General features: G+C 65.7%; 108 protein-coding genes, 2 tRNA genes and 1 riboswitch (2 of these 111 only partly in view). Of the genes, 66 read left to right on the forward strand and 44 right to left on the reverse strand.

Annotated features, from left to right (window positions below):
* A protein-coding gene (locus M2337_RS04985) for a helix-turn-helix domain-containing protein (RefSeq protein WP_264571916.1) crosses the window boundary here: on the forward strand, window positions 1-275 show its 3' portion. Its footprint begins 286 nt before the window's first position; 275 of the gene's 561 nt are visible here — the last part of the coding sequence; its start codon lies beyond the left edge, outside the window; the stop codon is at window positions 273-275.
* 91 nt (window positions 276-366) lie between these two features.
* On the opposite strand, the gene M2337_RS04990 is transcribed toward M2337_RS04985, so the two are convergent.
* The gene (locus M2337_RS04990; protein WP_264571917.1) at window positions 367-1,041 is read right to left on the reverse strand and encodes a tyrosine-type recombinase/integrase; all 675 of its coding nucleotides are present in this window, start codon (window positions 1,039-1,041) and stop codon (window positions 367-369) included.
* A 316-nt stretch (window positions 1,042-1,357) separates the two neighbouring features.
* On the reverse strand, window positions 1,358-1,996 hold the full coding sequence (locus M2337_RS04995) for an ankyrin repeat domain-containing protein (RefSeq protein ID WP_264588588.1): 639 nt from the start codon (window positions 1,994-1,996) through the stop codon (window positions 1,358-1,360).
* A 60-nt stretch (window positions 1,997-2,056) separates the two neighbouring features.
* Here M2337_RS04995 and M2337_RS05000 point away from each other — a divergent pair, with 60 nt between their 5' ends.
* Genes M2337_RS05000 through M2337_RS05010 form a run of 3 tightly spaced genes read left to right on the forward strand, consistent with a single transcriptional unit; the run spans window position 2,057 to window position 3,835 of the window.
* Window positions 2,057-2,719, forward strand: a complete 663-nt coding sequence (locus M2337_RS05000; RefSeq protein ID WP_264571919.1) for an SCO family protein — start codon at window positions 2,057-2,059, stop codon at window positions 2,717-2,719.
* Complete coding sequence (locus tag M2337_RS05005; RefSeq protein WP_264571920.1) at window positions 2,716-3,141, forward strand: YcgN family cysteine cluster protein; 426 nt, start codon at window positions 2,716-2,718, stop codon at window positions 3,139-3,141. The genes M2337_RS05000 and M2337_RS05005 overlap by 4 nt, the downstream gene beginning before the upstream one ends.
* Window positions 3,122-3,835, forward strand: coding sequence for a M48 family metallopeptidase (locus M2337_RS05010; RefSeq protein WP_264571921.1), 714 nt, complete (start codon window positions 3,122-3,124; stop codon window positions 3,833-3,835). The genes M2337_RS05005 and M2337_RS05010 overlap by 20 nt, the downstream gene beginning before the upstream one ends.
* A gap of 80 nt (window positions 3,836-3,915) precedes the next feature.
* Here the strand turns inward: M2337_RS05010 and M2337_RS05015 are convergent, their stop codons facing one another.
* Both M2337_RS05015 and pdeM read right to left on the reverse strand, forming a co-directional pair.
* Window positions 3,916-6,792 carry a TonB-dependent receptor gene (locus M2337_RS05015; RefSeq protein ID WP_264571922.1) on the reverse strand — a complete coding sequence of 959 codons (2,877 nt, stop codon included), beginning with the start codon at window positions 6,790-6,792 and terminating at the stop codon, window positions 3,916-3,918.
* 138 nt (window positions 6,793-6,930) lie between these two features.
* Window positions 6,931-7,656, reverse strand: coding sequence for a ligase-associated DNA damage response endonuclease PdeM (gene pdeM, locus M2337_RS05020; protein ID WP_413715149.1), 726 nt, complete (start codon window positions 7,654-7,656; stop codon window positions 6,931-6,933).
* Between the two features lie 118 nt (window positions 7,657-7,774).
* Here pdeM and M2337_RS05025 point away from each other — a divergent pair, with 118 nt between their 5' ends.
* Complete coding sequence (locus M2337_RS05025; RefSeq protein ID WP_264571923.1) at window positions 7,775-8,623, forward strand: rhodanese-related sulfurtransferase; 849 nt, start codon at window positions 7,775-7,777, stop codon at window positions 8,621-8,623.
* On the opposite strand, the gene M2337_RS05030 is transcribed toward M2337_RS05025, so the two are convergent.
* The 6 genes from M2337_RS05030 to M2337_RS05055 form a co-directional block, all read right to left on the reverse strand.
* Window positions 8,579-9,637 (reverse strand): retroviral-like aspartic protease family protein, encoded by a 1,059-nt coding sequence (locus tag M2337_RS05030; RefSeq protein WP_264571924.1) that lies wholly within the window; start codon window positions 9,635-9,637, stop codon window positions 8,579-8,581. The genes M2337_RS05025 and M2337_RS05030 overlap by 45 nt on opposite strands.
* Before the next feature lie 78 nt (window positions 9,638-9,715).
* A complete protein-coding gene (locus M2337_RS05035; protein ID WP_264571925.1) occupies window positions 9,716-12,139 on the reverse strand; it encodes a ligase-associated DNA damage response DEXH box helicase in 2,424 nt (807 codons plus the stop codon).
* A gap of 49 nt (window positions 12,140-12,188) precedes the next feature.
* The gene (locus M2337_RS05040; RefSeq protein ID WP_264571926.1) at window positions 12,189-12,392 is read right to left on the reverse strand and encodes a hypothetical protein; all 204 of its coding nucleotides are present in this window, start codon (window positions 12,390-12,392) and stop codon (window positions 12,189-12,191) included.
* 278 nt (window positions 12,393-12,670) lie between these two features.
* Entirely contained in the window at window positions 12,671-14,053 is a 1,383-nt protein-coding gene (gene pgmG, locus M2337_RS05045; RefSeq protein ID WP_264571927.1) for a phosphoglucomutase/phosphomannomutase PgmG, read from the reverse strand.
* A gap of 42 nt (window positions 14,054-14,095) precedes the next feature.
* Window positions 14,096-14,524, reverse strand: coding sequence for a molecular chaperone DnaJ (locus M2337_RS05050; protein ID WP_264571928.1), 429 nt, complete (start codon window positions 14,522-14,524; stop codon window positions 14,096-14,098).
* Window positions 14,525-14,527: 3 nt separating this feature from the next.
* Window positions 14,528-15,328: a division plane positioning ATPase MipZ gene (locus M2337_RS05055; RefSeq protein ID WP_181558565.1), complete on the reverse strand. Its 801-nt coding sequence runs from the start codon at window positions 15,326-15,328 to the stop codon at window positions 14,528-14,530.
* A 110-nt stretch (window positions 15,329-15,438) separates the two neighbouring features.
* Between M2337_RS05055 and panC the strand changes: the two genes are divergently transcribed.
* Together panC and M2337_RS05065 are read left to right on the forward strand one after the other, a co-directional pair.
* Window positions 15,439-16,281 carry a pantoate--beta-alanine ligase gene (gene panC / locus M2337_RS05060; RefSeq protein WP_264571929.1) on the forward strand — a complete coding sequence of 281 codons (843 nt, stop codon included), beginning with the start codon at window positions 15,439-15,441 and terminating at the stop codon, window positions 16,279-16,281.
* Window positions 16,282-16,392: 111 nt separating this feature from the next.
* The gene (locus M2337_RS05065; RefSeq protein WP_264571930.1) at window positions 16,393-16,689 is read left to right on the forward strand and encodes a hypothetical protein; all 297 of its coding nucleotides are present in this window, start codon (window positions 16,393-16,395) and stop codon (window positions 16,687-16,689) included.
* A gap of 6 nt (window positions 16,690-16,695) precedes the next feature.
* Here M2337_RS05065 and M2337_RS05070 read toward each other — a convergent pair whose 3' ends face one another.
* From M2337_RS05070 to M2337_RS05085, 4 genes are all read right to left on the reverse strand, one after another.
* Entirely contained in the window at window positions 16,696-17,841 is a 1,146-nt protein-coding gene (locus tag M2337_RS05070; protein ID WP_264571931.1) for a GNAT family N-acetyltransferase, read from the reverse strand.
* Window positions 17,842-17,997: 156 nt separating this feature from the next.
* Entirely contained in the window at window positions 17,998-18,465 is a 468-nt protein-coding gene (locus tag M2337_RS05075; protein WP_264571932.1) for a RidA family protein, read from the reverse strand.
* A 42-nt stretch (window positions 18,466-18,507) separates the two neighbouring features.
* On the reverse strand, window positions 18,508-19,146 hold the full coding sequence (locus tag M2337_RS05080) for an HAD family hydrolase (protein WP_264571933.1): 639 nt from the start codon (window positions 19,144-19,146) through the stop codon (window positions 18,508-18,510).
* On the reverse strand, window positions 19,143-19,412 hold the full coding sequence (locus M2337_RS05085) for a DUF3572 domain-containing protein (RefSeq protein ID WP_264571934.1): 270 nt from the start codon (window positions 19,410-19,412) through the stop codon (window positions 19,143-19,145). Before M2337_RS05085 ends, M2337_RS05080 begins: the two co-directional genes overlap by 4 nt.
* 83 nt (window positions 19,413-19,495) lie before the next feature.
* On the opposite strand from M2337_RS05085, the gene M2337_RS05090 reads away from it, so the two are divergent.
* Window positions 19,496-19,879 (forward strand): response regulator, encoded by a 384-nt coding sequence (locus tag M2337_RS05090; RefSeq protein ID WP_181558572.1) that lies wholly within the window; start codon window positions 19,496-19,498, stop codon window positions 19,877-19,879.
* A 125-nt stretch (window positions 19,880-20,004) separates the two neighbouring features.
* On the opposite strand, the gene rpmG is transcribed toward M2337_RS05090, so the two are convergent.
* Window positions 20,005-20,172 (reverse strand): 50S ribosomal protein L33, encoded by a 168-nt coding sequence (rpmG, locus tag M2337_RS05095; RefSeq protein ID WP_181558573.1) that lies wholly within the window; start codon window positions 20,170-20,172, stop codon window positions 20,005-20,007.
* A 278-nt stretch (window positions 20,173-20,450) separates the two neighbouring features.
* Between rpmG and M2337_RS05100 the strand changes: the two genes are divergently transcribed.
* On the forward strand, window positions 20,451-20,768 hold the full coding sequence (locus tag M2337_RS05100) for a hypothetical protein (protein ID WP_264571935.1): 318 nt from the start codon (window positions 20,451-20,453) through the stop codon (window positions 20,766-20,768).
* A 162-nt stretch (window positions 20,769-20,930) separates the two neighbouring features.
* A complete protein-coding gene (locus M2337_RS05105; RefSeq protein WP_264571936.1) occupies window positions 20,931-21,422 on the forward strand; it encodes a Dps family protein in 492 nt (163 codons plus the stop codon).
* 104 nt (window positions 21,423-21,526) lie between these two features.
* Here M2337_RS05105 and M2337_RS17265 read toward each other — a convergent pair whose 3' ends face one another.
* A complete protein-coding gene (locus tag M2337_RS17265) occupies window positions 21,527-22,327 on the reverse strand; it encodes a cold-shock protein (protein WP_319799458.1) in 801 nt (266 codons plus the stop codon).
* Between the two features lie 268 nt (window positions 22,328-22,595).
* Between M2337_RS17265 and M2337_RS05120 the strand changes: the two genes are divergently transcribed.
* The 5 genes from M2337_RS05120 (at window position 22,596) to rpoN (ending at window position 26,931) form a co-directional block, all read left to right on the forward strand.
* Window positions 22,596-23,213 (forward strand): ribonuclease D, encoded by a 618-nt coding sequence (locus M2337_RS05120; RefSeq protein ID WP_181558577.1) that lies wholly within the window; start codon window positions 22,596-22,598, stop codon window positions 23,211-23,213.
* Entirely contained in the window at window positions 23,206-23,895 is a 690-nt protein-coding gene (gene lptC / locus M2337_RS05125) for an LPS export ABC transporter periplasmic protein LptC (RefSeq protein WP_181558578.1), read from the forward strand. The genes M2337_RS05120 and lptC overlap by 8 nt, the downstream gene beginning before the upstream one ends.
* 11 nt (window positions 23,896-23,906) lie before the next feature.
* Window positions 23,907-24,449, forward strand: coding sequence for an LptA/OstA family protein (locus tag M2337_RS05130; protein WP_264571937.1), 543 nt, complete (start codon window positions 23,907-23,909; stop codon window positions 24,447-24,449).
* Window positions 24,450-24,622: 173 nt separating this feature from the next.
* Window positions 24,623-25,390, forward strand: a complete 768-nt coding sequence (gene lptB / locus M2337_RS05135) for an LPS export ABC transporter ATP-binding protein (protein ID WP_264572359.1) — start codon at window positions 24,623-24,625, stop codon at window positions 25,388-25,390.
* Window positions 25,391-25,431: 41 nt separating this feature from the next.
* A complete protein-coding gene (gene rpoN / locus M2337_RS05140; RefSeq protein WP_264571938.1) occupies window positions 25,432-26,931 on the forward strand; it encodes an RNA polymerase factor sigma-54 in 1,500 nt (499 codons plus the stop codon).
* Between the two features lie 9 nt (window positions 26,932-26,940).
* Here rpoN and M2337_RS05145 read toward each other — a convergent pair whose 3' ends face one another.
* Window positions 26,941-27,126 (reverse strand): DUF1328 domain-containing protein, encoded by a 186-nt coding sequence (locus M2337_RS05145; protein ID WP_264571939.1) that lies wholly within the window; start codon window positions 27,124-27,126, stop codon window positions 26,941-26,943.
* 225 nt (window positions 27,127-27,351) lie between these two features.
* On the opposite strand from M2337_RS05145, the gene M2337_RS05150 reads away from it, so the two are divergent.
* From M2337_RS05150 to M2337_RS05165, 4 genes are all read left to right on the forward strand, one after another.
* Window positions 27,352-27,442, forward strand: a tRNA-Ser gene (locus M2337_RS05150).
* Window positions 27,443-27,517: 75 nt separating this feature from the next.
* Window positions 27,518-27,955, forward strand: coding sequence for an Arm DNA-binding domain-containing protein (locus M2337_RS17295; RefSeq protein WP_413716244.1), 438 nt, complete (start codon window positions 27,518-27,520; stop codon window positions 27,953-27,955).
* A 125-nt stretch (window positions 27,956-28,080) separates the two neighbouring features.
* On the forward strand, window positions 28,081-28,500 hold the full coding sequence (locus tag M2337_RS05160; RefSeq protein ID WP_264571941.1) for a hypothetical protein: 420 nt from the start codon (window positions 28,081-28,083) through the stop codon (window positions 28,498-28,500).
* Between the two features lie 371 nt (window positions 28,501-28,871).
* Window positions 28,872-29,033: a hypothetical protein gene (locus tag M2337_RS05165; protein WP_264571942.1), complete on the forward strand. Its 162-nt coding sequence runs from the start codon at window positions 28,872-28,874 to the stop codon at window positions 29,031-29,033.
* A gap of 256 nt (window positions 29,034-29,289) precedes the next feature.
* Here the strand turns inward: M2337_RS05165 and M2337_RS05170 are convergent.
* Together M2337_RS05170 and M2337_RS05175 are read right to left on the reverse strand one after the other, a co-directional pair.
* Window positions 29,290-29,376, reverse strand: a tRNA-Leu gene (locus M2337_RS05170).
* A 154-nt stretch (window positions 29,377-29,530) separates the two neighbouring features.
* The gene (locus M2337_RS05175) at window positions 29,531-31,285 is read right to left on the reverse strand and encodes a PAS domain-containing protein (protein WP_264571943.1); all 1,755 of its coding nucleotides are present in this window, start codon (window positions 31,283-31,285) and stop codon (window positions 29,531-29,533) included.
* A 213-nt stretch (window positions 31,286-31,498) separates the two neighbouring features.
* Between M2337_RS05175 and M2337_RS05180 the strand changes: the two genes are divergently transcribed.
* The gene (locus M2337_RS05180; protein ID WP_181558618.1) at window positions 31,499-33,064 is read left to right on the forward strand and encodes a carbon-nitrogen hydrolase family protein; all 1,566 of its coding nucleotides are present in this window, start codon (window positions 31,499-31,501) and stop codon (window positions 33,062-33,064) included.
* Between the two features lie 26 nt (window positions 33,065-33,090).
* On the opposite strand, the gene M2337_RS05185 is transcribed toward M2337_RS05180, so the two are convergent.
* The 5 genes from M2337_RS05185 to M2337_RS05205 all read right to left on the reverse strand — a co-directional run bounded on the left by M2337_RS05185 (window position 33,091) and on the right by M2337_RS05205 (window position 38,660).
* Window positions 33,091-34,692, reverse strand: coding sequence for a GMC family oxidoreductase (locus tag M2337_RS05185; RefSeq protein ID WP_264571944.1), 1,602 nt, complete (start codon window positions 34,690-34,692; stop codon window positions 33,091-33,093).
* Window positions 34,693-34,720: 28 nt separating this feature from the next.
* Window positions 34,721-35,233: a nuclear transport factor 2 family protein gene (locus tag M2337_RS05190; RefSeq protein ID WP_181558620.1), complete on the reverse strand. Its 513-nt coding sequence runs from the start codon at window positions 35,231-35,233 to the stop codon at window positions 34,721-34,723.
* Window positions 35,234-35,236: 3 nt separating this feature from the next.
* Window positions 35,237-35,707, reverse strand: coding sequence for a DUF3237 family protein (locus tag M2337_RS05195; protein ID WP_264571945.1), 471 nt, complete (start codon window positions 35,705-35,707; stop codon window positions 35,237-35,239).
* 113 nt (window positions 35,708-35,820) lie between these two features.
* Window positions 35,821-37,425 (reverse strand): ShlB/FhaC/HecB family hemolysin secretion/activation protein, encoded by a 1,605-nt coding sequence (locus M2337_RS05200; RefSeq protein WP_264571946.1) that lies wholly within the window; start codon window positions 37,423-37,425, stop codon window positions 35,821-35,823.
* 110 nt (window positions 37,426-37,535) lie between these two features.
* Window positions 37,536-38,660 (reverse strand): hypothetical protein, encoded by a 1,125-nt coding sequence (locus M2337_RS05205; RefSeq protein WP_264571947.1) that lies wholly within the window; start codon window positions 38,658-38,660, stop codon window positions 37,536-37,538.
* A 202-nt stretch (window positions 38,661-38,862) separates the two neighbouring features.
* Window positions 38,863-38,940: riboswitch (cyclic di-GMP riboswitch) on the reverse strand.
* Window positions 38,941-39,111: 171 nt separating this feature from the next.
* Between M2337_RS05205 and M2337_RS05210 the strand changes: the two genes are divergently transcribed.
* The 6 genes from M2337_RS05210 to M2337_RS05235 all read left to right on the forward strand — a co-directional run bounded on the left by M2337_RS05210 (window position 39,112) and on the right by M2337_RS05235 (window position 47,783).
* On the forward strand, window positions 39,112-39,714 hold the full coding sequence (locus tag M2337_RS05210; protein ID WP_264571948.1) for a TetR/AcrR family transcriptional regulator: 603 nt from the start codon (window positions 39,112-39,114) through the stop codon (window positions 39,712-39,714).
* Between the two features lie 325 nt (window positions 39,715-40,039).
* Window positions 40,040-40,444: a hypothetical protein gene (locus M2337_RS05215; protein ID WP_181558624.1), complete on the forward strand. Its 405-nt coding sequence runs from the start codon at window positions 40,040-40,042 to the stop codon at window positions 40,442-40,444.
* Entirely contained in the window at window positions 40,441-41,700 is a 1,260-nt protein-coding gene (locus tag M2337_RS05220) for an efflux RND transporter periplasmic adaptor subunit (protein ID WP_413716063.1), read from the forward strand. The genes M2337_RS05215 and M2337_RS05220 overlap by 4 nt, the downstream gene beginning before the upstream one ends.
* 126 nt (window positions 41,701-41,826) lie before the next feature.
* Window positions 41,827-45,003, forward strand: a complete 3,177-nt coding sequence (locus M2337_RS05225; protein WP_264571949.1) for an efflux RND transporter permease subunit — start codon at window positions 41,827-41,829, stop codon at window positions 45,001-45,003.
* 17 nt (window positions 45,004-45,020) lie between these two features.
* Window positions 45,021-46,427, forward strand: a complete 1,407-nt coding sequence (locus tag M2337_RS05230) for an efflux transporter outer membrane subunit (protein ID WP_264571950.1) — start codon at window positions 45,021-45,023, stop codon at window positions 46,425-46,427.
* A gap of 117 nt (window positions 46,428-46,544) precedes the next feature.
* The gene (locus tag M2337_RS05235) at window positions 46,545-47,783 is read left to right on the forward strand and encodes a GGDEF domain-containing protein (protein WP_264571951.1); all 1,239 of its coding nucleotides are present in this window, start codon (window positions 46,545-46,547) and stop codon (window positions 47,781-47,783) included.
* Between the two features lie 58 nt (window positions 47,784-47,841).
* Here the strand turns inward: M2337_RS05235 and M2337_RS05240 are convergent, their stop codons facing one another.
* Window positions 47,842-50,004 carry a TonB-dependent receptor gene (locus M2337_RS05240; protein ID WP_264571952.1) on the reverse strand — a complete coding sequence of 721 codons (2,163 nt, stop codon included), beginning with the start codon at window positions 50,002-50,004 and terminating at the stop codon, window positions 47,842-47,844.
* 503 nt (window positions 50,005-50,507) lie between these two features.
* Here M2337_RS05240 and M2337_RS05245 point away from each other — a divergent pair.
* On the forward strand, window positions 50,508-52,280 hold the full coding sequence (locus M2337_RS05245) for a tannase/feruloyl esterase family alpha/beta hydrolase (RefSeq protein WP_264571953.1): 1,773 nt from the start codon (window positions 50,508-50,510) through the stop codon (window positions 52,278-52,280).
* A 561-nt stretch (window positions 52,281-52,841) separates the two neighbouring features.
* Window positions 52,842-53,222, forward strand: a complete 381-nt coding sequence (locus M2337_RS05250) for a hypothetical protein (protein ID WP_264571954.1) — start codon at window positions 52,842-52,844, stop codon at window positions 53,220-53,222.
* A 126-nt stretch (window positions 53,223-53,348) separates the two neighbouring features.
* Here M2337_RS05250 and M2337_RS05255 read toward each other — a convergent pair whose 3' ends face one another.
* From M2337_RS05255 to M2337_RS05270, 4 genes are all read right to left on the reverse strand, one after another.
* Window positions 53,349-53,819, reverse strand: coding sequence for a DUF4126 domain-containing protein (locus M2337_RS05255; RefSeq protein ID WP_264571955.1), 471 nt, complete (start codon window positions 53,817-53,819; stop codon window positions 53,349-53,351).
* A 107-nt stretch (window positions 53,820-53,926) separates the two neighbouring features.
* On the reverse strand, window positions 53,927-54,745 hold the full coding sequence (locus M2337_RS05260) for a hypothetical protein (RefSeq protein ID WP_264571956.1): 819 nt from the start codon (window positions 54,743-54,745) through the stop codon (window positions 53,927-53,929).
* Window positions 54,745-57,360, reverse strand: a complete 2,616-nt coding sequence (locus tag M2337_RS05265; protein ID WP_264571957.1) for a TonB-dependent receptor — start codon at window positions 57,358-57,360, stop codon at window positions 54,745-54,747. Before M2337_RS05265 ends, M2337_RS05260 begins: the two co-directional genes overlap by 1 nt.
* 200 nt (window positions 57,361-57,560) lie before the next feature.
* Window positions 57,561-58,295 carry a BPL-N domain-containing protein gene (locus M2337_RS05270; protein WP_264571958.1) on the reverse strand — a complete coding sequence of 245 codons (735 nt, stop codon included), beginning with the start codon at window positions 58,293-58,295 and terminating at the stop codon, window positions 57,561-57,563.
* A gap of 414 nt (window positions 58,296-58,709) precedes the next feature.
* Between M2337_RS05270 and thrS the strand changes: the two genes are divergently transcribed.
* From thrS to M2337_RS05320, 10 genes are all read left to right on the forward strand, one after another.
* On the forward strand, window positions 58,710-60,710 hold the full coding sequence (gene thrS, locus M2337_RS05275; protein ID WP_264571959.1) for a threonine--tRNA ligase: 2,001 nt from the start codon (window positions 58,710-58,712) through the stop codon (window positions 60,708-60,710).
* A 46-nt stretch (window positions 60,711-60,756) separates the two neighbouring features.
* A complete protein-coding gene (locus M2337_RS05280) occupies window positions 60,757-61,200 on the forward strand; it encodes an acetyltransferase (protein ID WP_264571960.1) in 444 nt (147 codons plus the stop codon).
* A gap of 224 nt (window positions 61,201-61,424) precedes the next feature.
* The gene (gene infC, locus M2337_RS05285; RefSeq protein ID WP_181558636.1) at window positions 61,425-61,961 is read left to right on the forward strand and encodes a translation initiation factor IF-3; all 537 of its coding nucleotides are present in this window, start codon (window positions 61,425-61,427) and stop codon (window positions 61,959-61,961) included.
* A 124-nt stretch (window positions 61,962-62,085) separates the two neighbouring features.
* Window positions 62,086-63,561: a cysteine--tRNA ligase gene (gene cysS, locus M2337_RS05290; protein ID WP_264571961.1), complete on the forward strand. Its 1,476-nt coding sequence runs from the start codon at window positions 62,086-62,088 to the stop codon at window positions 63,559-63,561.
* Complete coding sequence (locus tag M2337_RS05295; RefSeq protein ID WP_264571962.1) at window positions 63,551-64,516, forward strand: D-2-hydroxyacid dehydrogenase; 966 nt, start codon at window positions 63,551-63,553, stop codon at window positions 64,514-64,516. The genes cysS and M2337_RS05295 overlap by 11 nt, the downstream gene beginning before the upstream one ends.
* Before the next feature lie 9 nt (window positions 64,517-64,525).
* Window positions 64,526-65,164, forward strand: coding sequence for a YoaK family protein (locus M2337_RS05300; RefSeq protein WP_264571963.1), 639 nt, complete (start codon window positions 64,526-64,528; stop codon window positions 65,162-65,164).
* Window positions 65,165-65,274: 110 nt separating this feature from the next.
* Window positions 65,275-66,648, forward strand: a complete 1,374-nt coding sequence (locus M2337_RS05305) for a class II 3-deoxy-7-phosphoheptulonate synthase (protein WP_181558640.1) — start codon at window positions 65,275-65,277, stop codon at window positions 66,646-66,648.
* A 120-nt stretch (window positions 66,649-66,768) separates the two neighbouring features.
* On the forward strand, window positions 66,769-67,203 hold the full coding sequence (locus M2337_RS05310; protein ID WP_181558641.1) for an RrF2 family transcriptional regulator: 435 nt from the start codon (window positions 66,769-66,771) through the stop codon (window positions 67,201-67,203).
* Between the two features lie 32 nt (window positions 67,204-67,235).
* A complete protein-coding gene (locus M2337_RS05315) occupies window positions 67,236-67,586 on the forward strand; it encodes an arsenate reductase (protein ID WP_264571964.1) in 351 nt (116 codons plus the stop codon).
* An 80-nt stretch (window positions 67,587-67,666) separates the two neighbouring features.
* Window positions 67,667-67,855, forward strand: coding sequence for a YMGG-like glycine zipper-containing protein (locus tag M2337_RS05320; RefSeq protein WP_181558643.1), 189 nt, complete (start codon window positions 67,667-67,669; stop codon window positions 67,853-67,855).
* A gap of 18 nt (window positions 67,856-67,873) precedes the next feature.
* Here M2337_RS05320 and M2337_RS05325 read toward each other — a convergent pair whose 3' ends face one another.
* Window positions 67,874-68,671, reverse strand: coding sequence for an inositol monophosphatase family protein (locus tag M2337_RS05325; protein WP_264571965.1), 798 nt, complete (start codon window positions 68,669-68,671; stop codon window positions 67,874-67,876).
* Between the two features lie 114 nt (window positions 68,672-68,785).
* Here M2337_RS05325 and M2337_RS05330 point away from each other — a divergent pair, with 114 nt between their 5' ends.
* The 4 genes from M2337_RS05330 (at window position 68,786) to M2337_RS05345 (ending at window position 72,230) form a co-directional block, all read left to right on the forward strand.
* Window positions 68,786-69,046 carry a hypothetical protein gene (locus tag M2337_RS05330; RefSeq protein ID WP_181558645.1) on the forward strand — a complete coding sequence of 87 codons (261 nt, stop codon included), beginning with the start codon at window positions 68,786-68,788 and terminating at the stop codon, window positions 69,044-69,046.
* Between the two features lie 42 nt (window positions 69,047-69,088).
* Window positions 69,089-69,898 carry a bifunctional DNA-formamidopyrimidine glycosylase/DNA-(apurinic or apyrimidinic site) lyase gene (gene mutM / locus M2337_RS05335; RefSeq protein ID WP_264571966.1) on the forward strand — a complete coding sequence of 270 codons (810 nt, stop codon included), beginning with the start codon at window positions 69,089-69,091 and terminating at the stop codon, window positions 69,896-69,898.
* 8 nt (window positions 69,899-69,906) lie between these two features.
* Window positions 69,907-70,527, forward strand: a complete 621-nt coding sequence (locus M2337_RS05340) for a Pr6Pr family membrane protein (RefSeq protein ID WP_264571967.1) — start codon at window positions 69,907-69,909, stop codon at window positions 70,525-70,527.
* Window positions 70,528-70,724: 197 nt separating this feature from the next.
* Entirely contained in the window at window positions 70,725-72,230 is a 1,506-nt protein-coding gene (locus tag M2337_RS05345) for a PAS domain-containing protein (RefSeq protein ID WP_264571968.1), read from the forward strand.
* An 8-nt stretch (window positions 72,231-72,238) separates the two neighbouring features.
* Here the strand turns inward: M2337_RS05345 and M2337_RS05350 are convergent, their stop codons facing one another.
* A complete protein-coding gene (locus M2337_RS05350) occupies window positions 72,239-74,029 on the reverse strand; it encodes an aminopeptidase P family protein (RefSeq protein WP_264571969.1) in 1,791 nt (596 codons plus the stop codon).
* A 168-nt stretch (window positions 74,030-74,197) separates the two neighbouring features.
* On the opposite strand from M2337_RS05350, the gene M2337_RS05355 reads away from it, so the two are divergent.
* From M2337_RS05355 to M2337_RS05370, 4 genes are all read left to right on the forward strand, one after another.
* Entirely contained in the window at window positions 74,198-74,644 is a 447-nt protein-coding gene (locus M2337_RS05355; protein ID WP_181558649.1) for a PAS domain-containing protein, read from the forward strand.
* 91 nt (window positions 74,645-74,735) lie between these two features.
* Window positions 74,736-76,508 (forward strand): SLC13 family permease, encoded by a 1,773-nt coding sequence (locus tag M2337_RS05360; protein ID WP_264571970.1) that lies wholly within the window; start codon window positions 74,736-74,738, stop codon window positions 76,506-76,508.
* 40 nt (window positions 76,509-76,548) lie between these two features.
* Window positions 76,549-78,660 (forward strand): S9 family peptidase, encoded by a 2,112-nt coding sequence (locus M2337_RS05365; protein ID WP_264571971.1) that lies wholly within the window; start codon window positions 76,549-76,551, stop codon window positions 78,658-78,660.
* Complete coding sequence (locus tag M2337_RS05370) at window positions 78,653-79,048, forward strand: acyl-CoA thioesterase (protein WP_264571972.1); 396 nt, start codon at window positions 78,653-78,655, stop codon at window positions 79,046-79,048. Before M2337_RS05365 ends, M2337_RS05370 begins: the two co-directional genes overlap by 8 nt.
* Before the next feature lie 15 nt (window positions 79,049-79,063).
* Here M2337_RS05370 and M2337_RS05375 read toward each other — a convergent pair whose 3' ends face one another.
* Genes M2337_RS05375 through hemC form a run of 3 tightly spaced genes read right to left on the reverse strand, consistent with a single transcriptional unit; the run spans window position 79,064 to window position 81,632 of the window.
* Window positions 79,064-79,996 carry a hypothetical protein gene (locus M2337_RS05375; protein ID WP_264571973.1) on the reverse strand — a complete coding sequence of 311 codons (933 nt, stop codon included), beginning with the start codon at window positions 79,994-79,996 and terminating at the stop codon, window positions 79,064-79,066.
* A 17-nt stretch (window positions 79,997-80,013) separates the two neighbouring features.
* Window positions 80,014-80,697, reverse strand: coding sequence for a uroporphyrinogen-III synthase (locus M2337_RS05380; RefSeq protein ID WP_264571974.1), 684 nt, complete (start codon window positions 80,695-80,697; stop codon window positions 80,014-80,016).
* Window positions 80,694-81,632, reverse strand: a complete 939-nt coding sequence (hemC, locus tag M2337_RS05385) for a hydroxymethylbilane synthase (protein ID WP_264572360.1) — start codon at window positions 81,630-81,632, stop codon at window positions 80,694-80,696. The genes M2337_RS05380 and hemC overlap by 4 nt, the downstream gene beginning before the upstream one ends.
* 52 nt (window positions 81,633-81,684) lie before the next feature.
* Here hemC and tsaD point away from each other — a divergent pair, with 52 nt between their 5' ends.
* The 3 genes from tsaD (at window position 81,685) to M2337_RS05400 (ending at window position 85,317) form a co-directional block, all read left to right on the forward strand.
* Window positions 81,685-82,722, forward strand: coding sequence for a tRNA (adenosine(37)-N6)-threonylcarbamoyltransferase complex transferase subunit TsaD (gene tsaD / locus M2337_RS05390; protein WP_264571975.1), 1,038 nt, complete (start codon window positions 81,685-81,687; stop codon window positions 82,720-82,722).
* Window positions 82,719-83,705, forward strand: coding sequence for an NAD(P)H-dependent glycerol-3-phosphate dehydrogenase (locus M2337_RS05395; protein WP_264571976.1), 987 nt, complete (start codon window positions 82,719-82,721; stop codon window positions 83,703-83,705). Before tsaD ends, M2337_RS05395 begins: the two co-directional genes overlap by 4 nt.
* Window positions 83,706-83,790: 85 nt before the next feature.
* Window positions 83,791-85,317 carry a lipopolysaccharide biosynthesis protein gene (locus M2337_RS05400; protein ID WP_264571977.1) on the forward strand — a complete coding sequence of 509 codons (1,527 nt, stop codon included), beginning with the start codon at window positions 83,791-83,793 and terminating at the stop codon, window positions 85,315-85,317.
* A 67-nt stretch (window positions 85,318-85,384) separates the two neighbouring features.
* On the opposite strand, the gene M2337_RS05405 is transcribed toward M2337_RS05400, so the two are convergent.
* The 4 genes from M2337_RS05405 to secB all read right to left on the reverse strand — a co-directional run bounded on the left by M2337_RS05405 (window position 85,385) and on the right by secB (window position 89,493).
* Window positions 85,385-86,029, reverse strand: coding sequence for a DUF4136 domain-containing protein (locus tag M2337_RS05405; protein ID WP_181558658.1), 645 nt, complete (start codon window positions 86,027-86,029; stop codon window positions 85,385-85,387).
* Window positions 86,030-86,168: 139 nt separating this feature from the next.
* Window positions 86,169-87,173: a tryptophan--tRNA ligase gene (trpS, locus tag M2337_RS05410; protein ID WP_264571978.1), complete on the reverse strand. Its 1,005-nt coding sequence runs from the start codon at window positions 87,171-87,173 to the stop codon at window positions 86,169-86,171.
* A gap of 88 nt (window positions 87,174-87,261) precedes the next feature.
* Window positions 87,262-88,842: a murein biosynthesis integral membrane protein MurJ gene (gene murJ, locus M2337_RS05415; protein ID WP_264571979.1), complete on the reverse strand. Its 1,581-nt coding sequence runs from the start codon at window positions 88,840-88,842 to the stop codon at window positions 87,262-87,264.
* Between the two features lie 159 nt (window positions 88,843-89,001).
* Entirely contained in the window at window positions 89,002-89,493 is a 492-nt protein-coding gene (secB, locus tag M2337_RS05420; protein ID WP_181558661.1) for a protein-export chaperone SecB, read from the reverse strand.
* Between the two features lie 355 nt (window positions 89,494-89,848).
* Here secB and M2337_RS05425 point away from each other — a divergent pair, with 355 nt between their 5' ends.
* The 4 genes from M2337_RS05425 (at window position 89,849) to M2337_RS05440 (ending at window position 93,208) form a co-directional block, all read left to right on the forward strand.
* Entirely contained in the window at window positions 89,849-90,499 is a 651-nt protein-coding gene (locus tag M2337_RS05425; RefSeq protein WP_264571980.1) for a Tim44/TimA family putative adaptor protein, read from the forward strand.
* A gap of 99 nt (window positions 90,500-90,598) precedes the next feature.
* Window positions 90,599-91,798 carry a murein transglycosylase A gene (locus M2337_RS05430; RefSeq protein ID WP_264572361.1) on the forward strand — a complete coding sequence of 400 codons (1,200 nt, stop codon included), beginning with the start codon at window positions 90,599-90,601 and terminating at the stop codon, window positions 91,796-91,798.
* 2 nt (window positions 91,799-91,800) lie between these two features.
* On the forward strand, window positions 91,801-92,364 hold the full coding sequence (locus M2337_RS05435; protein ID WP_264571981.1) for a Smr/MutS family protein: 564 nt from the start codon (window positions 91,801-91,803) through the stop codon (window positions 92,362-92,364).
* A gap of 205 nt (window positions 92,365-92,569) precedes the next feature.
* Window positions 92,570-93,208: a PEPxxWA-CTERM sorting domain-containing protein gene (locus M2337_RS05440; protein WP_264571982.1), complete on the forward strand. Its 639-nt coding sequence runs from the start codon at window positions 92,570-92,572 to the stop codon at window positions 93,206-93,208.
* Window positions 93,209-93,341: 133 nt separating this feature from the next.
* Here the strand turns inward: M2337_RS05440 and dapE are convergent, their stop codons facing one another.
* Window positions 93,342-94,496: a succinyl-diaminopimelate desuccinylase gene (gene dapE / locus M2337_RS05445; protein WP_264571983.1), complete on the reverse strand. Its 1,155-nt coding sequence runs from the start codon at window positions 94,494-94,496 to the stop codon at window positions 93,342-93,344.
* A gap of 119 nt (window positions 94,497-94,615) precedes the next feature.
* On the opposite strand from dapE, the gene M2337_RS05450 reads away from it, so the two are divergent.
* Window positions 94,616-95,080, forward strand: coding sequence for a cupin domain-containing protein (locus tag M2337_RS05450; RefSeq protein ID WP_264571984.1), 465 nt, complete (start codon window positions 94,616-94,618; stop codon window positions 95,078-95,080).
* 188 nt (window positions 95,081-95,268) lie between these two features.
* Here the strand turns inward: M2337_RS05450 and M2337_RS05455 are convergent, their stop codons facing one another.
* Both M2337_RS05455 and M2337_RS05460 read right to left on the reverse strand, forming a co-directional pair.
* Complete coding sequence (locus M2337_RS05455) at window positions 95,269-95,937, reverse strand: glutathione S-transferase family protein (RefSeq protein ID WP_264571985.1); 669 nt, start codon at window positions 95,935-95,937, stop codon at window positions 95,269-95,271.
* 22 nt (window positions 95,938-95,959) lie between these two features.
* Entirely contained in the window at window positions 95,960-97,192 is a 1,233-nt protein-coding gene (locus M2337_RS05460; RefSeq protein WP_181558667.1) for a NupC/NupG family nucleoside CNT transporter, read from the reverse strand.
* A gap of 182 nt (window positions 97,193-97,374) precedes the next feature.
* Here M2337_RS05460 and M2337_RS05465 point away from each other — a divergent pair, with 182 nt between their 5' ends.
* The 7 genes from M2337_RS05465 (at window position 97,375) to M2337_RS05495 (ending at window position 102,081) form a co-directional block, all read left to right on the forward strand.
* Window positions 97,375-98,058: a queuosine precursor transporter gene (locus M2337_RS05465; RefSeq protein WP_264571986.1), complete on the forward strand. Its 684-nt coding sequence runs from the start codon at window positions 97,375-97,377 to the stop codon at window positions 98,056-98,058.
* Window positions 98,059-98,207: 149 nt separating this feature from the next.
* Window positions 98,208-99,122, forward strand: coding sequence for an acetylglutamate kinase (argB, locus tag M2337_RS05470; RefSeq protein WP_181558669.1), 915 nt, complete (start codon window positions 98,208-98,210; stop codon window positions 99,120-99,122).
* Window positions 99,123-99,230: 108 nt separating this feature from the next.
* A complete protein-coding gene (locus tag M2337_RS05475) occupies window positions 99,231-99,524 on the forward strand; it encodes a YggT family protein (RefSeq protein WP_181558670.1) in 294 nt (97 codons plus the stop codon).
* A gap of 13 nt (window positions 99,525-99,537) precedes the next feature.
* Window positions 99,538-99,861 (forward strand): DUF167 domain-containing protein, encoded by a 324-nt coding sequence (locus M2337_RS05480; RefSeq protein WP_264571987.1) that lies wholly within the window; start codon window positions 99,538-99,540, stop codon window positions 99,859-99,861.
* A complete protein-coding gene (gene folD / locus M2337_RS05485) occupies window positions 99,858-100,754 on the forward strand; it encodes a bifunctional methylenetetrahydrofolate dehydrogenase/methenyltetrahydrofolate cyclohydrolase FolD (RefSeq protein ID WP_181558672.1) in 897 nt (298 codons plus the stop codon). Before M2337_RS05480 ends, folD begins: the two co-directional genes overlap by 4 nt.
* Window positions 100,751-101,464 (forward strand): hypothetical protein, encoded by a 714-nt coding sequence (locus tag M2337_RS05490; RefSeq protein WP_264571988.1) that lies wholly within the window; start codon window positions 100,751-100,753, stop codon window positions 101,462-101,464. Before folD ends, M2337_RS05490 begins: the two co-directional genes overlap by 4 nt.
* The gene (locus M2337_RS05495) at window positions 101,461-102,081 is read left to right on the forward strand and encodes a MarC family protein (protein ID WP_181558674.1); all 621 of its coding nucleotides are present in this window, start codon (window positions 101,461-101,463) and stop codon (window positions 102,079-102,081) included. The genes M2337_RS05490 and M2337_RS05495 overlap by 4 nt, the downstream gene beginning before the upstream one ends.
* A gap of 54 nt (window positions 102,082-102,135) precedes the next feature.
* Here the strand turns inward: M2337_RS05495 and M2337_RS05500 are convergent, their stop codons facing one another.
* Entirely contained in the window at window positions 102,136-102,810 is a 675-nt protein-coding gene (locus M2337_RS05500; protein WP_264571989.1) for an OmpA family protein, read from the reverse strand.
* Between the two features lie 188 nt (window positions 102,811-102,998).
* On the opposite strand from M2337_RS05500, the gene M2337_RS05505 reads away from it, so the two are divergent.
* Window positions 102,999-104,294 carry a hemolysin family protein gene (locus M2337_RS05505; RefSeq protein WP_264571990.1) on the forward strand — a complete coding sequence of 432 codons (1,296 nt, stop codon included), beginning with the start codon at window positions 102,999-103,001 and terminating at the stop codon, window positions 104,292-104,294.
* 23 nt (window positions 104,295-104,317) lie between these two features.
* On the opposite strand, the gene M2337_RS05510 is transcribed toward M2337_RS05505, so the two are convergent.
* Complete coding sequence (locus M2337_RS05510; RefSeq protein WP_264571991.1) at window positions 104,318-104,935, reverse strand: glutathione S-transferase family protein; 618 nt, start codon at window positions 104,933-104,935, stop codon at window positions 104,318-104,320.
* A gap of 89 nt (window positions 104,936-105,024) precedes the next feature.
* Here M2337_RS05510 and M2337_RS05515 point away from each other — a divergent pair, with 89 nt between their 5' ends.
* Entirely contained in the window at window positions 105,025-105,561 is a 537-nt protein-coding gene (locus M2337_RS05515; RefSeq protein WP_264571992.1) for a TetR/AcrR family transcriptional regulator, read from the forward strand.
* 10 nt (window positions 105,562-105,571) lie between these two features.
* Here the strand turns inward: M2337_RS05515 and purD are convergent, their stop codons facing one another.
* A complete protein-coding gene (gene purD, locus M2337_RS05520) occupies window positions 105,572-106,855 on the reverse strand; it encodes a phosphoribosylamine--glycine ligase (RefSeq protein ID WP_264571993.1) in 1,284 nt (427 codons plus the stop codon).
* On the opposite strand from purD, the gene xseA reads away from it, so the two are divergent.
* The 3 genes from xseA to M2337_RS05535 form a co-directional block, all read left to right on the forward strand.
* Complete coding sequence (gene xseA / locus M2337_RS05525; protein WP_264571994.1) at window positions 106,854-108,368, forward strand: exodeoxyribonuclease VII large subunit; 1,515 nt, start codon at window positions 106,854-106,856, stop codon at window positions 108,366-108,368. The genes purD and xseA overlap by 2 nt on opposite strands.
* 45 nt (window positions 108,369-108,413) lie before the next feature.
* Window positions 108,414-109,325 carry a M23 family metallopeptidase gene (locus M2337_RS05530; protein WP_264571995.1) on the forward strand — a complete coding sequence of 304 codons (912 nt, stop codon included), beginning with the start codon at window positions 108,414-108,416 and terminating at the stop codon, window positions 109,323-109,325.
* A gap of 533 nt (window positions 109,326-109,858) precedes the next feature.
* A protein-coding gene (locus M2337_RS05535; protein ID WP_264571996.1) for a TonB-dependent receptor plug domain-containing protein crosses the window boundary here: on the forward strand, window positions 109,859-112,107 show its 5' portion. It continues 730 nt past the right edge of the window; the window shows 2,249 of its 2,979 coding nt (coding positions 1-2,249); its start codon is at window positions 109,859-109,861; its stop codon lies beyond the right edge, outside the window.

A 112,107-nucleotide genomic window follows, 5' to 3' on the forward strand; every position in this document is an offset into this window, starting at 1 on the left:
CCGTGCGCCTGCTCATGTGGCTGATGGCTAATCCGGATGTGTTCCACGCGCCGCACGAACTGCGGGCGAGCCTGGGATTTGCGGAAAGCTCGATCAAGGTGTTCGTGTCCGAGCTGCGCAAGGCGTTTCGCAACAAGAATATGCCGGACCCGATCGTCTCCTTCTATCGGCGCGGCTATTGCGTTCCGGCCGATTGCGCGGCGCTGATCAAGGACGTCATCTCCCGCCTCGCGCTTGAGGAGACGAGCCTGGGACGGATCAAGAGTCCGTCCTGAGGGAGATGCATCGCGCGGAAGGTGCATGACGGGGTGGTTGCCGCACCACCCCAACCCCTCCTCTGACGAGGAGGGGCTAAGATTGTGGTGTTCAGAAGAAATAATGCTCGGATGCCGCCGGGCTGGCATTGCGCCGGGCTGCTGCCGCTCCGGCATTGCGGTGGTTGGCGGATGGGACGCGGCGCTGCGCGAGGTCGCCGGCGCGGATGCGACTCCAGATTCGCTCGACGATCTCGCGCTCCTCGGGACCGACCGCTACCGCATAGATGCTCGTGGTTTCGATATTGGCGTGGCCGAGCCATGACTGCACGAGATTAAGCGGCGCGCCCGCCCCGAGCGCGGCGACGGCAAAGCCATGTCGCAGGCCGCGCGGGCAGGCTTGCGGGCCTTTGATATGCGTCCGGTCCATATGCTCGTGGACGTGGCGCCAGGCGGTGGTGCGGGACCAGCGCCAGAGGGGGGCGGCGCGATCATTGCCGGCAATATCGGTAAGCAGGCGCACCAGCCCCGACGAGATCGGCACGCGGCGGAAAATGCCTCTCTTCCGCTTCTTGAGGCTTTCGAAGATGACGACACAGGCAGCGGGGTCGATCCGCCCTAGGGTCAGGCAGAGCGCCTCCGAAATGCGGCACCCGGTTTCGGCGAGCAAGCGGCAGAAGGCATGGACGGAAGGCGGGGCAGTCTTTGCACTATCGAGGAAGCAGCTCATTTCGGATCGGTTCAAATATTTTCGGCAGCCATATTCGTCGAATACAGACCAGTTCATCGATTTCGTCCCCCGTTGATGATCATTCTAATCTGGAACAGTTCCGTCATGATTTGGAGCGTGACGGATGCTGCTCAAATTATCGTTTCATTAACCATCAAGTAACAAATCTGGACTTGGGCGGAAGTTTCCGCCGATCCGAAATGGATGCAATAGCACTTGATCTGCAGACGGGATGCGCGCGGCCGCGTCGCGCGGCCAAAGCCGTGCGGTGAAGCATCCAATATGGCGTAATATCCCAATGGCCTGTCGATCCGGTCCCGCTTGCAATGCGGGCCGGGCCAGGCAGCTTGTCCTGTGAGCGTCAGGCGGTGGCCTAGAGGCGCGGACCTTGCACGGCGCCGCTGACCTTGGGCTTTTCCGCGCTGTTGAGCAGATCGATCAGGCCGCTCATTGGCGCGCCGGCCTTTGCGTAATCGAGCGCCGACATGCCGGCGAGTCGGTCGCGGCGCAGCGGGTCGGCACCGTTGGTGACGAGCAGCCGCACCATCTCCATGTCGCGCATCTGCACCGCGCGGATCAGCGGGGTTTCGCCGCTGCTGTTGGTCTGGTTGGGATCGGCCTTGTGGGCGAGCAGCAGCTGTGCGCCTTCCACGAAGCGGCGTTCCACGGCGAGCATCAGGGGCGTGCGGCCGTTATTGTCGGTCAGGTCTGCGCGCGCGCCCTTGGAGAGCAGATAATTGGTCATCATCACGCTGCGCTGGCCGACCACGATCAGCAATGCGGTCTCGCCGCTGGTGCGATCCTTGGTGTTGATCGGAGTGACGCCGGGGGTTTCGAGCACTTCGGCAATCTTGGCGGTATCGCCTTTGCGCACCGCCTCGAGGAAGCGGTAGCTGTCGGAGAATTGCGCCATGGCGGGCTGTGCCGTCACCGCGCCGATCAGCGGCGCCAGCGCGAGCGCCAGTGGGCTGCCCATGCGGACCAACATTCCCCTGCGCCGATCGATCTTCACCCTGTACCCCCTTCGCCTTGCGTTCGTCTCAAGCAGTTGCCTTGGCTCCAATAGCAGGGCATGGCTGGCCCTGTCATGAATAAAGCCTGCAAAAAAATCCTCTCGCTTTCCATCGGCTTGGCGCTGGCCGCCTGCCAGGGCCAGAGCGGCGGCAACCAGGCCGGCGGCAGTGAGTCGCTTCCTGCCGAGGGCAATCTCGTCGGCGCCAGGATCGGCGGCGATTTCACGCTGACCGACCAGAATGGCAAGAGCGTGCGCTGGGCGGATTTCCAGGGCAAGTACCGCCTCGTCTATTTCGGCTACACCTTCTGCCCGGATGTGTGCCCGCTGGACCTCAACCGGATCATGCTCGGCTACCGGATGCTGGAGAAGGACCATCCCGAGGTTGCGGCCAAGATCCAGCCGATCTTCATCACCGTCGATCCCGAGCGTGACACCGTCGATGTGGTGAAAGGCTATGTCGCGCATTTCCATCCCCGGCTCATCGGCCTCACGGGCACGCCCGAGCAGATCGAGAAGGTGAAGACGGACTTCGTGGTGGTCGCCAGCAAGGAGGGCGATCAGGCCGCCAAGCAGGATTATCTCGTCAACCACACCCGCACGCCCTTCCTGTTCGGGCCGGATGGCAAGCCCATCGCGCTTGTGCCGGTCGAGGAACTGGCTTCCGCGGATGAGACGGTGGCCAAGGGCGTGCACGATTTCCTCGTCCACTATGTCCGATGAGCTTCTGGGAGCAGCCTCTCGAAACGCTTGACCGCGCGCAGTGGGAGGCGCTGTGCGATGGCTGCGGCAAATGCTGCCTGCACAAGGTGGAGGATGCCGACACCGGGCGAATCTACCCGACCAATGTCGCCTGCCGACTGCTGGATCGGGATACCGCCCAGTGTAGCAATTACCGCCAGCGCCGCGCGTTTGTGCCTGATTGCCTGCGGCTGAGCCGGGCCAATCTGCAGGAGATCGAATGGCTCCCGCAGACCTGCGCCTATCGCCTGCGTGCCCATGACGAGCCCTTGCCGGACTGGCATTATCTGATCTGCGGGGATCGCGAGGCGGTGCATCGTGCCGGCCAGAGCATTCGCGGCTGGACGATCTCCGAGACGATCGCGGGCGATCTGGAAAATCACATTGTCGACCGCGCGCTCTGAGCACAGGCTCACGCTGGCGGACGGGGCGGCGCTGTCCGTCGTCGTGATGCGCCATGGGCGGGCGCGGCGGATGAAGCTGCGGTTCGATGAGCTGGGTGACCGTGCCCTGCTGACCATTCCCCCGCGTGCCTCGCTGCCGCGCGCCTTGGACTGGGTCCGGGCGCAAGGAGAGTGGATTGAGGGGCAGCGGGGCCGCAATGGCGGGCTTGTCACGCTGGCCGATGGCGCGCTCGTGCCCTTTGAAGGCAGGCCGCTGCGCATCGTTGCGACCGGCGCGCGTACCCGGCAGGTGCGGGCAGAGCAAGGCGAGCTACTGGTGGGCGGACCGGTCGATCTGGCGGGTGCACGGGCGCTGCGCTGGCTCAAAACGCAGGCGCGCACGGCACTGACGACCGAAACGCAGGCCCTCGCGACCCGGCACGCCCTGCCGCTGCGTCAGGTGGCGATCGGCGATCCCCGCGCGCGCTGGGGCAGTTGCTCGGTGGATGGCAACATCCGCTACAGTTGGCGGCTGATTCTGGCGCCCCCGCATGTGCGGCTGGCCACCGTGGCGCACGAGGTCGCGCATCTCGAGCATATGCACCACGGCCCGGAATTCCATGCGCTGGTGCGCGCGATTTCGCCGGTCTGTCCGGATGCGGCCCGCGCCTGGCTGCGCGCTGAAGGGCGTAGCCTGCATCGCTATACCGCCTGAGCGACCGCGTTCTCGATCTGTGAAAAACGTCGAAGGGCGCGGCTCGCACCGCGCCCTTCCGTCGTCCTGGCTATGCCCGCTCAGAAGCGGCTGCGCACCGTGATGCCATAAGTGCGCGGCTCGGCGAGATAGGCCGAGAAGAGCTGGTTCGACATGGCGCCGAACCGACCCAGTTGCGCGCGCGACTGGTGATTGGGGCTGGAGCTTTGCAGCGGGCTGTTGAAGGCGACCTGGCTATAGTCGCTGTCGAACAGGTTCTGCGCCCACAGCTCGATGGCCCAGGCCTGCCCCGGGCCGCGCAGGCCGATGCGGGCATTGGTGACGATGTAGCCGTCCTGCGCCTTTTCCGGATAGAGGTCCGAGCCGGTGTTATAGTCGCCGGTGATCCGGTTATCGACATAGACGAGGCCGCTGAAGCCGCCGCCCAGCTCCGGTGTCCAGGCAATGCTGCTGGTCGCCACCCAGCGCGGCGCGTTGCTGTTATCCTGCCCTTCGAGCAGGAACAGCGCGGGGTCGAGCGGCACCGAGCCATCCGCATTGCCGACGAGTTGGTCGGCGAACTTGGCGCGGGTATAGGTTACCCCCGCCGTGGCGCGCAGCGAGCGGACCGGTTGGACATAGGCCTCGATCTCGACGCCCTGGCTGATGAGGCCGGGCTTGGTCTCGGCGCAGGTGCCGTTCGCGGCCTTGGCGCCATCGCAGCCATTGATATTCTGGACGACGAAGCTGGTGCCGTTGAACGTGTTGAGCTGGAAGTTGCTGAACGCCTGCCGGAAGGCGGCGAGGTTGAAGCCCCATTCGCGGCGCGCATATTTGAGGCCGATCTCGTAAGCGTCGACCGTCTCTGCGCCGAAGGCGAGGCTCGCCGCATCGGCATTGCTGCGCGGCGAGAAGTAGGTGATCGGCGCGATGCCGGTGCCGACCCCGGTATTGCCCAACTCGAACCGGTCCAGATTGTAACCGCCAGCCTTATAGCCGCGCGAATAGCCGCCATAGACCATCAGGCCGCCGCCGACCTTGTAGGACAGGACAGCCGTGCCGGAGAATTTGCCCTCGGTCTGCCGGTCCTGCAGGTCGAGCGCGTTGAGGCCGGTGCTGGCATTGCCCAGGCAGCCGAGCGTGAGGATGCCGCCCGCCAGTTGCGCGGCCGAGCCGAGCGCCGGATTGGTCGCGATGCCTGGCAGGGCGGAGGCCTGCAAGGCGGCACAGGTCGCATTGTTATTGTTGAGATCGCCCGAGAAGCGCTTGGTCTCGCGCGTGTAGCGCACGCCCAGGGTCAGATCGAGCGCATCGGTGAGGTGGATGATGTTGTGGGTGAACAGCGCCCAGTTCTCGCTGCGCTGATAATAGCGGCTGTCGGTATCGCCGGCACCGTTGGGGATGGTCGCCAGCGCGGTAAGGCCGGTGCCGAGGCCGCCCGAAATCGCGCCCGCCTGCGCTGTCGCGGTCGCATTGGCCACCGTCGGCGAGGCGCCCTGGCTGATCGCCCGGGCGTAGATGGAGGCATAGAGGCCAGCATTCAGACTGGCTTGCGTTGCGCTGATCAGGTTGCCCACGTCCGGCGTGAGCGCGTTGCCGTCGATCGGCGCGGCGCACAGGCTGAGCTGGGCGGGTGAGAGATTGCTGGCGGCGCCGGTGCCGGCCATCAGGCGGCAGGCTGCGAAGCGGCCATAATCAGCACCGAAGCGGATGTTGTCGCGCAGTGTCAGCTTCTCATTGGCGTAATAGCCGCCCACCAGCCAGTCGAGCATGCCGCCCAGCGCCGAACCCTGCAGGCGCAATTCCTGCGTGAAGGTGCGGAACTGGCGGAAGGTGCCGGGGTCGCGATAGAGCAGGTCGGCGGTCGAATAATCATAATCGCCGTAATCCGACGACTTGTAGTCGCGATAGGCGGTGATGCTGGTCAGCTTGGCATTGCCGAAATCATAATTGATCTCGCCCGAGAGGCCCCAATCCTCCAGCTTGCTTACATAGTCCCGGCCCGGCGTGATGCTGATGTTCCGCTGATAGGGGTCCTGGGCATAGGGCGTGGGGCCATTGGGAAAGCGCGTGCCGAGCGCGCTCAGGATCGTGACGATGCGGTTTGTGGCGTTCTGCGTGTAATTGGTGGGCGAGCTGCCCACTTCCTCGCCGGTATCGATATAGACAGCGCCGCAGCAGCTTTCGTCGCGGTTGGTGTAGTCGCCGATCAGCCGGACGGAGAGCGCATCCGAGGGCTCGAAGAGCAGCTGCCCGCGCAGGAAGTAGCGGTTGCGGTCATTGGTATCGCCGATCTTGGCGCCCGAGGCGTCCACGATGTTCAGGAACCCGTCGCGCCGCGAATAGACGCCGTCGATGCTGGCGGCGATGGTCTCACTGAGCGGGCCGGTGATCCGCCCGGCGAGCCGCCAAGCTTCATAATTGCCGAAGCTGGCTTCCGCGCTGCCGCCCCACTGGAATTCCGGCGCCTTGCTGACAATGTTGAGCAGACCGGCCGAGGCATTGCGCCCGAACAGCGTGCCTTGCGGGCCGCGCAGCACTTCCACCCGCTCGATCTCGCCGAGATCGGTCAAGCCCGCGCCCGTGCGGGAGCGATACACGCCGTCGATGAACACCGCGACGGAGCTTTCCAGACCCGGATTGTCGCCCACCGTGCCGACACCACGGATGCGCGCGGCGCCATTGGCTTCCGATCCGGTGGAGGAGACGAGCAGCGAGGGCGCAAGCTGGTTGAGCTGGCGAATGTCGTTCGCGCCGCTGTTCTGCAGCGATTGGGCGGTCACGGCTGAGACGGCGATCGGCACATCCGAGAGCGGGCTGGCGCGCCGCGTGGCGGTGACGATGATCTCGCCCATATTGCTCTCATCGCCGCTCTGCGCGGTCGCATCGCTGGCGTCCTGAGCAAAGGCGGGGGTCGCAAGGGCGCATAGCAGTGCGGCAACACTGGCAGACGCAATGAGGGATGGCTTGGGCATCATTCGCTCTCCTGCACGTTTGTCCGGTCCGGCATTTGTGCCGGTTATTCGAGAGCATATGCCAATAGCCATGGGGCGCAACTCCCTCATTTCCGGGATTCATCGGTTTGTTGCATAAGGGTTACAGTCGGCGGAGGCCGCTTATCGCCAAAGAGCGAAACGCAGCAGCCGATCCTCCAGCGCGATAAGCGCTTCGCTGTTCCGGCCGACAAGAGAGGCGATTGCCGGTGACGCTGCGTCAAGGCCGCCGGTGAACGCCCCGAAGGCGGGCACGATAATCTTGCTGCCGCCCTTCACGAAGCAGCGCCGCGAGATATGTCGCCCGCGCAGGCTCATCCGCAACTTGGGATGAAAATGTCCGGAAATTTCCGGTCGCACCTCTCCGGGCATGGCTTCATGGCGCAATATGACGCCATCGACGAGCGCTTCTGCCCGATTTTCACCCCCCAGCGGCGAATCAACGCCCGAGGCGCCGAGGGGATCGTGATTGCCGGTGATCCAGGTCCAGCGATAGGTGGCCGTCAGCTGCGCGATCCGCGCGCGCGTCTCGCCGCTCATCCGCTCGTGCGCGCCGCCATCGTGGAAGCTGTCCCCCAGGCACCAGATCTCCCGCGGCTGGGTGAGGGCGATCACCGCCGTCAGCGCATCCAGCGTGGCGCGGCTGTCATAAGGCGGCAGCATCTGGCCGCGCCGGGCGAAGGCGCTGGCCTTCTCGAAATGAAGATCGGCAACGATCAGCGCGGCCCGTTCCTGCCAGAACAAGGCACCTTGGGGCAAAGCCTGCCAGCTCTGGCCGGCAAAGCTGAAGGCCGGGCCACAGCCTGCCGCGCGCGGCATGGGTTGATCGATGAGTGGGGACGACCTCATGGCCCTGCTATGCCGTCGCAGCGGGCAGGGCGCAATCGGGCAGTTGAACAAAAGTGGAACTTTTGCGATGGCCCGCAGGCTCTGGCTCTCCCCGCTCGGCTGGTGTAGGCGCGCGCCCATGTCGCACGAACCCGCATCCCTGCTGACCGTCGCCGCCTTCTACCGCTTCGCGCCCTTGCCCCACCCGGAGGCGCTGGCGACCGACCTGCGCGCGCTGGGCGCCACACTGGACCTCTCCGGCTCCATCATCCTGGCGCAGGAGGGCATGAACGGCACCATCGCGGGGTCGGCCGATGCGGTGGAGCGCCTGTTCGCGCGCCTGCGCGCCGAGCCGGGCTTCGCGCCCTTGGCGCCGCGCCTGCACAGCACGGAGCGGCATCCGTTCGCGCGCTGGAAAGTGAAGGTGAAGCCCGAGATCGTGACCATGGGCCGGCCCGGCGTCGATGCGGCGCAGGGCGCGGGCACGCATGTGCCGCCGGCGCAGTGGAACGCTCTGATCAGCGATCCGGACACGATCCTTATCGACACCCGCAATGATTATGAGGTGGCGCTGGGGCGGTTCGCCGGCGCGGTCGATCCCATGACGGCGAGCTTCGGCGACTTCCCGGCTTGGTTCGATGCGCAGGCGGCGCAATGGCGCGCGGAAGGCCGCAAGCCCCGGATCGCCATGTATTGCACCGGCGGCATACGCTGCGAGAAGTCGACGGCTTATGCCCGCGCGCAGGGTTTCGAGGAGGTCTATCACCTCAAGGGCGGCATCCTCGCCTATCTCGCGGAAGTCGAGGAGGCCGCCAGCCTGTGGGACGGCGCCTGCTTCCTGTTCGATGAGCGCGTCGGGATCACCCATGGCGAGCAGGTGGTCCCGGCCGCGCTGTGCCCGGCCTGCGGGCAACCGCTTGCCGGAGGCGCGGATGAGGGAGGCTCAGCGCCCGCTTGCGTCCGCTGCGCCGGTCTCGGCGAAGTCTAGCCTGCCCCGTCGCCGGGCATCGCCGCCGGCGAGGTGGAAATCGACATGCCGCTGGCCGAAATCGATCGCGATCCGGTCGAACAGGCGCAGCATCCCCATGCCCAGCAGCATGGCGGGCCGCTCGCCCAGACCAAGCTCGGTAAAGGGCGCGGCATCCAGGAACAGCATCGGCACATTGTCGAGCGTTGCGTCGCCGATGGTGAGTTGGCGGACGACGGCGAACTGGGCCGGCACATCGACACCGGTGACGCTGGTCAGCGCGGTCGGCGTTGGCGGCACCACCAGCCGCTTGGCCTTGAGGCTGCGGAACAGCGCCATATTGCCGACGCTCTGCTCGGCGCCGGTGTCCAGAATCACGTCTACCTTACGACCGTCCACCCGCGAGTTCATCAGGATCAGCTGGCCATAGCGGCTGCGCGCGCGCACCACGATGGCGTCCTTCTCGTCACGCACGGCGGATGAGCGGCGGCTGCGGCTGACTTCCATACGGCGCTGGTTGAAATCCAGGATCAGGCGCTTGTCCGCGAGGCTGTCCAGTCCGATGATCCCCAGGCTGCCCATGTCCGCGCGAGCGATAGTGAGCGCAGCGAGCGAACTGACCGCATGATCGCCAAAGCGCAGATCGCTCAATTGAACGGATGAGACCGTGACGCGCCCGGCCATGCTGATGATCTCGACCGGCTGGAGCGGCGGCAGCATCAGCCGCGTGGCCAGCTCCGTGGCGATGATGGTGCGCTGGGAGCCGGTGTCAATCATGAACGGATAAGGGCCGCGCTCGCCGATCCGCACCGGCATGGTCATCCGCATCCCCGGATCGCCGCCGATGGGCATGACCGGCTCGTTGAGGTCGAAGGTGCTGGGATCGACCGGTATCTCAGGACCACGCGGCGCGATGACGAAATGGTCGCTCCCGCTCGGGATCTGGCTGGCGATGCCGAACGGCCCGGTCAAAGCCGCAGCGGCCGTGATTACAGCCTTTGCCAGGGTCAGCCGAAGCGTCGAGCCGAAAACCATCCCCAAGGTCTCCCAAGACGGGCAGCTTATCACGATTTTGTGGTCCCGCCAAAAGGATCGAGGCGGGCGCAGGCGATGCTAGCCGGGCGGCGCGTCGGGCGTCATGGCAATGCGGGCGAGCGATTCGGCCTCCGCGAGCAGGCTGTCGTCGGTCTGCGGGCCGGCCACATGCTCGCGCCCGATCATGATTAGCACCGGCACGGCCAGCGGGCTCACCCGGTCGAGCGGCTTGTGCAGCATGGTGGCGCTGGCCCGGTCGATCAGCTCGCCGAGCCTTCCGACATCGGTCATGCGCGCGCGGGCATCGGCCCAGGCGGCCTTGAGCAGCAGATGCTCCGGCTCATAGCGGCGCAGCACGTCATAGATGAGGTCGGTCGAGAAGCTGACCTGCCGCCCGGTCTTGCGCGCGCCAGGCTGCTGGCGTTCGATGAGGCCGGAGATCACCGCCACGTCGCGAAAGGCCCGCTTGAGCAGGCTGCTTTCCTCGACCCAGGCGATGAACTCACGGTCCAGAATGTCGGCGGAAAAGAGCGGGCGGGGGTCGGTAACGGGCTCCAGGCCGTAGACGGCCAGCGCATAATCGTTGGACACGAAGCCGACGGGCTTGAGGCCGCGCTCTTCCATGCGGCGGGTGAGCAGCATGCCGAGCGACTGATGCGCGTTCCACCCCTCGAAGCTGTAGACCACCATATGGTGCAGCCCCTCATGCGGGAAGGTTTCGACCAGCAACTGCTCGGGCTGCGGCAGCACGGAGCGGACCGCCTGCATCGCCAGCCATTCATGAACGTCGGGCGGGAAGCGGTTCCATTGCGTCGGATCGGCCAGGAAAGCGCGCACGCGGCCGGCCAGATGCGTCGACATTGCCATGCGCGTGCCGCCCCAGCTGGGAATGCGGGCCTGCTGCGATGTCGCCTTGACGAACAACTCGGCCTCGGTCTGGCGGACCAGCTCCAGCGAGAGGCCGGAGAAGAAGAAGCGATCGCCCGGGCTGAGCGTCGCGGCAAAGCTCTCCTCCACCGTGCCGAGCTTGCGACCGTTGCTGAAGCGCACATCAAGCGCCGGCTGGTCGACGATGATGCCGGCGTTCAGCCGATGCTGCTGGGCAAGGCGGGGATGGGCAATGCGCCAGAGGCCTTCGGGCGTGCGGACGAGGCGCTGGAACCGGTCATAAGCGCGCAGCGCATAGCCACCGGTGGAAACGAACTGGAGAATGTCCTCAAGCTGGGCCGCGTCCAGCCAATCATAAGGCGTGGCGGTGCGGATTTCGGCCAGCAACGCGGTGGGATCGAGCGGGCCGGCGCAGGCCAGCCCCATGATGTGCTGCGCCAGTACATCGCGCGCGCCGGGGCGGAAATCGTCGGCATCGCGCTCGCCGCTCATCACGGCGTCCCAGGCAGCCTGCGCTTCGAGATATTCGAAGCGGTTGCCGGGGATGACGATCGCCTTGCTCGGCTCGTCCATCCGGTGATTGGCGCGGCCGATGCGCTGGAGCAGGCGCGAGCTGCCCTTCGGCGCGCCCATCTGGATCACGCAGTCGATATCGCCCCAATCGATGCCCAGATCGAGGCTAGCGGTGGCGACAAGGCCGCGCAGCTTGCCGGCCGCCATCGCGGCCTCCACCTTGCGGCGCGCCTCGCGGGAGAGGCTGCCATGGTGTATGCCGATGGGCAGCGTATCCTCATTCTCCGCCCACAATTCCTGAAAGATGAGTTCGGCCAGGCCGCGCGTGTTGCAGAACACCAGCGTCATGCGGTGCTGGCGGATGATGTCGATCACCTGACCCGCCGCATATTTGCCGCTGTGGCCGGACCAGGGCACGCGGTCCTGCGGCATCAGAATGGTGAGGTCCGGCGCGGCGCCCGGCTCGCCTTCGACCAGCGCCACTTCCGCCTGCGCGCCGGCGGGCGCCAGCCACCGGCGATAGGCATCGGGGTCGCCCACGGTTGCCGACAGGCCGACGCGGCGAAGGTCGGGGGCGATGCTCTGCAGGCGAGCGAGGGACAGGGCCAGCAGATCACCGCGCTTGCCGCTCGCGAAGGCATGGATCTCATCGATGATGACGGTTTTAAGGGACGCGAAGATCAGGTCCGCGTCCGGGTAGCTCAGCAGCAGGGAGAGCGATTCGGGCGTGGTGAGCAGGATGTGAGGCGGCTTGGCCCGCTGCCGCGCCTTGCGGTCCGATGGCGTATCGCCACTGCGCGTCTCGATGCGGATCGGCAGGCCCATCTCGCTGACGGGCGTGAGCAGGTTGCGCTGCACATCCACGGCCAGTGCCTTCAGCGGGGAGATGTAGAGGCTGTGCAGACCCTCAGTCGGCGCATCCGCGAGGTCGGCCAGTGTGGGCAGGAAGCCGGCGAGTGTCTTGCCGGCTCCAGTGGGCGCGACGAGCAGGGCATGGCACCCCGCTTGAGCCGCCTCCAGCATCGCCTGCTGATGCCGACGGACGGACCAACCCCGCCGGTCGAACCACCCGGTGATGAGGGGCGGCAGAGATGGGGTCATGTGCGCGCGCGGGGCCATGCCTTCAATGTGGATGCCCCGTCATGCTTACTCAAGCCCGGGTGGAATAGGGCTCCTTACCATCCCGGCGCTTGTCTTCACGGTCGAGACTGTCGCGCAGGTCCTTGGCGGCGCGGTCGCTCCGCGCTTCGTCGCCCGGCTTGGTATCGCGCTTGTTGCGCCAGATTGCGTAGACCAGCACCGCGGCAAACAGGACTGGCCCGACAACGGTCATGAGGCTCCAGAGGCTGCCCATGTTTCTCTCCTATTTTCCAAACCCATTAAACGCATGGGCGCCGCCTGAGTTTCGCGGCTGGCCGCGCAGCGGGTTCGGCGCACCTCGCTACGTGACGGATGGCGGTGCGGTAAGCCAAAAAAAAGGCCGCCCCGAAGGACGGCCTGGAAGTTTTAGGAGAGGATGCCTGAAAGGCAGGAACTGTATGCGTTACATACGAATTTCCTGCAATTGCGAAATGAAGAGTGTTGATTGCACAATTTGCAATCGACCTCTTCAGTCTACGCATCTGGTTGACGTTAATGCCCAGCGGCGGGACCACGCTGCAGACCAGAAAGTGCAAGCTGTTCATCGACTTGCGCCAGCAGGCGGTCCAGCGCGTCGGCGTCGCGCGCCTCCGCGCGGGCGACCAGAACGTCCTGTGTGTTGGACGCACGCAGCAGCCACCAGCCGTCCGGCGTGGTGACGCGCGCGCCATCCGTGGAATCGATCGTCGCACCGGATTCGGCGAGTCGGCGCAGCACTTCCTCGATTACGGCGAACTTCCGGCTCTCATCGACCTGAAAACGCAGCTCCGGCGTGTTGACCATGGCCGGCATGGCGCCGCGCAGCAGCGTGACACTGCGCCCCAGCGTGCTGGCAGCGCGAATCAGGCGGACGGCCGCGTACAGGGCGTCGTCGAAGCCATAATATTCGTGCTTGAAGAAGATGTGCCCGCTCATCTCGCCGGCAAGCGGGCTGCCCGTCTCCTTCATCTTGGATTTGACGAGGCTGTGGCCGGTCTTCCACATCAGCGGCTTGCCGCCCAACTCCGCCACCCGGTCGAATAGCGCCTGGCTGGCCTTCACATCGGCGATGATCGTGGCGCCCGGTTCAGCGGCGAGCACCGGCTCGGCGAGAATGGCAAGAAGCTGGTCGCCCCAGATGATGCGCCCCTCGCCATCGATGGCGCCGATCCGGTCGCCATCGCCGTCGAAGGCGAGGCCGAAATCGAGGCCCTTCTCCGCGACCAGCGCGCGCAGGTCGACGAGGTTCTTCTCCTCGGTGGGGTCCGGGTGGTGATTCGGGAAATGTCCGTCGACATCGGTGAACAGCGTGTGGTGCTCGCCGGGCAGCAGCTTCACCAGCCTGTCGATCACCGGGCCGGCGGCGCCGTTGCCGGCATCCCAGCCAATCTTGTAGGCTTGGCCGTCGAAGCCTTCCATCAACCGGGCGACATAGCGGTCGAGAATGTCGACCTGCTCGCTGCCGGCGCTGCCCTCGACCCAATCGCCGGCCGCCGCCATCGTGCCTAGGCTCTGGATGTCCTTGCCGAAGAAGGGGCCTTTCTGGAGCACCATCTTGAAGCCATTGTAATTGGCCGGGTTGTGGCTGCCGGTGATCTGGATGCCACCGTCCACATCCAGCACGGCCTCGGCATAATAGAGCATCGGCGTCGGGCCAAGGCCGATGCGGACCGCGTGAATGCCGCTGTCGTTGAGACCGCGCACCAGGGCCTCCTCCAGCATCGGCGAGGAGAGGCGCCCGTCATAGCCGACCGCGACGGCGCGTCCGCCCAGCCGCGCGACGCGGGTGCCGAAGCCCCGGCCGATGGCATAGGCATCCGCCTCGCCCAGCGTTTCATCGATGATGCCGCGAATGTCATATTCGCGCAGCGTGGTCGGATGGAATTGATGCGTCATGGAAAGTCCCGGAGAAGGTCGAAGGAAAGCGAACCGGCTAGCTTATGTTTCTTGCGATTTTAGCAACGTATCACGCGCAGCATTGATCCGCGCGGCGAGGCCGGGCGATCCGCCGGCGTCCGGATGATTTCTGGCGATGAGCTTGCGATGCGCGGCGATGATCTCGTCGCGGCTGGCATTGATCGACACGCCAAGCAGGTCGGCCGCTTCCGCGCGGCTGAGATCGCGCGCGCTCAGCGGAGCGGGGGAGGGCGCGCGCCCGCCTGCCAGACTGTCCCCAAAGCGCAGCCACAGGCCGGAGACGGTCGCGACCAGCGCGCCTGTCACCGCCATGCCCTTGGTCATCATGATCGTGCCGATCAGCGTGCCGGCGACGCCCAGCCAGGCCGCCGGCACCTTGCGCCCGCTCTTGCGGAGGCGGTACCAGAACCAGAAGCCCAGCCCGCCCAGTGCGACAGCGAGCAGCAGCATGCCTCAGGCGGCGCTCTTTTTCTGGGGAGCCCCGCCGAGCATCGGCAGCGCAAGGCCGGCGATCATCTCGCGCAGTTCCTGCCGTGCCGCCAGATGGCTGACGCCGAGCTCACCGAGATGGCCGCGATCGAGCAAAGTCAGGCCCGAGGGGAAAAGTTCGCGGAAGATCACGCGCTCGGACAGGCCGGGAATGACGCGGAAGCCCACGCGGCGGGCGAGTTCCGAGAGCGCATCGCCCACGCGCTTCTGGTTGCGCGCTTCCATGTGATGCAGGCGGTTACGCAGCACCACCCAGTCGATCGAGGCGCCATCGGCCTTCGCACGGGTCTTGCGGGTTTCCCACATCAGCTCCGAGTAGAAGCTCAGCCGCTTGACCTTGAAATTCTCAGGATCGACCTGCCCGATGAGGTCGAAATCGACAAAGCTGTCGTTCATCGGCGTGACGAGCGTGTTCGCCGCCGCCGCGGCATAACGCGCCATCGGATCATCGCGGCCGGGCGTGTCGATGATGACGACCTGCGCCTGGCTGGCGGCCTTGGCGATGGCCTCGTTCAGGCCCGCAGTGCTGTCGCCATCATAAACGGCGTAGCTGGGGGAGGGCAGGTCCACCTCACGGCGGCGCGCTGTCGCCTCGCGATTCTCCAGGTAGCGAGCAGAGGTGCGCTGCCGGTGATCGAGGTCGATCAAGGCCACGGACACGTCCTGCGCAGCCAGCGCGACGGCGGTGTGGACGCAGGTGGTGGATTTGCCTGTGCCACCCTTTTCATTGGCAAAGACGATGAGATGCGGCGCGGCGCTGGACATGGGCTGGGTCGAAACTCTTCCTGGGTGGTTACGGCCTCTTGACCGTCCGGTCAGGACAAGCGAAGCCAGCCCCGACCTTCTCCGCCGGCCTTATCGGAGCCTCGTGCCGCGTGCAAATCTTCCGTGACCTTCCCTCGATCAGAACCGGTCTCGCCTCGCTGCGGGCGGATGCGGGCCGCATTGCCTTCGTCCCCACCATGGGCGCGCTGCACGCCGGGCACATGGCGCTGATCGCGGAAGCGCGGCGCCGGGCGAGCCATGTCGTCGCGTCGATCTTCGTCAACCCCACCCAGTTCGGCCCCAATGAAGATTTGTCGGCCTATCCCCGCCGCGAGGAGAGCGATGCCGCGATGCTGGCGCAGGCGGGTGTTGCCGCCCTGTGGCTGCCGGACGTTGCAACCATGTATCCCGCCGGCTTCACCAGCCATGTGAATGTCGATGGCCTGTCCGCCCGGCTGGATGGCGAATGGCGGCCCGGCCATTTCGAGGGCGTGGCGACGGTCGTCGCCAAGCTCTTCAATCAGGTCCGGCCGGACATCGCCTGTTTTGGCGAGAAGGACTATCAGCAGCTTGCCATCATCCGGCGGATGACGCGCGACCTCGATCTGGGGGTCGAGATCGTCGGCGTCGAGACGCAGCGCGACCATGACGGCCTCGCCCTCTCGTCTCGCAACGTCTATCTCACTGCTGACCAGCGCGCGCGCGCGGCGGCCTTGCCGGAGACGTTGGTGGGGGCCGGGGAAGGCATCAGCGCCGGTGAGGATGTTGCCGCCGTGCAGGCCTGGGCGATCCGCTATCTGCTCGATTCGGGCTTCGATTCGGTCGATTATTTCCTGCTCAGCGATGCTGACACGCTGGAGCCGATGACCAGGCTGGACCGGCCCGCCCGCCTGCTGGTGGCGGCGCGGATCGGCAGCACCCGCCTGATCGACAATATCCCCATCCACCCCTGAAGACATGCCCCGGAAAAATCGGGTGCAAACATCCCTTCTGCTACGTTAACCATTTCGCAAGAGCTGGCGTGCTTGGTTGCGGTATCGCGAACCTGTGTTTGGGGGGAATTCGTGGGTACAAGCATGAACAATGCCAGGGTCCTGATCGAAAGCCGCACGCGCGCCGCGCTCGGCAATGCGCAGGCCTGTTTCGATCTCGGCGTGGCTTATAGCTGCGGCACCGGGGGCCTGTCTGTCGATCTTGTCGAAGCGCATCGCTGGTTCAATCTGGCTGCACAGGCAGGGAGCCGCGAGGCACAGACCTGCCGCGCTGAAATCGCCGAGGAAATGACCGCGCGGGAAATCGCCGAGGCCCAGCGCCTCGCGCGCGCCTGGACGATCGAGACCAGTCAGCGCGTCGCGGCCTGATCGGCTTTAGCCCGCGTCTCCGCCCTTGCGGAACGGCGCGCGTTCATCCAGCCATTCTCGTTCATCCGCGACGGCGGCGGCCTCACGCTCGACGAAGTCCGCCACGGCGCGCCTGAAATCGGGATGCGGGATGTAATGCGCTGAATAGGTAGGCATCGGCCGATAGCCGCGCGAGAGCTTGTGCTCGCCCTGTGCGCCGGCTTCGACGCGGGCTAGGCCCCGCGCGATGGCGACGTCGATCGCCTGATAATAGCACAGCTCAAAGTGGAGCAACGGCACCTCCTCGTTGCAACCCCAGTAACGGCCGTACAGCGCATCGCCGCCGATGAGGTTGAGCGCCCCGGCAATCGGCCTTCCGTCGCGATAGGCGAAGATCAGCAGAACCCGGTCTGCCATGCGCGCGCCGAGCAGCGAGAAGAAGGCGCGGGTGAGATAGGGGCGGCCCCATTTGCGGCTGCCGGTATCCTGGTAGAAATCCCAGAACGCATCCCAATGATGCTCCTCGATGGCGTCGCCGGTCAGGTGCCGGATGTCCAGCCCGGCCTGCGCCTTGGCCCGCTCCTTTCGCAGATCCTTGCGGTGGCGGCTGGAGAGGCGGGCGAGAAAATCATCGAAGCTGGCATAGCCTTCATTGGCCCAGTGGAACTGGCTGCCCTGGCGGATGAGCCACCCCGCCGCGCGGTAGAGCGCGCATTCCTCCGGCGTTATGAAGGTCGCGTGGGCGGAGGACAGCTCATTCTGGTCCACCACCGCTTCGATGCCCGCGATCAGCGAGGGGCCTTTACTGGCGTCGCGCAGGAGCAGGCGCGGGCCCGGCACGGGGGAGAAGGGCGCGGCGATCTGCAGCTTGGGATAATATTGCCCGCCCGCGCGCTCCCAGGCGTCGGCCCAGCCATGGTCGAACACATATTCGCCCTGACTATGCCCCTTGAGATAGGCCGGCGCTGCGGCGATCAGGGTGCCACGGCCGTCCTGAATGGTGATCGGCGCTGGCGACCATCCCGTGCCGGGGCCGACGCTGCCCGATTCTTCCAGGATGGAGAGGAAGTCGTGGCTGACGAAGGGATTATCCGGGCCCGCGCAAGCGTCCCACTGCGCCTTGTCCAGCGCTGTGACGGATTGGGTGAGGTGGACAGTGAGCGCGTCGCTCATGAGGCCGGCGCCTCTCGGTGCGCCAGTGAGGGCAGAGAGCGAAACGGAGCGACGTCGTGCAGCACGTGCCGAACATGGGGCGTCTGGCGCGAAATTGCCAGTGCCCGCAGGTTCATCGCGCCCAAGGCCGCCAACATGCGGGCCGGGCGCGGTAGCTCAGTCGCGAATCTGCACGATGGCGTCGATTTCCACCGATGCATCCAGCGGCAGCACTGGTACGCTCACGGCGCTGCGGGCGTGGCGGCCGGCATCGCCGAAAATGCGGACCATCATCTCCGAGGCACCATTGGCGACCTTGGGCTGATCGGTGAACTCTGCGGTGCTGGCCACAAAGGCGCCGAGCTTCACGATGCGCTCGACCCGGTCGAGATCGCCGCCCAGCGCCGCTTTCATCTGCGCCACCAGCATCAGGGCGCAGCGTTCTGCAGCCGCGACGCCCCAATCGAGATCGCGCTCGCCGCCGATCTTGCCTTTCATCAGGGCGCCATCGGCCGCGAAGGGCAGCTGGCCACTGATGTGCAGCAGGTTGCCGGTCTGCACCGCAGCCACATAAGCGGCGACGGGGGCGGCTGCTTGCGGAAGGGAGATGTTCTCCGCGGCGAGGTGTTGGTCGATCTTGCTCATGGGCGGAGCCAGAGCATGAGGCCGCAGACGCGTCAAGACCGGCTAGGACAACGCCCCGGTGGCAATCGCGTCATACTCGTCGATGCGGGCCATGATCCATGCCTCGGCACGGTCCCAGTCGTCGATCCGCTCATGCGCCTCGCGCACCGGCTCGACATGGGGGGCGAACTCGGGCTCGCCGACCATGTGCAGCCGCCAGCATTCCGGCACGTCCTGCGCAACAGAAACATGATTGGCACCCAGATCGTCGATGAAGATGCTCAGGCCCGGCTTGCGCTCGTCCAGCAGCTTGCGCACCGCCGGCCCCTTGCCGCCGCGATTGCCGATCACCGGATAGGGGAGGCCGTGCGCATGGATCTGGTCGGCGCGGGCCTGCGCGCGTTCCTCGCCGATATTGGTGACGATCACGATGTCTGCCCGCTGTGCGATTCGCGCCATCGATTCCACCGCGCCGCGAATTGGCGTCTGGCGATGCATCTCCGTCTCGAAGAAGGCGCCCAGCAACGTCCAGACCAGTTCGCGCTCGATCAGGTCGCCGCTGGTCTTGTGGCGCAGTGCACGCTCGAAACCGCCGGAGAAGCTGAAGTCGATGCCGTGCTGCTCTTCCAGCCAAGACCGGAAGGGGACGACCATGTGCATCAGCACTTCGTCGCAATCGCTGATGATGAGCGGACGGCTCATCGGCCGAGCCGCTCGCGTGCGGCGACGAGATCGGCCGGCGCGACCGCCAGTGCCTCCGCGCAGGCCAAGAGGTCCGGCTCGTGATTGATGACGAAATCCATCAGCGCACCCAGCGTGGCGGAATCGGTAAGGGCTTGCCGCAGCACATCCGGCTCCAGCCCGGTGAGACTGAGCATCCGTTCGGCACGGACCGAATCGGCCACAATCCATCCCACGAGGCGCAGCGCCATGGTTTCATCATCTTGAGGGATCGGATAGGTCCGCATTGTTCACCTGTATGCCGGGCAGCGGGAGGTTCTCCCCTGCGCGGCTGCAAAAATGGCTTCGTCCATCGGCATAAGGACTGTTCGTGTCAAAACGCATATTGGTTGTCGAGGACAATGAGCTCAACATGAAGCTCTTTTGCGACCTGCTCCGCGCGCATGGGCATGAGACAGAGCCGGTGCGAGACGGGCGGGAGGCCTTCGCCCGCGCATCCGCCTTCCAGCCCGATCTCATCATCACGGACATCCAGCTGCCGCATGTGAACGGTCTGGACCTCATCGCCTCCTTCCGCGCGGACGCGGCTCTGGCAGAGACGCCGATCATGGCTGTGACGGCCTATGCCGCCCCGGGCGATGAAGCGCGGATTCGGGAGGCAGGGGCGAATGCCTATGTCTCCAAGCCGATTTCGGTGCTCATGTTCATGAATGTCGTCAACGGACTCATCGCGCCGACTGCGCTGGCGAGCTGAGCCTACCCGGCCCGCCATCGCCCCACTTCATCGTCACGCTGCCGCACGCAAAAAGGCCCGGATCGCGCGATCCGAGCCTGAAGCGTCATGCACAAGCGAGCGGACCGACAGGCCCGCCGCGGCACTTACTTAATCTTGGCTTCCTTGAACTCGACGTGCTTGCGCACGACGGGATCATATTTGCGGAAGGTGAACTTCTCGGTCTGCGTGCGGGGGTTCTTCTTGGTCACGTAGAAGAAGCCCGTGTCAGCGGTGCTGACCAGCTTGATCTTCACTGTGGCGGGCTTCGCCATGGCCAATTCCTCAAATAATTGAGCGACCTCCCTGCAGGCAGGTGCGGTGCGCTGACATACATGCAAAAGACGGGCTCCGCCTCTGGCGAGACCCGTTCGGCGGCGGCCAATGCGGGAAAAGCCGGCCCTTGTCAAGGGAAGGAGTCGCCGCAGTCGCCGCTCTTCGCTGCAAAACCGAAGCTTAACGATGGGCGCTTATGGTGCCGTTGTCACAAGCCTGACTCGCGAGGCTGGCAAGAACCGATTCGCGATGGACAAGGCGGGATGGGAGAATCGGGATGTATCAAGGCTCGGACCGTCTGGTTCGCGATCAGATGCTTGGCCGCATTGAGGCACTGGAGGGGGCTTGCACGGGCCTGTCCCTCTTCTCCCTGTGCGAGCGGCTGGAAGATTTGCGGCTGTTCGCGCGCCGGCATGACTTTGCCGCGGTGGAAGGGCTGGCCAGCCTGCTGGAGTCGGTCGTGGCCTATAACGGCCACCGTCAGGTCGCGCAGACCTATCTCACGCTCATGCGGGACGCTGCCCAAGGCGATTCGGCTGCGCCGCAGGCCGCGCGCGTCTACCTTGCCGCGGCCGCCCTGCGGGGGTGTCGCTGATCGCTTCATTGCGGCAGCGCATCACCATTGATTGATTTCGTCGATCAATCTGTGCGGGCCTATCTGTTCGTCATTCCGAGTTCCATCTGGCATAAGCGGGGCGTGGGGAACGTTCGACGTTCCGGAATTTACGTCAGACACATCAACCATTGGAGGCCTTTCATGACAGACAAAGCGCTCAAGACGCCCACGGACCTGAAGGGAAATGCCATCAAGGCCGTCGCTGACGCGCTGAACGGCCTGCTGGCCGATAGCTATGCGCTTTACCTCAAGACCAAGAATTTCCACTGGCATGTCTCCGGCCCGCATTTCCGCGACTATCACCTGATGTTCGATGAACAGGCGGCCGAGATTCTCGCGACGACGGATCTGATCGCCGAGCGGATTCGCAAAACCGGCAACACTGCGCTGCGCTCCATTGGCGACATCGCCCGCAAGCAGAGCATTCAGGATAACAATGACGACTTCGTCTCCGCTGCGGACATGCTGGCGGAGCTGCGGGCCGACAATATGGCGCTGGTGGAATCGCTGCGTGCCGCCAAGGAACTGGCCGAGGCCGCCGGCGACAATGCAACCGACGGGCTGATCGACGACTGGACCGATCAGGCCGAGCAGCGGGCGTGGTTCATGTTCGAAACGAGCCGCAACGGCTGATCCATTTGGACTGAGCCATCGCCGCGCTGCAGTTGTGGCGATTGACACACAAAAAGGGCCGGGATTTTCATCCCGGCCCTTTTTCTTGCGAAGTGAGTCGCCTGTTACTCGGACTTGGGCTCGAGATTCACGGCGGCATATTTGCCACGACGGTCGACTTCCAGTTCGAAGTCCAGACGGTCGCCTTCCTGCAGCGAAACCATGCCGGCACGCTCGACAGCACTGATGTGCACGAACGCATCGGGCTGGCCGTCATCGCGCTGTATGAAGCCGAAGCCCTTCATGGCGTTGAAGAACTTCACCGTGCCGCTGGCCCGCTCACCGGTGAGCTGACGCGACGGTCCGCCACGCTGCTCGGCCGGCGCGCGGTCTGCAGCGCGCTCGGGAACCGGGAGCGGCTCGCCGTCGATCACCAGATCGGTTGCGGAAATCTTGCCGCCACGGTCCACCAGCGTGAACTTGAGCTGCTGCCCTTCGGCGAGGCCGGTCAGGCCAGCCTGCTCGACAGCGCTGATGTGCACGAACACGTCTTCCGCGCCATCGTCACGGACGATGAAGCCGAAGCCCTTCTGGGCATTGAAGAACTTGACCGTGCCGGAGCCTTCGCCAACGACCTGCGCGGGCATGCCGCCACGACCGCCGCCGCCGCCACCACCGCCACGGAAGCCGCCGCCACCGCCGCCGCCGCTGCGGAAACCGCCGCCGCCACCGCCGCGGTCACCGAAACCGCCGCCACCGCCGCCGCCGCCGAAGCCGCCGCCGCCGCCGAAGCCGCCGCGATCACCGCCGCCGCGAGGTCCACCGTAACTGCTGCCACCATATTCCGGAAAGGCGTCGAACTGGGGTTCTCCGAAGCTGTCCCGCTTGTCCCTGCCGCGACCGCGGCGCCCTCTATCAAAACTCATGCCCTGTTAATCACTTTCGCTCGTCCACTCTCGATCCGCACCCATGCCGGACGACATGCACAGGGACTCGACCAAGGCCACACTCGGCCAAGCATCGCTATAGCGGCCTTTTTCGCAAAGCGCGAATGATTTTGGCGCAATTGCCGCGCTGAACGTCGATCCCGCTCGCGGGCGACATCGGCCCGATCCGCAGCTCTGGGGAGGCGCTCTGCCGTCTTGCCTTTTTCGGAGGTTTCCCTGGCCCGGTCATGCAGCTAAGAGGAGCGGCATGACCGTTTATTTTCATGAAGAAGACCTGCCTGCCGATGTGCTCGCGCCGGGCGCCGTTGCCATCGATACCGAGACGATGGGCCTGATCACCCCGCGCGACCGCCTGTGCGTCGTGCAGATCAGCGATGGGCAGGGCGATGAGCACCTCGTCCGCTTCTCGCCGGGGAGCAGCTATGCCGCGCCGAATCTGCGGGCGGTGATCGCCGATCCCACGCGACTCAAGCTCTTCCACTTCGGCCGCTTCGACATCGCGGCGCTTCAGCATTATCTCGGCGTGCTGGCAGCGCCGGTCTACTGCACCAAGATCGCCTCACGCATGGTGCGTACCTATACCGATCGCCACGGCCTCAAGGAGCTGGTCCGCGAGCTTCTGGGCATGGACATCAGCAAGCAGCAGCAGAGTTCTGACTGGGGCGGCCCGGTGCTGAGCGAGGCGCAGCGCGATTATGCTGCGTCCGACGTGCGCTTTCTCCACCAGTTGAAGGCGGAGCTGGATATAAGGCTGGAGCGGGAAGGGCGCACTGCGCTCGCCCAGGCCTGTTTCGACTTCCTGCCGCACCGGGCGCTGCTGGATCTCGCCGGCTGGCCGGAGACAGATATTTTCGCCCATGCGTAAAGGGCGTGCCCTGCGCGGGACGTCCGGGTCCGAGGACGAGCTGGCGCCGTCGGCGCTGGCACGGGCCGAGCACAGCCGGCTGCAGCGCTGGGCCGCGCCCGGCGGCAGCCATGACCGGCTGGTGACCCTGCTCAAGCGGGTATTGCCGATCTCTGCCGGTGTGCTGGGCGCCTTCCTGCTGGCGGCGCCGTTCACCCACCAGACCGAGGTCAGCTTCGTGCTCGACAAGAACAAGGTGGACGTCGCGAGCGAGCGGTTGAAGGTGACCGAGGCGCTGTATCGCGGCGAAGATGGCGAGGGCCGGCCCTTCTCGCTGCGTGCCGGCTCTGCGCTGCAAAAGACCTCGCGCGATCCGATCGTGCAACTCAACGAGCTGGAGGCACGCCTGCAGATGGAAGGCGGCGGCGCCGTGGTCACCGCGCGGCAAGGCAATTACAACATCGAGAACGAGACGGTCGCGGTCAACGGGCCGATCCAGTTCCAGAGCGCCAATGGCTATCGGCTGACCACGCGCGATGTGGACATTCGCCTGCAGGAGCGGGATTTGCGCAGCCGGGGCGATGTCGAGGGGCGGATGCCGACCGGCACGTTCCGCGCGGATCATCTCAAGGCCGATCTGGAGGGGCGCACCGTCACGCTGGAGGGCAACGCCCGCTTGCGCATGGAGCAGGTCGGGCGCTAAGGGCAATGTCGATGCGCAGACCCTTCTTTCTTGTCGCTGCCGGCGCCCTGGCCGGGTCCACTCTGGTCGCGATTGCCGGCGTTGCCGATGCGCAGGTTCTGCGGGGGCATAATACGCGCGCGCCGGTCGATTTCTCGGCGGACCGCATCGAGGTGCAGGATCGCGCCGACCGCGTCGTCGTCTCCGGCAATGTGCAGGTGACGCAGGCCGGCATGACCATGACGGCGCAGCGCCTCACCGTGGCCTATCACAACACCGGCGGCATCGAGATCGATCGACTCGACGCATCGGGCGGTGTCGTGGTGACGCGCGGCAATGAGCGGGCCAGCGGCTCGGTCGCCATTTACGATCTCAATCGCCGGCTGATCACCATGATCGGCAATGTGCAGCTCAATCAGGGCGGCAACCGCCTCACCGGCTCGCGGCTCGTCATCGATCTGGCCAGTGGCCGCTCGACGGTGGATGGCTCTGCCGCTGGCGGCGCGCCGGGCACCACCCAGTCGGGTGGTCGCGTCTCCGGCACGTTCCAGGTTCGCCAGAGCGGCGATCAGTAGGAAAAGGCCGGAAGCGGCGCCAAAAAGCTTGCCTTTTTCGCTGCCTTGAACGATTCGGTCTCCATGCAATTTTCCTGCCAGATCGTGGAAGCTGCGGAGGAACGTCGGTTCGACAGGGCCGGCGATCAGGATGATCTGGAAATGAGGACAAGGCGATGAGTGAGGCAGACACGATGCGCGATCCCGCAGTCGCGGACGACACCGCCGGCGCGGCGGAGGATCATCGCCTGCAGGTCATTTCCATCGCCAAGAGCTACGACAAGCGCACCGTCCTCGCCGACGTCAGCCTGGAAGTCGGCCATGGCGAAGTCGTCGGGCTGCTCGGGCCGAACGGCGCGGGCAAGACGACCTGCTTCTATTCCATCATGGGGCTGGTGAAGCCCGATTCGGGCCGCATCCTGCTGGAAGGCACCGATATCACCGGCCTGCCCATGTATCGCCGCGCGATCCTGGGTCTGGGCTACCTCCCGCAGGAAACCTCTATCTTTCGCGGCATGACCGTGGAGCAGAACATTCTCTCGGTGCTGGAACTGGCCGAGCCGGACAAGGCGGCGCGGGCACAGAAGCTGGAGACGCTGCTGGAGGAATTCGGTCTCGCCCGCCTGCGCGCGAGTTCGGCGATGGCGCTTTCCGGCGGTGAGCGGCGGCGCTGCGAAATCGCGCGGGCGCTGGCGGCCAATCCGTCCATCGTGCTGCTCGATGAACCCTTCGCCGGCATCGACCCGCTCTCCATCGCGGACATTCGCGATCTGGTGAAGGATCTCAAGACGCGCGGCATCGGCGTGCTCATCACCGATCACAATGTCCGCGAGACGCTGGAGATCGTCGATCGCGCCTGCATCATCTACGATGGCAAGGTGCTGTTTGCCGGTAGCCCCGCCGAACTGGTCGCCAATGCCGATGTCCGCCGCCTCTATCTGGGCGAGAGTTTCTCGCTGTGATGGCGGGCCGGTCGCGGACAGGCTGAGGGGCAGCACCACCCATGGCGATGGCGCCTCGCCTCGATCTTCGGCAAAGCCAGTCGCTGATGATGACGCCGCAGCTCCAGCAGGCGATCAAGCTGCTGGCGCTGTCCAATCTGGAGCTTGAGGCATTCATCGGCGGCGAGCTGGAGCGCAATCCGCTGCTGGAAGCCGGCACGGACATCGCGCTGCCCGCGCGCGAGCAGGCTGAGCTGCCGGACGGCGTCGAGCCGCGATCGGGCCCCGACGCTCCGGCCGACGTGCTGATCGGCAAGGGCAGCGGCGAGGCGGACGGGCCGCTGGATGTCGATCACGGCGCCGAGACCTTCATCGATGACGGCCCCGGCGACCGTGCGCTGGCGGGCGGGGCGGACCCTGGCCGGTCCTCCGCTGACTTCGGTGCGGACGGACCGGATTTCGACAGTTTCGCCGCGCCCGAGCAAGGGCTTTACGAGCATCTGATGCACCAGGCCGGTGCTGCGCTCTCCGGCCGGGCACTGATGATCGCCGAGCAGCTGATCGGCCAGATCGACGATGCCGGCTATCTGGAAGCCGATCTGCTGGAGACCGCCTACCGGCTGGGCGTGCCGCTGGCGGAGGTGGAGGCGGTGCTGGCCGTCATCCAGGGGTTCGATCCCGCCGGCATCGCGGCGCGCAGCCTCAGCGAATGCATCGCGCTGCAAGCCAAGGAGGCGGATCGCTACGACCCGGCCATGGCGACGCTGATCGCCAATCTCGACATTCTCGCCAAGGGCCAGATCGCGCATCTGCGCCGGATTTGCGGGGTGGACGAGGAGGATATGGCGGACATGATCCGCGAGCTGCGCGGCTATGATCCCAAACCCGGCCTGCGCTATGCCAATGATCGGCCTGCCGCCGTGGTGCCGGATGTGCTCATCGCGCCTGCGGGTAATGGCTGGTCCGTGGAGATCAACGGTGCGACGCTGCCGCGCATCCTCGTCAATCGCCGCTATCATCACCAATTGGCGAGCGGCGCGCGGGACAAGACGTCCAAGGCCTGGGTGTCGGATTGCCTTGCCAGTGCCAACTGGCTCATCAAGGCGCTCGATCAGCGCCAGCGCACTATCCTACGGGTGACCGAGGAAATCCTGCGGCGGCAGGAGGGCTTCTTCCGCCATGGCGTGGCCCATCTGCGACCGCTTACGCTGCGCGTGGTGGCCGAGGCGGTGGGGCTGCACGAGTCCACGATCAGCCGGGTGACGAGCAACAAATATCTGTCTTGCCCGCGCGGGACCTATGAACTCAAATTCTTCTTCACCAGCGCAATCGCCGCGGCCGATGGCGGCGAGGCAGCCTCTGCCGAGGCTGTGAAGAGCCACATCAAACAGTTGATCGCGGATGAGCCGCCAAATGCGATCCTCTCTGACGACTCCCTGGTCGATCTGCTACGTGAGCGCGGCTTCGACATCGCGCGGCGCACGGTGGCCAAATATCGTGAGGCCATCGGGCTGGGGTCGTCCGTCCAGCGCCGCCGGCAGAAAGCCCTGGGCGGGCGATAACCGCGCCGCTTAGTCGAGCACGCGGGACATACGGCGGCCAGCAAGGATGCCGAGCACCAGGAAGATCCCGAACAGCGCAAGGGCAATGAAGAACAGCACCTTCGCAATCCCGACGAACGCTCCCGCGACGCCGCCAAAGCCCATCAGGGCGGCCGCACCGGCGATGAGCAGGCTGAGGATGGCAAGACGGATCATGACGGGCTCCTGTTGCTGACAGGGGTTTTAACGTCTCGCGCCCGGCGGCGGTTCCCGGCTGGGCGCGGGAGGACGAGACGCGCGCGGCTCTCCCTACGCAAATCTGCCAAACCCGGCCAGCCGGGGTGCCCATCGGCGGGCGGCATTGCTTCATCACTGTTGATGCGCGAAGGCACCTTGCGAAACCCGTGCGACCCCGCTAGGGCGCACGGCTCCAGTGCATGCGGAGCGGTGGCCGAGTGGTCGAAGGCGCTCGCCTGGAAAGTGAGTATACGTCAAAAGCGTATCGAGGGTTCGAATCCCTCCCGCTCCGCCAAGTTCTAATCCCACTCTCTCCCGAGCCGTCCCCAAGACCCCAGCTAACTGCGGGTTTGAAGGGCGCTTCGTATCCCTGTGCGTCCCACATCGTCCAGTCCGACATTTTTGCCAATGTGGGACTAAATCTCATGATTCAAGGGATGAAAAAAGCACTTCGAACGGGCTCGCGAAGCCCAAGGGCAAACAGCGCCGCGTCAGCCTTGGCGACGTACTCGTCCGGCTCGATCGGCGGGGAGGCACAAGGAGCTGGGTGTGCCGGGTCCAGAAGGACGGTGTACGCCGGGACTTCAGCCGAGGTAGTTGCCAGAAAGTCAGTCTGGCGCAGGTCCGCGAGCTGGCTCAGGAAATCCGCGAACAGGTCGAGATCGGCATCGACCCGCATTTCGAGCGGCGCAAGCGTCAGACCGTGCCGACCTTCATCGAGGCCGCCGCCAAGACCTACGAAATCCATTCGAATACATGGCGCAACGGCAAGCATCACGCGCAGTGGACGCGGACGCTCGAACTCTAGGCCTTTCCGCATATCGCAAAATTCAAGGTCGACTAGATCAACGGCCCGATGATCCGCGACCTGCTTGCGGAAATTTGGCTCGCCAAGCCCGAACGGCCCGTCGCGTCCGGCAGCACGTGGGCGCCGTGCTCGATTGGGCCTATGCGTCGGGCTATCGCGAAACCGACGCGCCGATGTGGGCGATCACAAAGGGCCTTTCCCGCCAGCCTCGCCGCGACAATCATTTCGCGGCGATGCCCTATGAGGACGTGCCTGCCCTCGTGCAGCGACTGCGTGAGCGGGAATCGTTCAGCCGGTTAGCCCTCGAACTGCAATTTTCACGGCGGCACGGTCGGGCGAAGTACGCGGGGCCACATGGGGGCGAGCTCGATCTGGAAAAAGGACTGTGGAAGCTCTCCAAGGACCGCATGAAGGCCTATCGCGAGCATGTGGTTCCCCTCACCCGCCGCCCGCAGCGCATCGTCAAGCGGTGCGCGCGGTTGCGGATCAAGGGTTGCGACCTTGTCTTTCCCGGAATGCGGCGCAATCGCCCGCTGTCGGATTAGACGCTGACCAAGCTGCTCGAGGAAATGGGCGGGCCCTACACGGCGCATGGGTTCCGCTCATCGTTCCGCGATTGGGTGAGCGAGGAAACGAACCAGCCGAGCGACGTCGCCGAAGCCGCCCTCGCCCATACGGTCGCCAACAAGGTCGAGGCTGCATATCGGCGTGGCAACCTGCTCGAAAAGCGGCGCCTGATGATGGAGGATTGGGCGAACTATTGCGACGGGAGGAAGCGATGGGCCGCTACACGCGCGCGAAGCGCCACTTGCTCCGCCAATATGAGCGCCCGGTCGATCGGATCGACGAGCAGGATCGCGTCTTTTTCTTGGCCACCGGGTCGAGGAGCTGAGCTATCGCCAGCTTGCCGAGCGACATGGCGTCCGCGCAGCTGCTGCGCATCGCGATGCTTGCGCCTGACATTGTGGCGCAATGCATCGAGGGCATCCAGCCGGTCTCGCTCACGACCAAGGGACTGCTCAGCATTGATCTGCCGATCAGCTGGAGTGAGCAGCGGGCTTTGCTCGGCTGCAGCTGACTTCCGTCACTCAATCTGAGGAAAGCGTCGGCCGGATGTCCTTCCGGCCGTTTCTGTTCGAGGCCGCGCAGCGCGACCGGTCATGACGTCTGGAAAATGACCACTGAGATAACAGCGCAAAAATGGCAGACGGTGCCGGCGCGCTTGGTCTGCAGACCTCAACTGGCGAAATGACGGCGCCAAAACGGCGCAGTTCTGCGCCATTTTTGCCATGGTCGTAGCAAGGCTAACAAATCTCGGAGAATTACGGACTGTCTGGTGCGGGCGGTCGGACTCGAACCGACAAATCCTTGCGGATGGCGGATTTTGAGTCCGCTGCGTCTACCAATTCCACCACGCCCGCACGGCGCGAACCCCTTGATGCAGCGTGCTGCGGGGATGGCTGGCGCGCCTATATCTCACCTTTTTAGGAAACGCCAGATGCTCGGTGGTGTTCATGTACCGCGCGTGAGAATAGATCGTCTTACGCCCGTGCCCTCGTCAGCCGGCCTGCGCGATCAGGCTTCGGCGTGGCCGTAATCGGAGCGGTGCCGGCGGGCATCGCCGGCGGTGGCGCGGTTCTTGAGCGCCTGCTCGACCCTGTTGAGCAGTTCGGCCGGGCGATAGGGCTTGCCGATCACATCTTGCGAGATGGTCTGCGGGCCATCGGAGACGAGTTGCTCATTATAGCCGGTGGTCATGAGGATCGCGATGCCGGGCGCCAGCTTCACGGCTTCTTCCGCCAGCAAAATGCCATTCAGGCTGCCGGGCATGACGAGATCGGTGAAGAGAAGATCGACGGGGTCGGCCTCCATCAGGGTCTTCAGCGCCTTGAGACCCTCATCGCCCGAGATGGCGGTCGAGACGCGGTAGCCCGCGCTTTCGAGGATCTCGCGGGACAGGGCCATCACTTCAGGGCTGTCTTCCACCACCAGAATATGGGCCTTGCCGGAGGGACCATCCGCGGGCGCGGCCGCCGTGATGGGCGCGGGGTTGCCGGCGCGGTCATCCTCGTCATTCTGCACGGAGACCGGGAAGAGCAGGCGAATCGTACTGCCGACGCCCTGTTCGCTCTCAATCTCCAGCCGGCCCCGCGATTGCTGCAGGAAGCCGCTGGCCATGGCGAGGCCGAGGCCCGTGCCCTGGCCGGTGGGTTTGGTGGTGAAGAAGGGTTCCGTCGCGCGCTGGGCGACATGGGCGGGCATGCCTTCCCCCTCATCCGTCACCTCAAGGCTGATATAGTCGCCGGGCGGAAGCTGGCGGGCGGCAGCATCGCCGTTGAGATGCAGCTTGCCGGTCGTGATGGTCACCAGCCCACCGGCGCCGCGCATCGCGTCCTTGGCATTCATCACGATGTTGAGCACCGCCATCTCGAACTGGTCGGGATCGACATGGATGCGCGGCAGGCCCCGCCGCAGGCTGAGGTGCAACTCGATATCGCTGCCGAGCGCGCTCTCCAGCACATGCACGAAGCTCTGCACGCAATCGCTCACGTCCACTGATCGGGGCGTGAGCCGCGTCTTGCGGGCGAAAGCGAGCAACTGGCCGGTCAGCTTTGCCCCGCGCGCGGCAGCGTGCTGCGCATTCTCGATATGCCGCCCGGCCCGCTCATCCTCGATGCGGTTCGAGGCCAGCTCCAGGCTGCCGCCGATCACTTGCAGCAGATTGTTGAAGTCATGGGCAAGGCCAGCGGTCAGCTGCCCGATCGCTTCCATCTTCTGCGCCTGGCGCAGCACCTGCTCGGTTTCGCGCCGCTTGGTCACGTCCAGCTGGCTGGCGAAAAAGTAGAGCAGCTTGCCGGAGACGTCATAGACCGGGCCGATGAACACCGCGTTCCAGAACGGCGTGCCATCGCGCCGGTAGTTGAGGATTTCGAGCGCGATGGACTCATGCCGCGCCACGGCATCGCGCAGTTCGGCGATCCGCTCGCGGTCCGTCTCGGCGCCTTGCAGGAACCGGCAGTTGCGCCCGATGATTTCACTCTCTTCGTAAAGCGTCAGGTCCAAAAACGCCTTGTTGGCAAAGACGATGGGATTGTCCGGCAGATTGGGATCGGTGAGGATCATCGGCATCCGCGTCATTTCGATCGCGGCGAAAAATACGTTGCCCCGTTCGCTCAGGCCCGGCGCGGTGATGGTGCGCTCACGCCAGTGATCCTTGCCGCGCACGGTCACCCGGCCTTCGGCTGCGTCAGTGCCCTGATTGTCGTCCGAAGCGGCGGTATCCCCGTTTTCAGCCGCGAAGTCTTTGTGATCGCCCGATTCTATCGCCAAGGTCGCATTCCCTGTGGTTGCCCGCTCCAGCCGTCCGCGACTTTGAAGCCAGCATAACAAACGCTTCAGGACCGAGTGGTTCCCGAAAACCGCCCAGACTGCCCTTGCGAACAGGGGGTGGCTAGTCGTCCGATTGCCGGGGTGCAAGACAATGTGGGGACAGCCGGACTGCACGAACATGGACGCTGGGCGCGATCGCGCTATATCGCCTGCATGGCTCATACACAGGCAAAGCTCATCGTCCGTCCCGCGCTCGCCAAGGATGCGCGCGCGATCGCCCGGCTCTCCTCCAAGGTCTATGGCAAGGCCGAGGCCATGACCGCTGCGCAAATTCGCGGCCAGATCAATAACTTCCCCGAAGGGCAATTCGTCGCCGATTATGAGGGCACGATCGTCGGCCACTGCGCCACGCTCATCGTTTCGCAGGAGATTGCCTTCGCGCCGCACAGCTGGGGCGAAATCACCGGCGATGGCTTCGGCACGCGCCATGACCCGGAAGGGGACGTTTTGTACGGCATGGAAGTCTGCGTCGATCCCGATTTCCGGCGTCTGCGCATCGGCCAGCGCTTCTATCGCAAGCGGCAGGAACTGTGCCAATATTTCGAGCTGAAGGGCATCGCCTTTGGCGGTCGCCTGCCGGGCTATGCGCGCCGCCGGCGGGATTATCCCGATCCGCAGGCCTATCTCGATGCCGCGATCGAGCGCAAGCTGCGCGATCCGGTGATCAACTTCCAGCTGGGGCAGGGCTTCCAGGCCAAGGGCATCCTGCCGGACTATCTGCCGGGCGACCGGGACAGCGCCGGCAATGCTGTGCTGATGTTTTGGCCCAACCCGCTGGCGCCCGAGGAGGGGACAGGGCGCGCCCACCATGGCACCCTCAAGCTGCCGTCATCGGTGCGGGTTGCCACGGTGCAGTTCCAGATGCGCGGCATTACACGGATCGAGCAGTTCGAGGAGCAGGTGGAGTATTTCGTCGACGTCGCGGCGGATTACCGCGCCGACTTCGTGGTGTTTCCCGAGCTCTACACGCTGGAACTGCTCTCCATCTCCCGCGCGAAGCTCGCACCCAGCGAGGCCATCGGCAAGATCGCGGAATATACCGAGCGCTATTGCGCGTTCATGGAGAAGCTGGCGGTCAGCTACAATATCAACATCATCGGCGGCTCCCACCCCACGCGGGTCGAGAATGGGGATATCCGCAACATCAGCTATGTCTTCCTGCGCGATGGGGCGATGTACACGCAGGAGAAGCTGCACCCCACGCCATCCGAGCGGCGCTGGTGGAACATCAAGGGCGGCTTCGGCGCCGATGCCATTCCCACCGACTGCGGGCCGATCGGCGTGATGATCTGCTATGATTCGGAATTCCCGGAGCTGGCGCGGCATCTCGTCAATCAGGGCGCGCTGCTGCTGTTCGTGCCTTTCTGCACCGATGAGCGGCGCGGCTATCTGCGCGTGCGCTATTGCTGCCAGGCGCGGGCGGTGGAAAATCAGTGCTATGTCATCACGTCTGGCGTCGTCGGCAATCTGCCCAATGTCGAGAATATGGACATTCATTACGCTGAAAGCGCAATCCTGACGCCTTCGGACTTCCCCTTCGCGCGTGATGGCGTTGCCGCCGACACCGCGCCCAATACCGAGACGATCGCCATTGCCGACCTCTCGCTCGACGATCTGCTGACCAGCCGGCAGAGCGGCGCGGTGCAGAACCTGCGTGACCGCCGCTTTGACCTGTATGGCGTGCAGTGGAAGGAGCCGCGCACCAAACGGGCGCGCTGAGGGAAGCCGGGGACGGGGACCAGGCCCTAGCCCGCCTTCACCAGATCGGCGCCCTTCTCGCCGATCATGATCACCGTCGCATTGGTGTTGGCGCCGGGCACGGTCGGCATCACCGAGGCATCGATGACGCGCAAGCCGGTGACGCGCTTCACGCGCAGCGCTGGGTCGACCACGGCATCGGGTCCGGTGCCCATGGTGCAGGAGCCGACGGCGTGCTGGCCGATCTCGACTACCTGGCGGACCCAGTCTTCCATCTCGTCATCGCTCTGCACCTGATCCCCCGGCATGAGTTCGGTGCCGGTGAGCGCGGCCTGCGGTGCGGTGCGGTAGATGCGCCGGGCCTCGCGGATGCCGCGGATCATGGTCTGCATGTCCCAGCAATCATCCATCAGGTTAAGCGTGATGGCGGGGCGGTCGTTGGGATCGGTCGAGCGGAGCGTCATCCAGCCCCGACTGCGCTGGTTGAGCACGACGACGCCGCAGGCGAGCTTATGGGGTGGCGCGGGACGGAAGGGCGGCATCCACAGCCGCGCGCCGAAGGTCACCGGATTGCACATCAGCTGAATGTCCGGCTGCGCGAGCGCGGGGTCGGTGCGCAGGATGACATTGCAGCTATTGAGCTGGGTCGCGAACTTGCCGGTGCCAAGCATCAGCCACTGGACAAAATGGCGCGCCGCCCGGTCAAGTCGCAGTTCCTTGACGAAGGTGACCGGCCTGGTCGCCGCGAACTCCATCATGCAGCAGGGATGCTCGGATATGTTGCGGCCGACGCCGGGCACATCGGCCTTCACCGCAATGCCCATCTCGGCAAGCTGTGCCGCTGGCCCCACGCCGGAGAGCAGGAGCAGTTGCGGGCTGTTATAGACGCCGCCGCTCAGGATGACCTCGCGGCGCGCGCGCACCTGCCGGGTCTGGCCGTCCACCGAATATTCGATGCCAACCGCCCGATTGCCGTCGAACAGGATGCGGTGGGCGAGCGCCTTCAGCCGCACATCCAGGTTCTGGCGGCCAAGGGCAGGGCGGATATAGGCTGCCGCAGCGCTGGCCCGTCGCCCGCGCTTGTCGATGGTGACCTCGCCCAGTGCGGGGCCTTCCGCATCCGCGCCATTGATGTCGTCGGTCGCCGGATAGCCGGCCGCCAGCGTCGCCTGCCGCAGCGGCTCGTGGAGCAGATGCCCGGTCTGGATCGGCGCGACGTGCAGCGGGCCGCCCACGCCATGATAGGCGCTTTCGCCCCGCCAGCTATCCTCCATGCGCCGGAAATAGGGCAGCACATCGTCATAGCTCCAGCCGCGCGCGCCCATTTGCGCCCAGGTGTCGAAATCATTGGGGTGGCCGCGCATGTAGAACATGCCGTTGATCGAGGAGGAGCCGCCGAGCACCTTGCCGCGCGGAATCCAGATCCGCCGGCCATTGAGATGCGGCTCCGGCTCGCCCATGTCGCCCCAGCTCAATTTGGGGTCGGCGATGGTCTTGAGGAAGGCGAGCGGCATGGCGATGTCCAGCCGCTTGTCGCTGCCGCCCGCCTCCAGCAGCAGAACCGACGTGCCGGGGTCTTCGCTCAGCCGCGATGCGACCACGCACCCGGCCGATCCCGCGCCCACCACGATATAGTCGAATTCATCCATCTCGTTTGGTCCGCCTGCCTGAATTGCTTCAATCCTGCCTGTCGTACAGCAGGCCCTTGAGCGGGGGTGGCAGCGGCCGACCTTCCCGCGCACCCGTCTGCCCCGCAAAGCCCGCGAGGATCGGGCCTGACCAGTCGCGGATCGTGCGCTGCGCCATGCGCCACACGCCATCCTCCTGCCGGAAGATGTCCTCATAATAGCCCATCACGTGCAGGGCGTGCGGGCCATCGCCCTGGCGCAGGGCCACGGCGCCATAGGAGATCGCCCGCGCGCCGCCTTCGCAGGGCGTGACGATGATGTTGGTGACATGATGCTGCCGCCCCGCCGAAGCGGGCTGATCGCGAATGAAGGTCGCGAAATGGCGGATGGCGTCCGCGCCTTGCCAGCGTAGCGGCGTCTCGAACGCATCCCAGATCAGCAGCCCGTCGCGGGTGAAGCAGCCCACGAAAGCCTCGACATTGCCGGTATCGAGCGCCCAGGCATAATGCGCGATGGCATCGCGGATGCCGAACTGATCGTCTGCGGAAAGGCGGGTGGTCATGCTTCAGGTCACCGCATAATAATCGAAGAAGGTCGAATTGCCCCGCCGCTCGGCAATACCGACGAAGACAGTGCGGTTGAGCCAGGCGTGCCGCCCTTCCGGCGCCTCGAAGCGCGGCGTGATGCGGCAATAATTGTCCTGCGGATCGACCTGCTCGCCCGCCTCGATGCGCGCCGTCATCTCCGGATTGGCATAAGCGATGCCGCGATTGTGGATGTAGATCATGGCGCCATCATCGGCTTCCAGCATGTAATGCGCCTCGAATTCGACAAGGCCGCTGGACCAGAGCCGGGGCCAGTCCCCGCCCGAATAGGGCACGACATGGCCGGAAAGGCTCGGGCCGCTCACCACCCCGCCGGCGAGCGCGACGAAGCCGCGCGTGAAGCTTTGCAGGGCCGGCTGGAACCGCGTGCGCGGCCCTTCGCCAAAATCGAGACGAACATGGAAAGCCAGGTCGAGCGCCGGAACGTGCACATCATCCTCCCCCGCGAGCGTTCGTGCCGCTCGTCAGATTGATTTTGTCTGCACGCTTGTGCCGGAACCCGCCTGCGAATGCCAAGGCAAAAAAGCGGGAGCCGCGCGTTCGGTTATCGCCGCAGTTTCAGGAACCAGCCGATGTTGAAGCGCCAGCCGTCCCCGGCGTTGGGAAAGGGCGCCTCGATGACGCGCGCGGCTTCCAGCGAGAGCGAGGCGCGGGTGGTATAGTTGAGGCGCAGCCCACCGCCGGCCGAGGCCATGGAATAGCTGGCCGCCGGCAGGCCGGTGCGGGCGTTGAGACGCACGCGGGCACCATCGACAAAGCCGTAGACTTCCGACCCCTGCAGGCGCGTGGGCAGTTTGGGACGCAGGGCCAGTTCGAACAGGCCGGCCATGCCCTTGTCGCCGCTCAGAAGGGCCGTCTCGAACGCGCGGCCGATCTCCGGCCCGCCCACCGAGAAGCGCTCGTTGCCGCCCAGCCGGTCGCCGCTATACTGGCCGCTTAGCCGCAGCCGTCCGACAAGGCGCTTGCCGATCATCCGATCATAATTGGCGCGCCCCGCGATCTTGGTGAAGTCGATATCGGTAAAGCCCGGCACCCCGCGCGCGCCGAGCATATCGAAGCCTCGGCTGCCGGTGAGGGCAAGGCTCAAGGCGCTCTTGTCCGCCACGATCGAGTAGCCGGCGGCCGCGCGCACGGCCCGGATGCGGTCGGAGGAAATCACCGATCCGAGATAGGCCGCATCGCTGTTCAGCCCGTCAATGCCGGCGCTGACGGTGAGGTTGCGTTTATATCCGCGAATGACCGGATAGGAGAGGCTCAGCCCAAGCGTCTGCGCCTCGCCGACGATCGCGGGCGCCTGCAGTCGCGTATCCAGCCAGGAGGCCGAGAGGCCGAGAGTGAGGCCGTCCGTGCCGAGCGGCGTCTGGTGGCTGAACCCGGCATAGCGATAGCGCTTGAGATCGGCGGCACCGAGCAGGGTCAGGTCGCTGCGGTCGCCATCGCGCAGCAGGCTGTAGAATTTGGCCGATGCGCGCCACTGGCCGCTGCCCAGCCCGCTCTGGGTGCGGTTATCGAAGCCGAAGGAGAAATCGCTATGCTCCCGCTCCGGCGTAATCGCGAGGCGAACGCCGCCGGCCTGCGCGCCGCGCAACATATTGGCGTCGATCTTCGCGCCGGGAACGTCGCGCATCAGCGAGAGGCTGCGTTCCAGCGTGCGGCGGCTGAGCGGGTGCTCGCGCGCCAGCGGGGCTGCATAGGCCTGGATGAGGGGTGAGGCGCCCTTGGGATAAGCGATATCCTCGATGAACCCTTCGGCCAGCAGCACGCGGACATGGCCCTCGGCCAGATCCTGCTGCGGAATGGCGACCGTATAGAGCGCGATGCCGGTCTTGGCATAGGCATCGGAAATCCTCTTGGCGAGGGCGCTCAGGGTCTCGCGCGTGGCCGGCTGGCCGATGAAGGCCCGGGCGGCCTCTGCAACGGGCGCCGGGGCATCGACGCCGGAAAAGGTCACGCTGCGGATCGGCGTGGCGGTGGCCTGCGCCTCAACGGCGACCTGGCCTGTCGGATCATCTGCGGCCGGCCGCTCCTGTGCGGGCAGTACCGGGGCGGGTCCGGGCTGGCTTTGATCGATGAGGGGCGGTGTCAGGCCGCTGCCCGTGGGTTGGGCGATGGCGATCAGCGCAATGGCTGCAGGCAGGAGCGCGACCATATGGACCTTTCGGACTTGGAGCGGTGAGTGCGCGGCGGGTCTTGAGACCGCCCGCCGCGCACCGGAGGGAAGGTTGCGCCGAGGTTGGCGACTTGAGGCGGGGTGGCTGTTTAGCGGCCCAGTCCCAAGGAAGTGCCGACCGTGTTGAGCGTGCCGGTTACCGGCGCCAGCAAGCCGCCATTGGTCGTGGTGCCGGCGCCTGCGCCTGCACCGGCTTCGACGCTGCCGCCAACGCCTAGCGCACCGCCGACCGAGCCGACCGTGGCACCGACCGTGCCAAGCACGCCGCCATTTACGTCGCCGCCCGTGGCCGTTCCGCCGCCAAGCACGCCGCCGCCTGACACGTCACCGCCCACGCCCACGGCGCCGCCGACAGACCCGACGGTCGAACTCACCGCGCCGAGCACGCCGCCCACGGCCCCCGTGCCACCGCCGGGCAGGGACGCGCCGTTCGGCAGCACATTGGCGTTGACCAGCGCCGGATCGCCGCTCCCCAGCAGTTGATTGCCGCCGAGCGCGACATTCAGCAGATTGTCGGAAATGCCGCCGGTGGGCGCCGTAATGTTGGTCACCCGTACATCGGCGATGCCGTTCACTGTCGCCAGCGCGGTATTGCCTGCGTTCAGCACGCCGGCGGATGCGAGCGTGCCCGTCGGCTGGGTGTCGCCAAGCACGCCGACGCCGATCGCGCCCGCTGTGCCATCAAGACCGTTGGTCACGGTGCGACCGCCAACATCGATGGACACCACATCGCCGACCACGCCTTGCGCGCCCTGCAGCAGCAGCGTGCGGCCCTCGCCGGCATCGACCAGCACCGTGCCGGTATCCTGCAGCACCCGCGTGATCGTGCCGGTCACGGGCTGCGTGACTGGCAAGGCAGCGGCGATGGGGGTGGTCACGCCTTGCTGGCCATCCGCGACGCCGAGCACGGCATTGCCGGCCGTCGCCAGAACCGGGGAGACCTGCGTAACGACGCCCCCAGCCAGACCGCCACCGGTGCCGCCGCCGCCATCGGCCGATCCGCCGCCCCCGGTATTTCCGCCGCCGGTGTTCCCACCGCCGGTATTTCCGCCGCCGCCCGTGTCAGTGCCGCCGCCGCCATTGTTGCTGCCGCCATCGCTGCTGCCGCCCGACCCGGGCGCTGGCGAGCCGACATTGGCGTAGCGGGAATAACCGCTGGTCTCGCAGGCGCTCAGCAGCATGGCGAGCGCGGAGCAGGCGGCTATGGCGGGCATGGCCCGGCATAGTCGTGACGTTCTGTTGGATCGGAATGTCGTCGTGGAAAGAACCTGAGCCATTGCGTCATCTCCTGTCAGGCTTGCAGCCGGGCTGGAGACGGAGCTATCCGATGGCAGGCCCACGTAGCGCGGAGCGGTGTGGAGCGATCATAGCCAGAGCGAGGCGTAGACACGCACACACAGCTCCGACCTCGGCTCCTTCGGCAACCCCGCTACCTTGAACCCAAGGCCGGAAGCTTTGCGTCACGGCGTCACCACCGCTTTGCCATTATCGGGATCGGAGTGATCCTGCGCTTGAAATGTCAAGCGCTGGAAAAGGTTCATGGAAAAGAGTCTGAACTTAACTTTTATCATGCCTGGGAGAACGTGCCGCCCGAGCGGGACCGTCCTGGCTCCCTTCGTCGCACCGGACTCGACAAGCCCGGCGAGGAATTCTATACCGCCCGATATGGAACAGACCGCCATCAGGGGTCGGCCCCGCGAATTTTGCTGCGAGCAGGCGCTTGCGGCCGCGTTGCGTGTGTTTTGGACCAAGGGTTATGAGGGCGCGTCGCTCAGCGAGCTGACGGACGCGATGGGGATCACCCGCCCGAGTCTCTATGCCGCGTTCGGCAACAAGGAGGCCTTGTTCCGGCAGGCGCTCGATCTCTACGAGCGGGAGAAGCTGGCCTATATCGGTCCGGCTTTGGATATGCCCACCGCGCGCGGCGTGGCGCAGCATCTGCTCGATGGCGCACTCTCCACGATTGCCGGCAATGGCCAGCCCACCGGCTGCCTCAGCGTGATCAGCGTCACCGCCTGTGGCGCGGAAGCGCAATCGATCCGTGAGGAAGTGCTCAAGCGCGGCGAGACCGTGAAGCGGGCACTGGTGGCCCGGATGCAGCGCGCCATCGACGAGGGCGAGTTTGTCGGGCCCACCGATGCGGAAGCGATCACGAAGTATCTCATCGCCGTTTTGCAGGGCATGGCGGTTTTGGCCGGCTCCGGCACCACGCGGGAGGAGCTGGAGCGCGTTGCCGAGACGACTATGGGGATGTGGCCTAGCCGCTGAAGCGCCTGGGGACCCAAGACCGATTTTGCGCGCTGCAAAATAAAATATCGGTCGGTACAAAAAACCGGGTTGACGCCTGAACATCCGATTAATATACCAGTCAGTACAGAAGGCGTGGGAGTGCGTGCGGCTTGGCCGGGCGCGTTCTGCTTGCCCGACTTGATTTGACAGCAATTTCATAGGTTCTGGTTTCGGGACGGACGCGCCGGTCGCGCACCGTCTTTCCCGGATCGATCCCTGGCATCCGCGATGCGCGCGCCCGGCAGCACTGGCTGTCCGGGGCTACCCCGTCGTGCCTGCCGGGGAAGCAGGAGGAGACATGGTGATGGCATATCTGGATCTGAGAGATGGCGGGGCACGGGCGATGGTCCCGGGTGTCACTGCATCGGAGGCTGCAAGCCTCCAGGTGCAGGATGGCCACCTCCTTCCGGTCGAGTGGACGATTGTCCGCCTTGCGCGGGAGGACGGTCTGTCTTCCCTCCGCGAGGAGAGCCGCCTGGGCCGCCTGCTGCGCCTCGTCTTCGGCTTCCGCCGGGCCATGCCGTTGGCGAGCGCGCGCCTCGAAGCGCTGCGGCGCATCGCGGTGCTGAGCTGGCACCATGGCTACAACATCGCCCCATCCGAGCTCGGTCGCTTTTACGAGGCCGGCTACACGACCCATCAATATGAGACGCTGCTCCGCCACATCGGCGCCCTGCGTCTGTCGATCAAGCGGAGGAACCGCGCATGAACATGCTCAAGAAACTCAGCCCGGCGGAAGCCACGCCCATCGACGCCGGCACGACGCGGCGCCGCTCGCTGACCCGTGCCGCCTGGGTGGCGCTGCCGGTGCTCGCCATTGCCGGGGCCTATGCGCTGATGCGCCCGTCGCCCCCGGCTCAGGCCGCGATGGCGGCACCCACTGTCACCGTTTCGGCCCCGCTCGCGCGCGAGATCATGCTGTGGGACGATTATGTCGGCCGGTTCGAGCCGAGCCGCGCGGTCGAGGTGCGTCCGCGCATTTCCGGCCAGATCACGGCCGTGCATTTCACGGACGGGCAGATGGTCCGCGCTGGTCAGCCGCTCTTCACCATCGATCCGCGCCCCTTCCAGGCTGCGCTGGCCGAGGCGCGCGCTGGTGTCGCCACGGCCCAGAGCGATCTCGCGCTGGCCCGCAGCGATCTTGAGCGCGCCGAACGGCTGGTGGCGGTAGAAGCCGTTTCCAAGAGCGAAGTCGACCGGCTCCGCGCCCGCGTCTCGGCAGCATCGGCTGCGCTGGCCGGTGCCCAGGCCCGTGCCCGCAGCCGCGCGCTGGATCTTGAGTTCACCACCGTGCGCGCGCCCATTGGCGGCCGCATCTCGGATCGGCGGATCGACCCCGGCAACCTCGCATCCTCGGGAGAGGGCGCATCCGGCACGTTGCTCACCACCATCAACGCGCTCGATCCGATCTACTTCACCTTCGAGGGGTCCGAAGCGCTGTTCCTCAAGACCAAGCGTGATGCCGATGCCGACGCCACGCCGGTCGAGATCAAGCTGCAGGACGAAAATGCCTATCGCTGGAAGGGCAAGCTCGACTTTACCGATAACGGCCTTGATCCGCGCTCGGGCACCATTCGCGCCCGCGCCGTGCTGCCAAATCCCGATCTGTTCCTGACGCCGGGCATGTTCGGCAACATGCGCCTCTCCACCGGCGCGCCAACCCGCGCGCTGCTGGTGCCGGACACCGCCGTGCAGACCGATCAGGCGCGCAAGACGCTGCTCGTCGTCGGCAAGGATGGCACCGTCGCCGCCAAGCCGATCGAGCTTGGGCCGGTTGTCGATGGCCTGCGCGTCGTGCGGGCCGGGCTGGATCCCGCGGATCAGGTGGTGATCGTTGGCACCCAGCTCGCCATGCCCGGCGGCAAGGTGCAGGTCCGCAAAGGCCGCATTGCGCCTGAGACGCAGCCGGCGACGCCTGCCGCCGCCACCGCGCTGATGTCCGGCCAGGCCACGTTTACGCGCTAGGTCGTGATCGGCTTCGCCTGAAGCCGATCCTGATCCGGTCCCTTTTGCTTTCCGCATGTCCGAGCCGTCAGGTGAAGCCGCCTGACCCGGACATGCTCTGAGCGCTGCCCCCGAGGAGATCTCCTCATGCGTCTGTCCCGTTTCTTCATCGACCGGCCGATCTTCGCGGCCGTCATCGCCGTCATCATCACGATCATCGGCGCGATCAGCTATTTCTTCCTGCCCGTTTCGCAATATCCCGAGGTGGTGCCGCCGACGGTGACCGTCTCGGCCATGTATCCCGGCGCCTCTGCCGAGACCGTGGCGGAGACCGTCGCCAGCCCGATCGAGCAGGAGATCAACGGCGTCGAGAACATGCTCTATCTCTCGTCGCAATCGACGGGGGACGGGCGCGTGGTCGTCACCGTCACCTTCAAGCAAGGTACGGACCTCGATGAGGCGCAGGTTCTGGTGCAGAACCGCGTCGCCATTGCCGAGCCGCGCCTGCCGCAGGAGGTGCAGCGCCTCGGCATCGTTACCAAGAAGACCTCGCCGGACTTCCTGCTGGTGGTGAACCTCATTTCGCCTGATGGCTCGCTCAATCGCGAGTATATTTCCAATTACGCGCAGACCCGCATCAAGGACCGGCTGGCCCGCATCGAGGGCGTGGGCGACGTGCAGCTCTTCGGCTCGCGCGATCTCTCCATGCGCGTGTGGATCGATCCGCGCCGTGCGGCGGCGCTGGGTCTGACGGCCGGCGACATCGTTTCCGCGCTGCGCCAGCAGAATGTGCAGGTCGCCGCCGGCACGCTCGGCCAGCCCCCCTCGGGCGGATCGGCCTTCCAGCTCAATGTCGAGACGCAGGGTCGCTTCACCGATCCGCAGCAGTTCGCCAATGTCGTCATCCGCACCGACGATCAGGGCCGGCAGGTCCGCGTCTCCGATGTCGCGCGCGTTGAGCTGGGCGCCGAGGATTACGGCACGTCGGCCTACCTCGGCGACAAGGACAGCGTGATCATCCCCGTCTTCCAGATGCCGGGATCGAACGCGCTGGCCGCTGCCGAGGCGATCAAGGCGGAGATGAACGTCCTGGCCAAGGACTTCCCGCAGGGCCTTGAATATCGCATTGTCTACAACCCCACCGAGTTCATCCAGAAGTCCATCGACGAGGTCGTGAAGACGCTGGTCGAGGCGGTGATCCTCGTCGTGCTCGTCATCATCGTCTTCCTGCAGAAATGGCGGGCGGCGCTGATCCCGGTGCTGGCGATCCCGGTCTCGCTCATCGGCACGTTCGCGGTGCTGGCGGGCATGGGCTATTCCATCAACAACCTCTCGCTGTTCGGCCTCGTGCTCGCCATCGGCATCGTCGTCGATGACGCCATCGTGGTGGTCGAGAATGTCGAGCGCAATCTGGAGAACGGGATGACTCCGCTCCAGGCGGCGCGCACCTCCATGGATGAGGTGGGCGGGGCGCTGATTGCCATCGTGCTGGTGCTGTGCGCCGTGTTCGTGCCGACCTTGTTTATCGGCGGCATGTCCGGCGCCTTCTACCAGCAGTTCGCGATCACCATCTCGGCTGCGACGATCATCTCGCTGGTCCTCTCGCTCACCCTGTCGCCCGCCTTCGCGGCGCTGCTGCTGCGGCACCGCCATGCCCTGCCGGAGGGCGCGCCGCGCTGGCGCCAGCTCACCGAGCGGGCGGGCGATGCGTTCAATCGCGGGTTCGACCGGTTCAGTGCCCGCTATGCGACCCTGACCGCGCGGCTGGTCCGCCAGCCCAAGAAGATCATGGCGGCCTATGTCGGGCTGATCGCGGTGACCGTCGCTGCGCTGGTTTACACGCCGTCGGGCTTCATCCCGGCGCAGGACCAGGGCTATTTCTTCACGATCATCCAGCTGCCGCCCGGCTCCTCCACCGCGCGCACCGATGCGGCGATGAAGAAGGTCGCGGAGCGAATGCTGCCCATTCCGGGCATCACCAACGCTGTCATGCTCTCGGGTTTCGACGGCGCCTCGGAGACGCGCAACGCCAGCTCGTCCGCGGCGTATTGGGTGCTCGATGATTTCGACGAGCGGGCCGCCAAGGGCCAGACCATCGACAAGCTAATGGAGGAAGCCCGCAAGGCGACCGCCGACATCAGCGAGGCGCGCCTGATGATCGTCAAGCCACCGCTCATCCGCGGCATCGGCTCGGCGGGCGGCTTCCGCCTGATGGTGCAGGATCGCGAGGGCGCCGGCTACAAGGCGCTCGAGCAGGCGGCCTACAGCGTCATCGGCCCGGCCAACCAGACGCCCGGACTCTCGTTCGTCTACACCTTCTTCGACACCGCGACGCCGCGCATCTTCGCGGATATCGACCGCGAGAAGGCGCAGATGCTCGGCGTACCGCCGGAACGGGTGTTCGAGACGCTGCAGATCTATCTGGGCTCGGCCTTCGTCAATGACTTCAATCTGCTTGGCCGCACCTATCGGGTGACCGCGCAGGCGGACGAAGCCTTCCGGCGGACCACGGCGGATATCGCCAGCCTGCAGACGCGCTCGGATTATAACCAGATGGTGCCGATCGGCTCGATCGCCACCTTCCGGGACACCACCGGGCCGTATCGCGTGCAGCGCTACAATCTGGCGCCCGCTGTCGCCATCGATGGCGATACCGCGCCCGGCGCCTCGTCGGGTCAGGCGCTGGATGCCATGGAGCAACTCGCCAATGCCAATCTGCCGCGTGGCTTCAGCCATGAGTGGACCGGCATCGCCTATCAGCAGAAGACGGCTGGCAATACTGCAGGCCTCGTCTTCGGCCTCGCCGTGGTGCTCGTCTTCCTGGTGCTGGCGGCGCAATATGAGAGCCTCGTCATGCCGCTTGCGATCATCCTGATCGTGCCGATGTCGGTGCTGGCGGCTCTGGTGGGCGTCAACCTGCGCGGCATGGACAATAACGTCCTGACGCAGATCGGCATGATCGTGCTCGTGGCGCTGGCTGCCAAGAATGCGATCCTCATCGTCGAGTTCGCCCGGCAGGGCGAGCAGAACGGCATGACCACGCTGGATGCCGCCGTCCACGCTGCCGGGCAGCGCCTGCGGCCGATCCTGATGACCAGCTTTGCATTCATCCTGGGTGCGGTGCCGCTGGTGCTGGCCACCGGGGCAGGTGCGGAACTGCGGCAGGCTCTGGGCACAGCGGTGTTCTTCGGCATGGCCGGCGTCACCATCTTCGGCCTCATCTTCACGCCCACTTTCTACGTCGTGAGCCGCGCGCTCGGCGACCGGATCGCACGCCTGCGCGGGCGGTCCGGTGGCGATGCCGTGCCGGCCCCCGCCGAGTGAGTGAGGAGGACCCTATCATGACTGCTCATCGCATCTTCGCACCTCTTGTTTCCGCGCTGGCGCTTTCAGCGTGCGCGGTGGGGCCGGACTACGTCGCCCCCACGCCCCCCTCGGCGTCCTCCGGCCCCTTTCTTTCCGCCGCGTCCCCGGCCTTTGCGCCGGCCCCGGTCCAGCCGGACTGGTGGCGGCTCTACAATGACCCCGTGCTGGACGGGCTGGTCACCGACGCGCTTGCTGCCAATACGGATGTGCGCATCGCGCTCGCCCGGCTGGAAAAGGCCCGCGCCGGGCTGCGCGGTGCCCGGGCGGATCGGCTGCCGCGCACCGATCTTTCGGCCAGCGGCGATTATGGCCGCCTGCCCGCGAGCCAGCGCGCGCCGGGAGCGCCGCGTGAGGACTGGGCGCTCGATGCCGGACTGTCGGTCTCCTATGAGGTCGATCTGTTCGGGCGTGTGAGCCGGGGCGTGGAAGCCGCGCGCGGCGATGCCGATGCAGCCGCGGCCGATGCCGACGCCGTGCGCGTCGCCGTCGTCGCCGATACCACGCGCGCTTATGCCGATGCCGCGTCGGGCGCGGCGCAACTGGCCGTCAATCGCGAGATCGTGGGCCTGCTCGACCGGTTGCTGGACCTGACCGGCAAGCGGCGCGAGGCGGGCCTTGCGACCACGCTCGATGTCTCGCGGATCGCCGCCTTGCGTGACCAGCGCGCTGCCGACATTCCGCTCATCGAGGCGCAGCGTCAGGCCGCGCTCTTCCGCCTCGCCACGCTCACCGGCCGGACCCCGGACGCCTTGCCCGAGATTGCCGGCCAGCGCAGCATCGGGCTGGAGATCCGGCAGGCCATTCCGGTCGGGGACGGGGCTACCTTGCTCGCCCGCCGCCCGGATGTGCGCGCGGCCGAGCGTCGTCTCGCTGCCGATACCGCGCGCATCGGCGTCGCCACGGCGGACCTTTATCCGCGTATCAGCCTTGGCGGTTCGGGTGGATCGACCGGCAATGATATCGGTGCGATGTTCGGCGGCGGCCCGCTGCGCTGGCTGCTGGGGGGACTCATCAGCTGGTCCTTCCCCAATCAGGAGGCCGCCCGCGCGCGCATCGCCGGCGCACGGGCGGACAGCGATGCCGCGCTTGCCGCTTTCGACGGCGCAGTGCTCAACGCGCTGGAGGAAACCGAGACGGCGCTCTCGACCTACGGCCACGCGCTGGAGCGCCGCCAACGCCTGCAGGCCGCCCGCGATTCCGCCGGCGCCGCCGCGCGCATCACCCGTGCCCAGCAGCGCGAGGGGGCCATCGACTCCCTCCAGCTGCTCGACACCGAGCGCACCTTTGCAGAGGCAGAAGCCGCGCTCGCCGCACAGGATGCCGAGGTCGCGCGCGCGCAGATCGATGTGTTCCGGGCGCTGGGCGGGAGCTGGGCGAGCTGAGCGAGGCTCAATGGTCCCCGGACTGGCGATGAGTCGCGCGACCGACGCTGAAATGCTAATGGCATCTTAACATCCGCACCATAGCCCGTGCGGCTGAGAAGCTGTTGTGAGTCAGCAATGGACGAAGGTCAGGTTTCCAGCGAGCGGATCGACGCAATCGAACGCGCATTGTCGCGGCCTGTTGGCCAGATCGCTCTGGAGCCGTCCCTCGAAACCGCCTATCTCGACCGCACTGACCTGAAAAGGCGCACAACCATTGCCAGCTGGCACGTCGGGGCGCTGATTGCCAATCTGGCGTGCCTGCCTCTGGATTATATCGTCGGTCAGCTGCAGCTGGGGCTGGCATTGCGGTTGGGCATCACGACTCCGGCCTATCTGCTGGCCATGGTGATCGTGATCCGGGGCCCGAAGCGGTTGCAGAACGCCGCCATCATCCTGCCCATGGTGATCTTTGTCGCGACCGTGACCTATCTCGGGCTTCAGGTGGGGCAACCGCATAGCGATCGCTATTTGATGGCCGCGGCTCTGCTGCTGATCTTTAAAAATCTCGCAATCCCTACCTCGGTGCGGCAGGCGCTGGCGACCACGACGCTGTCGATCCTCTCCATGTTCGGTCTGGCCTTTATACTGCGCGGCCCGAACATCGAATCCCTTACCCTCTGCGGATTCATTACTCTCGCGTCGTTCCTGCCGCTCGTTATGCGCTGTCAGGCAGAGCGCTCTGCGCGAAATGCGTTTCTCATCGAACTGAGGGACGAACTCAAATCCGCCCAGCTTGTTGCCTTGACCCAAGCGTTGGCGGAGCTTGCCGAGACGGACCCGCTGACCGGCATGCGCAACCGGCGGAGCCTTTCGGAGACGCTGAACGGCAAATGGGCGGCGGCAAGCGTGGACAACGCCTGGTTCGGTATCCTCATGATCGATATCGACCGCTTCAAGCTGTTCAATGATACCGCAGGGCATGATGCCGGCGACCGCTGCCTGGAGCGGGTGGCCTTGGCGTTGCAGAGCGAGGTTCACCGGCAGGGACATTATATCGCGCGCTTCGGCGGCGAAGAGTTCACCGCGATCACTTATGGCCTTGCGCCCGAACCGGCCCTCGCCTTTGCCGAGACGCTCCGGCGCGAGGTGCTCGATCTCGCCATTCCACATCCCGGCTGCGAGGATGTCGCGCCGGTCACGGTCAGCATTGGTGTGGCGGTGTTGCAGCCTTCGGCTCAGGACTCCGTGGAGGATGTCATCGGCGCGGCGGACGGCGCGCTTTACAAGGCCAAGGCAAACGGACGGAATTGCGTTGTCGGCTCGGCGGGCATGTCCGGCTACATTGCGCGCACGCTCATGAAAGACGCTGGCTAGGGTCTGGCAGGAGAGGAGCGGGGCCGGCCACAGCGAGTGAACCAGCCCCATCTCTCAGTCAGAAGTCGTACCGGACCCGCACGCCATATTCGCGCGGAGCGCCGTAGAACTCATTGTCGCCGAACTGGCCGGAGACATAGGTTTCGTCGGTCAGGTTGGTGCCATAGGCTTCGACCAGCAGATCACCCTTCTGCACGCCGAGCCGGGCGCCGAGCAGTCCCCGTGAGGGCAGCCGGTCGCTGATCGGCGAGTAGCCGATATAGGTCCATTGCGGGCCGACATAGGCGTAGCTCACGCTTGGCGTGATCTTAACATCGCCCACCCACAGGTCGTAGCGCGCACCCAGATTATAGGTCCATTTGGGTGAGTAGAGATTGGAGCCGCCGCCCGTGGTGCGCAGAAACGGGGTATAGTCGATGCAGGTCGGCGGATTGGATGCCTGGCCTGTTGGGCACTGCACGGCCGGGGTTACGCCCGGGAATGCGCGGGCGTAAGCGCGCGTGTCCACGAAGGTCACGTCGCCCAGCTCGGAATCCACAAAGGCCACGCCCGCATCGAAGGTGAAGCCGGAGACCCGCGCCTGCACCTGCGCCTCGATGCCCTTCACCTTGGCATCGGTGAGGTTTGTCACCGCCGTCTGTCCGGTCGCCGGGTCGAGAGCGTCGAACTGGAAGGCATTATAGTCATAATAGAAGGCGCCAAGCTGGGTGCGCACTGCACCGCCCAGCATCGTCGCTTTCCAGCCGATTTCATAATCGATCACCGTTTCCGGATCGAACTCGGAGACCAGCGAGTTAGAACCGCCCGGCTTGTAACCACGCGCGACGAAGGCATAGAACAGGTTGTTCTCGTCCGGCGTCCAGTTGAGCGAGACCTTGCCGGTCATCCGCCCGTCCTTGTGGTCGCCGCTCAGATCCGCCACCTGCAAGCCGTTTGGCGGGAAGGTGGGGATGCCCCGACCGATCGAGACGCTGCCGCCGCCGGTCACCGAGAAGTGCGAGTAGCGCGCGCCCACGTCCAGCGCGAGTTGCGGCGTGATCTTGTACGTCACCTGGCCGAAGACGCCGGTGGTGGCCTTGTCATTGTCGATCAGAATGTCCGTCGGGAAGCCATTCGAGCGGTTCTCGATGATCACGTCGATCCGGTTGCGCTGATAATAGCCACCGACGATCCACGAAAGATCCTGATCGGTCGGCGAGATGATGTTGAACTCCTGCGTCCACACCCGCTCGCGCACGAACTGTTGCTGCGTCGAAACCGCGAGGCGCGTCGAATCCGCCAGGCTATAGCGCGCGGCATTGGTCGCATCGCTGTCGTAGAGGTTGAAGATGCGCTTGTTCTGGTAGCCGCTGAGCGAGCGCAAGGTGATGCCCGATCCCAGCTCGTAGCGCAGTTCCAGTGAGGCCTGGATTGCCTTCTCGTCATTCTGCGTCGGCGTATCATAGTCGATCAGGCGCGGGTCGCTGGTCCGATAGGCCGCATAGGCGGTGCCGGTAATGGGGCGGTAGGCATAGCCGCCAGTTTCCTTGTCCGCGGCTTCCAGCTTGAACAGCGCCTGGAAGCTCTCGGTCGGCTTCCACAACGCACCGAAGCGGCCGGATAGCTCATCGAGCCGACCGGCCGAGCTGCCGGCGGAGCCGATGTCGGTGTAGAAGGAATCGCGCGTGCGCCATTTGCCGGCGCCGCGAATGGCCAGCGTGCGCGAGAGCGGCAGGTTGAGCACCGCTTCCACGCTGCGCGCGTCATAATTGCCGATCGAGCCCTCGATGGAGCCTTCCACGCCCGCAAGATTGGGGTTGCGGGTGTTGATGAAGATCGCGCCGCCGGTCGAGTTGGAGCCGACGAAGGTGCCCTGCGGCCCGCGCAGCACTTCCACCGTGGCAATGTCGTAGAAGCTCGAGGTGGTGACGATGGGCGGCTGGAAGATGCCGTCCACATAGGTCGCCACGCCGTTGGCCACGGCGGGCGATCCGCTGGCGAGGCCGATGCCGCGAATGTTGACGTTCTGCGTCAGCCCGGCGTCGGTAACGGAGAGCGATGGGACGACCGTCTGCAGCTCGTCCACCCGGGTGACGCCCTTCTCCACCAGGCCCTGGCCTGAGAGCGCGGTAGCGGCGACGGCGACCTTCTGGAGATTTTCTTCGCGCCGTTGCGCGGTGACGATGATCTCTTCCAAACCCTCGCCTTGCTGCGGGTTTTGCTGCGCCAGTGCGGGTGCCATCGCAACCACGCATGTCGTTGACGAAAGCAACGTCAGTAGTGCGCGGACGGCATAAACCTGTCGATTGGCTTTCATATCCTCCCTCTCCCTTGTCTGTTTCCCCGGCCTCCTTTGGCTATTGTGCCTTCAGGTGCGCGCGAGGCTTCTCATTTTCATTTTCAGTCCGTCGACTGCGCCTTTGCCTCATCCATTTTTTGGCGGCTTCCATGAGCCTGGCAGAGGATCGCGACGTGCTGTGCTACTGGTCTATGAGGTTTCGTTTGTTTCGGCGACTCCTTTCATTTATATGAAAAAGAAAATAGTCCGCCTGTGGCGCGCGGTCCACAGTTGCCGCTGAGCGAGAATGGGGAGGGGCGTGCAATGGAAATCATCATCGCGGCAACACTCCCGACAGTTCCCGGACAGAGTCATTCTGCGTGGAATTTGTAATCGATTGCTGATTCGCTGTCACGCGTTTACTGTGAGGGCGCCTTGTGGAGAGGAGCGGAAAGACCGTCATGACCATGCAACGCCTTATGTTTGCGCCGCTTGCGGCCATCCTCGCGCTTCTTCCTCATCAGCTCCGGGCGACCGAGGCCCCGCCGTCGGGCACGACCTCCGCAATGCCCGCCGTGACCATCGCAGATGCCACCGCCCGATGCGCCGCGCTCGGGGCAGGGATGGCGGGTCATTGGCCGGATGCCACCACCCGGCTGCTCAGCGCGACCTTCAATCCCGCCGGCCCCACGCCGGTCCCGCCCGGCCCTCCCGGCATGACACCGCCGCCGGTCGAGCTGCCGGCCCATTGCGCCATCGTCGGTGCGACGCGCGCGCATACCGGCGTCGATGGCCAGGCCTATGCGATCAGGTTCCATCTGCGCCTGCCGGTGGCGTGGAACGGGCGGTTCTTCTTTTCGGGCGGGGGCGGCACCAACGGCGAGCTGGGCGACGCCATTGGCCGGCTGACCGCCGCAGCGCCGGCCCTGGTGCAGGGCTATGCCGTGCTTTCGCAGGATAGCGGGCACGACAATGCGACCAATAGCGATCCCGCCCGCGGCGGCGCGAGCGCCTTCGGCTTCGATCCGCAGGCGCGCGCCGATTATGGCGGCACCTCGCTGCCGGTCGTCACGCATGCGGCAAAGGCGGCGATCCGCCAGTTCTACGGCAGCGATCCCCGCCAGAGCTATTTCGTCGGCTGCTCCAAGGGCGGGCAGGAAGGCATGATGCTCGCCCAGCGCTACCCGGATCTGTTCGACGGGATTGTCGCGGCCGCGCCCGGCTTCTCGCTGCCTAAAGCCGCGATTGCCGAGGCGTGGAATACGCAGGCCTTCGCCTCCGTCGTGCAGGCATCGGGCAAGCCGGTCACGCTCGCCAATCTGCGCGCAAGTTTCAGCATGGGCGATCTCGCGCTGGTCGGGCAGGCCGTGCGCACCGCCTGCGACGCGCTCGACGGCATGACCGATGGCCTGATCGGCGCGGTCGGCCAGTGCACCTCCGCCAGGGTGCTGCCACAGTTGCGCGCCAGCCTGTGCAAGGGCGACAAGGCCGAGGGCTGCCTCTCCCAGCCACAGCTCGACGCGCTGGTGCGCATTCACGAGGGCGCGCGGGACAGCAAGGGCGCGCAAATCTATCCCGGCTTCCCGTGGGATGCCGGCTGGGCGGACATGGGCTGGCGCATCTGGATGCTGGGCACGCCCGATGGCAGCGTGCCGCCGATCAATGTCGCCATGGGCCTGCCTTCGCTTGCGGCCGTCTTCATGACGCCGCCCGCTCTGGCCGGCGCCACGCCTGACGAATTGCTGGCTTGGGCCATGCGCCTCGACATGGATCGCGCCCGCGCCGGCGTCGAGGCGGTGGTGCCGCCGTTCACGCGCTCGGCCTGGCAGGATATCGGCGCGCGCTCGAACGACCTCGATGCGTTTCGCGCGCGGGGCGGCAAGCTCATCGTGCCGCATGGCATGTCGGACCCGGTCTTCTCGGTGAACGACACGCTGGCTTGGTGGGGCGAGGTCGATGCCCGGTACAAGGGCGCCGCGCGCGAGTTCGTGCGCGTCTTCCCAGTGCCCGGCATGGGCCATTGCGCCGGCGGCCCGGCGACGGATCAATATGATGCGTTCGGTGCCCTCGTCGCGTGGGTGGAGCAGGGCAAGCGGCCCGATCAGTTGAGCGCAACCGCCGGGCCGATGTCCGGCCTCAACGGCATCCAGCGCCCTATCTGCGCGGCGCCCGCCATCGCCCGGCGGGCGGGCGACACATCGGATCAGTCTGCGGCGCAGATCAGCTGCACGCAGCCATGAGCACCGACGGCCGCGCCATCTCCCCCGTCCGGGCGCGGCCGTCGTTGCAAGGATAGGCGCGACGTCCGTCTGCCAGACCGTCGCGGCGCGCACCTGCCATGTCGGATGAGGGGCAGCGCCTCCCATCCCGCGTCCGTCGGCATTTTGAGGAAATGGCCCGCGGTCGTGTGGACAATTTTCATTTGTGACGAAACTCCGCTTAGGAGCGGCAAGGATCGCTCGGTCTGCGTCGAAATGCGGTCCTTACCGTTTTCCCCGTTCGTGCTGAGTAGCGCCGCAGGCGAGTATCGAAGGCCCGTATCGAAGCATTGCAGCGCACGGCTGGTCCTTCGATACGCCGCTTCGACAAGCTCAGCAGCTACTCAGGACGAACGGAGGGAATGCCGGCAATGGCGTCGCGCCTGATCAGTCCGCATTCAACACCATGGTCGGACCACAGCCATTGCCGCTTTGGAGAGGTGACGAAGGATGGATGAGCGGCCAGTTTGGCGTGGGGAGCGGACATCCCGATTGTGGTCTTCTGGCTTGAACCGCAGATGAGAGCGGCGGTAGCATCACGATATGACCATCGCTTCGTTTAAGCATCATCTTCAAACAGCGATGCCTTTTGGCTGTCTGCCTAGCGCCCTTCTCTTTGTCGGGATGGGATTCGCTGTGTTTGTTGGCAACATCATGGGCGATTGTGAAGCTGGATCGGGTTGCCACGATAACGATGGCTTTCACATCCTGAACGGGGTCATGTGGACGCTAGTCATCGCGATGTCGATTGGAGTAGGGACCTGGCTGGCGTCGGCGGTTTTGAAAATGGCCTTGCGACCTTTGATCGGCTCGGTCGCGACCAATCTTCTTCTAGTAATTATGTCGCTGCTTGTCGTGTGGCTTTGCTTCAATCCGGCAATGGACTTCGTCCTCAAAACCACAACCCTCGCCGGTAATCTGTAAGGCGCCTTCAGGACATTCCAGCGCTAAGAGAATGTCCGCAATGGCGCCTTGACCGGGATGGCAGCTCACCAACTGAGATAGCGGACAACGGCCACCCACCGCAGCAACCAACCTTTCTCTCGCCGCCTACGCTGCTCGTTCAAGCCCGGCGACGCTGGGGCTGGCAATCGCGAGGCCGCTGCCGAGCACGAGGGCGTCCTCGACAAAGCCGGTCGCGGTCTGCCCATAACGCCGCATCGCCGCGCAGCGCAGGCGCCAGCCGAGATAAGATGAGGCCAGCGCCGTCCCGACTGCGACCGCCGCGCCCAGCCCACGGCGGCCGCGTGGCGCCAGGGCGGCGCCGGCATAAGCCGCTGTCACGCTGCGCACGGCGAGGCCGATCGGCACGATCCGGTCGGGCGCGCTCTTCATCTTGTCGCCGGCCATCTCCGCCGCCGCCAGCGACGCCGTGCCCGCCGCGATCAGCGGATTGCGCAACAGGCCCTGCAAAGGCAGCACCACCGGAATATCCCCCTTGCGCGTGCCCGTCGCCACTGCCGCCAAGGGCGTCATGCCACGCTGCCCGGCCACCAGGCCGATGAGGAAGGATCGGATCATGTCGGGTTCTCCGTAGATGGGTTCGTCTGGAGAACCGACGCGATGCGTGGATCGTTCCGGGGCGTGAGTATTCTTGGACGGCTTTGCGAGGGGGCGCCGTCGCCGTCCTATTTCTGCAGCGGCGGCACGCGCATCTCCAGCATGGCGCGGGTTTTGCGGCTGATGCCCCAGAGGATGCCCGGCCGGTTCTCGTCCCAATCGATCGCCTGGCCTTCGGCCTCCATGGGCACGGTGGCGATATGGTCCAGCGTGGCGCCACCCTTGGGTAACTGCGTCACATAGAGCTCGGGATTGTCATGGCCGGAGAGCCACAGCCGTCCATCCGGGCCAAAACCACCGCCCGAGATGCTCATCGGCGCGATCCGCTCGAGGATCGTGTCGGGCAGCGCCCAGCTTTGCGTGCGGCGCCAGTCCGTATCGAACTGGACGAGGGTGGTGTGGCGGTGGTCGCGCGGTGCCTCGCCGCCCTTGCCGTCATAATTGGCGAACAGCCCCCACCAGTGTCCGTCATGCCAGTCGACCCAAGTCAGCGAGCCTGTGCCAAGGCCGAGCGAGACGGTACGCTTGTGGGTGAGGGTGACGGGATCGAAAATCTCGACCGAACTGGCCTGTGGCACGGCAGGGAAGTTGGAGGCGGCGCACACCAGCTCGGCCTTGATGAGCGCGCAGCTGTTGATGTGCGGGTAGCGCGCTGGCTCGCCGGTCCAGACTGCCCGCCGCGCGCCGGTCTTGCGATCGTAGCGCGCGATGGTCCAGTTGGCGACGGCATAGACATCGTTCGGGCCGACCGCCACGCCCTGCCGCGCTTCCTCGGCAGGGATGCGGCGCAGCGTTTCGGCCGGCTGGCCCTGGGGCGGGGCGGCAGCGGGTGTCCCCGCCGCCGCCGCCGTGGCGGCACTGGCCGCCAGAGCGAGAAGCAGGCCCATCAGAAATTCGCCGCCACGCCGAACCAGAAGGTTCGGCCATATTCGGCGGATTCCTGCAGGTAGGTGCGCCCGGGCCCGACCAGCTCGCGCCGGCCCTGATTGTTGAGGTTCTGCCCCTCAGCATAGAGCGTGATGTTGGAGGTGACGCGATAGCTGATATTGGCATCCAGCGTGCCACGGCTCTTCCAATATTGGTCGGCATTGGGGATGGTGTCGTTGATCGTCTCCAGGAAGCCGCCGATATAGTTGTAAGACAGGCGCCCTTCGAACTTGCCCTTCTGATAATAGACCGAGGCGTTCCACACCGTATCCGGCTGGAGGAACAGGCCGGTCACGCGCGGCCCGGCGGTCGTGAGGAAGGTGAAGCGCGTATCGAGGAAGGTCGCGTTGGCGCTCACGCCCAGTCCGTCGAACGGATCGGGCAGGAAGGTCAGCGCCTGCTGCAGGTTCAGCTCCAGGCCCTTGATGGTCGCCGTTTCGGCATTGCGCGGTTCGGAGACGAGCACGCTCTCCGGCCCCCGGCCGACGTCGATCGTTTCCACATTGGAGAGGGTGAAGATCTCGTTCCTGATCTTCTTGTGGAACAGCGCTGCAGAGATGACGCCATCCTTGGGATAGAACTCGAAGGATAGATCGAAGCCCCGGCTCTCGCGCGGTTTGAGGCCCGGATTGCCGCGCGATAACGTCGGCTGGCTGCCATCGAAGCTGAGCGTCTCGCTGGCCGTGATGGAGGAATAATCCGGCCGGCCGATGGTGTTGGTATAAGCGCCGCGCACCACGACGCGGTCGGTCACATCCCAGCGGATGTGCGCGCTGGGCAGCCAGTTGCCATAGCTGCCGTCCGTCGTGATCTGGGTGAGCGCGCTTCCGAGCGTGCGATAGGCATCCGAGGAGACTTCCGTGCGCTCATAGCGCAGGCCGCCGAGCAGCGTGACATTGCCGATCCGGGTGCTGCCCTGCACATAGCCGGCATAGACGTCCTCGTTGACCTTATAGTCGCCCGCCTTCGAGGCGACGGTGGTGGTGAAGCGGCTCTGATTGGCCTGGTAGAAGGCCGGAAACGCGGCCGCATCGATGCGGATCGGAATGTAGAACTTGTCGCGGATCGGTTCGCTCGGCCCGGCGGTAACCACCTTGTCGAGCGTGTAGGTAAAGCCGCTGGCGGCCTTGTAGTCGGTCCGCTCGACTTCGTTCTTGCGGCTCGTCAGGCGCAGCACCGCGCCGGTCTTGAGCTTGATGCCACCATCGATGCTGTCATCGCCATAAGTGAAGTTCAGGCGGAACTGGCCGCTCTTCTCCAGCGACTTTTCCAGATTGCTGCGCTGCTGCTGGAGATAGAAGTTCGCGGGGTTCACCGCGGCGGCGGCGTTGGTCGGCGTGAACACGGGGTAGAAGTCCGACGTGTCATAGCTGAAGGCATAGCCGGTCGCGTCGGCATCGCGGGTGCGGAACTCGATGCTCTCATTGGGCACGCGCATCCGCCCAAGCGAGAACACCGCGTCACCATCCAGCTTCCATTGCTCGCCGCCATCCCAGGCGAAGGCGGTGCGGCCGAGCGCGACGAGGCGCCGCGTAATCGGCTGGTTGAGTTGCACGATGATCCGCCCGCGCGCGAACTGGCCGCTGGTCTGCGTCTGGTTCGCGACATTGCCGACCGGCTCCATGCGATATTCGATACGCTCCTCATCGTCCTCGGTGCGAGCGACGACGCCGGACAGCTCCCAGCGGAACGTGTCGGAGGGGCGCCATTCCAGCTTCACATTACCGCCGGTGCGCTGCTTGGTGTTGTTGTACCAGAAGAGGCGGTGCTGGGTCGGCACCTGGATGCCGTTACCGGTCGCCGCGCCGCTGTCCACCGGGGCGCCGGCGGCGGTATATTCGCGCACGGAGGGGCTGGCGACTTCGATCTGCGGAATGTCGTAATCGAGCTGCTCCTGGCTCGCGCCGATCACGATGCCCCATTCGTCGTCCGCGCCGAAGGTGGTGCCGGCGGCAAAGGCCAGCCGGTAGGAGGGCTTGCTGTTGCGCACCTCGCCATGCTGCTCATAAATGCCATAAGAGGCGATGCCGTTGAAGAACGGCCGGCCGGCATCGAAGGCGCTGCGGGTGGTGATGTTGATGATGCCGCCGACGGCATTGGCGTCATTCTCCGGCGTCACCGTCTTGATGACCTCGATCCGCCCCGCCATCACGGAGGGCACGATGTCCAGCGGCACGGTGCGCCCGCCCGAATCCACGCCCGCCACCAGCGCGCCGTCCACCGTCGTGCGGTTGTAGGTGGATTGCAGGCCACGCAGCACCGGGAAGCGCGGCTCGCCCTGATCCTCTTGGACGGAAAGGCCCGGAATGCGCCGCAGCGCCGCCGCCGTATTATGATCCGGCAGCTTGCCGATATCGTCAGCGGAGATCGCATCCATCACAGCGAACGCGTCGCGCTTCTCCGCCGTCGCCTCATATTGCGCGCGGCGCTGGCCGGTGACGACAATCGTATCGCCATCCGCACCAGCCTCGCTCTCGGCCTCCGGAACGGGCGCGGATTGTGCGAGGGCAGGCGTGGCAAGCAGAATGGCCGAGCACAGCAAAGCGGCCCGGAAAGTCGGGTAAAGCGGTTTCATTGTGGTGAGTCCCCAAAAGCAGGTTTTGTTCTGGGGGCGGCAGATAGGGAGGCGTTGCGTCAGGGAGGTGACGGGGAGGTTTCAGGGTGATGACAAATCAATAACGGTGCGATGACAAAGGGCGCGGGGCGCATCACTCTTCCAGCCTCAGCGCTGATTGACTGGGACGCATTTGCCGGAGAGGAGAAAATGTGCCCGGTCTAATACGCAAATTCCTTGAGCAGCGCGTTCAGCACACGCGATTTGGGCATTTGGTGGAGCGGAATGCCGGCACTCTCGAACCAGCTCTTGTCCGCCTCAGGATGCGGACCGCTGAGGACGACCGTTCCCCGACCGAATGTGTAGGCTGCTGCGGCGACATCGCCATTGGCATAGAAGCCGAGAGGGCGGAAACCCGCTTCGCGGCTGCGCCGGAAATAGGGGCCGTCTTGAAAGAAGATACTGTCGGATTGGCCGTCCCAGCGGACGGTAATCGCGGCGTCGTCGCTCGATGTGATCGGAAACCCCGGCCGCCCCACTTCGCCATCAAGCTCGTCCTCAATCAGGCCGATGTTGTTGGCGTCGGCAAGATAGGCACCCATGCAAATGCCCAGATAGCCTCCCCCGCGCGACACGAAGTCGCGGATGGCGGCTATCCGCCGTGGTCCAAGAGCCTTGAGGGCCGCGCGAATGTCCTGCCCGCCGCCGGGCTGCACATAGATCGCATAATGGCGCAGGTTGGCAGACGTGACGTCGCGCGGTTCCTCAGGCCCGATGAAATCGACCTTGTAGCGCGGATCGACGTGCTGGATCGCCTGTTTAGCGGTTTCCGAGCAATCGTCACATCCCGCAGCGCCGCGATAGACTGCGACATGGATGACTGGCTGTGCATGAGCGATCTGGCTGCACAAGGCGGCCATGCTGCATAGTATCACGAACCAGGCACGCAGCGTCATCACTCATCCTCTTCCGACCTGCGGCATGGGGACGGCAAGAGCGCCGTCCCTTTGGCCTTACGCCTATAATCATCTGCCGGAGCGGCTCAAGATCGGTTGGATTCCGCTGCGATCAGGTACTTCCGGTGCGGGTGGCGGTGCTGCCGTTGAACGGCGCACCGACTAGGTGACAAACCTCCGCGCTCCCCTTATGAAAGCCGCCATGCCTCGTCTGCGCTTCACAGCCGCGACTACGCCCACCACCCGGACTAGCACCGGGGTCGTCGGCACGCGCCTCATCGATTGAAGCGCGCAGGACCGAAGGCCCCATCCCAGCAGCGGATCGGGGCGGTCATGCGCATCCGGCCCGTTCCGCCTCTTCCCAAGTCTATCGCACTTGCCTAAGCGGCAAGCCGCACAGCAGGAACCAGACCGATGACGCAACAGGTGACAATCACGCTCCCCGATGGCTCGCAGCGCGAGGTTGCGCGCGGCACCACGCCGGCGGAGATCGCCGCCGCGATCGGCCCCGGCCTCGCCAAGGCGGCGCTGGCCGCGCGGGTGGATGGCGAGCTGGTCGACATCACCCGCCCGCTGGAGGCAGATGCGCAGCTGGCGCTGGTGACGGCCAGGGACGAGGCGGACGCGTTGGAGCTGGTCCGCCACGATTATGCGCATATCCTCGCCGAGGCGGTACAGGCGCTGTTCCCGGGCACGCAGATCACCTTCGGCCCGTCCACGGACGATGGCTTCTATTATGACGTCGCGGCGCCGGCGGATCGCGGGCCGTTCACCGAGGAAGACCTGCCCGCCATCGAGGCGAAGATGCGCGAGATCATCGCTGCCGACAAGCCACTGCGCCGCGAGGTCTGGACCCGCGAGCAGCTGGTCGAGCGCTGGACGGGGCAGGGCGAGCGCTTCAAAGCCGAGTGGGCGGCCGAACTGCCCGGCGACGAGGATCTGACCGTCTACTGGTCCGGCAGTGACTGGCTGGACATGTGTCGCGGGCCGCATCTCGCTTCCACCGGCAAGGTCGATCCGCAGGCCTTCAAGCTGACGCGCGTCTCCGGCGCTTATTGGCGTGGCGACCAGAAGAACGCGATGCTCTCGCGCATCTACGGCACCGGCTGGCTCAACAAGAAGCAGCTCGACGCGCATCTGCTGCGACTGGAGGAAGCCGCCAAGCGCGATCATCGCAAGATCGGGCAGGAGATGGACCTGTTCCACCTCCAGCAGGAAGCGCATGGCAGCGTATTCTGGCATCCGCAGGGCTTCGTCATCTGGCGCCAGCTGGAGGCCTATATGCGCCGCGCCATCGATGACGCGGGCTACAACGAGGTGAAGACCCCGCAGGTGATGGATGCGCGCCAGTGGGAGCAGTCCGGCCACTGGGGCAAGTATCGCGAGAATATGTTCGTCATCCCGGACGAGGTGCCGAATGTCGAGGACGAAGGCCCGCTCGTGTCGAATGATGCGCAGTGGATGGCGCTCAAGCCGATGAACTGCCCGGCGCATGTCCTCATCTTCCGCCAGGGCATCAAGAGCTATCGCGATCTGCCGCTGCGCATCTACGAGAATGGCTGCTGCCACCGCAACGAGCCGCATGGCGCGCTGCACGGCCTGATGCGGGTGCGCCAGTTCACGCAGGACGATGCGCACATCTTCTGCCGCGAGGACCAGATCGTCGATGAAGTCCGCGCCTTCTGCGCGCTGGCCGACCGCATCTACAAGGACTTCGGCTTTACCTATTCGATCAAGCTCGCGCTGCGCCCGGAAAAGCGCTTCGGTTCGGACGAGATGTGGGATCTGGCCGAGACGGAACTGCGCAACGCCGTTATCGCGGCCGGCCTTGCGACGGACGAGTATGGCTGGGAGGAGCTGCCCGGCGAAGGCGCCTTCTACGCGCCCAAGCTGGAGTGGCACCTCACCGATGCCATCGGCCGCACATGGCAGGTCGGCACCATCCAGTCCGACCGCGTGCTGCCCGAGCGGCTGGATGCGAGCTATGTCGGCGAGGATGGCGCGCGCCACCGGCCGGTGATGCTCCACCGCGCGATCTTCGGCAGCTATGAGCGCTTCATCGGTATCCTCATCGAGCATTATGCCGGCAAGTTCCCGCTGTGGCTGGCGCCGGTGCAGGCAGTGGTCGCGACCATCGTCTCGGATGCGGACGGCTATGCGAGCGAGGTGGTCGAGAAGCTGCGCGCCGCCGGCATCCGCGCCGAGACCGATCTGCGCAACGAAAAGATCAACTACAAGGTGCGCGAGCACAGCCTTGGGCGCGTGCCCAATCTGCTGGTCGTGGGCCGTCGCGAGGCGGAGGAGGGCACCGTCGCCCTGCGCCGCCTCGGCAGTGACGAGCATCAGAAGGTGCTGAGCGTGGAGGAGGTCATCGCGCAACTGGTGGCGGAGGCCACGCCCCCGGATCTGGCCTAACCTTAGCCCCTCCCCTGAAGAGGAGGAGCTAGATGATGAGAAGCCGATGAGCATCCACATCCGCAAGGCGACTCCGGCCGATCTGCCGCGCGCGCTGGCGATCTGGCGGGCGGCGGTCGACGCGACGCATGGCTTTCTCACGCCCGAGGACCGGGTTGAGATCGATCGCATGGTCGAACACGAGCATCTTCCCTCCGTGGACCTGTGGGTCGCGACGGATGCGGCCGGCACCGTCCAGGCCTTTCTCGGCATGGGCGAAGACGAGATCGATTCGCTGTTCGTCGATCCCGCCGTGCATGGTCAGGGCTATGGCAGCGCTCTTGTCGCGCACGCTCTCGCGCTGGTGCCCGGCGCAAAGGTGGACGCCAGCGAGCAGGCGCCTCATGCCATCGCGTTTTACGAAGCGCGCGGCTTCGTGCGCACGGGGCGCTCAGAGACCGATCCGGCAGGGCGGCCCTATCCGCTCATTCATTTCCGCCATCCGGGCTGAGGGATGCCGCAACGCCCTGCTCACTCATCATGCGGCCTCGCTGATGATGGCCCTTGCCGTGAGCGGCTTGCGATCCTAAATGCACGGTGCACGCAACTGTGGCCTTCGCGCCGCAGTTCGCCTCGTGTCGCGCTACGGCCTCTTTCCGTTCTCATGGAAAACCGGTAAGGTGCGCATCTCGCATATGTGAATTGGCAACAGGAGAAACTGCTATACGTCCCCCGATGATGCGCCGCCCGATGGCGCCACAGCCCGCGAACGGCCCCCGCTACAATGAATTCATCAGTGTGCCCAAGGTGCGCGTCATTGATGAAGAGGGCGAAAATCTGGGCGTGATGTTCACGCGCGAGGCGATCGAGCAGGCAGCGGACGTCGGTCTGGACCTGGTAGAGGTCTCTCCCAATGCAGACCCGCCGGTCTGCAAGTTCCTGGACATCGGCAAGTATAAGTACGAGGCCCAGAAAAAGGCGAATATCGCCCGCAAGACCCAGAAGACGCAGGAGATCAAGGAGATCAAGATGCGTCCGAACATCGACGATCATGATTATGATACGAAGATGAAGAAGGTCGTCGATTTCATCGGCGAGGGCGACAAGGTGAAGGTCACCCTGCGCTTCCGCGGCCGTGAAATGGCGCACCAGCAGCTCGGCATGCAGCTGCTCCAGCGCGTTGCCGAGAACACGGCCGAGATCGCCAAGGTCGAATCCTATCCGCGCCTTGAAGGCCGGCAGATGCTCATGGTGCTCGCACCCAAGGGCTGAGATTTTCGGTCAGGGGGCGGTGCCTGCGCCGCCCTCGACCATTGCTATGGCTTTCCCCGTCAGCGCATCCCGGCCTTTCGTGCCCTGTTGACCCGCGCGCTGGCTGCGCTCACATGGGCGCGCCATGATCCAAGCCCCGTCTCTCAAGCTCTTCAACAGTCTTACGCGCCAGCTCGAGCCGTTCGATCCCGTCCACCCCGGTGAGGCGCGGGTCTATAGCTGTGGGCCGACGGTCTATAATTATCCGCACATCGGCAACATGCGCGCTTATGTGTTCGCGGATACGCTCGGGCGGACGCTGAGTTTCAAGGGCTACAAGCTCACCCACGTCATCAACATCACCGATGTCGGTCACCTCACCGACGACGGCGATGCCGGCGAGGACAAGATGGAAAAGATGGCCGCGCAGCAGGCGCAGTCGATCTGGGACATCGCGAAGCACTATACCCAGGCCTATTGGGCGGACGTGGCGGCGCTGAACATCCGCCAGCCGGCGCACTGGTCGATCGCGACTGATTTCGTGCCGCAGATGATCGAGTTCGCCAAGAGTATTGCCGACCAGCATTGCTATGAGCTGCCGACCGGCCTCTATTTCGATACCAGCACGGTCGCCGATTATGGCCGCCTTGCCCGCGCCGCGACGGACGAGGGCGAAAGCCGCATCGATCCGGTCGAGGGCAAGCGCCACGCCGCCGATTTCGCGATCTGGCGTAGAACGCCGCCGGGCGAGAGCCGACAGATGGAATGGGACTCGCCCTGGGGCAAGGGCGCGCCGGGCTGGCATCTGGAATGCTCGGTGATGAGCCGCGCGCTGCTGGGGCTGCCGTTCGACATCCACACCGGTGGCATCGATCATCGCGAGATCCATCACCCCAATGAAATCGCCCAGAATCAGGCGATCCAGGGCTATGATGCCGATCACGGCCATCTCGATTGCGCGGCCCATTCCGGCGCACGGCTGTGGATGCACAATAACTTCCTGATCGACCGCACCGGAAAGATGAGCAAATCATCGGGCGAGTTCCTGCGGCTGCAATTGCTCATCGACCGGGGCTATCATCCGCTCGCCTATCGGATGATGTGCCTGCAGGCGCATTATCGCTCGGAGCTGGAGTTCAGCTGGGACAATCTCGGCGCGGCGCTGACCCGGCTCAAGCGGATGCTGATGAGCGCGGCACCCCTGCGCGATGTGGCTGCGGCTGACGCGGTGGCGCATTCCAAGCTGACGCCCTTGCTGGGGCGCTTCGATGCCGCGATCAGCGATGATCTCAACACGCCGGTCGCGCTCACCGTGCTGGACGAGGCGCTGGCGATGAAGAAGGTGCCGGCCGAGGAGAAGCGCGCGCTGGTCGAGGCGATGGAGAGCGTGCTCGGCCTCGGGCTGTTCACTCTGGAGCGGGAAGAACTGCGCCTGCGTCCGAAGACTGCCGCCATCGATGAAGGGGCCATCGCGGCGCTGATGGACCGGCGCAGGGCTGCACGGGCCGACAAGGACTTCGCGGCCTCGGACGCCCTGCGCGACGAACTGCTCGCCGCCGGCGTCGAGGTCATGGACGGCGATCCGCTCGGCTGGGAATGGAGGCTCGATCATGGCGCATAAACCGCTCATCGTTCTGCCGGAAGCGCAGCGGGAGAGGCTGGAAGCCATGCTGGGCGCCGAGATCGCCGGGCGCGTCATATTGCGCGGCTTCTCCACGGCCGAAGAGGCGATGACCCTGGCGCCGGAGGCGGAGATCGGCTGGTTCGATGAGTTCGCCGGCAATGTCTACGCCAAGGGTCCGCGCGCGGCGGTGAACGCCAAGTGGATCCACACGGTGATCGTGGGCTTCGATGCGTTCCCGATCGCGGAGATGCGCGCGCGCGGCCAGATCTTCACCAATGGCGCTGGCCTGATGCCGGACGTGATTGCCGATTATGCCGTCATGGGCGCGCTGGTGCTCGCCAAGCGACTGGATGAGGTGGTGCGCGCCCATGACCGGCAGAACTGGCTGGCGCGACCGCCGGGCAATTTCGAGCTGCTGGGCGCGCGGGCGCTGGTGATCGGCTACGGCGCCATCGGCCGGGAGATCGGCGCCCGCCTGCGCGCCTTCGGCGTTCAGGTGACCGGCGTGCGCCGCTCGGCAGACAGCGCCAATGCGGTGATCGGCCCGGATGACTGGCGCTCGCGCCTCGCGGAGTTCGATTTCGTCATCATCGCCGCGCCCAACACCAGCGAGACGCGGGCGATGATCGGCGCTGAGGAACTGGCCGCCATGAAGCCGGGCGCTCGCCTCATCAACATCGCGCGCGGCGATCTGATCGATCAGCCCGCGCTCATCGCCTCACTGGAGGCGGGGCATCTGGGCAGCGCGTTCCTCGATGTCGCGACGCCCGAGCCCTTGCCGCCCGAACACCCGCTGTGGCGCGCGCCGAATGTGCTCGTCACCATGCATCTGGCGGGGCCGAGCCAGACCAGCGCCTTCCAGCGCGGCGCCGAGCGGTTCGCGCGGAACATCCGCCACTATCTGGCCGGCGAGCCCTTGGAGCATGTCGCCGACCTCAATCGGGATTATTAGGCGCGAGCGATGCTGAGGTCCGACGCCCGCCTGCTCAACCTCGCCATCGCGCTCTCCGCGCTGGCCGGTTTCGTCGACGCGCTCGGATTCCTCACTGCGGGCGGCTTTTTCGTCTCGTTCATGAGCGGTAATTCGACGCGGCTGGCAGTGGGGATCAGCGAGGGCTCCAGCGCTGCGCTGACGGCCGCGGGCCTCATTGCCGGGTTCGTTATGGGCGTCGTGCTGGGCGGGCTGGTGGGCCATCGCGCGGGCCCACATCGCCGTCCGGCCGTGCTCGGTCTGGTGACGGCGCTGCTGCTGGTGGCCGCGCTCGCCGCACCGATTTCGCCGACTTTTGCACTCGCCGCGATGGTCATGGCCATGGGCGCCGAAAATGCCGCGCTCGCCGATAATGGCGAGGTGAAGGTCGGGCTCACCTACATGACCGGCGCACTTGTCCGGCTGGGTCAGGCGCTCGCCAACCGCCTCACCGGCAAGGATGCAAGCCACTGGCGAGTCGATCTCGGCCTGTGGAGCGGGCTGATGACCGGCGCGATTGCCGGGGCTTTCGCTTATGCAAGGCTGGGCTCTTCGGCGTTGTGGATTGCGGCGGGGCTGGCGATGGTTCTCACAGTTTTGGCCGCACGGTTCGTCCCGGCGCCGCGTTAGGAGCGCCGTGCCCAACCGCCTTGCCTCAAAGCCCTCAAACGCGTAGGGGCTTGCCCCTTGTCCGCCACACCCCATGTTGTGGCGCGAACACGCTTGGAGTCTGGAATATCATGACGGCGAAATGGTCGCCCGCGAGCTGGCGGGATCATGAAGGGTTGCAAATGCCGATCTATCGCGATGCTGCGGCACTCGCGGCAGCCGAGGCGCAGCTTGGGACCTTTCCGCCGCTCGTCTTTGCAGGCGAGGCCCGCAACCTGACGGCCGATCTGGCCAAGGTCGCCAATGGCGAGGCGTTCCTGCTGCAGGGCGGGGACTGCGCCGAATCCTTCGCCGAGTTCCACCCGAATAACATCCGCGACACGTTCCGCGTGCTGCTGCAGATGGCGGTGGTGCTCACCTTTGCCAGCAAGCTGCCGGTGGTGAAGGTGGGTCGCATGGCCGGCCAGTTCGCCAAGCCGCGCTCGGCCGGGACCGAGACGATCGATGGCGTCGAGCTGCCGAGCTATCGTGGGGATAATGTGAACGACATCGCGTTCACGGCGGACGGCCGCGAGCCCGATCCGGCGCGCATGATCCGTTCCTACAATCAGTCGGCCGCCACGCTCAATCTGCTGCGCGCTTTCTCGACCGGCGGCTATGCCAGCCTCGACAAGGTGCATGGCTGGATGCTGGATTTCATGGGCCGCAGCCCCTGGGCCCAGAAGTTCAGCGAAATGGCCGATCGCATCGGCGAAGCTCTGGATTTCATGAAGGCCTGCGGTCTCTCGCCGGACACGGTGCCCCAGCTTGGCGGCACCAGCTTCTACACCAGCCACGAGGCGCTGCTGCTGCCTTATGAGCAGGCCCTGACCCGTCAGGATTCGCTCACCGGCCAGTGGTACGACACCAGCGCGCACATGCTGTGGATCGGCGACCGGACGCGCTTCGAGGGCTCTGCCCATGTCGAGTATCTGCGCGGCATCGGCAATCCCATCGGCATGAAGGTCGGGCCGAGCCTGCAGCCCGATGTGCTGCTGCGCCTGCTCGATGCGCTGAACCCGCGCCGCGAGGCGGGACGGATCACGCTCATCACGCGCTATGGCCATGACAAGATCGAGGGCGCGTTGCCCCCGCTCGTACGTGCGGTGATGCGCGAAGGGCATCCGGTGGTGTGGTCGTGCGACCCGATGCACGGCAATGTCATCAAGGCGGCCAATGGCTACAAGACGCGCCCGTTCGAGCGCATCCTCGCCGAGGTGCGCGGCTTCTTCGCCGTGCACCGCGCCGAGGGCAGCTTCGGCGGCGGCATTCATGCCGAGATGACCGGCCAGAACGTCACCGAATGCACCGGCGGCGCGATCGACATCACCGAGCAGAGCCTGGCGGATCGCTATCACACGCATTGCGACCCGCGCCTTAACGCGGCGCAGAGCCTGGAGCTGGCTTTTCTGTTGGCCGAAATGCTCAACGACGAGCTGGCAGAGCGGCGCAAGCAGGCCGCTTAACAATCGGAAGGGCCGTGGCGAGCGTCACGGCCCGTTCCCTAGATTGAAAAAGAACCGCTATCGAGCGATTGCACGGGCTTGCCCCTTGCGCGGACGGCATTCTCTGCCAAATAGGTTGGTATGCTTTCGCAACGCACGCGATATTCCATCCGCGCTCTCCAGCACCTCGCGCGGCATTATGGTGAGGGGCCGATCCAGCTCACCGATATTGCGGTCGCGCAGAATATTCCCGCCAAATTTCTGACCGTGATCCTGTCCGAACTCAGCCGTGCGGGCCTCGTGGCGACGCGGCGCGGGCGGGAAGGCGGCTATTGGCTGGCATTGCCGCCGATCGACATCCGTTATGGCGACATCTTCCGCCTCACGGATGGCGCGCTGGCGCTCGTGCCCTGTGCCAGCCGCTACGCGCACCAGCCCTGCAAGAACTGCCTGCCGGAAGATGAGTGCGAGCTGCGGCGCATCATGCTCAAGGTCCGCGACGAGACCGCCGCCATCCTCGACCGCCTGACGCTGGCCGACAAATTCGAGGATGCCGAAGTCGGCGCGCCGGCCTGATTGCGGCTGTTCTGTATTTCAAGGAGAGAGCATTGTCCCTGACCCTGCACGGCATCCCCAATTGCGACACGGTGAAGAAGGCCCGCAAGTGGCTCGACGATCAGGGCATCGCGCATGATTTCCGCGATTATAAGAAGGCGCCGCCGACGCCCGCAGAGCTGGCCGATTGGTCAGAGCAGGCGGGATGGGACGTGCTGCTTAACCGCGCCGGTACGACGTTCCGCAAACTGCCGGATGATGCCAGGACCGGGATCGATGAGGCCAAGGCCATCGCGCTGATGGTCGAGCATCCCTCGATGATCAAGCGCCCGGTGGTAACGGGGGCGAGCGCCTTGCTGGTCGGTTTCAAGCCGGATCAGTGGCAGGCGGTTCTCAAGGCCTAGGCCCGGGCGCCGCAGCGGTCGGGAACGACGCGGACGCTTTGCGCATTTGTTCAGCAGGAATTTGCTGGAAGGAATGCATCATGAAACTCGTTCTGATCGGCCTCATCACGGCCAGCGCCTTGGCTGTGTCGGGTTGTTCGACCCTCAAGGGCGCCGGCATCGGCGCGGCGGCGGGCGCCGGTACGGCTGCCGTGACCGGCAATGACGTCGGCAAGGGTGCCGCTGTTGGCGGTGCGGCCGGCGCTGTGGTCGGGACGGTCGTCGACTAAAAACGCGGCCCTGGCCCGTCAGCCGTGATGATGGGACAGGGCGCCGATGACGTCTTCGAGGCGGGCGGGGTCGCCGATGGCGATCACGTCGCCGGCGCTGGCTTCATGGAGCGGCTCGCCTGACCAGTCGCACATGTGCCCGCCGGCACCCTCGACCACCGGGACGAGCGCTGCGAAGTCGTGGAGCTTGAGGCCCGTCTCGCAGACGATGTCGACATGGCCGCTCGCCAGCAGGCCGTAATTATAGCAGTCGCCGCCGTAGATCGGGCCCTGACCCAGTCGGTCGCCGGCAACGGCTGCGGCGAGCGCGAGATAATGTTCGCCATCATGGGCGCTGAACAGATGGGGGCTGGTGGTGGCCAGTTGGGCGCCTTCCAACGCCCGGCAGCGCCGCGTGCGCGCGGGCTTGCCATTGAACAATGTCGGCTGGCCCATGGCGCCGACCCAGCGCTCTCCACTGATCGGCTGATCGATGATGCCGAGGATCGGCCAGCCGTCCTGCATCAAGGCGATCAGCGTCCCGAAGATCGGGCGGCCCGCGATGAAGCTGCGCGTGCCATCGATAGGGTCGAGCACCCACTGGCGTGACGCCCCTTCGCGAACGGTGCCGAATTCCTCGCCGATGATGCCATCCGCCGGACGCTGCGTCTCCAACAGGCCGCGCATCGCCAGTTCCGCCGCGCGATCGGCTTCTGTTACCGGCGAGGCGTCGGCCTTGGCTTCGATATCGTAAGGCGCGCGGAAAAAAGGGCGGATCGCGGCGCCCGCTGCGTCGGCAAGGGCGTTGGCGAGGGTGATGTCATCGGGAAGAGCCATGGCATTTCGCTACGGAGAAAGCCGCCGAAGAGCCAGCGGTTTTCGCGCAAGTCCCGCGCTAAAGAGACGGCGCTTCGATCCGTTTTTTGAGGGCATGAGCAAAGAGCCCCGACCATGCGCCTGCTGATGTGGGTCCTGACCCTCGGCTTTGCCTTTGGCGCGATGGGGCTGTGGCTGGACGGCGCTTTTCTGGGGGCTCGGCTGGTAGCTCTGGGGCTGGGCGCGCTGGCTGTCCTCGCCTGCCCGTTCCTGTGGGCGCGGCCCGATGGGTTGGTGCCCGATGAACTGGCGGTGCCCGGCAAGGCGCGGCTGATGCTGGCGCTGGCGCTGCTCTTCTGCGCGCCGCTGCTCCTGCCTTGGCAACTTTGGCTCTGATGCCTGTTGGCGCAGGCCGCGCCTCGGCCTATGCCTGCAGGAATGCCTGAACTTCCCGAAGTCGAAACCACCGTTGCCGGCCTGCGTCAGGTGCTCGACGGGGCGCAACTCACGCTGGTCGAGCCGCGCCGGGCGGACCTGCGCTTTCCCTTCCCGGTCGATCTGCGCCAGCGGCTCACCGGGGCGCGAATCACCGGGCTGGGCCGGCGCGCCAAATATGGCCTGATCGATACCGATCGCGGCGACACCATGATCTTCCACCTCGGCATGTCCGGCCGCTGGCGGATCGACCCGAGCGAGGTGGGCAAGCACGATCATCTGCTACTGGAGACGGCCAGCCACCGCCTTGCCCTCAATGACCCGCGCCGGTTCGGGTTCGTGCACCTGACACCAACCGATGCGCTGGGCGCCTACCCGCCCTTCGTCGCCCTCGGCCCCGAGCCGCTGGGCGATGCGCTGACCGCTGACTATCTGGCGCAGGCGCTGGAGGGGCGGGCGGCACCGATCAAGGCGATGCTGCTGGACCAGCGGATCATCGCCGGGCTGGGCAATATCTATGTGTGCGAGGCGCTGAACATCGCCCGCATATCGCCGACGCGCGCGGCCGGGCGGATCTCGCGGGCGCGGCTCGCGCGGCTGGTCGAGGCCATTCGCGCCGTGCTGGCGGCCGCCATTGCCGCTGGTGGCTCAACCCTGCGCGATTATGCGCGGCCGGATGGCGAGCTCGGCTATTTCGCCAAGGACTGGCGCGTCTATGGGCGGGAAGGGCTGGCCTGCCCCTGCGGTGGCACGGTGAAACGCCGGGTCGATTCGGGCCGCTCCACCTTTTACTGCCCCACTTGCCAGAGCTAGGCCGAGAGATGCGCTCACCCATCAAGACGCTGTCCATGTCCGCGCGCATCGCGGCGCTGCTTGTCGGCCTCATCGCCTTTGCCGGACTTTCGATCCGCTTTGCCGTCTCTCTGGAGACGACGGGCTCGCCCCAGGCCGCAGCATGGACGATGCTGCGCTTCTTCACGGTGATCGGCAATCTGCTCAGCTGCGTGGTGCTGTTCGGCATCGCGCTGGGGGCGAAGGCACCGAGTCATCCCCGCCGGCTCGCGGGCGTGATGCTGGCCATGGGCTTGATCGGCATCGTCTATGCAGTGCTACTGCGCGCGACGGAAAGCCTCAGCGGCCCCGCCGAGACCTCGAACCTCCTGCTCCATTACATCGCCCCGCCTGCAGTGGCGCTCTACTGGCTCGTGTTCGTGCCCAAGGGACGGCTGGTCTATGCCGATACGCTGCGCTGGGCGCTGCTGCCGTTGGCTTATCTGGCCTATGCCATCGGGCGCGCGCAGCTCGATGGGGGCTACCCCTATCCCTTCCTCGATGTCTCTCGCCACGGCTGGGCGCAGGTCGGCGTGACCGTGGGCCTCATCGCTTTGGGCTTCATGCTCGTCGGAGCCGTGGTAGTGTGGATCGACCGCCGGTTGGGGTGAATCCGCCGCAGAGATCGCGAAACGACTGATTGAGAGACACTTCCTGCGACGAAATCACGCAGATACGCAAAAGTCCGCATGGACTTCCGCCTTTGCGTTCCTACATGGGTGTCTCCCCATGACGATCTTGCTCCTCACATATTGGCCCTCTTCACGCGCGCAGCCTTACGTCTGCCGAGGCCGGATTGTGAGCGCCCATGGCGAGCGCTGAGAGTAACCGCGACGCTGTTTCGCCCGAAGAGCGCATCACGCTTGAGGCCTATGAGATCGATGGGCTGTTCGGCGACGAGGAACTGACCCGCATCGTCGAGTTTGCCGGCCAGCTCTGCGATTGCCCCATCGCACTGGTCAGTCTGGTCGAGGAGCGTCGCCAGAGGTTCGTGGCGAAGACCGGGATCGACGCCACCGAGACGCCCAGGAGCATGTCTTTCTGCGCGCACGCGATGCTCGGCCATGATGTCATGGACGTAGGCGACGCGACGCAGGACGCTCGTTTTCAGGATAATCCGCTCGTCACCGGCGAACCGCATATTCGCTTTTATGCCGGGGCGCCGCTTGTATCCAAGAGTGGCGAGGCGCTGGGGTCGCTTTGTGTCATCTCACCAGAGCCGCGCACTGGGCTGACCGACATTCAACGTCAGGGTCTCACCGTCTTGGCGGAAGCCACGATGCGGCGGCTGGAGGCCCGACGGGTCATGCTCGCGCATCGGGCTTGGGAGAATGCCGCCGAAGCCGATCTGGCGGCGAGCGAGGAGCGCTTCCGGGTGCTGGCCGACGCCATGCCCCAGATGGTCTGGTCCACGCGGGCCGATGGCTATCATGATTATTACAATGCGCGTTGGTACGAATTTACCGGTGCGCAGCTCGGCCGGACCGACGGGACCGGCTGGAACGGCCAGTTCCATCCAGACGATCAGGCCAAGGCGTGGGAGGTGTGGAGCCATTCGCTGGCCACCGGCGATCCCTATGAAATCGAATATCGCCTGCGCCGGTTCGATGGCGAGTATCGCTGGACGCTCGGGCGCGCATTGCCGATCAGGGATGATGCCGGCAACATCGTGCGCTGGTTCGGCACCTGCACGGATATTCACGATCAGCGCATCATGCGCGAGCAGAAGGAGCTTCTCTCGCGCGAGCTGGTCCATCGCATCAAGAACATCTTCACGGTCATCGGCTCGCTGCTCTACCTCTCCAGCCGGGGCGTCCCGGAGCTGAAGGGCTTCAGCTCGAAAATGAGCGACCAGATCGCGGCGCTGGGACGGGCCTATGATTATGTGCAGCCCCGCGAAGGGGCGCAGGCGCTGACGCTGCAGGGGCTGCTGGGCGAATTGTTCGCCGCCTATAATCTGGAGGGCATCGAGCGCATCCGCATTCGCGGCGACGATGTGCTGCTCGCCGAAACCTACATGACCCCGATCGCGCTGGTGTTCCACGAACTGGCGACCAACGCCGTCAAATATGGTTCGCTCTCCTCGCCGGAAGGGTTTGTAGACCTGATGATCTCAGGATCTTCGGAACAGCTCCGGCTGGAGTGGCAGGAGAGCAAGGGCGACAGCGCGCCGCCCGGCGATCATCAGGGCTTCGGGTCCGATCTCATCCGGCTGAGCATCGAGCGCCAGTTGCGCGGCACCTTCGTGCGGGAATGGTTGCCGCGCGGCCTCAAGGTCACGACGACCATCCCCTATCGCCTGCAGGCGGCCTGACTCCCCTGTCAGTCAGCAGTGAGTGGCGCGCAGGCAGCCTGCAGCCATGCCAGCTCCTCGCCATCCAGCTGCGGCCCGATGATCTCCCGTGTGCGTGCGTGATAGGCGTCCACCCAGGCCCGTTCAGCCGGGGTCAGCCCGTCGACGGAGATGAGGGCGCGGTCGATCGGCGTATGGCTCAGCGTCTCGAAGGCGTAGAAGGGCCGGTCGTTTTCGCCGGTGCCGCTGTCCACTACCAGCACCAGATTCTCGATGCGGATGCCATATTCGCCGGTCTTGTAATAGCCCGGCTCGTTGGAGAGGATCATGCCGGGTTGCAGCGGTTCGTCCCCGCCACCGAACGTCGCGATGCGCTGCGGGCCTTCATGCACCGAGAGGAAGCTGCCGACGCCGTGTCCGGTGCCATGGGCATAATCCAGCCCTTCGGCCCAGAGGAATTGACGGGCGAGCACGTCGAGCTGGCTGCCGCGCGTGCCGGCAGGAAAGCGCGCGCAGGCGAGCGCGATATGGCCCTTGAGCACCAAGGTGAAGCGGTGGCGCATCTCCTGCGTGGGCGTGCCGATGGCCATGGTGCGGGTGATATCGGTCGTCCCGTCGCGATATTGCCCGCCCGAATCGACCAGCAGTAGGGTGCCCGCTTCAACCGGCCGGTTCGTCGCCTCGCTCGCCTTGTAGTGGACGATGGCGCCATTGGGGCCGGAGCCGGAAATCGTGTCGAAGCTCAGGTCCACGAGCGCGCCGGTTTCTTCACGGAATGCCTGCAACCGGTCCGACACGCTGATTTCGGTCTGGCCGCCCTTGGGGCCTTCGATGGAAAGCCAGTGGAGGAACTTGGCCATGGCCGCGCCGTCCCGCGCCTGCGCAGACTTGTGGCCGGCAATCTCGGTCTGGTTCTTCACGGCCTTGGGCAGAACCGCCGGATCACGCAGCGGTTTGATCAGGGCGCCGGCCTTGTCCAGCGCTTCGAAGATCGCGGAGACGGCGCGGTCGGGGTCGACGGCGACGGCCTTGCCGGCAAGCCCTGCCAGCGCATCGGTGAAAGCGGCGCGGTCTAGAATGTCGACCGAATTGCCGAGATGCGCGCGCACATCGGCATCGATCTTGGCGGGGTCGACGAAGAGCTGCGCCTTGCCGTCCGCATGGAGCAGGGCATAAGCGAGCGCGACCGGCGTGTGGGTCACGTCCGCGCCGCGAATGTTGAAGGTCCAGGCGGTCGAATCGAGCGCGGTGAGGACGGTGGCGTCCACGTCCTGCGCTTTCATCCAGTCCGCCATATCGGCGCGCTTGGCGGCGCTGCTCTGCCCGGCATAGCGGTCTTCATGCGGCACGAGGCGGGCCTTGCTGGGATCGGGCCGATCATCCCACACGGCATCGACGGGATTATGGTCGACCGGCACGAGCGTGGCGCCCTTGCTGGCAAGCGCACGCGTCGCCTCCTCGACCCAGCGGCGGGTGTGAAGCCAAGGATCATAGCCAATCCGTCCGCCAGCCGGGGCATGGACCCCGAGCCAGGTGGCGACGCTCGTTTGCGGCACGCTCTCGAACTGCCAGTGCGCGCCATCCACCTGATCGCGCACCTGCAAGGTATAGCGCCCATCCGTGAAGATCGCGGCTTCCTCCGGCAGGACCACCGCGCTGCCCGCCGAGCCCAGAAAACCGGTGAGCCAGGCGAGCCGCTGCGCATAGCCGCCGACATATTCGGACAGATGCTCATCGGTGAGCGGCACGACGAATCCGTCGAGCGACTGGCGGGACAACTGAGCGCGCAGCGCGCGCAGGCGATCTTCATGCGTAGACATGGACAAGCGTTCCTGTTCGCGCCCGCATTCGTTCATTTTTAAGGGGCGCTCGTTAATCTCTGCCGGACAGCATAAGCGTTTCCAGACGGCTTGCCAGCATTTGCCGCCACTGCTGGCAAACAAGACCGGGAACGCTCATGCGATCAGGACCAGAGCAAAGATCACCCTATGACCACCGGGCAAACGCCTTTTCTCACGCATAGCTGGCCGGTTTACGAGGCAAGCTGGCGCCTGCCGATCATGCCCATGGTGAATCGGGAGGAGAGCGCGCTGGACAATCAGGGCATTGGCCTGTGGAGCTGCCGGCTGACCGACGAAAGCCTGACATGGTCCAGAGCCGTCTACGATCTGTTCGGCATCCCCGTGGAAGAGAAGCTGACACGGTCGCTGGCGACATCGATCTATCTGGCGGACTCGCGGGCGGCGATGGAGTCGCTGCGGGCCTATGCGATTCGCCATCGTCGCGGTTTCACCATGGATGCGCGGCTGCGCCGGCCGGATGGCGCCCTGCGCTGGATGCGGTTGACGGCCGTGCCGGTGCTGTGCGAACGGCGTGTCGTGCGGCTCACCGGCACCAAGCAGGATGTCACGGCGGAGTATGAGACGCAGATGTGACGGCGGCGCGCCGCTCGTCTCGACAGGCTTGACATTGCCATAGCCGACGGGGCTGCTCGACGCGGTCCGACAGGGGCGTTAGGGGAGGGTGATGTTTGAGTGGCTCTCCGCGATCATCGATGCCAACCGGGCGCTTGTCGGCCTCGTTATCCTTGTGGGACTTTTCGTGGCGTTCGTGCGGGAGCGCTATCCGGCGACGGTGATTGCCGTGCTGGGCGTCTGCGCCTTCCTCGTCACGGGCTTGCTGGACAGCGCATCACTGCTGCGCGCCTTTGCCAATCCCGCGCCGATCACCATTGCCTCCATGTTCGTGCTCTCGGCCGCGTTGACCCGCACCGGCATTCTGGATGTGATCGGCAACTGGATCGTGGCCCGCGCCAAGGCGCATCCGATCCGCGCGATGATCGAACTGGTCGTTGGCTTGCTCGCGGCGGCTGCATTCATGAACAACACGCCGGTCGTGGTCATCATGATCCCCATCGTGTTGCGGCTGGCCTCGGCGATCAACGTTTCCGCCAAGAAGCTGCTCATTCCTTTGTCCTACATCTCCATGCTGGCCGGAACCCTGACGCTGGTGGGCACGTCGACCAATCTTCTGGTCGATGGCGTGGCACGTGATCTGGGCGTCGCGCCATTCAGCGTCTTCGAGATCACGCCGGTGGGCATCATCGTTGCCGCCGCCGGGACTGTCGCCCTTGCGGTGCTGGGGCGCTTCCTGCTCCCGGACGGTGACGGCGCGCCCTATCACAGCGACGCGGACCGGGTGTTCCTGAGCGAGATCCGGATCGTGCGGGATAGCGGCCTGATCGGCAAAAACCTTTCCGAAAGCGGTCTCCTCAAGCGGGTTCGACTGGTGAGCATCCAGCGGGGGAGCCAGCTGATCGAGGCTATGGACGAGCCGTTCATGGCGGGCGACCGCCTCGTGGTGCGCGCCAAGCTGGCTGATCTGATGACCCTGCGCACCAACAAGGACATCGAGCTTGGCATCGCGACGGTCGGCAATACCAAAGCCGACGCGCCGCTGGTGGTGGAGGCGATCATTTCACCCGGTCACCCGAGCATCGGTAACCGGATGGTCGAAATCCCGTTTCTCAACGTGCTGCCGGTGCGGCTGCTGGGGATTACCCGGCATCGCCATGACGCCGGGCCGACCCTGGCCGATAGCCGCGTGCGCGCTGCCGATACGGTGCTGGTCACCGGGTCAGAGGCGGCCATCAATGCGCTGCGCGAGAACCAGAACCTCATCGGGGTGGAAGAGACCGAAGGCGTGGCTTTCCGCCCGACCAAGGCGCCAATTGCGGTCGCCGCGCTGGCGGGCACCATCGTCTTTTCCGCCTTGGGTCTCGTCCCGATCATGGTCGCCGGGCTGATCGCCGTCGGCATCGTCCTCGCCGCGCGCTGCATCGATGGCGATGAAGCCTGGGGCTCGATCAATGGCGATGTGCTGGTGCTGATCTACGGCATGCTGTGCGTTGGCACGGCGCTCGATCAGGCGGGGAGCATTACCCTGCTGGTCAACGCGATGCGACCGCTGCTGGAGGGCGCCAGCCCCTTGGTGCTGCTCTTCATCGTCTATTTTGCGTCGAGCGCGCTGACCGAAGCCGTCAGCAACAATGCGGTGGCGGTGATCATGACGCCGATTGCCATCGGCCTGGCGACGACCCTCGGCACCGATCCGCGCCCCTTGCTGATCGCGGTGATGTTTGCGGCCTCGGCGAGTTTCGCGACGCCGATCAGCTATCAGACCAACACTATGGTCTATGCGGCCGGCAATTATCGCTTCGCCGATTTCCTGCGGATCGGCCTGCCGATGAACGTCGTGGTCGGGCTGACGACATGCCTCGCACTGGCGGCGCTCTATTGACGGCATTGAGCGCGGCGGTGCGAGCGCCTATCTGGCGGGGATGACCGATACGCTCCAGCCGCCCCGCGCGGCGCAACGCCCCCACCGCTCCGTCCACCACAACCGCACGCTGGACGACCCCTGGGCCTGGCTGCGCGATCCCGGTTATCCCGAGGTGACGGATCGCGACGTGCTCGACTATCTGACGGCCGAGAACGATTATTTCCAGGCGCATATGGCGGCGCGCAAGAGCCAGGTCGATGCGCTGTTCGCGGAGATGAAGGGCCGCATCAAGGAGGAGGACGGCTCCGTTCCGCAGAAGGACGGGGTTTATGTCTATTGGAGCACCTTCGAGGCGGGCGAGCAATATCGCCGCCACTGGCGCCGCAAGGTCGGCGCGGCGGAGGACGGATCCGCGGACGAACTGATCGTCGATGAGCCGGCGCTGGCGGAGGGGAAGGATTATTTCCGGCTCGGCAGCGTCGCGATTTCCAATGATGACCGGCTGCTCGCCTATGCGATCGATGACAACGGGTCGGAGCGCTACACGGTGCGCATCCGCAATCTGGAAACCGGCGAGATGCTGCCCGACGTCATTCCGGACGTGCTCTCGGCGCTGGTCTGGACCCGCGACGATCGCGCGCTGGTCTATGCCCCCGCCAACGCCCAGTGGCGCACGGATCGCGTGATGCTGCACCGGCTGGGCAGCGATGTGGCGCAGGATGTCATGCTGTACCATGAGGCGGACGAAGGGTTCCGCGTCTCGGTTGGCCTCACCTGCGCGGAAAACTGGATCGTCATCGCGACCGGCGATCATGTGACGAGCGAGGTGCGGCTGGTGCCGGCCCGCGACCCGACCGCCGCGCCGATCCTGGTCTCCGCCCGCGTGGCCGAGCGCGAATATGACGTGGATGAGCATGAGGGCTGGCTCTACATCCGCGCCAACGACACCCACCCCAATTTCCGCTTGGCCCGCGCGCGCATCGAGACGCCGGACCAGTGGGAAGAGGTGCTGCCGGCCTCCGACGCGTTTTACCTGACCGATTTCAGCCTGTTCAAGCGCTTCTACGTGACCGAAGGACGCGAGAATGGCCTCGATCAGGTCGAGATCCGCGATTACGCCACCAACACGCCCAAGCGCCTCGATTTCCCCGAGGCGAGCTATGTCGCCGGGCTGGATGACAATCCCGAATATGATGTCGATACGTTGCGGCTGAGCTATGAGTCGATGGTCACGCCAGAGACGATCTTCGACTATCGGCTGGCCGACGGACATCGCGAAACCCTCAAGGTGCGGGAGATTCCGTCCGGCTTCGATCCGGCGCTGTATGCCACGCAGCGCCTCACGATCACCGCACGGGACGGCACGCCGATCCCCGTCTCCGTGCTGCACCGGCGCGACCATCCGCTCGATGGCTCGCGGCCGCTCTACCTCTATGGCTATGGCGCCTATGGCATCGCCATCGAGCCGGGCTTCGGCACCACGCGGCTCAGCCTCGTCGACCGCGGTTTCGCCTTCGCCATCGCGCATATCCGGGGTGGCGATGACCTTGGCCAGCAATGGTACAAGGACGGCAAGCTGGAGAAGCGCACCAACACGTTCAACGATTTCGTCGATGTGGCGAAGGGGCTGATCGCCCTTGGCTACACCTCGGCCGGCAAGATCGCGACGTCGGGCGGCTCGGCTGGCGGCGAACTCATGGGCGCCATCGTCAATTCCGATCCCGATGTGTGGGGCGCCGTGGTCGCGCATGTGCCGTTCGTCGATGTGCTCAACACAATGCTCGATGAGACGCTGCCCCTGACGCCGGGCGAGTGGCCGGAATGGGGCAACCCCATCGAGGATGCCGCCGCCTACGACATGATCGCCAGCTATTCGCCCTACGACAATGTGAAGGCGCAGGCCTATCCGCCGATGCTGGTGACGGCCGGCCTCAATGATCCGCGCGTGACCTATTGGGAGCCGGCGAAATGGGTCGCAAAGCTGCGCGAGCTCAAGACCGACGACAATGTGCTGCTGCTCAAGACCAATATGGAAGCCGGCCATGGCGGCAAGTCCGGTCGCTGGGAATCGCTCCGGGAAACGGCGGAGGAATTCGCCTTCATCCTGTGGCAGCTTGGCATGGAAGAAGCCGGGCAGGGCGCCGGCGATCATGGGGGCGGCCATGGGTAAGGCATTCGAGCAGCACTTCACGGCCGGCCCCGATGACATCGACATCATGGGCCATGTGAACAACGCGGTCTGGGTGCGGTGGATGGAACAGCTTGCCACTGCCCATTGGGAATCGCTGGCCCCGCCCGAGGCGCAGGCGCGCTATGTGTGGGTCGTGACGCGGCACGAGATCGATTATCGCGGCAATGTGACGCAAGGCGAGACGGTGCTCGCGCGGACCTGGATCGAGGAGCCGCCGCGCGGCGCCCGGTTCGATCGGCTGATCGCCTTCACCGGTGTCGATCGCGCGCCCAAGGTGAATGCACGGACGACCTGGGCGATGATCGACAAGGAGACGGGCCGGCTCGCGCGGGTGCCCGCCGATCTCGCGAAGATCTTTCTGGCTTAACGAACCACGGTGCGGTCAGGGCTGCGGGCTGGCCCCGGTCTCGGTCTCGGTCTCGGTGGGCAGGGGGGCGGGCGCCACGATGGGTGCGGCGCGCGGCTCCAGAATGGCGGCGGCTTCGATGACATCGAGCGCGCGCCGGGCTTCCTTGTAGCGGCGGGCTTGCTCCAGCCACAGCTCGGCCTCCGGTTGGGCCGGAAGCGCTGCGATTTCATCGATGGCGGCTTCCATCTGCCCGGATTCGGTGAACATGCGCGCACGCGTGATGCGCTCGTCCAGCTCGGGGGAGGGATCGCCGACGTGGCGGATCACGGCCAGACCCCGCAACTCCCGCATCGCTGCCGACCACCAGCCCTGATTCGGGTCACCGCGCTGCGCGGTGCTGCGGACCTGCTCCAGCCCCTGGCGCAGCGTGGTGAGCGTCACCGGCTGCGCTGCGGCGTTGACGATGGTGGCGACGGCCTTGGGCTGCGCATCGCCGAACAGTAGCCGGAGCTGGCCCTCGATATAGCCGAGCGGCTGGCCCGCATCGAGCGCGCGCCGGGCGGCAAAGGCGATCATCATCGCCTCGGCCCGGTTGGCATGGCCAGAGGCCGCAATGGCGGCAAGCGAGATGCGGTTGAGGCGCTGCTCCAGCGTCAGCACGCGATCTTCGGGGCGTTCGGTGACGTCGGAGAGACCGCGCGACCGCGCAGCGTCCGGCGCCTGCCCGTTCGCCCCGCTTTCGGCGCCGTTCTGGGCGGCGTTCATATCGTCTGTGAGTGCCGCCGGATCGCTGCCGGGGCCGAAGGACAGCCGATCCCAGTTGGTCATGATCCAGGCCATCGCACCGAGGCCGAGCAGGAAGGCGATCAGCGAGCTGGCGACGATCAGCCGCAATCGGCTCCGGCGCGGCGGTTGCGCTCGGTCCGTCATCTCACCGACACCGTTTTCCGGTGCGTTGCCGTCCATCTGTTCTGCCCGATCCCTCAAGAGGCGCCTATACATAGCGAGGTTGCGAGGCGCAGCAAGGCGCTATCGTTCGGCTCCTGCGCGACGCTCACCCGGCGCCAGCCCGATCCGGTGGCGTCTGCCGCGGCCTGGCTGATCGCGAGGAGGAAATGGTTGCGGCAGGCAGGCGGCATCAGCGCGTTGAGGCGGCGCCCGGCAGCGGGCGAATGCACGGCGATGACGGAGGGCGGCATGGTCACCAGCATCTTGGTGTAGCGCCGCATGTCCCGCGCTTCGGTGCGGTAGCAGAGATGGCGCGTGATGCGCAGATCGAACGGATCGAAGGGGCGCGTCTCTTCCCCGCAGATGTGCAGGATGCGCTTGTGACCGCCCGCGACAATCATGGGGACAGTGGAGGCCGCATTGCCGCCGCCGATGATGACATCGGTGTGACCGGCCTCGCGCACGGCGTCCGCGCTGGCATCGCCCACCACATACACCGGCAGGTCCGGGAATCGGGCCAGAGCTTCACTGCCAAAGCGCGCGCCATTGGCGCTGGTGACAAGCAGGGCATCGAATGGGCCTTGCGGCATCGGTTCCTCGTGAACCGGCACCACCTCGAACAGCGGCAACTGCACTACTTCAAGACCGAGCGCGGCGGCTTTGGCAGCGGACGCGTCATTGCCCGGTTGTGGGCGCAGGATGAGATAGGGGCGGTTCACGGCGTGAACAGGCTCCGCAGGGCAGGGGAGGCGCCCTCGAGCAATTGCGCAGCCAGCGCGGCGGCGCCGGCGGTATCGCCTGTGGGCAGCACGATCTCACCGGAGACTTGCTCGCTGCCATCCTCCAGCAGAATCTGCCCGCGCAGATGCACGCCGGCGCCGGCCAGCCGGGCGAGAGCGCCGATGGGCGAGTGGCAACTGCCGCCCAGCGCGAGCAGCAGCGCGCGTTCGGCCAGCACGCAGGTTTGCGTCGGCGCATCGCTGATCGCGGCGAGCAGGCGGCGCATCCGCTCATCATCGGCGCGGCACTCGATGCCGACCGCGCCCTGCGCGACGGCGGGCAGCATCACCTCGGCGGGGACGGTGGCACCGACATCTTCCATGCCGAGCCGGTTGAGACCGGCCGCCGCGAGCAGCGTCGCATCGATCTCGCCGGCCTCCACGCTGGCGAGGCGCCGCGCGACATTGCCGCGCAGCAGCGTCGTGCGCAGGTCTGGCCGGAGCGCGCGCAACTGGGCGGCGCGGCGGGGCGAGGCGGTGCCGATGAGGGCGCCCTGCGGCAAGGCATCGATGCTCGGCGCGCCGATCAGCCGGTCCTCCACTGCCGCGCGGGGCAGCATGGCGGCGATGTGGATGCTCTCCGGGCGGATCGTTTCCACATCCTTCATCGAATGCACGGCGCAGTCGATCTCGCCCGCCAGCAGCGCGCGGTCGAGTTCCTTGGTCCACAGTGCCTTGCCCCCCAGTTCGGCCAGCGCGCGGTCCTGAATGCGGTCGCCACTGGTGGTGACGACAACGATCTCCAGCGCCTCACGGGGCAAGCCGTGGGCGAGCGCAAGCGCGGCCAGCGTCATGTCGGCCTGGGCCAAGGCAAGGGGGGAGCCGCGTGTGCCGAGGCGCAACGGGGCAGCGGGCGAAGGAAACTGCTCGGGCATGATGGCGAATGCCGATAGACCCTGCGCGCGCACGTCTCTAGAGGAAAGTGCCATGCCCATCATCCTTGGCCTTGAATCAAGCTGCGATGAAACCGCGGCAGCGCTGGTCGCCAGCGATCGCACAATCCTTGCCCACCGTCTCGCGGGGCAGGAAGCCGCGCACGGTCCCTATGGCGGTGTGGTGCCGGAAATCGCGGCGCGCGCGCATGTCGAGGCCCTGATTCCGCTGGTGGAAGCGGCGTTGGCCGATGCCAAGCTCAGCCTCGCCGATGTCGATGCCATTGCCGCAACGGCAGGGCCGGGGCTGATCGGCGGGGTGATGGTCGGCCTTGTCACCGGCAAGGCGCTGGCCCATGCGGCCGGCAAGCCGCTGATCGCCGTCAATCATCTGGAGGGCCACGCGCTCTCGCCGCGTCTGGCCGATCCATCGCTGGAATTCCCCTATCTGCTGCTGCTGGTCTCGGGCGGGCATTGCCAGTTGCTCGAAGTGCGCGGCGTTGGCGATTATCGCCGGCTTGCCACGACCATCGACGATGCCGCGGGCGAGGCCTTCGACAAGACGGCCAAGCTGCTTGGCCTCGGCATTCCCGGCGGTCCGAAGGTGGAGGCGCTGGCGGCGCAGGGCGATCCGCGCGCCGTGCCGCTGCCGCGCCCGCTGGTGGGCAGCGGCGAGCCGCATTTCTCCTTCGCCGGCCTCAAGAGCGCGGTGATGCGCGCAGTCGAGAGCGGGCAGTGGGCGGATGCCGACATCGCGGCGAGCTTCCAGCAGGCGGTCATCGATTGTCTGGTCGACCGCACTAAGCGCGCTCTGAATGCCATGACGGGCCGGCCGTCGGCGCTGGTCGTCGCTGGCGGTGTGGCCGCCAATGCGGGCGTGCGCGGCGCGCTGGAGGGGCTAGCCGCTCAGCACGAATTGCGATTCGTCGCCCCGCCGCTCTGGCTGTGCACGGACAATGCCGCGATGATCGGCTGGGCGGGGGCGGAGCGGTTCGCGCTCGGCCTTGTGGACGATCTCGCCGTGGCGGCGCGCCCGCGCTGGCCGCTGGACCCGAGCGCCGAGACGGTGCGCGGCGCGGGGGTGAAGGCATGAACGCGGCAGGGCCAATCGGCGTGCTTGGTGGTGGCGCCTGGGGCACGGCGCTGGCGCAGGTGCTGGCGGAAGGGGGCAGCGACGTGCTGCTCTGGGCGCGCAATGGCGCGGTGGTGGAGGCGATCAACACGCGCCGCCAGAATGAGACCTATCTGCCCGGCCAGCCTCTCTCGTCCCGCATTCGGGCGACGCAGGCGCCGGGCGATCTCGCCAGCGCCGGGGCGCTGCTGGTGGTGACGCCCTCCCAGTCGATGCGCGCCGTCCTCTCCCAGTTCGCGCCGCAGGGCCAGTCGCTGATCCTCTGCTCGAAAGGCATCGAGGCAGGTTCGCACCTGCTGATGCACGAAGTGGCGCGGGAGGCGATGCCCGGCTCACCGGTGGCGGTGCTCTCCGGCCCAACCTTCGCGCATGAAGTGGCCGCCGGCCTGCCGACGGCTGTCACGCTCGCTGCTGAGGAAGAAGCGCTGGCGCGGCTGCTGGCCGATGTGATCGCGCGACCGACCTTCCGGCCCTATGTCTCCGACGATGTGGTGGGCGCCGAGATCGGCGGCGCGGTCAAGAATGTCCTCGCCATTGCCTGCGGCGTGGTCGAGGGTGCGGGACTGGGGCAGAATGCCCGTGCGGCCCTGATTGCGCGCGGTTTTGCCGAAATGACCCGCTTCGGCCTCGCGCGGGGCGGGCGGCCGGAGACGATGGCCGGCCTGTCGGGCTTGGGCGATCTGGTGCTGACCTGTTCCTCGACCCGGTCCCGCAATTATGCGCTGGGCTATGGGCTGGGGCAGGGGCAATCCCCCGATGCACTGCTGGCCCATCGCCATACGGTGGCCGAAGGCGCCTCGACGGCACCGGTGCTGCACGAAGCGGCGCGCGCACAGGGCATCGACATGCCCGTGACCGAAGCCGTCTGTGCGCTTCTTTCCGGCGCGTCGCGCGTTGACGATGTGATCGCCGCGCTGCTGGCCCGGCCGTTACGCGCCGAATGAGGGACCAAGAGACTTTGCGCACATCGATCGCAACGCCTATGGCTGGCTGGCGCGGCGCAACGGCCCGCGCCGGGGAGCGCCTTGCATGACCATAGCGCGTGGGGAGGCCGAGCAGGCCGAACGCGATGACATCTCGGCGCTGGCGCGGGGCGGCAGGGCCAATGTGCTGGGCTTCGTGCTGCGGCTGGCGGCGCGCATTCCCTTCCTGTTCATTGCCGGGCGGCTCTATGGCGCGGCGACGCTCGGGCGCTTCGCTTATGCCGTGCTGGTCATCGAATTTGCGGCCCAACTCGCCACCATGGGGCTCAAGCGCGGTCTGGCCGAGCAATTGGCGAAGGACAGCCGCCCGCAGGCCCATGTCGTTGCCGATGCCATGTGGCTCTGCATCCTCGTCAGCGCTGTGGCGGCGGGCCTGCTCATCGTCTTTCCTGAGGCGATGTTCCCCAATAGCGGGCTCAACGGGCTGGACCGGCTGCTGCCCTTGATCGTCATCGCCATTGCGACGACCGAGGTGGCGCTGGCAGCCTGCGCCTATCAATACAACATCGCCGCGACGGTGCGCGCGCGCGCGATTGTCGAGCCGTGGACGATCAGCATCGCGGCGCTGGCGCTCTATTTCTACTCGCCGCGCGACGGGCTGATCCTGGCCTATGTCGCCTCAATGGCGGCCGCGATGCTGGCGGCGTTCTGGCCGCTGATGCGCCATTATGGCCTGCCGCGCGGCTGGCGACCGCATCCGGGGCGGATCTGGCATCTGGCCATGCGCAATCTGCCGCTGGCCGGTGCAGACGCCATCGAATGGGGCACGCGGCGCCTCGACCTTGCCATTCTGGGCCTGTTCGCGTCTCCCGCGATTGTCGGCATCTATTATGTCGCGCAGCAGGTCGCCTCCCTGCCGCAGAAGCTCAAGACCAGCTTCGAGCCCATTCTCGGCCCGGTCATCACCCGCAACATCGCGCTCGGCAATCATGAGGCGATTGGGCGCCAGGTGAGCCAGGTCGGCTTCTGGATCGTCGCGGCGCAGCTTGGGGTCGCCGTGGCGCTGGCGATGCCGGGCGAGGCGGTGATGGGGCTGGTCGGGCCGACCTTCGTCATCGGTGCCGCTGCGCTTGGCGGTCTGCTGGCGGCGGAAGTGCTGGCGAGCCCGGCGGTGGTGAGCGAGGCGGCGCTGGTGTACCTCGCCCGCCTGCGCAACCTCTACCTCTCGCTGGCCACCGTGGGCCTGCAGGCGATGCTGACGGTGGGCCTGCTCATCGTGGCGCGCCGTTATGAGTTGGCGGACGGCTATGTCGCCGCGATGCCGGCGGTGGCGCTGGCGATTGCCCTTGGCTGCGGCGCCATCGCTAAATCCCGGTTGCTCAGCGGTCTGCTGGGGATGCGCCTGCCGATCTGGCGGTCGAGCCTTGTGCTCTGCGGTGTCGTAGCCGGGCTTGTCGGCTTTGGCTTCACGCTGCTCCCGCGCCGGCTCGAATGGATCGAGCTGGTGGTTGGCCTGCCGCTCACGCTGGCTGTCTATTGCGTGCTGATGTGGAAGGTCGCATTCGGCGAGGCCGACCGCACACTGTTCCGCAAGCAGAAGCTCGGTGCCAGCGGGGACGACACGCCCGCCTGACGAGCCCCAAGAAAAAGGCCGGCGCCCATTGGGAGGGCACCGGCCTGTTCGATAATCTGCCGAAAGCCTATTTCTTCGGTTCGGGCGCCACGGTCACGCGGACCTCTTCGCCATTCTGCCCCGGGAAGCCCGTGAACAGCGCGTCGATGAGGTTCGGCACCAGATAGGTCAGCTTGTTGCTGAGCGACTGGGCGCGGGCGGTGCCCTCGAACAGTGGCTCGCCGCCGACCCGGTTGATCCGCATGTGCAGATCGCTCTGGTAGACCATGTAGCTCTCGATATCCGTATAGCCCGGTCCCCACATGAAGGGATCGTTCCAGCCCATCACATAGCGGCCGCGCCAGCCACGATAGTAGCCGGGATAATAGAAGGGATCGTAGAAGGGCGAGCGGGCAAAGCCGGTCGAGCGCACGCGCTGCGTACCGCGATCCACCCCATAATCCAGCTCAACGACAAGCTGCGCGCTCGCCGGGTCCGCCGCGCGGGTATAGCCCTGATCGACCAGACGCTGCGCGACCAGATCCGCATAATGCTGGAATTCAAGGCTGCCGGCGAGATCCTGTTCGCCGGGCATGATCGTGAAGCTCTGGCCCTGCGCGGGCGGAAGCTGCTGGAAGCGGGCCACATCCGCCTTGAAGGGCGAGGCGCAGCCTGCGAGGCCAAGCGCAAGGAGCGAGGCCGCTGCAGTGACGAGGAGACGCTTGCTGTTCATAAGACGGTTCCGTTTCTCGGGCGAATACACCCTCTAGGACGTAGTGTACGCCTTGATACCTTAGGTCAAATGAACTGGCGTTGAATGCGGTTCCTGCAATCGGCGTGTCGTGTGTCGAAACGGCGCAGCGGCCTTCCGCTCAGCGCATCAGTCCCATCGCCTCATAGGCGCCGCGCAGGGTGGGCTCGGCTGCCTTTGCGGCCGCCGCCGCACCCTTTTCCAATATGGCATCGAGCGCGGCATGGTCTTCCTGCAACGCAATGAACCGCTCCCGGATCGGCGCGAGGTGCGCCACCAGAAGATCGGCCAGCGCCGGCTTGAAGGCGCCAAAGCCCTGCCCGGCGAACTGTGCGCACACCGCATCAGGCGTGGCGCCCGAAAGGGTGGCGTAGATGCCGACCAGATTGAGCGCCTCGGCCCGCCCGGCCAGACCAGCCGCCTCGGCGGGCAGCGGCTCGGCGTCCGTCTTGGCCTTGCGCACCTTCTGCACGATGGTGTCGCTGTCGTCCGTCAGGTTGATCCGGCTCATGTCGCTGGGGTCGGATTTGGACATCTTGGCCGCGCCATCGCGCAGGCTCATGATCCGCGCCGTCTCCTTGGGGATGATCGGATCGGGCAGGGTGAACAGCTCCACGCCGAAATCGGCGTTGAACTTGACCGCAATGTCGCGGGTCAGCTCCAGATGCTGCTTCTGGTCCTCGCCTACGGGCACGTGGGTGGCCTGATACAGCAGCACGTCGGCGGCCTGCAGAACCGGGTAGACGAACAGGCCGACGCTGGCGCCCTCGCGATTCTTGCCGGCCTTGTCCTTGAACTGGGTCATGCGGTTCAGCCAGCCAATCCGCGCCGTGCCGTTCAGCAACCAGCACAACTCGGCATGAGCCGGCACCCGCGCCTGATTGAACAGCACCGAGCGATCCGGGTCGATGCCGCACGCGACGAGCGCAGCCGCCATGTCCCGCACATTGGCCAGCCGCTGCTCGCGCGTCTCGTGGACGGTGATCGAGTGCATGTCGGCCAGAAAGAAGAAGCAGTGCGACTCCGCATCCATCTCATCCTGCATCCGCACCCAGTTGCGGATCGCGCCCAGATAATTGCCCAGATGGAGATTACCGGTCGGCTGGATGCCGGAGAGCACGCGCATGAGGAAAGTCCTGCTTTATAAGAAGAGCCCCGCTCTGTCGTCCGTGAGGCGTGGCGTCAAGCCGGGCGAACAATCGGGAGGGGGCGCCTCAGCGCGGTCTGCGCCGCAACTGCGCCTTCAGTTCGGCAATGCGATAGGCGCCAAAGCCGATGGCGGCGATGGCATAGACCAGCCCGCCGCCGCCGCAGAGCAGGCCGAGCGCGATGAGGCGGCGCCAGAAGCCGGCGGCCATATGCGCGTCGAGAAGCTGGTTGCCCGCCCAGAGTGCGGCGCCCATCAGCAAGCCGGCCGCGACGATGCGCAGCGCCTTGGCGCGGAAGCGCGCGTCGAGGGTGAGGTGCTCCTTGCGGCTGAGCGTCCAGTAGAGCAGCGCGACGTTCACCCAGGCCGAGAGGGCCGTGGAAGCGGCAATGCCGGCGGCACCGAACCGCCAGATCAGCGTGAGGTTGCCGACCAGATTGACCAGCATGGCAATGAACGCGATGCGCACGGGCGTTTTCGTGTCGGCACGGGCGTAGAAGCCGGGGGTCAACACCTTGATGAGCACATAGGCGGGGACGCCCGGTGCGAAGGCTGCAAGCACGGCAGCGGCGCCGATCGTATCGTCGGCCGTGAAAGCGCCATGCTGAAAGACGCCGCGGATGATCGGCACGGCCGAAACGAACAGGGCGATCGCGGCAGGCAAGGCGAGGAACAGCGCCAGTTCCAGCGCGCGGTTCTGCGTCTCATTGGCCGCGCGGGTGTCGCCGGCGCCGATCTGGCGCGAGATGAGCGGCAGCATCGCGGTGCCGACGCCGATGCCGATCAGGCCCAGCGGAAGCTGGTTCAGCCGGTCGGCATAATAGATCCAGCTCACCGAGCCTTGCGGCAGGAAGCGCGCTGCAAGCGAGGTGGAAATGAGCAGGTTGATCTGTATGGCGCCCTGGCCGATGGCGGCGGGCGCGATCAGCAGCAGCATCGCCTTCACCTGTGGCGAGAGGCGCGGGACCGACAGCTTCAGGGCCACGCCGATCCGGCGGCAGGACCAGATCAGCCAGAGCAATTGCATCGCGCCGGAAACCGTGACGGCAATCGCCTGGGTGACAGCCGTCTCGATCTCCGTGTCGCCGCGGAAGAACAGCAGCGCCCCGATCATACACAGGTTGAGCAGGGACGGCGCCGCGGCATTGACCCAGAAGCGATTGAAGCTGTTGAGGATGCCGCCGAGCAGCGAGGTGAGCGAGATCAGCCCGAGATAGGGGAAGGTGATGATGGTGAGGTGGCGCGCGAGCGCGAACTTCTCAGGACCACCATCCGGGAAGCCGCCGGTCATCGCCCACACCACCGGCCCGGCGGCGAGCATCATGACGATGGTGAGTGCGACGAGAATAGGAAAGAGGACCGAGAGCACCTGACCGGCAAAGCGAATCGCTGCCGCGCGTCCAACCTCCGGATCATCGGCGCCCTCCTTGCCCATGATGCGGTTGAACATCGGCACGAAGGCGGCGGAGAAGGCGCCCTCGGCGAACAGCGCGCGGAACAGGTTGGGCAGGCGCCAGGCGATCAGGAAGGCGTCCGACGCGAAGCCGGCGCCGACATAGCGCGCCATCAGCATGTCCCGCACCATGCCGAGGACGCGGCTGACGAGGGTGAGGGCGCCGATGGTGCCGGTGGAGCGCAGCAGGCTCATGGCTGTTCCGACAGTGGCGACGTCGACAATATTCGGGCCGGGCGAAACGGTACCGCCCGGCAGCGCTGGGGAGCGGCCGGGCGGCGAAGGGCTGTAGTCAGGCGAGGAAAGGCAAGGCGCATGGGCATGACCCTTCCTCTATGCCGGACTGGATGATGATCAGGCGTGGCCGGCGGGCTCGCCCTGCGCGGCGGCCTCGATCTGGGCCTGCTGCTGGACGTACAGGGCGCCGAAATCGATGGGATCGAGCATGAGCGGCGGGAAGCCGCCATCCTGCACGGCATCGGCCAGCACGCGGCGGGCGAAGGGGAAGAGCAGGCGGGGCGCCTCGGCATAGAGGAACGGGCGCATCTGGTCCTCGGGCACGTTGCGGATGCCGAAGAGGCCGGCGAAAACCAGTTCGACCGCGAAGGCGGTGCCCTGCTCAGCCACGGCCTTGGCGCTTACCTTCAGCGCGACTTCGTACACATCGTCGGCAATCTGATTGTTGCTGATGTTGAAGTTGATGTCGATCTGCGGCTGCTCCTGCCACTGGTAGACGGCCGGCGCGTTCGGGTTCTCGAACGAGAGATCCTTCACATATTGCGCGATCAGGCCGATCTGGGGCTGGGTGTCGGCGCCATTGGCGACGGTGTCGGTCGTGTCGGTCATGCGTGAATCCTGTTCCTCGATGGTCGCTGCCATGCCGCCGGCGCAGGACCGCCGCGACCTAGAAGCTGGAAAGTCGCCGGACACCGAGCGTGCCGGGCGAAACCGCGCTCCTTGTCCATGGGCGCGCCGCTTAGCAGGCACGCAAGGCCGGGGCAATGGGGGTGGCGCTTCCCGGGTGCGCGGAACGCTCGCGTGGCCGGCGAAAATCGGGGTGAGGAGGCCGGGCGGCTGCGTTGGGGGCTTTTTTACCGAATGTCGGTATCGTTCCGGCGATCTGGCGCGTTGTCCGTTTGAAGTTTTGCGCGAACGTGCCTATGTCTTGCGGGTTATGTTTTGAAGGAAGGGTGTTGACCTCGTGACCGTCATCGTCGTGCTGGCCATGATCTTCGCACTGCTGGCGTTGCGGCTTTACTCTGTGCTCGGCAAGCGCACGGGTCATGAGCAGCGGCAGCTTCCCACGCCGGCCGACGATCGTCCGGCCGCGCCCATGCCGTCCTCCGGGCAGGTCGATAATCGCACGCCCGCGCAGCGCGCGGCCGACAATGCGGTGGCAGTGCCGGCCCAGCCCGGCCTGCGCGCAATCATCGCGACCGACCGCAACTTCGATGTCGCGCAGTTTCTGGGTGGCGCCAAGGCGGCCTATGGCATGATCCTCGAAGCCTATTGGAAGGGCGACCGCGAGACGCTGCGCACCTATTGCGCGGACGATGTGTATGACGCGTTCAGCGCCGCCATCGACCAGCGCGAGGCCGATGGGCTGACCATGGACAACAAGCTCGTCCGCATCGAGGACGCGCGGATCGACGCTGCGCGCGTCGAAAGCGGCACCGCGTTCATCGCGATCCACTTCGAAGCCGATCTGTCCGCTGTCACGCGCGACCGGGAAGGCCATGTCGTGGCCGGATCGCTGGACGATGCCATCTCCACGGCGGAAACCTGGACGTTCAGCCGCAATCTCTCCAGCCGCGATCCCAATTGGGAACTGGTGGAGACGGACGAAGGCTGAGCGGCGCGCAGGCGGATCGCCGTGCCGGCTCGCTTTCAGACCCGTTTCAAGCAGCTTTCCGCTCTGGCAAGCGCGCTGGCTCTGGCGGCGTGCGGCAGCATGATCCCGCCGGGTGGGCCTGGTCAGCGACCCGTCCCCTCCCGGCCTTCTTCGCCCGCCACGCCGCCCCAACCGGCCACACCCCGGCCGCCGCTTACCCCGACCCCTGCGCCTACCCCTGCGCCCGATCAGGCTGAACTGGCGCCCGCCGTGGCCGCCGGCCTGACGCCAGGGCCAGCGATCGACACGGTCCTGCCGACCGCATCCGAGCGGATGGGGCAAGCCTTGCGCGCCTTCCGCCTCTCCTGCTCCTCGCTGCTGCGTCGCCGCGACCAGAGCGGCCTCACTGGCAATGCCGACTGGCAAACGGCCTGCGCGGCGGCGGCAAGCTGGAGCGAGGCGAACGCGCGCGAATTCTTCCGTCGCTATTTCGAAGCCGTGCAGGTCGGTGACGGCAAGGCGTTCGCGACCGGCTATTACGAACCGGAAATCGCTGGCTGCCGCACGCGCGCCACGGGCTGCGAGACGCCGATCTATCGCAAGCCGGACGATCTGATCGAGGTCGATCTCGGCCTGTTCAGCGAGAGCCTCAAGGGTCGGCGCATCAGAGGCAAGGTGCAGGGCTCCAGCTTCGTGCCCTATGATGACCGGGCGGCCATCACCGCAGGCGTGCTGGACGGGCGTGGTCTGGAACTGGCCTATGCCGTCGATCCGGTCGAGTTGTTCTTCCTCGAGGTGCAGGGCAGCGGGCGGTTGCGCCTGCCTGATGGCGGGATCATGCGCATCGGCTATGCCGGGCAGAATGGGCGCGATTATACCGGCATCGGCCGGCTGATGCGAGACCGGGGGCTGATCCAGATCGGCTCGATGCAGGACATCATGAGCTGGCTGCGCGCCAATCCGGCGCAGGGCCAGTCGATCATGAACGAGAATAAAAGCTACGTCTTCTTCCAAGAGCTGACCGGTCCCGGGGCGCTGGGTGCGCTGGGCGTGCCGGTGACGGCGGAGGTGAGCGTCGCGGCCGACCCCACCTTCGTGCCGCTCGGCGCGCCGGTGCTGCTGTCGCTCGACCGGGTCGAGCCCAACGGGCTCTGGATCGCACAGGATACCGGTGGGGCCATCAAGGGCAGCAATCGCTTCGATACCTTTTGGGGTGCCGGTGAGCGCGCTCGCGGCATCGCCGGCGGCATGTCGGCCCGGGGGAGCGCCCTGCTGCTGCTGCCGATCGGCACCTATGCCCGCCTGACCGCTGGCCGCTGAGCGTGGCCCGGCGGGTTCTCACGCCCGATGAGCGCGCGCTCTGGGGCAAGCTGACCCGTACGGTGACACCCCTGCGGCGGGTCCGTCCGCTTCCACCGGTGGAGCCGGTCTCGGCAGCGGCTTTTGCTGCGGCGCTGGATACGCCCAAGCCGGTGAAGGGCCGAATTCCACCGAGTCGTCCCGTGGCGCCGCCGCCATCCCCTCCGGCGCCCGTCGCCGTGCCCGTGCTGGACGGCAGCTGGGAGAAGCGCATTCGCTCCGGGCGGATTATTCCCGATCATGCCATCGATCTGCACGGCCTCAATCTGGCGGCAGCGCATATCCGGCTGGAACGGGCCATCGGCGATGCCCTCGCGCAGGGCTGGCGGGTGCTGCTGGTGGTGACCGGCAAGCCGCGGCCCGCCCCGGCGCCCGGCGAAACCCGGCGACGTGGCGCGATTCGCGCGGAAATCGGTGATTGGCTGGCGAGGAGCGCCCATGCCCACCGCATCGCCAGCGTTCGCCAGGCCCATCCCCGCCATGGCGGGGATGGCGCGCTCTACGTGATTTTGCGCCGCAGCAATTAGGCAGCGCCGCGTGGCCCGGGATAGCCATGCGCACGAGGATGTCCGCGCTGGCATGTCGCCCGCTGGCAGGCAGGAAACCGCCATTTGCGTTCGTTCATATTCGCGCTCCGAAATGAGACAGAAATTTACCGCGTTTCTGCGAAATCCCATTGGACGGAGGGTTAAGAATCGATTAACAATTGCCCCTCTTATGTGGGAGTTGAACATGAACATGAACCTCTTTGCCAAGGCGTCTGCGATCGCCCTCGGCCTTGCCGCGGTTACCCCGGCGCAGGCCGTGACCTTCCTGTACTTCCCCGGCACGTCCGCACCGACGGCAGGCTACAATGTGATCAACCAGTTCGACACGACGGCTGGCATCACCGGCTCGAACTTCCAGATCAACACGCCGCCGTCCAACTCGACCGGCGCGCCGCCGGCCTATGCGACGTTCGGTTCGTCTTCCTATCTGTCGGTTCTCGCCAACGGTTCCGCGACGATCAACTTCGGCGCTGCCAGCGCGGTGGAGTTCGACTGGGGTTCGATCGACGCCTACAACACGCTGACCGTTCTGCTGGACGGTGGCTCCAGCTTCGTCATCACGCCGGGCGGCAACTTTACCAATGACGCCGACGGCAACCAGATCCTGGCGAACACCAATGGCCTGTTCCAGATCTTCGCTGAGGGTAACGAGAAGATCGTTGGCCTGACGCTGGAATCGAGCCGCAACTCGTTCGAGATCGACAATCTCGCGACCGTTCCGGTTCCGGAGCCCGCCACCTGGGCGATGATGATCGCCGGCCTCGGCCTGGTCGGTGGCGTGATGCGTCGCCGCGCTGGCGCCACGAGCGTCACCTTCGCCTGATTTTCAATCAGTCGACAGATTTGGGAAACGCCGTCGGTTGGGAGACCGGCGGCGTTTTCTTTTGGTTTTGGGATCGGCGGTTTAGCAGGTGAGGCGCAAGGTTGCCTGAGCGGTTCGCCCTAGAGCCGCCGGGTCAACCGAGCGTTGGGGCTGCGCTCAGGATCCGCTTGTAGATGCGCGTGAGGCTTTCGATGTCGGCCAGCGACACCGCCTCATCCAGCTTGTGCATCGTCGCATTCAGCAAGCCAAATTCGACAACCGGGCAAATCGCCGAGAGGAACCGGGCATCCGAGGTGCCGCCGCTGGTGGACAGTTCCGGTGTGAGGCCGGTCTCGGCGGCGATCGCCTCGCTGATCAGGCTGGAAAACGGACCCGGCTGGGTGAAGAACGACTCGCCGCTGATCATGGCGCGCAGCGTGCCGCCTTCGGCCTCCACCAGGGTGCGGATTCGGGCAACCAGATCCTCGCCGCGATGCAGATCGTTGAAGCGGATCGAGATGCGGGCCGTGGCCTTTGCGGGAATGACATTGGTTGCTGGATTGCCGACATGCAGGTCGGTGATCTCGATATTGCTGGGCTGGAACCAGTCGGTGCCCTGATCCAGTTCGATCGCCTCAATGGCGGACAAAATGCGCACCAGCGGCGAAATCGGGTTTTTCGCCAGATGCGGATAGGCGACATGGCCCTGCATGCCCTCAACGCTGATCCACATGTTCACCGAGCCGCGCCGGCCGATCTTGATCATGTCGCCAAGGCGCTGGACCGACGTTGGCTCGCCCACGAGGCAGACATCGGGCGTTACACCGCGCTCGGCCATATGGCGCATCAGCGCGCGGGTGCCGTGGACGGCGTCGCCCTCCTCATCCCCGGTGATGAGCAGGCTGATCGTGCCGGGCAGCGGGGCGCCCTCGGCATCGGCCCGCGCGATGGCCGCGACGAACACCGCGATGGAACTCTTCATGTCCACAGCGCCGCGCCCGTAGAGCAACTCGCCGCGCCGCTCGGGCTGGAAGGCGTCGCTCGTCCACCCCTCGCCGGGGGGCACCACGTCCAGATGGCCGGCAAAGGCGACATGCGGGCCATCGCCCGTGCGGCGGACCGCCAATAGATTTTCCACCGGCCCGTGCGGCTGCTCGCCATCGATGAAGCGCTCGACGGTGAAGCCGAGCGGCGTGAGCATGGCTTCCAGCGCATCGAACACCGCGCCGGTCGCCGGTGTGACGGACGGGCAGGCAATCAGCGCTTCGGCAAGCGCGACAGGATCGGTGAGGGACGGGGCGTTGCTCATGGCGCCTGCGTTAGCCAAGCTTGCGCGCCAAGGGAAGCGAGGTCGGCGCCATGCGCTCCCTCTGGCGGCAAGGGGCCCGCTGCGGTAGCGAGGATGGGCGCAAGACAGGAGGAGCCGACATGCCCAAGATCGAGATCGAGCAGGTGGAGCAGAGCAACAGCACGGGCTATCCGCCGCCGTTCAACGAGCCTGTGGCCGGGCGCTGGCACCGGCGGCTGGGGCGCCATGCCGGCCTGACGCATCTGGGCGCCAGCCATGTCGTGCTGGAGCCGGGCGCCTGGTCCTCACAGCGGCACTGGCATCTGGGCGAGGATGAGTTTCTGATCATGCTGTCCGGGCAGGCGGTGCTGATCGAAGACGAAGGCGAGACCATCCTGCACCCCGGCGATTGCGTGGCGTGGGCGGCAGGAGTCGCCAATGGCCACCATCTCGTTAATCGTAGCGATACGAATTGCACCTTCATCTGCCTGAGCGCGGGGGACCGCGATGCCGGTGGGCGCTATTCCGATATCGACATGATCTTCACGGCTGGCGGCTATCAGCATCGCGATGGCACGCCTTATGGGACCGAGCGGTTGCCTTGATATCGGGATGCGGACTGCGGCGCCCTCGGCTCCTGCCTTCCCAGGAACTTTGGTTCTCAGGCACGCTTGCAGGCTCATGCATCAGTTTACTCCACAAGCCTCCCGTTCGTGTCGAGCGAAGTCGAGACACGTGAGTGCAGTGCGTAGTGTCTCGACTTCGCTCGACACGAACGGGAAGGTGGTGGTTCTTAAATCCCGCCCGCAGGCTCCAGCCGCGGAATGACCCAGCTTTCCCGCGCGGCATCGTCCAGCCATTCGCGCATCCACGGGTGGGCGAGGATGGCGTCCATATAGGCGCGCGCTGCAGGCGGGACTGCGATGGAATAGGTGACGAAGCGCGAGACGACCGGCGCGAACATGATGTCCACGGCGCCGAAGCTGCCGAAGAGAAAGTCGCCCTCTGCCCCGAACCGGGTGCGGGCCTGTTCCCACACGTCCGTGATGCGGGCCACATTGGCGGCGACATCGGGGCCGAGATTGCGCGGGGGGAGGATGTGGCGGGTGTTCATACCGCAGGTCTGGCGCAGCGGCTGGTAACCGGAGTGCATTTCCGCCGCCATCGAGCGGGCAAGCGCCAAGGCCGCCTTGTCCTGCGGCCAGAAGCGGGTGCTGCCGGAGAGCGTGTCGAGATAGTCGATGATGGCAAGACTGTCCCACACGGCAATGTCGCCGTCCCACAGCGTCGGCACCTTGCCATTGGAGACAACGAGATCGGGCTGCGCCTTGCGGGCTTCCCAAGCCTCATCGTAGAGCGGGACCAGCACCGTCTCGAACGGCAGGCCGGATTGCTTGGCGGCCAGCCAACCGCGCAGCGACCAGCTCGAATAGACCTTGTTGCCGATGATGAGCTTCAGCATCCGCACATCTCCCCTTGTTCGATCAGAGGCTCAGCATCAGCCCGGCCAGCGCCGCGCTCATCAGATTGGCGAGGCTGCCGGCGATCAGGGCCTTGATGCCGAGCCGGGCGATCATCGGCCGCTGATTAGGCGCGAGGCTGCCGGTCACCGCCATCTGGATGGCGATCGACGAGAAGTTGGCAAAGCCGCACAGCGCGAAGGTGGTGATCGCTACCGTGGCGGGCGATAGCGTGGCTTGCACCTGTCCCAGCTCGATAAAGGCAACGAACTCGTTGAGCACGACTTTGGTGCCGAACAGTCCGCCCGCGACCTGCGCCTCGTTCCACGGAATGTTGAGCAGGAGCATCACCGGCGCGAACAGCTTGCCGATCAGCATCTGGAAGCTGAGATCGGGATAGCCGAACCAGTTGCCGACCCCGCCGAGCAGGCCATTGGCCAGCGCGACCAGCGCCACGAAGGCAAGCACCATCGCGCCGACCGCGACGGCCAGTTTGACACCAGTCTGCGCGCCTTGCGCGGCCGCCATGATGAGATTGGCGGGCTTCTCCTCCTCATGGGTGGCATCGGGTAGGATGACCGGCTCGATCTCGGCATCGTCCGGATTATCCGGCATGATGATCTTGGCCATCAAGATGCCGCCCGGCGCGGCCATGAAGGCGGCGGCGAGCAGATAATCGATCTGGATGCCCATCGAGGCATAGGCGGCTAGGATCGTGCCTGCCACGCCGGCCATGCCGCTCGTCATCACGGTGAAGAGCTGGGCGGGCGTGAGGCTGGCGAGATAAGGCCGGATGACGAGCGGGCTTTCGCTCTGGCCGACGAACACATTGGCCGCGCAGCACAGGCTCTCCACGCGGGAGATGCCCGTCACCTTCTGGATGGCGCCGCCGACCCAGCGAATGACGAACTGCATGATGCCAAGATAGTAAAGGATCGAGACGAGGCTCGCGAAGAAGATGATGACGGGCAGGGCGGCGATGGCAAAGCTGGTGCCGCCGACCTCCGGCCGGGCGAGCGGCCCGAAGATGAAGTTCGTGCCGGCCTGCGCATAGCCGAGCAGATTGCCCACGCCATGCGACATGGCGGCGATGGCGGCCTTGCCGGCGGGTACGTAGAGAACGAGCAGGGCGATGCCGGCCTGCAAGGCGAAGGCGGCGGCGACCACGCGCAGGCGGATGGCGCGCCGGTTGCCGGAGAGCAGCACGGCAATGGCGAGAATCGCGACGATGCCAACGAGGCCGATGAGGATGGGCATGGAGTGGCGGCTGTCCCCTGTTCGCATGGCCCGACAAACGGCCATCAGCGCGAATCGCTTATACAGGCGCGCTGCAGCGCGGCAATCGGCTGCGCGGCGCCGGGTGTCGTTGCACGGCGGCGCGTGGCATGTCGCGCACAGGGTCTCTTCCCGCCTCGCTGCAAAGCCATTAAGCGATGGGGATGACTGCACCCGCTCCGGCCTCGTCCGCACCCATCGCCCGCTCTCTGTTCGTCCTGTCCGTCTTCTATGGTGGCATGGTCTGCATCGCCGGTGTTCTCGGCAACAAACAGGTTTCGCTCGGGCCGCTCGGCGCGATTGGCTCGGCGCTTGGCTTGGGGGACTTGGCAGTGGAAGCCGGCATCTTCGCCTTCCTCCTGCTGGTCGTCGTCTCGAGCGCAGTGGCGGAACTGCATGGCCGGGCTGTTGCCAATCGGCTGGTGCTGCTGGGCTTCATCCCGTTGATCGTCTCGATCCTGCTCTCCGTGGTCGTGCTGGCCCTGCCCGCCGCGCATGAAATGGCGCCGGAGCGGCAGGCGGCCTTCGCCATGATCATGTCCGGCACACCGCGCATCTGGGCGGGCGGTATCGTCGCTTACGGTATTTCGCAGATTCTCAATGTCACCATCTTCGCCGCGCTCAAGGGGCAGGCGGGAAGCCGGCTGCTGTGGCTGCGCGCCGGCACGGCAAGCGTGCTCTCGCAGATCGTCGATACGCTGCTGTTCGTGACCATCGCCTTTTACGGCGTCTTCCCCATCGGAGCGCTGCTTGTGGGGCAGATGCTCGCCAAGGTTCTGCTCTCGGCGTTGCTGGTGCCGCCGGTCATCTATGCGTTCGTGGCACTGGGGCGCCGGCTCGACCGGTAATGTAATCCGTTCGGGCTGAGCTTGTCCAAGCCTTGGTCTTTTTTCGACGCGAGAAGAAGGACAGTCCTTCGACAGGCTCAGGACGGACGGCAAGGGAGATGGGGCCTACCTAATCCCCTCCTTTCTTGCAGCGTGGGCCGCAAAGCCTTATGCGCCCGCGCATGACCGATCACGCACCCGATCCCGCCCTGCTGGCCAAGGCCGAGACCCTTACCGAGGCGCTGCCCTATATGCAGCGCTATGCCGGCGAGACGTTCGTCGTGAAATATGGCGGCCACGCCATGGGCGACCCGGAGGCCGCGCGCGATTTCGCCGAGGATGTCGTGCTGATGAAGATGGTCGGCATCAATGTCGTCGTCGTCCATGGCGGCGGGCCGCAGATCGGCGCGATGCTCAAGAAGCTGGGCGTCGAGAGCAAGTTCGTGAACGGCCTGCGCGTGACCGACGAGGAAACCGCGAAGATCGCCGAGATGGTCCTGGCCGGATCGATCAACAAGGAGATTGTCGGCTGGATCGCCCAGGCGGGCGGCCGCGCGGTCGGCATTTCCGGCAAGGATGGCGGCCTGGTGCTGTGCGAGAAGGTCGGCGGCAAGCGCGAGCCGGACCCGAACAGCGGCATTGAGCGCAATGTGGACCTCGGCTTTGTCGGTGACCCCGTGAAGGTCGACCGGCGCATTCTCGACAGCCTCTCGCGCGACGGCATCATCCCGGTGGTCGCGCCGGTCGGCATTGGCGCCGACGGGCACACTTACAATGTAAACGCCGATACGATGGCGGGCGCAATCGCCGCTGAACTCGGCGCCAAGCGCTTCTTCCTGCTCACCGACGTGGCGGGCGTGCTGAACAAGGACAAGGACCTGCTGAGCGATCTGACCCCGGCGAAGATCGGCGGTCTGGTCGAGGATGGCACGATTTCCGGCGGCATGATTCCCAAGGTGGAAACCTGCGTGAAGGCTGTCGAGGGCGGCGTGGAAGCGGCAGTCATTCTGGATGGGCGCATCCCGCATGTGATGCTGCTGGAGGTGTTCACCCGCCAGGGCGCTGGCACGTTGGTGCATCTGTAACGCGCGGCGCGGGGGGCTATGGCGGTAGAAAATCACCGCCCTCAAGCAACTTGCAGCCGCTAGGCCCGCTGGGCTAAACTCTTTTCAACTTCCACCACAGGACGAACCATGGCCGTTGCCCTTATCCAGACCTTGGCGATCCTGCTGAATGTCGCCTGGTGGATCATCATCGTTCAGGCCATCTTGAGCTGGCTGATCGCGTTCAACGTGATCAACACCAGCAATGATATCGTGCGCAGCATCTGGGTCGCGCTCGACCGGTTGACCGAACCGCTCTATCGGCCGATCCGCCGGATCATGCCGGACCTGGGCGCGCTCGATCTCTCGCCGATGGTCGTGCTCATCATCATCATCATCCTGCAGGGGCCGGGCCTGACCGCGCTGGCAAGCCTGCTGCTCTGAGCGGACGTGCGCCGTGCCGCTTCGTCGTGACGGCGCAGACCTGCTGCTGGCGATTCGCCTGACGCCGAAGGCTGCGCGTGCTCGCCTTGGCGGAACGTTCACGGATGCCGCCGGCCAACGCTGGCTGCAGGCCAGCGTCACCGCGCCGCCGGACAAAGGCAAGGCCAATGCTGCCCTGCTGACGCTGCTCGCCCGACATCTGCGCGTGCCCGGATCGTCGATTTTGCTGGAGACAGGGGATACCAACCGGCTAAAGCGCCTGCGCATTGCGGGTGCTGATCCGCACACGGAACAGTCTTTGAGAGAGATCGCTGAGAAGGAGCGAAGCGCGACATGAGTTTGGGCAAGGAAATCGACGGCAAGGCATTCGCGGCGAAGCTGCGCGGGCGGATGGCTGAGGCAGTCCCCGCTTTCGTGGAGAAGACCGGGCGCAAGCCGGGCCTCGCGGTGGTGCTTGTCGGTGAAGACCCGGCGAGCAGCGTCTATGTCCGCTCCAAGGGCAAGGCGACGGTCGAAATCGGCATGAACAGCCTTGAGTTCAAGCGCCCCGCCACGATCAGCCAGGAAGAGCTGATCGAGCTGGTCGAAGAGCTGAATGCGGACGACAGCGTGGACGGCATTCTCGTCCAGCTGCCGCTGCCTGCCCATCTCGATGACAAGGCGGTGATCGCCACCATCGATCCCGCCAAGGATGTCGATGGCTTCCATGTCGTCAATGCCGGCAAGCTGGCGGTGGGCGATCCCACCGCTCTGGTGCCCTGCACGCCGCTTGGCTGCCTGATGCTGCTCAAGGACGAGCTGGGCGACCTCTCCGGCAAGGAAGCGGTCGTCATCGGTCGCTCGAACATCGTCGGCAAGCCGATGATGCAGCTGCTGCTGGCGGAAAGCTGCACCGTGACGGTGGCGCACAGCCGCACGCATGATCTGGCCGGTGTGGTCCACCGCGCGGACATCGTGGTCGCGGCGGTCGGCCGACCGGAAATGGTCAAGGGCAGCTGGATCAAGCCGGGCGCCGTGGTCATCGACGTGGGCATCAATCGCGTGAAGGGCGATGAGGACGGCAAGAGCAAGATCGTCGGTGACGTCGCCACCGCCGAGGCGATCAACCATGTCGCGGCGATCACGCCCGTGCCGGGTGGCGTCGGTCCGATGACCATCGCGGTGCTGTTGCGCAACACTTTGGTTGCCGCGCACGTCCGCGCGGGTCTGCCCGCACCCAAGGGCCTTTGATCCGCAGCGCTGCCTTTGCCTTGCTCGCCACGCTCTCCTTGGGCGTGGCGGCTGGTCCTGCGCAAAGTCAGCGCCAGATGATGCCGAGCGTCGGCGTCGGCACGGCCAATCCCAGCGCCATCGTCGCCGCCGAACTGGGCATGGCCCGGCAGGCGCGCGAGGAGGGGCAATGGACGGCACTGCGCAAGCTGGCCGACAAGGACGCCGTGATCTTCGCGCCCGGCCCGCTCAATGCCCAAGCCTGGCTTAAGCAGCAGACGGACCCCGCCCGGCCGGTGCGCTGGAACCCGCAGCAGATCTTCATCGCCTGCGATGGCAGCTATGCCGCCGCGACCGGGTCGCTGGAGCGCGTAAACGGACAAGCGGCGCGGTTCGTCACCCTTTGGCGGCAGCAGCGCAAGGGTGATTATAAATGGGTGATGACGGCCACCAGCGACACGCCATGGAGCGGCGAGGCGGACGGCATGATCAAGGCCTCCGTTGCCGATTGCGCGCGACGGGGTGAGCGGCTGGAGCGGCGCGATCGCGACCGCGACATTGTGCGCCTGCCGGACCCGCCGCCGGCCAGCGGGTCGGCGCAGTCCGAGGACGGGTCGCTGCGCTGGACATGGACGGTGAGCGGCGATGCGCGGACGCTGGAGGTCTTCCTGCGTCGCGGTGCCGGTGAGGAGCGGGCCATTCAGGAGACGGTAGCGGAGGGCGCGCGATGATGGAGCTGTTCCTCGCGGCGTTCATCACGCTGTTCGTCGTCATCGACCCGCCGGGCACGGCGCCGATCTTCAGCAGCCTCACCATTGGCGCGAGCGGCGCCCAGCGTCGCAGCATGGCGGTGCGGGCGGTGATCGTGGCGGCGTGCATCCTGCTGGCCTTCGCGCTGGCGGGAGAAGCGTTCCTGCGGACGCTCGGCATCACGCTGGAGGCGTTCCGCATCGCGGGCGGCATCATGCTCTTCTTCATCGCCATGGATATGGTGTTCGAGACGCGGACGCGGCGGCGCGAAGACCGCGCGCAGAAGATCAAGGAAACGCCGGAAATCGAGGATGTCGCCATCTTCCCGATGGCGATGCCGATGATCGCCGGGCCGGGGTCGATCGCGACGATCATGCTGCTGATGGCGCGGGCGACGGGTCCGCAGGAGACGGCGATCGTGCTCTTCGCGCTCGCGGCCAATCTGCTGCTGATGCTGGCAGCGCTCCTGGCGGTCGGCCCGATCATGCGGGTGTTCGGTGGTCAGGTGGAGGCGGTCATTACCCGTTTGCTGGGTGTGATTCTCGCGGCGCTTGCGGTGCAGTTCGTGATCGACGGATTGCGCCAGAGCATTCTCTGATTTGAGAGGGAAGGGCCGGAGAGACACGCTCCCCGACCCTTCCCATCATGCAGTTCAGCTCGCGACGGCGGGCACGATCTTGATTTCCACGCGGCGATTCTGCGCCTTGCCGTCAGCCGTTTCGTTGCTGGCGACCGGCCGCGTCTCGCCATAGCCCATCGTCGCCATGCGGATGGGGTCGATACCGCGCCGGCCAAGATAATTGGCGACGGCCTGCGCGCGACGCTCAGAGAGCGCCTGATTGTAAGCCTCGCTGCCATCGGAATCGGTGTGACCCAGCACGTCGATCATCGTCTTGGGATATTCCGCAAGGGTCGAGGCCACCTGATCCAGCGTGGACTGTGCCTGCGGCTGCACCGTGGCCTGATCGGTCGCGAAGGTGATGCCGGACGGCATGCGGAGCAGCAATTCATCGCCCTGACGAACGACATCGACGCCGGTGCCGGCGGTCTGCTGGCGCAGCTTCCTCTCCTGCGCATCCATATAAGCGCCGACGCCCGCGCCGGCCACGGCACCAATGCCCGCGCCGACGATCTTCTCCGTGCGGTCGTTGCGGCCGCCCAAAATGTCGCCGAGCAGATAGCCGCCGAGCGCGCCGCCGACGCCGCCGATGGCGGCCTTCGAAATGGTCCGATTGCCGGTTTCGGGATCGGTCACACAGCCGGAGAGGGCCAGGGCCGCCAAAGCGGTACCGGCAAGGGCGAAGGGGGAATGGCTGCGAAGGCTCATGATTATCTCCTCAAGTCTGGCCTCCCACGCTGTTACGCGGGAACCCCGCCATTAACGGCGCGGGAACCTGATTAGTTCCTGAACGAGGGAACTCTTGCGGACCTGCGATGTTGCCCGCGATGTTGCATAGTGGCTTTCCGTAGCGAAAGCCGCTAAGCTTTCAGCCAACAACCCCTTTAGAAGAGACCATGCCGCCTTTTCCCTGGCTCGATGCCGCCATCGTCCTCGCGCTGATTGCGCTCAACGGCGTCTTTGCCATGTCCGAACTGGCCATTGTCTCGGCACGCCGGCCACGGCTGGAGGCCATGACCCGCAATGGCAAGCATGGGGCACGGGCCGCGCTGGGCCTCAGCGCGGAGCCGGGCCGCTTCCTGTCCACCGTCCAGATCGGCATCACGCTCATCGGCATTCTCGCGGGTGCCTATTCGGGCGATAAGCTCGGCGGCCCGCTAGGCGCGATCTTCGCCTATCTCGGCATGTCTCCCAATCTGGCCCAGAACACAGGTTTTGGCGTTGCGATCGTTGCGACGACCTATGTCTCGCTGATCATCGGCGAGCTGGTGCCCAAGCAGCTTGCGCTGCGCAATCCCGAGCCGCTGGCCTGCGTCGTCGCGCCATTCATGATCATGCTCGCGCGCGTTGCCGCGCCGATCGTCTGGGTGCTGGATCAGTCCAGCGAGGTCATCTTCAAGCTGATGCGCCTCAAGCGCGAAGGCTCGGACCATGTGACGGCGGAGGAACTGCAGCTCATCGTGGCGGAAGCGAGCCGGCACGGCGTGATCGAGGAAAGCGAGCGCGCGATCATTTCCGGCGTGGTGCGGCTGGCCGACCGGCCGGTGCGCGAAGTGATGACGCCGCGCCGCGATGTCGACTGGCTGGATGCCGATGCCAGCGCCGAGCAATTGCGCGAGAAGCTGCTCGCCACCCCGCACACCCGCCTGCCGGTCGCGCAGGGCAGCGTGGAGGACATTATTGGCGTCGTACAGGCGCGTGACGTGATGGCGGCACTGTTCCGGGGCGAGGCACTGGATCTGCGGGTGCTGATGCGCCCGGTCTCCATCGTGCCCGATCAGGTGGATGCCATGGACGCCCTCAACCGCCTGCGGGAGGCCGACGCCCCCATGGTGATGGTGCATGACGAATATGGCCATTTCGAAGGCATTGTGACCCCGGCCGATCTCATGTCCGCCATCGCTGGCGAGTTTGCGTCGGACAGCGATCTCTATACCCAGCCGATGGTCACGGAGCGGGAGGATGGCAGCCTGCTCGTCTCCGGCCAGATGGCCATCGACGCGCTGGCCGAGCGCATCGACCTCGATCTCTCCGAAGACCGCGACTACGCGACCGTTGCCGGCTTTGCGCTGGCCGTGCTGCGCCACCTGCCTGAAGAGGGCGAGCATTTCAGCGAGCAGGGCTGGCGGTTCGAAATCGTCGATATGGACGGGCGCAAGATCGACAAGTTGCTGGTCAGCGCGGAAGACTGACCGGCGCGCCCGCGCCCGTTCGATCAGGTATAGGCATAAGGCCCGCCCGCCTCCAGCGCGCGCTGATAGGCAGGCCGTGACTGCACCCGGTCCAGCCAGGCGATGGTCGCGGGACGGCTCTCGTCCAGCCCGCCCCGGCTGCGTGCGGCCTCCAGCGGAAAGCTCATCATCACATCGGCCCCGCTGATCTGGTTGCCGGCAAACCACGGACGCCGACTCAGCTCGGCTTCGACATAATCGAGATGTACGTCGATCATCGGCTGGATGCGCTTGACGGCGACCTTGCCGACCAGCGGAATGCGGGAGAGCACGAGCTTGAGCAGCAGCGGCGGCATCATCGAGCCTTCCGCATAATGCAGGAACATGCGGTATTGCAGCTTTCCGTCAGCGTCATCGGGCGGCCCGAACTGGCCGGATTTCTCGACAAGATATTCGACGATCGCGCCGCTCTCGATCAGCGTGCGGCCCTCGTCTTCCAGCACCGGCGACTTGCCGAGCGGATGCACCGCCTTGAGCGCAGCGGGCGCGAACATCGTTTCGGGATCGCGCTCATAACGGCGCAATTCATAGGGCAGCCCCAACTCCTCCAGCATCCACAGGATGCGCTGCGAGCGGGAGTTGTTGAGATGGTGGACGATCATTGAGAGGCTCCATGGCAAATCGTGTTGCAAGGCGCGAAGGTATGCTTACAGTGTAAACATACTTCATCATGCTTACGGTGTAAACAATCTTGAAAGACGCGTCCTTGAGGAATTGCCTCGTCAACGAAACAGTGGCGACGTTGGTTGCAGACGAGCCGGAACCCAGTCTGCGCGATCTCGCGGCGCGCCTTGGCGTATCGGCCATGGCGTCTTATCGGCATTTCCCGAACAAGGCGGCACTGATGGAGGCCGTGTCCGAGCGCGGGTTTGCTATGCTTGAGGCACAGCTCAAGGCTGCGGACGCCGCAAAGGCCGGCGCTCCTGCGCTAGTTGCGCAGGGCTTGGCCTACTTTGAATTTGCAATAACGAACCGACGTTTGTTCGATTTGATGTTCCGCGAAGGCACACGCGCCGGTGAAGAAAGTCCGGCGAGGCAGCGTGCCTTCGGCGTCCTGTACGATCGGGTCGTGGCTCTGGCGCCCGAGGACGCCGAGGCTGTTGCGCTCGCCTGCTGGGCGCTGGTTCATGGCCTTGCCGTTCTCCAATCCGCTCCGGGTGGGCCGGAGCAGGCGGCGCGCGTTCGTGATGTATTGACCCTTTTCGTAAACAGGATCGCGCGCGTCTGAACGGCGGCGCCTAACCTGCCGCCGCGTCTTTCTCCCGCGCGATTTCCCGCCAACCGAGGTCGCGCCGGCAGAAGCCGCCGGGGAAATCGACCTGATCGACCAGCGCATAAGCGGCGTCACGCGCCTGTGTGACCGTGGCCCCGCGCGCGGTGACGTTCAGCACCCGGCCACCACTGGCCACGAGCTGCCCGTCCTTGAGCGTCGTGCCGGCGTGGAAGATCTTGGCACCATCGGGCGCCATCGGAAGCGCGATGGGCGCGCCTTTCTCGGGCGTGCCGGGATAGCCCTTCGCGGCCAGCACCACGGTGAGCGCCGGGTCGGGCGCGAAGCTGGGGCCGCTGGCCTCGTCGAGCGTCCCTTGCGCGACGGAGAGCAGCAGCGCGACGAGATCGCTGGTCAGCCGCATCATCAGCACTTGGCATTCCGGGTCGCCAAAGCGGCAATTATATTCGATGAGCTTGGGGCCGTCCGTAGTGAGCATGAGCCCCGCGAACAACACGCCGGAATAAGGCGTGCCGCGCGCGGCCAGCGTCGTCACCGTCGGGCGGATGATCTGGTCCATCACGGCATCCTGCAGGGCAGGTGTGAGCACGGAGGCCGGACTATAGGCGCCCATGCCGCCGGTATTGGGGCCGGTGTCGCCTTCACCCACGCGCTTGTGATCTTGCGCCGAGCCGAAGGCGACGACGTTGGTGCCATCGGTGAGGGCGAAGAAGCTGGCTTCCTCGCCTTCCATAAATTCTTCCAGCACCACTTCCGCGCCCGATGCGCCGAAGCTGCCGCCGAACATGTCGCGGATCGCCTCTTCGGCCTCTTCGCGCGTCTGCGCGATGATGACGCCCTTGCCGGCGGCGAGCCCATCGGCCTTCACCACCACCGGCAAGCTGAAATCGCTGAGCGCCGCCAGCGCCATCTCGGCGCTGGTGCAGCGGACATAGCCGGCCGTGGGAATGGCGGCATCGCGGCAGAGATCCTTGGTGAAGCCCTTGGAGCCTTCAAGCTGGGCGGCAGCGGCGCTCGGTCCAAACACCGGGATGTCGACCGCGCGCAGGCTGTCGGCAATGCCGTCCACCAGCGGCGCTTCCGGGCCGACGACCACGAGGCCAATGCTGTTGGCGCGGCAAAAATCGATCACGGCGGCATGATCGGCAAGGTCGATATCGACCAGGCGCGCCGCCTCGGCTATGCCGGGGTTGCCCGGTGCGGCGAACAGGCCGGTGCAGAGCGGCGATTGCGCCAGCTTCCAGGCGAGGGCATGTTCGCGCCCGCCACCGCCGAGCAAAAGGATATTCATGAGCGATTTTTCCGTCAGTGAGGATGCGTCCGGCCGCCTGTTAGCGCAGGAGCGCGCGGGGGACAATCTGACCGCGCTCAGCATTTCCGAACTCTCCGCCCAGCTCAAGCGCACGGTGGAGGATCGTTTCGGCTTCGTGCGCCTGCGCGGCGAGATCTCGGGCTTCAAGCGGGCTGCCTCCGGCCACGTCTATTGCTGCCTCAAGGACGATGCGGCGGTGATCGACGGGGTGATGTGGAAAGGTACGGCGGGCCGGCTCGCCTTCCGGCCCGAGGACGGGCTGGATGTGATCGTCACCGGCAAGGTCACGACCTACCCCGGGCGCTCCAAATATCAGATCGTCATCGAGAGCATGGAGCTGGCCGGCGAGGGCGCGCTGATGCAGCTCTTCGAGAAGCTCAAGGCGCGCCTCTCTGCCGAAGGGCTGTTCGATCCCGCCAAGCGCCGGCCGATCCCCATGCTGCCCGATGTGATCGGCGTGGTGACCTCGCCCACCGGCGCAGTGATTCGCGACATTCTCCACCGGCTTGCCGATCGCTTCCCGAGCCGCGTGCTGCTCTGGCCCGTGCTGGTGCAGGGGGAGGGCGCAGCGGCACAGGTGGCAGCGGCGGTGCGTGGCTTCGGCGCGTTGCCGGCCGATGGCCCGATCCCGCGCCCCGACGTGCTGATCGTGGCGCGCGGTGGCGGCTCGATTGAGGATTTGTGGTCGTTCAACGAGGAAGTCGTGGTGCGGGCGGTGGCGGAGTCACCGATTCCCGTCATTTCCGCCGTGGGCCATGAGACGGATACGACCTTGTGCGATTTCGCTGCCGATCTTCGCGCGCCGACGCCCACTGCTGCTGCGGAAATGGCCGTGCCGGTCCGCGCCGACCTCGCCGTGCAGGTCGCCGAGCTACGCGCACGGATGCAGCGCTGCGTGGCGCGCGGCTTGGACCGCAGCCGCGAGCGATTGGAAGCACAGCGGCGGCTGCTACCGCGCCCGGATGCGCTGCTGGCGCAGGCTCGCCAGCGCGAGGACGATCTTGGCGACCGGCTGCGGCGCGGCCTTTCCCACCGGGTGAGCCGGGCGCGGCACGAGTTAGCGGACGCATCCGGCGCATTGCGACCCGCATTGCTGCAGAGCCACCTCGCGCGGGAACGGCAGAAGCTTGCCAACGTCCGGCTCTCACCGCTGGTGCTCGAGCGCCGACTGGGCGACGCGCGGCGGCAGCTGGATGGGCTGTGGCGGCTGGCCCAGTCGCTTAATCCCGATGCGCCGCTCAAGCGTGGCTTCGCCCGCGTGATGGCGCAAGGCCGGCTGGTCCGCTCTGCCGAGGAAGCGCGCGCGGCCGGGCGGGTAACGCTCAAGTTCGAGCATGATGAGGTGGCCGCAATGACGCAGCCCGATGCGGCGGGTGGCGACTCTCCGGCGCCGGCCTTCCCGTCCTCCGCGCCGCCACCGTCCGCGCCCCGGCCGGCGCGCAAGGCGGCCCCTTCCGCTACGCCAGCGCGGCAGACCGACCTGTTCGACTGACGGCGCGCCCTTGCATCGCGCCAGCCGCGCGGCCATGAGTGCGGCATGACAGGTTTCCGCTTCCGCTCTCGTTCTGTTCTGGCGGGAGGTCTGCTCGCCGCATTGGCCGGCTGTGCGACGGTCCAGGCACCGCCGCCGGAAGCCAGCGCGCTGCCCATCGAGGACGTGCCCGATCTCGCGCTACCGCAAGGGCCGGCCACGTTGCAGGTTCGCGGCACCCCCCGGCAAGGCGCGCTGCTGCGCGGTCTCGTCCCCGTCGGCACGCTGGGTCTTACGCTCGATGGCGTGCCGGTGGCCGTGGACGCCGAGGGCAACTTCATCATCGGGCTGGACCGCGATGCTCCCGCCACCATGACGCTGGAAGCGACTGGGCGTGATGGGCGCAAGCAACGGCGCGTGCTGACCATCGCGCGGGGGGACTGGAAGATCCAGAACGTCAATGCCTCGATCACGGGCAGCGCCACCAGCGAGGAATTCCAGCAACGGCGTGCGGGCGAACTGGCGCGGATCGTTGCCGCCCGGGGTGATCCGCAACTGAGCAATGGCTGGCGGCAGACATTCATCTGGCCGGTGAAAGCGCGCATTTCCGGCGTGTTCGGCTCGCAGCGCATCTATCGGGGCACGCCGGGCAGCTATCATAGCGGGCTCGATCTCGCCGGTGGGCAGGGCACGGTCTATGTCGCGCCGGCGGACGGCGTTGTCGTGCTGGCCAGCGAAGAGCCGTTCACGCTGGAGGGCAAGCTGCTCATCATCGATCATGGCATGGGCCTCAACAGCGCCTTCCTGCACAGCGATCGGCTGCTGGTGAAGGAAGGCGATGTGGTGCGCCAGGGCCAGCCGCTCGGCGAGATCGGCGCGACGGGCCGCGTGACCGGTCCGCATCTGCACTGGAGCATGAAGTGGAACGATGCGCGGATTGATCCGTTACCGCTGGTACAGGGCCACGCGGCCCGCTGATAGATAGTCAGGCTGGATGCCGTAGCGTCCGGCCGTCGGTCTCTTTTGCTGCATTGCAACACGATGTGCAAAGGCCACAGTGGCGGGTGAAGCAGACCCAAAATGCCTCTTGGCGCATCGGACGCTACGGAAAGCTGGCCCATGAGTCGCTCCGATTTCGTCACGAATTCCATATTCCCTCGAACTGCAGCTTGAGAAGATTAACAAATAGTTTCTAGGAAAACTGCGGTTCGGGACGATTTGTGTCGTGCTGTGTAAATCGCCGCTAATATTGTTACAGCGGACCGCAGGGCGCGGACGCACCCGGATCGGCGATTTTGTTGCATGAATGTGACATGTACGGGAAAATAGCCCTCTCATGCTGCACCTGCGCTTTACACCTTTAACCAATCCGCACAGTTTCACGGCCATATAGCGCAGGGGCCACGCGTGTTGTCGTCGGGAGACCGAGAGGGCGACGCACGATCCCCGCGTTTCGTGCGACCGGATATTCCCGGCCGCAGTTCGCAAATTCCAGAGCAAGGGACTGGATCGTGAAGAAAATAACATCGCAAACATTGCTGAAGCTGGCAGCTGCACCTGCCGCGCTCGGCCTCGCCATGCTGAGCTCCGCCGCACATGCGCAGGAGCCGCAGAATGCGGATGCCGCCGAGGATGGTGAAGTCATCCTTGTGACTGGCTCGCGCATCGCGCGGCCCGAGTTCTCGTTTCCGAACCCCGTGCAGGCCGTGACGGCCGATCAGATCGAACGGCGCGGTAACGTTAATCTGACGGATTATCTGGTCACCTCACCGGCGCTGCTGGGTTCGCGGTCCAACATTGATGTGGCGGGCTCCAACCTGCCCAACGCGGGCTTGGTTGGCGTGAACAACCTGGATCTGCGCAATCTTGGTGTTAATCGCACGTTGGTTCTCGTGGATGGCCGCCGCCATGTGGCGGGGTATCCGGGTACGGCTGCGGTCGATATCAATACCATTCCCACCGATCTCGTTGAGTCCGTCGACGTGCTCACTGGCGGTGCTTCTGCAGTTTATGGCGCCGACGGCGTTTCCGGTGTGGTCAACTTCATCATGAAGAAGGACTTCGACGGTCTTCGGCTTCGCGCGCAGTCGGGTATTTCTCAGCGCGGCGATGCGGGCGACCGCTTTGTTGCCGCCACTTTCGGCAAGAACTTTGCTGACAGCCGCGGCAACATCACGCTGTCCTACGAGTTTAACGAAACGGACCGCTTCAGCCAGCGCCAGCGCCTCAACTATGGCAAGACAGGCCCCAGCTGGGCGCTGGTTCGCAACCCTGCCGATGGGACGCCGGGCTCTTCGGCCGATGATCCGAATGTGCCTGATCGTATCCTGATGACTGACTTGCGCTGGGCAGACAGCTCGATCGGTGGCGCGGTGGATCTCGACGGCGACTTCACCCCTGATTTCACGGGCGAAGGCGGTGTCTACGATCTGGGTAGCTACGTGCCGGGCACCAGCTTCACCGTCGGTGGATCGAGCACGCCTCGTGAGAGCTATTATGGCGACTATCTGCCCTATAACCGCCGTCACATAGCAAACGCGATGGCTCGGTTCGAGGTGAGCCCGGCTCTGGAAATCTATCTGGAAGGCAAGTATGTCCGCTCCAAGGCGCACACTTTGTCCCAGCCGACATACGATTTCTATACGACGCTGTATGAAGACAACGCGTTTCTACAGCAGCGCTACGGCTCGCTGGTAAGCGGTGACGCGACGATCAGTCGCGACAACTTCGATTTTGGCATTCGTCGGTACGAACTCGACCGAGAACTGTTCCGCACCGTGGTTGGTGTGCGCGGTGACCTTAGTTCCAACCTGCGGTACGACCTGTCGTATGTCTTCGGCCAATCGACACAAACCTCGACGAACCGCAACGACCGTATCACCGACCGCTATTATGCAGCGCTCGATGCGGTTTCCGACGGTAATGGTGGCATCACTTGCCGCATCAATCTGCCCGGCCAGACGGAAATTCAGTCGTCCAGCTACAACAACACGGTCTATTCGGGCGTTCCGCTGACCTTCCAGCCGGGGCAATGCGTCCCGCTTAACATTCTGGGTTACGGTACTCCGTCGCAGGCGGCTCTCGATTTCGTGACTGTGGATCACTCTACTTGGTCGCGGCTTCGCCAGAATGTGGTGACTGCAGCGCTTTCTGGCGACACGGGAAGCTTCTTCGAGCTCCCCGGCGGGCCGGTCGGATTCGCGATTGGTGCCGAATATCGCAAGGAATCGAGCGTCTTCATTCCTTCGGATTTCCAGCTTAATGGATATCTCATGGATTCCGGGTTCGCGCGAGTTGACCGGGGCAGCTTCGACGTCAAGGAAGTGTTTGGCGAAATCAATCTTCCGCTGCTGGCGCGGGTGCCGGGTGCCTACGAACTGTCACTGGGTGGTGCCATCCGCTATTCCGACTACTCGACGGTCGGAGGCACGACCACTTGGAACGTCAACGGCTCTTATTCACCAGTTCGCGACGTTACCTTCCGTGGCACTTACTCGCAGGCTGTTCGCGCACCCAACATCACCGAGCTGTTTGCTGGTGGAAGTGGTACGTATGAGTTCATTACGGACCCCTGCGGCATCGACCGGGTGGCCGAAGGCACCCAGTACCGTGCAGCGAACTGCGCTACGGCTCTTGCCGGGGTGGGGATTGATCCTTCCACTTTCAATCCCGCAGACGATGCAACCTCTCCTCAGAACAGCAGCATTCTGGGCTTCCAGGGCGGCAATCCGACCCTTCAGGAAGAAACGGCAAAGACCTG

It is taken from the genome of Sphingobium sp. B2D3A, assembly GCF_025961795.1.
GTDB lineage: Bacteria > Pseudomonadota > Alphaproteobacteria > Sphingomonadales > Sphingomonadaceae > Sphingobium.

Bases quoted from the DNA above. Each gene is read 5' to 3' on its own strand.
- M2337_RS05190 (WP_181558620.1), bottom strand. From the start codon at position 35,233: ATGACCACCCGCCTTTCCGCAGACGATCAGTTCGGCATCCGCGATGCC.
- M2337_RS05505 (WP_264571990.1), top strand. From the start codon at position 102,999: ATGCCGCCTTTTCCCTGGCTCGATGCCGCCATCGTCCTCGCGCTGATT.
- purD (WP_264571993.1), bottom strand. From the start codon at position 106,855: ATGAATATCCTTTTGCTCGGCGGTGGCGGGCGCGAACATGCCCTCGCC.
- mutM (WP_264571966.1), top strand. From the start codon at position 69,089: ATGCCTGAACTTCCCGAAGTCGAAACCACCGTTGCCGGCCTGCGTCAG.
- M2337_RS05230 (WP_264571950.1), top strand. From the start codon at position 45,021: ATGACTGCTCATCGCATCTTCGCACCTCTTGTTTCCGCGCTGGCGCTT.
- M2337_RS05040 (WP_264571926.1), bottom strand. From the start codon at position 12,392: ATGGGCAGCCTCTGGAGCCTCATGACCGTTGTCGGGCCAGTCCTGTTT.
- M2337_RS05250 (WP_264571954.1), top strand. From the start codon at position 52,842: ATGACCATCGCTTCGTTTAAGCATCATCTTCAAACAGCGATGCCTTTT.
- M2337_RS05365 (WP_264571971.1), top strand. From the start codon at position 76,549: ATGACCGATACGCTCCAGCCGCCCCGCGCGGCGCAACGCCCCCACCGC.
- folD (WP_181558672.1), top strand. From the start codon at position 99,858: ATGAGTTTGGGCAAGGAAATCGACGGCAAGGCATTCGCGGCGAAGCTG.
- lptB (WP_264572359.1), top strand. From the start codon at position 24,623: ATGCGCGATCCCGCAGTCGCGGACGACACCGCCGGCGCGGCGGAGGAT.
- M2337_RS05305 (WP_181558640.1), top strand. From the start codon at position 65,275: ATGACGGCGAAATGGTCGCCCGCGAGCTGGCGGGATCATGAAGGGTTG.
- M2337_RS05120 (WP_181558577.1), top strand. From the start codon at position 22,596: ATGACCGTTTATTTTCATGAAGAAGACCTGCCTGCCGATGTGCTCGCG.
- M2337_RS05270 (WP_264571958.1), bottom strand. From the start codon at position 58,295: ATGACGCTGCGTGCCTGGTTCGTGATACTATGCAGCATGGCCGCCTTG.
- dapE (WP_264571983.1), bottom strand. From the start codon at position 94,496: ATGAGCAACGCCCCGTCCCTCACCGATCCTGTCGCGCTTGCCGAAGCG.
- M2337_RS05450 (WP_264571984.1), top strand. From the start codon at position 94,616: ATGCCCAAGATCGAGATCGAGCAGGTGGAGCAGAGCAACAGCACGGGC.
- M2337_RS05310 (WP_181558641.1), top strand. From the start codon at position 66,769: ATGCTTTCGCAACGCACGCGATATTCCATCCGCGCTCTCCAGCACCTC.
- M2337_RS05055 (WP_181558565.1), bottom strand. From the start codon at position 15,328: ATGTCCAGCGCCGCGCCGCATCTCATCGTCTTTGCCAATGAAAAGGGT.
- M2337_RS05430 (WP_264572361.1), top strand. From the start codon at position 90,599: ATGATCCCGCCGGGTGGGCCTGGTCAGCGACCCGTCCCCTCCCGGCCT.
- M2337_RS05240 (WP_264571952.1), bottom strand. From the start codon at position 50,004: ATGGCACCCGCACTGGCGCAGCAAAACCCGCAGCAAGGCGAGGGTTTG.
- M2337_RS05265 (WP_264571957.1), bottom strand. From the start codon at position 57,360: ATGAAACCGCTTTACCCGACTTTCCGGGCCGCTTTGCTGTGCTCGGCC.
- M2337_RS05300 (WP_264571963.1), top strand. From the start codon at position 64,526: ATGCTGAGGTCCGACGCCCGCCTGCTCAACCTCGCCATCGCGCTCTCC.
- murJ (WP_264571979.1), bottom strand. From the start codon at position 88,842: ATGAGCCTGCTGCGCTCCACCGGCACCATCGGCGCCCTCACCCTCGTC.
- M2337_RS05000 (WP_264571919.1), top strand. From the start codon at position 2,057: ATGGCTGGCCCTGTCATGAATAAAGCCTGCAAAAAAATCCTCTCGCTT.
- M2337_RS05495 (WP_181558674.1), top strand. From the start codon at position 101,461: ATGATGGAGCTGTTCCTCGCGGCGTTCATCACGCTGTTCGTCGTCATC.
- M2337_RS05100 (WP_264571935.1), top strand. From the start codon at position 20,451: ATGTATCAAGGCTCGGACCGTCTGGTTCGCGATCAGATGCTTGGCCGC.
- M2337_RS05130 (WP_264571937.1), top strand. From the start codon at position 23,907: ATGCGCAGACCCTTCTTTCTTGTCGCTGCCGGCGCCCTGGCCGGGTCC.
- M2337_RS05320 (WP_181558643.1), top strand. From the start codon at position 67,667: ATGAAACTCGTTCTGATCGGCCTCATCACGGCCAGCGCCTTGGCTGTG.
- hemC (WP_264572360.1), bottom strand. From the start codon at position 81,632: ATGCCCGAGCAGTTTCCTTCGCCCGCTGCCCCGTTGCGCCTCGGCACA.
- pgmG (WP_264571927.1), bottom strand. From the start codon at position 14,053: ATGACGCATCAATTCCATCCGACCACGCTGCGCGAATATGACATTCGC.
- M2337_RS05475 (WP_181558670.1), top strand. From the start codon at position 99,231: ATGGCCGTTGCCCTTATCCAGACCTTGGCGATCCTGCTGAATGTCGCC.
- M2337_RS05260 (WP_264571956.1), bottom strand. From the start codon at position 54,745: ATGGGCCTGCTTCTCGCTCTGGCGGCCAGTGCCGCCACGGCGGCGGCG.
- M2337_RS05455 (WP_264571985.1), bottom strand. From the start codon at position 95,937: ATGCTGAAGCTCATCATCGGCAACAAGGTCTATTCGAGCTGGTCGCTG.
- M2337_RS05005 (WP_264571920.1), top strand. From the start codon at position 2,716: ATGAGCTTCTGGGAGCAGCCTCTCGAAACGCTTGACCGCGCGCAGTGG.
- secB (WP_181558661.1), bottom strand. From the start codon at position 89,493: ATGACCGACACGACCGACACCGTCGCCAATGGCGCCGACACCCAGCCC.
- argB (WP_181558669.1), top strand. From the start codon at position 98,208: ATGCGCCCGCGCATGACCGATCACGCACCCGATCCCGCCCTGCTGGCC.
- M2337_RS05530 (WP_264571995.1), top strand. From the start codon at position 108,414: ATGACAGGTTTCCGCTTCCGCTCTCGTTCTGTTCTGGCGGGAGGTCTG.
- thrS (WP_264571959.1), top strand. From the start codon at position 58,710: ATGACGCAACAGGTGACAATCACGCTCCCCGATGGCTCGCAGCGCGAG.
- M2337_RS05025 (WP_264571923.1), top strand. From the start codon at position 7,775: ATGTCGCACGAACCCGCATCCCTGCTGACCGTCGCCGCCTTCTACCGC.
- M2337_RS05340 (WP_264571967.1), top strand. From the start codon at position 69,907: ATGCGCTCACCCATCAAGACGCTGTCCATGTCCGCGCGCATCGCGGCG.
- M2337_RS05050 (WP_264571928.1), bottom strand. From the start codon at position 14,524: ATGCTGCTGCTCGCTGTCGCACTGGGCGGGCTGGGCTTCTGGTTCTGG.
- M2337_RS05030 (WP_264571924.1), bottom strand. From the start codon at position 9,637: ATGGTTTTCGGCTCGACGCTTCGGCTGACCCTGGCAAAGGCTGTAATC.
- M2337_RS05185 (WP_264571944.1), bottom strand. From the start codon at position 34,692: ATGGATGAATTCGACTATATCGTGGTGGGCGCGGGATCGGCCGGGTGC.
- M2337_RS05205 (WP_264571947.1), bottom strand. From the start codon at position 38,660: ATGCCCGCCATAGCCGCCTGCTCCGCGCTCGCCATGCTGCTGAGCGCC.
- M2337_RS05400 (WP_264571977.1), top strand. From the start codon at position 83,791: ATGACCATAGCGCGTGGGGAGGCCGAGCAGGCCGAACGCGATGACATC.
- M2337_RS05280 (WP_264571960.1), top strand. From the start codon at position 60,757: ATGAGCATCCACATCCGCAAGGCGACTCCGGCCGATCTGCCGCGCGCG.
- xseA (WP_264571994.1), top strand. From the start codon at position 106,854: ATGAGCGATTTTTCCGTCAGTGAGGATGCGTCCGGCCGCCTGTTAGCG.
- M2337_RS04990 (WP_264571917.1), bottom strand. From the start codon at position 1,041: ATGAACTGGTCTGTATTCGACGAATATGGCTGCCGAAAATATTTGAAC.
- M2337_RS05345 (WP_264571968.1), top strand. From the start codon at position 70,725: ATGGCGAGCGCTGAGAGTAACCGCGACGCTGTTTCGCCCGAAGAGCGC.
- M2337_RS05460 (WP_181558667.1), bottom strand. From the start codon at position 97,192: ATGCCCATCCTCATCGGCCTCGTTGGCATCGTCGCGATTCTCGCCATT.
- M2337_RS05235 (WP_264571951.1), top strand. From the start codon at position 46,545: ATGGACGAAGGTCAGGTTTCCAGCGAGCGGATCGACGCAATCGAACGC.
- M2337_RS05015 (WP_264571922.1), bottom strand. From the start codon at position 6,792: ATGATGCCCAAGCCATCCCTCATTGCGTCTGCCAGTGTTGCCGCACTG.
- M2337_RS05085 (WP_264571934.1), bottom strand. From the start codon at position 19,412: ATGCGGACCTATCCGATCCCTCAAGATGATGAAACCATGGCGCTGCGC.
- M2337_RS17265 (WP_319799458.1), bottom strand. From the start codon at position 22,327: ATGAGTTTTGATAGAGGGCGCCGCGGTCGCGGCAGGGACAAGCGGGAC.
- M2337_RS05200 (WP_264571946.1), bottom strand. From the start codon at position 37,425: ATGGTCGCGCTCCTGCCTGCAGCCATTGCGCTGATCGCCATCGCCCAA.
- M2337_RS05165 (WP_264571942.1), top strand. From the start codon at position 28,872: ATGGCGTCCGCGCAGCTGCTGCGCATCGCGATGCTTGCGCCTGACATT.
- M2337_RS05330 (WP_181558645.1), top strand. From the start codon at position 68,786: ATGCGCCTGCTGATGTGGGTCCTGACCCTCGGCTTTGCCTTTGGCGCG.
- M2337_RS05255 (WP_264571955.1), bottom strand. From the start codon at position 53,819: ATGATCCGATCCTTCCTCATCGGCCTGGTGGCCGGGCAGCGTGGCATG.
- M2337_RS05070 (WP_264571931.1), bottom strand. From the start codon at position 17,841: ATGAGCGACGCGCTCACTGTCCACCTCACCCAATCCGTCACAGCGCTG.
- M2337_RS05215 (WP_181558624.1), top strand. From the start codon at position 40,040: ATGGCATATCTGGATCTGAGAGATGGCGGGGCACGGGCGATGGTCCCG.
- rpoN (WP_264571938.1), top strand. From the start codon at position 25,432: ATGGCGATGGCGCCTCGCCTCGATCTTCGGCAAAGCCAGTCGCTGATG.
- pdeM (WP_413715149.1), bottom strand. From the start codon at position 7,656: ATGAGGTCGTCCCCACTCATCGATCAACCCATGCCGCGCGCGGCAGGC.
- M2337_RS05080 (WP_264571933.1), bottom strand. From the start codon at position 19,146: ATGAGCCGTCCGCTCATCATCAGCGATTGCGACGAAGTGCTGATGCAC.
- trpS (WP_264571978.1), bottom strand. From the start codon at position 87,173: ATGCGCGTGCTCTCCGGCATCCAGCCGACCGGTAATCTCCATCTGGGC.
- M2337_RS05075 (WP_264571932.1), bottom strand. From the start codon at position 18,465: ATGAGCAAGATCGACCAACACCTCGCCGCGGAGAACATCTCCCTTCCG.
- M2337_RS05145 (WP_264571939.1), bottom strand. From the start codon at position 27,126: ATGATCCGTCTTGCCATCCTCAGCCTGCTCATCGCCGGTGCGGCCGCC.
- lptC (WP_181558578.1), top strand. From the start codon at position 23,206: ATGCGTAAAGGGCGTGCCCTGCGCGGGACGTCCGGGTCCGAGGACGAG.
- M2337_RS05465 (WP_264571986.1), top strand. From the start codon at position 97,375: ATGACTGCACCCGCTCCGGCCTCGTCCGCACCCATCGCCCGCTCTCTG.
- M2337_RS05440 (WP_264571982.1), top strand. From the start codon at position 92,570: ATGAACATGAACCTCTTTGCCAAGGCGTCTGCGATCGCCCTCGGCCTT.
- M2337_RS05220 (WP_413716063.1), top strand. From the start codon at position 40,441: ATGAACATGCTCAAGAAACTCAGCCCGGCGGAAGCCACGCCCATCGAC.
- M2337_RS05370 (WP_264571972.1), top strand. From the start codon at position 78,653: ATGGGTAAGGCATTCGAGCAGCACTTCACGGCCGGCCCCGATGACATC.
- infC (WP_181558636.1), top strand. From the start codon at position 61,425: ATGATGCGCCGCCCGATGGCGCCACAGCCCGCGAACGGCCCCCGCTAC.
- M2337_RS05325 (WP_264571965.1), bottom strand. From the start codon at position 68,671: ATGGCTCTTCCCGATGACATCACCCTCGCCAACGCCCTTGCCGACGCA.
- M2337_RS05360 (WP_264571970.1), top strand. From the start codon at position 74,736: ATGTTTGAGTGGCTCTCCGCGATCATCGATGCCAACCGGGCGCTTGTC.
- M2337_RS05350 (WP_264571969.1), bottom strand. From the start codon at position 74,029: ATGTCTACGCATGAAGATCGCCTGCGCGCGCTGCGCGCTCAGTTGTCC.
- M2337_RS05510 (WP_264571991.1), bottom strand. From the start codon at position 104,935: ATGATCGTCCACCATCTCAACAACTCCCGCTCGCAGCGCATCCTGTGG.
- cysS (WP_264571961.1), top strand. From the start codon at position 62,086: ATGATCCAAGCCCCGTCTCTCAAGCTCTTCAACAGTCTTACGCGCCAG.
- M2337_RS05180 (WP_181558618.1), top strand. From the start codon at position 31,499: ATGGCTCATACACAGGCAAAGCTCATCGTCCGTCCCGCGCTCGCCAAG.
- M2337_RS05500 (WP_264571989.1), bottom strand. From the start codon at position 102,810: ATGAGCCTTCGCAGCCATTCCCCCTTCGCCCTTGCCGGTACCGCTTTG.
- M2337_RS05375 (WP_264571973.1), bottom strand. From the start codon at position 79,996: ATGGACGGCAACGCACCGGAAAACGGTGTCGGTGAGATGACGGACCGA.
- M2337_RS05395 (WP_264571976.1), top strand. From the start codon at position 82,719: ATGAACGCGGCAGGGCCAATCGGCGTGCTTGGTGGTGGCGCCTGGGGC.
- M2337_RS05245 (WP_264571953.1), top strand. From the start codon at position 50,508: ATGCAACGCCTTATGTTTGCGCCGCTTGCGGCCATCCTCGCGCTTCTT.
- M2337_RS05225 (WP_264571949.1), top strand. From the start codon at position 41,827: ATGCGTCTGTCCCGTTTCTTCATCGACCGGCCGATCTTCGCGGCCGTC.
- M2337_RS05405 (WP_181558658.1), bottom strand. From the start codon at position 86,029: ATGAACAGCAAGCGTCTCCTCGTCACTGCAGCGGCCTCGCTCCTTGCG.
- M2337_RS05210 (WP_264571948.1), top strand. From the start codon at position 39,112: ATGGAACAGACCGCCATCAGGGGTCGGCCCCGCGAATTTTGCTGCGAG.
- tsaD (WP_264571975.1), top strand. From the start codon at position 81,685: ATGCCCATCATCCTTGGCCTTGAATCAAGCTGCGATGAAACCGCGGCA.
- M2337_RS05355 (WP_181558649.1), top strand. From the start codon at position 74,198: ATGACCACCGGGCAAACGCCTTTTCTCACGCATAGCTGGCCGGTTTAC.
- M2337_RS05105 (WP_264571936.1), top strand. From the start codon at position 20,931: ATGACAGACAAAGCGCTCAAGACGCCCACGGACCTGAAGGGAAATGCC.
- M2337_RS05295 (WP_264571962.1), top strand. From the start codon at position 63,551: ATGGCGCATAAACCGCTCATCGTTCTGCCGGAAGCGCAGCGGGAGAGG.
- rpmG (WP_181558573.1), bottom strand. From the start codon at position 20,172: ATGGCGAAGCCCGCCACAGTGAAGATCAAGCTGGTCAGCACCGCTGAC.
- M2337_RS05035 (WP_264571925.1), bottom strand. From the start codon at position 12,139: ATGACCCCATCTCTGCCGCCCCTCATCACCGGGTGGTTCGACCGGCGG.